The sequence below is a fragment of the Pinibacter aurantiacus genome, assembly GCF_019130065.1.
In the GTDB taxonomy this organism is placed as follows: Bacteria; Bacteroidota; Bacteroidia; order Chitinophagales; family Chitinophagaceae; genus Pinibacter; species Pinibacter aurantiacus.
This window is the reverse complement of record NZ_JAHSPG010000002.1, coordinates 115343-230685: the sequence shown is the minus strand read 5'-3', so window position 1 is coordinate 230685 and position 115343 is coordinate 115343. Positions and strand designations below refer to the sequence as shown.

The window sequence follows — 115343 nt, the reverse complement described above, 5'->3', positions numbered from 1 at the left end:
TTTGTCGAAGCTAAGCATATTAATAGCTGATAAGTATCCTGGGGTTAAATTGGCGGGTGCTATATCTCCTCCATTTCGGCCCTTAAGCAACGATGAGCATGATTCTTTTGTCTATCAAATAAATGAAGCTAAACCCAACCTTGTTTTGGTAGCGCTGGGCTGCCCGAAGCAGGAAAAATGGATGGCTGATAATTTCAAAAAAATAAATGCAACGCTATTGGGTTTAGGGGGAGCATTTGCGGTTATGGCAGGGGTACAAAAACGGGCGCCCGTCTGGATGCAAAAATATTCTCTCGAATGGCTTTTTAGGCTAATACAGGAACCTAAGCGGTTGTGGAAACGATATTTAATAACAAACACATTATTTATTTGGCTATTGATCAAGCAAAAATTGCGAAGAGGCCTATAGTTATGACAAAGATTTTATATAGAAACAACGAGAAGATCATTACTTTTTTTTCAATAGCTTCAATTTGTTCCGCTTTTTCTTTAACAATAATTAACTCTATTACCGTTATACTTTTCTTTGTTTACTGGCTTTTGTTTGTAGACAAAGAATTTTCAAAAAATACTTTCAGGTCAAAAGCTATGCTTTTGTACATACTATTGTACTCCGTGCTCGTCGTGGGGTTGTTTTATACAAGCAATTTGACGGAAGGATTTAGAAAAATTCAACAACAATCACCACTACTAATACTTCCGTTAATATTCGGAACCCTGCCATCAAAATATGTGCGAATAAATTTTTCGGCTATCGCCAAAGCCTTTGTTATATCTGTTTTCCTGTTTATGTTATTTGCCCTTGGTTATGGGCTTTCTAATTTCTATCAGTCTGGGGACTCGGATGTTTTTTTCGCTCACAGCTTATTGTTGTTTTCTGATTGGCAACCCGTAGGAGCATCGCTGGCAGCGCTGGTCGCGATACAAATAATTGGATTTAACTTTTTCGATAACGCAGCAACATTACCGCGCAAAAAAAAATTGCTTTCCCTTCTTTTGATATTCTTTTTCTTCATCCTGATCCTTTTGCTAGCCAACAGAACAGTGGTCGTATGCCTTTTCTTTACCATTGCAGCATTTACATTGAAATTTAAGTCTTACAGAAAGTCAATCCTGTTTTTCTTTTTGATCACTTCTCTTATCACTTCAGCAGCGGCAATCTATACTCCTAAATTTAAAAGTCAGGTCATTGACGCCTTGGATTTTTCTCCAAATAATACAATTCCACTGGATACAGACTCATCTCTACGTGGTTGGGGCGGCAAAGCTATAAGGATCGCATTATGGAAATGCAGCTTTGATGTGATTAAGGCGCATCCAATAATTGGTGTGGGTACAGGCGATGCGATGGATTCGTTATCGGCAGCTTGTGAAAACCGAAAATTCTACTTTGCCTCACGCTATAACAAATACAACTCTCATAATCAGTATTTGGAAAATACTTTAAAGACAGGGATCGTAGGATTATTGATTTTAATTACTACATTTTTAATTCCATTTTTCAAAAAGGATAAATCTGCTGTTACTTATTTAGGTAAGATATTTGCTGTCTGTTTTATTTTGTGCTGTGTTACAGATACTATGCTGGATCTAAATAAGACAATTATTTTGTATTCGTTCTTTAGTTCTATCTTTACTCTTTATATTCCGAAAGAAAATTGGAATTAATAATAGTTAGCCGTTATCCTTAATAGTAATCAAAAATATGAATATCAAAGTTGATCAAAACGACGAGTTTAACCTTTTGGAATTTGGCAGGTATTTAATTGATGTCTCAAAAAAGGCATTTCAATTTTATACGAGGGCACTCTTTTCTGCCATTTGGGTATTCATATGCCTTATCCTCGTAAGTGTTGGTTTGGCATATTCATTAAAAGTTATTGCACCCAAGTATTACAAGACGAACGCTGTCATAACAATTAATAACATGCCGGTTGAATTAGGAGAACAGCTGTCTTTGAGTTTTAGAAAATTCAAAAAAGATCCTGTATTGCAGGAAAGACTTAAACTTTCCTCAAATGCTTATTCATCTATAACAGATTTTTCTATTTCATTTATTCCAACAGGCGCTCGCGACAATTCTTTTTTTGTCTACAATATCGACCTGTCTTTAAAAGATACCTCGTACCTAAAAGAAATACAAGAAAAAATTGTTTCTTTTTTTGCCGATAATGAATACATTACAAATACCAGACGCAAAAGAAATGAACAATTAACTGAGCAAAAAAATCTTTTGGAAACAAAGATTCGCAAAATTGATAGCACTAAACAGGTTATTGACAATCTAGCTAAAGCGAATAAGCTTACTCCTGATTTTTTCTATAATAATCCTATTAGCCCATCTCAGCTAAATGAGATTGAGTATAATTCAAAAAATGAACTTATTAAGGTTAATGCATCTTTAAAAGACAAAGATGTTGAAATAGTACAGCCTTTCATAAGCCCCGAAAAATACGACGTGGTTTCTGCTAATAACACTTCCAAAAAAATAGTTTTAGGAGGCATTCTGTTGGCCTTTATACTCACCCCCGTGGTGGGACGAAAGAAGCTTACAGAAGCCAAAATGTAGTAGAGCCGCCAGACATTTACTATCCTGAAATAGTATGACAATTTCTACAATATTATCACAGATAAGAATTCAATCTAATTAAGCAGACAAAATAAAAAGACGGCGTTTCAAAACGTCGTCTTTTTATTTTGTCTCAATCCTTCACATGAAAGTATATAATAAGTAAAATTTAAGAATAGGTATTGGGGGAACTTATGACAGCAGGAACGGCGTGCATATTACACCTTGCAAAGGCCCCTTGCTTTAATTTAGTAATCAGTAATTTAGTGTGTATGCAATCGCATTCCCGGTAGAGTACTTTTTTTTCATAGCCTCGAAAAAGAAAGACTCAAGCTGATTTACTATTCGCGTCCAGGAATATTGATGCCGGATTTTTTCCATGTTGTTTTGGAGCTTTTGAAGATGGTTTTCTTTCTTTAGCTGCATATTCAACATGACGGATATATCATTTTCACTGGTAAAATAAAAAGCGTTTTTCTTCAATACAGACCGGTTAAAAATATTGTCGTTTGCAATGATCAATGCATTTGATGACATGGCTTCAAGCAGAGACGGATTCGTTCCCCCAACTGAATGTCCATGAAAATACAAGTTAGAATAAAAGCGCAGATTGTTTAAGATCTCCATGTTAAAGATGGCTCCTAAAAAGATAACAGAAGCTGAGCTGTATTTCTCCTTGAGCTTCTTACCATATTGATTGTTAACTCCACCAATAATTAGCAAGTGATCTTTATGCTTTGCGTTGACATGGCCCTTAATAATCATTTCAATGTTATTTTCTGGTTCCATCCGGGCGATCAACAAATTGTATTTATATTTTTCGATTTTATATTGCTTCAACACTGCTTCATTCGGTGTTGCGAAAGGCATTGCCCCATACGCAATAAATTCAGAATGCTTTTTGTATTTATCCTGCAAATAGTTTTGAATGCATTTTGAGTCGGCAATTAAGTAGTCGCTATGCAGTGCTGCCCATTTTTCTGCAGATTTCAGAAAACTCCTGACAAGGCTGGAATACTTACTCCTTTTCCATTCGAGCCCATCCATATTGGTGATCAAGAGAGATTTTTTTGGAAATAGAAATGTCCAAATGCTGCTGCTGGTATAGCCAAGCTGCAAAATAATATCGTAGTTGCGTTTGCGCGAATCAAGTATGCAATTCAGATCGTAAATAAATTGCCCGGCTGTTCCCAACCTGTTTTCTGGATCGTTCTGATGCAAAATATTAACTCCTTTCCATTCCTTTCCCTGGTAAGGATGCAGTGAAGAATTGTATACATAAACTTCGTGGCCTCTTTTTACTAAAGCCGGCCCTATGGATTCTACAAATTGCTCAAAGCCACCATATCGATTGGGTATTCCCCTGGTTCCAATTATTCCGATTCTCATGTTCATCAATTTTTTTGTAACGCAGCATTATAGGCTTCTTCTGTTTTTAACGCGGCGATTTCCCATGTGTATTGCGACAATATTTTTGGGGACAGAGAAGTTTTAACGGGTTGTTTTGCCGCTTCATTTATCGCGGTAAAAATTGATGACGGCGACATTGGATCACAATGAAATGCCAGATCACCAAAATATTCGCCAGTATCTCCTTGGTCTGTAATAACAATATTGCAGCCCATTGCTGAGGCTTCCAGCGAACTTAAGCCGGTTGTTTCAAACCAGCTGGGAAGCACATGCACCTTTGCCCGTTCATAATAAGGAACAAGCTGCTCCTGAGGCATGCTACCAATGAAAGAAATATTATCGGATGCTATAGCCTTGCACTGCTCAAAATAATTAAGCTGGTTGGTTGCCGGAGCTCCAATAATCAACAATTGATAGTCCGTATCATTCATTGCCTTAATCAAATTAAGCTGGTTCTTCAACCCTTCAATCCGTGCTACACATAATACCAGTTTTTCATTTTGCTCTGCCAGAGAGCTTTTCTGGAACAATGCCGTATTAACACCGTTTGGAACAACCACAAATTTTTGTTCCGTTTTATAATTTTTAACCAACCTGCTATACTCGCTATAAGAATTTGGAAGTAGCAATGAAGCCTTCTTTATAAGATATGTAACCGATTTTCTGTGTCCCCACAAAAGGTATAATGGACTTACAATTTTCTCCTTTCTTATAAAGGCTCTCGCAATTACCTTCAGGTATTCTATAAAATCAGGGGAGAAAAATCTCAATAAATATCCGGTTGCGCCAGCCCTTGCTGTTTTTTCAAACGCGGCGTACTCCACATAATTGGTGGAGACAACAAAGGGCTTTCGTGATTTTCTGATATGATATAAAATATCAGCTGGTCTTATGATGTTGAAAAAATGAAGCAGATCATAAGGTGAATAATCGATTTCTTCATTACACCTCTTAATGTCCACATGTATTCCTCTTAAACAAAGGTGCTTTGCTGTTTCAGTAATTTGAACAGTGTCACCGCCCATATTGGTAAACAGCGTGGCTCGTGCAACAAATAAAATCTTCATCAAAGCTTTAATCTTTCTTTAAAAAATTCCGGTTAATCGAAAATTGAATCTACCTGGTTCCGCTAAAAGATGCCCGCATTAACAAGGTTCTGCAGTAAAACCACCCAAAGCGTGCATTAATAACAAACGTAAAATTTCGGCTGAAGTCTAGAGTTTGGCAATCTTTTTCTCCAGTGCATCTAAGAATTGTCCCGGGAAAAATTTTTTTAAAAAAATATTTCAAAATTCTTTCAAAATAATTCAATTGATTATCAACTAATTATGCTATAACCACTTCCTTCCAATGAGAATTACTGAAAAAAACATGGTACTATGTGTTGCATAGTACTAAAACTTTACCTATGTTTGTGTTGTCAAAAGATCACAAGGCAAATATGAATGGCAGGTCGAACATTGAACCTTATCAACAAAACCTTATCCTGGACCCGCCATTTTTATTTGTATAAAACAGGAAGATCATGAATATAGAAAACACACAGAGCCAGATGAGAAAGGGCATATTAGAATTCTGCATCCTTTCCATCATTCGCAGGGGCGAAGCTTATCCCAGCGATATTGTGGATGAAATGAGGGAGGCAGGTCTTCAAATTCTGGAAGGAACCCTTTACCCCTTACTCACCCGATTGAAAAACGCAGAAATGCTAACGTACAGATGGGTTGAAAGTAACTCGGGACCGCCGAGAAAATATTTCAGCCTCACAGACAAAGGAATGACCTTTTATAAAGAGCTGGAAACTACATGGAACGAATTGGCCAACGGGGTCAATAAACTTACCAACAAAAATGAATCGCTTCCTACAGTTCCGGACACTACCAACACCAACTAATCAACAACCTACAAAATACCTAAAAGATGAAAAAGATTATCAATATAAATTTCCAGGGAAGGGTAATACCTATCGAGGAATCTGCCTATGATATTCTTAAGCAGTATATAGATAGCTTACGCAAATACTTCGCTAACGAAGACGGACGTGATGAAATCATTAACGACATTGAAAGCCGCGTTGCTGAATTGTTCAGCGACCGTTTGAAGCATGGCACAAACTGCATAACAGATGATGATATCAACTCAATCATCGCCAGCATAGGCCGCCCTGAAGACTTTGATGCTATTGATGCAGAACCTGCAGCAACCGGCAATGCAAATGCTAATGCAAATACAAATCAACAACAGCAAAACACATATCAGCAAGCTGCACAAGGGCCTTCCATCCCTTACAGCAAAGGAAGATTTTTCCGCAATGCAGATGACAAGATCATTGGCGGTGTGTGTAGTGGTATTGCCAACTATTTGCACCTTGATCCGGTAATTGTGCGCATCATCTTCGCTTTATTGTTTGGCGTATTGTTCTGGGTGTATATTTTATTGTGGGTGATCGTACCCTCACAATCTGTTCAATCCAGCATTACCAAAAGACTTTTTCGTAACGCCGATGATAAAGTAATTGGTGGAGTATGCGGTGGCCTTGCGTCTTATTTCAATATCGATTCATGGATTCCAAGATTGATCTTCGCATTGCCATTCATCATCGGCATTGTTTCCAGCAGTTTCCACACATTGTTCTGGGATTGGAACTGGGGCTGGCATTTTGGCCCACGCATTGTAACAGGTTCTCTTGGCAGCACATTGTTTATTACCTATATCATTTTGTGGATCGCTGTTCCCTATGCAACCACAGCGTCTGAAAAATTGGAAATGCGCGGCGAAAAAGTGGACCTGAATACCATCCGCAACACTGTGAACGATGACCTTGCGAGCATGAAAACACGTGCAGAAAAATTTGGCAGCGAAGTAAAAGAAGCGGCGCAGAACCTGGGTGAAAGAGCGAAAGAATTCGGATCAACCGCCGGTAGCCGTGCCAAAGACTTTGGCGCAGAAGCAGGCACCACTTTAAAAAAAAGAGGAAGTGACTTTGGCTCCGTAATTGGCACATTGTTTAAAATATTCTTCTTCTTTGTTGCGGGAATTATAGCGCTGTCATTGTTTGGCGTATTGATAGGATTGCTTTTCGGTGCCATGTCGGTTTACCCGTTAAAACACTTTCTCCTTGAGGGCTTTTGGGAAAACTTCCTTGCATGGATCGTTCTGGTTTTCTTCCTTGCATTGCCTCTTGTAGGAATTATCACGTGGTTAATCAGGCGCATTATGGGTGTTCGTTCACGCCGCCACTATCTGGGTTTTGTTTTCGGAACGCTATGGGTAATCGGTTTAGTTGCCGCAATATTCCTGGTTGCTAATGTAACGCACGATTTCAAATCAAGATCCGGGGTTGACGAAACGCTAAGCATTTCACAACCAAGCAGCGGCAAAATATTCATCCAGGCAAATGTAAAACCGGGTACTTACTATGATGACAACTGGTTCGGCGCAGACATGAACCACGCACCTTTCTTTGGATTGTCTGATGACTCAATCATGTTGAGAACTGTTCGTATCAACGTAATAAAAAGTAAAGACTCGGCTTATCATATTTACAGAGTACGTTTCAGTCGTAGTCCGAGTACAGAAAGAGCTAAACAACTGGCAGGCAATATAAGGTTTGATGTAAACCAGCAAGACTCTATCATTTCGCTGCCAAAAGGTTTTGCGGTAGAAAGAGATGACAAATTTCGCAATCAGCAAGTGCTATTGATCGTTGAAGTACCGGTGGGAAAAAGAATCGAAATGGATGAAAGCATCGATGACTACGAATGGTTCAATGTAAACATAGACAGACGCAGAGGCAGAAGAGGTATTAACGTAAACTTTGACGATGATGATTTGAACAACTCATGCAAATGGGAAAGCAATGTGGAATATGTAATGACAGACAACTGCCTGGAAAGAGTTACTGAAAGACGTAAGAAAAACAACCACAAAGACGGCCGATTCAACATGAAAATTGATAAAAATAAAGTTGAAATTGAAGCAAGTGGCGATGACGATGATGATAACGACAACAGCAAAAACAATCATCCCGACAAAAAACCGTCAACAGATACAGCAAGCTTTCGTTACCATGACAACAAAAAGAAAATAGATATTAAGATAGACAGCACCATTAACATTAAAACAAGCACCACACAAGTTGACCCTAACTCTTCTTTGCGGGCTGCAACAAACGATAGTGTAGCCAAATGTGAAGAAGCAAGCAAACAACATTCACACTCGCCGTTCCTGGTTTTGGAGCAATTGTTTTAAAGATTTTTTACTTGCCAGCCGCCGTGCTATGTAGGTTGGCCGGCGAGGTTGAAGTTGGAATAAACCCTGTTTTGTTTAAAACAGGGTTTTTCGCAATAACAGAATAACTGAATAATTGAATTACTGAGTGCTCTCTGTTTAAAAGGCTATTCGAATATAACCCTTCAGTTATTCAATTATTCAGTTATTCGGTCATTGCCTCGGTCAGCTATCGGCGAAATTTCGGCGAAGAATTTGACATACCCTATAAGCGAAATTATTTTTGTATTCAAATAAACGCCACCGTGAACAAAACATTCATCACATTAACCTTACTTCTGCTTTCTGCATTTTCGTTTGCACAAACCACCTTATCCGGCATTATTAAGGATTACAAAGGCAAACCTATACCTGGCGCCAGCATTACATTGAGGGATACTTACGATGGTGCAACATCCGATTCTTCCGGACGTTATAACTTCTCCACTCCTGAAAAAGGTGAAAAAATACTGGCTGTAACCTGCGTGGGTTACAAGCCATGGGAACAAAACATCACACTGCATGCGGGCCAAATGCCTATAAACATAATGCTGAAAGAAAACCTCGATGAATTAAAGGCAGTGATAGTAACCGCAGGTTCTTTCGAAGCAAGTGATTCAAAACGTACAACTGTTTTAAACTCTATTGACATTGTTACAACAGCGAGTGCAAACGCAGACGTAACGGCCGCAATACGCACATTGCCAGGCACACAACAAGTCGGTGAAAAAGAAGGCCTGTTCGTACGCGGTGGCAGTGGTGAAGAAGCGAAGATATTTATCGACGGTACTCTGGTAAATAACTTCTTCTTTAGCAGTGTTCCGGACATTGCACAACGCGGCCGTTTCAATCCTTTCTTGTTTAAAGGAACAGTCTTTACATCAGGGGGCTACTCTGCATTGTATGGACAAGCTTTGTCTGCAGCGCTAATACTTGAAACCGTTGATCTGCCAGAAAGAACCTCCGCAAACGTGGGCTTGTCAACTGTTGGGCTAAACGCAGGCTATCAAAAACTGGCGAAGAATAACAAGGCAAGTTGGGGCATTAACTATAACTACACCAACCTGCTTCCATATTTTGCAATCGTTCCGCAAAAGCCGGATTACTTTAGAATGCCTTTGTACCACAATGCGGAAACCAACTTCCGCATCAAAACATCCAGAACCGGCATGCTCAAATTTTATGGCTATTTCAATTATAACCAACTAGGCCTCAGAAATCAGGACATTGATTCTTCAACACTGAAAAATGCTTTCGGACTGTATAACAACAATGAGTATGCGAATCTTTCTTACAAAGAAGTGTTGGGCAGAAACTGGAAGCTTAACATCGGTACATCTTACAGCCATAATCTTGACAATGTAAATACGGACTTGCAAAACCAGGATAATGAAAATCAGCACATACCTTACTATCCTTACTTTCAAAAAGCTTTCAAAGTAGATTCGCGCAGCCAACTCGCAACTTTAAAAACGGTTTTGGAGAAAAGAATAACAGGCATTAGCGCTGTACGATTTGGCGGCGAATATCTGTGGAACAAAGAAAATACAGACTATAGTAACGACACTGTTTTCCATGCGTTGAGCAGTTATGTAGATAATTTCACTGCATTATTTGCAGAAACAGACATTTACATTACCAACGACCTTGCAGCCAAGTTGGGAACTCGTTATGAGTATTCTTCTTACCTGAAAAAATCAGACATTGTTCCCCGTGCTTCGATTGCCTATAAATTAGGAAACAAAGGACAGGTTTCTTTTGCCTACGGTATGTTTTATCAAAAACCTGAACGTAATTATTTGCTGTTTTCCAATAAATACCTGTATCAAAAGGCAACGCACTATATACTCAACTATCAAAAGCTTACGACCGAGCATACGTTTCGCGTAGAAGCTTATTACAAAAAATACAATGACCTTCTAAAAACCGTTCCCGACACAAACAACCTAGGTTATGGTTATGCGCAAGGAATTGAACTTTTTTGGCGAGACAAAAAATCATTAAAGAATTTCGACTATTGGATATCTTATTCATATCTCGATACAAAGCGTGACTATTTGAATTATCCAAAATCAATGCAGCCAAATTTTGCCGCAACGCATACGGCTTCTGCAGTGGTAAAGAAATTTGTTTTGAATTGGAAAACACAGTTCAACGCGTCTTACACTTTTGCAACCGGAAGACCTTACTATAACTTAATGGCAGATGGCGCAGGAAAATATTACATTGCCGACCAGGGAAAAACAGTGACCTATAATAACCTGAGCTTTAGCGTAAACTATTTACCAAGGCTCGGAAAAAAAGACTCCAAAACATTTATCGTGTGGGTGCTTTCAGCAACAAATGTTTTAGGAAACAAGCTGGTATATAATTACAACTACTCAGCCGATGGAATGAACAAAGTGGCCGTAACGCCACCCGCTGGCAGGTTTTACTTCTTAGGCTGTTTCATTAGCTTTGGTATTGACAGAACAGAAGACGTGATAAATAACAATCTCTAATGTACGATGCACGACATTCAACAAGCTCTGCAAGGCTTGTAGCCTTGCAGGACCATTCTATCGTCTCTGACGATAAGGCTGCCAAAGGCAACAGAGTAGAACTGCGAGGCTACAAGCCTCGCAGAGCCAACGACAACCAACAAATAATAAAAAAACAAACACCAAATAAAAATGAAAAAAACAATCCTCACAGTTTTCGCAATTGTTGCAACAGTGGCAGCATTTAGCCAGAGTGAAAGATATACTTCGGCGATGAAACAAAACATTTCAATGCTGGACTCAGCTTTGTCTAATGGAAAGATCATAGATCTCTCTAACAATTTTGAACGTATTGCCAACGCAGAGAAAACACAATGGCTTCCCTACTACTATGCATCTTACTGCACCATCATGGATGCTTTGATGCGCGAAGACAAAAAACAGGTAGATGTTATTGCGGATAAAGCAGACAGCCTGCTTACAAAAGCACAAGAGCTTGCAGGAAGCGAAAACTCTGAGATATGCGTGATCAAAAGCATGATCGCTACTGCACACATGACCGTAAATCCTCCGGCACGTTATATGAAATACGGCAAGGCTTCCGATAACTATATTGAGAAAGCAAAGCAGCTTGATTCAACAAATCCAAGACCAGTTTATCTGCAAGGACAAAATACTTTCTACACACCTAAAGTATTTGGTGGTGGCAAAGAAAAAGCAAAACCATACCTCGAAAAAGCATTAGCAATGTATACGAAGTTTGTTCCTGCAACCGACCTGTCACCAAACTGGGGCAAGTCCGGCACGCAGTGGTTTTTGTCGCAATGCGATTAGGGTTGATAGTTGTTGGTTGTTGGTTGTTAGGCTAAAGGTGCTGCATATAAAGTGAGTTTCTTATCAGCTTTGATATCTGCATATGAAGTCTAACAACTAATAACTATCAACCAACAACTCCATTCGCCCTTGCAAAACCCGCAACCATTCCGTACTTTACAGTGCATAATTGATCAATTATGCCTGCCACTTCTCCCAAAGCCTTAACGATCCTGTCCAACTTATTAAAATCGATCTGGCTGTTTTTCCCTTCCATACTGTTCATTCTTTTTGTGATGTTCATTTTTATTGGTTTGGGCCAGGGGAAAGATGTCATCATCACGTTTATAGAAAATGTAAAGAATGATGGCAACGTCCATTCTTTTGAAGATAATCTGATCGTAAAAACATACTTCTTCATCGCCATTGCCTTTTGGGTATATGTGTCCTGGTATTCTTCGCGAATCATCAGCTATATGAAGAAAGCCAGGCAACTCGGTTATGTGCAGCAATTTGATGAATCATTAACCGAGGAGCAATGCTGTGACAAATATGAAGTCAGGCTTTCTTACCTCGATCATTTTCCACGCATCATTGGCTATGCATGTTTTCTTGTATTGATACTTGCTTTTGAAAATCTTTTACATCCTGTATTCTTTAGTAAGGTAAGTCCATTCATTTTGCTTTTTATCAGCCTCCTTATTCTTTGGTTATTTGATAGCCGTTTTATAAAGCTCAGCAAAGAAAAGCCTGCGCTTATACGCAGATTGTTCAACCTCTCAGGCATCCTGTTTATATTATTGTTGATTGTTTTTCAACTTCCGGTTTTTCACAATAGCATTAAAACTGTATTTATCATGCTGGTGCTGGGTTTGCTGGTCTATTTTTTCTATATCAACCTTCGAAGAAATGATATGGAAAGAACAGCGGCCCAACAAAAGCTTTCGCAACAAAAAGATGGTTTCATAGACCGCATACTAAAAAAAATAATGCGCTATGTGAACCTTCCCACCATTGAGATTGGCTATTTCAAGTGGTTCAATATCTTTTCGCTTGCAGGTTTCATCATTTACCTTGCCGCCATACTCTCCTATAAATTTGCGGTAAGCATCGGGCCGTTTCCTTTGGTACTGCTGGCTTTTGCAATGCTGCTCGGCTTTGGCAACATCATCACCATGTTTTCTGTAAAAACAAAAGTCAATCTGCATTTCATCATATTCATCTTAGCAGCATTATTACCTACACCAGAAAATCATTTTGTAAGACAAGTGCCACTCACGCAAAATGCATCGTTTGTTTCCTACGCCAACAGAGAATCCATCGATCAGCATTTCGTGTCGTGGTTGCAGCATCACAATGATATTGACAGCGCAAGCGTGTATCCCGTTTACTTTGTACTGGCAAATGGCGGCGCTTCAAGATCTGGCTATTGGGTGGCTTCTGTATTGGGTAGATTGGAAGATTCATCCATTGCGCAAACACCAAACGATCGTTTCTCCTCACACGTTTTCTGTTTATCCGGCACATCGGGCGGAGGTGTTGGCGTTGCAGCTTTTTTTACATTATTAAAACATGCTAAAGATGTTTCGCCACAACCGCAATTTGAAAAATCTGCAAAGAACTATCTCAAGCAGGACTTTCTTACTCACACCCTTGCACATATGCTGGGGCCAGATTACTTCAACTACATACCTGTAATAAATTATGTGGTGCGGCTAACAAAGGTTGGAGACAGAGCAAAGGCGCTGGAAAATGGTTTTGAAACATGTATGGACACTTCTTATTATCGACTCCGTTTCGATTCCACCAACATGTCGCAGTGCGTTACTCAACAAAATACTTATTCAGGCCTTCCTGTGTTATGCATCAACACTACGCGTGTGCAGGACGGAACACCGGGCGTTGTTTGCACCATAAAGCTGGACAACCCTGTCTTTAATAAACGCGTAGATGTTCTTTCCCTTTTGGAAAATAATAAGTCGATACGTTTGAGCAGTGCGGCTATTCTCGGCGCAAGATTTCCTTATGTAAGCCCTGCCGGCAGAATAGATGAATTGATTCCAAAACAGCAGGGTGAAATTGATAAAAAGGATAGCAGGATAAAAAGCAATGAGGATAAAGTAAAAGACAGCAGCAGGGCACACTATTTTGTAGATGGCGGCTATTTTGACAACTCCGGTGCTGGCGTGGTACAGGAAATGATAACCAGCATACTGCGCACAGCCGATACTGTTAGCAACCCTATTCTAAAAGCACGGATAAAAAAATTGAAACTCGTTGTGTTGCACATTACAAACAGCCCCCAAGGTGATGTGGTGTTAAAAAAAGTAACACCATTTAAAAATGATTTGTCTGCACCGTTGCTTACCATCCTTGGTGCTTATGATATGCAAACAACAGTAAACGATCGCAGGCTTGTAAGCTTCGTTGGTACTATAAAGCCCGGCAGAGACAGCATTTCAAACGCTATTTATTACCCGATACACTTATATAACGACCCAACGATCGATAAAGACACGCTGTCGAAAGGACCGTATGCGATGAATTGGTTCATTTCAGATAGTGTGCTAAACCAAATGGACAAACGCCTGAACACACAACCAAGACTGCAACAATTGATAGATCAACAGAAAGTAAACGATGTGCATTTTGTGAATTAATAATGAATAAAGGAATGTCATTTAGGTAAGCAGTTCGTAAAACTAAAAGAATGTTGCTTGTCATCCCGACGAAGGAGGGATCTGGGTCTGGCATTAGCATGCCGTCTGAGCAAATACTGAGATCCTCCTTCGTCGGGATGACAAGCGGTCTTTCTTTCCAGATGATAGGCTCAATCTAATTGAAGGCTTTTGAGGCCCATCAAAATAGGAGAGATCAAACTTTTAGAGAGACGAACTATCAATTATTAATTGCTAATTATTAATTATACGCAGAGATATAATCCTACACTTATTTCGCATTTTATAAGTATAAAATCTAATGCGATAAGTGTAAACCTGAGGTTTTTATAAAAAGTTCGGGTCTAAACTGTTAAAAAAGTGATTTTTATGGCACGGTATTTATTTTGTTGATATACATTTGCCCCGGCCGATTTACCGTCAAGTTTAAAACGTAGTTATTTTAAAAAACACGATTATGCAAACCAAGTTTATTTTATTGACCGCACTAAGCTCTGTAACCTTATTTTCTTGCGTAAGCAAAAAGAAACTACAAGCTGAACACGACAACTATATTCGTGTTAGCGCACAGAATGATTCTTTGAATAATCAATTAAGAGGATGTTTGACCGATAAAAGCAATGTGCAAGGTCAACTAAACAACCTGAAAATGGAGAATGACAATTTGAACAAACAAATTTCATTCCTGAAAGAAAACAACACACAAGCGTTAAAGCAATTGCAAGATCTTTCTGTGATCTCTTCTTCACAGGCAGAAAGCATCAAAAAATCTATGGATAACATTGGCGCGAAAGACGCTTACATCCAGGATTTACAAGCTTCACTGGCTCGTAAAGACTCTTTGAACATGGCGTTGGTGATGAACCTGAAAGGTGCCATTGGTAACCTTGATGACAAAGACATCAACATTAAAGTTGACAAAGGTGTTGTTTACATTGATATTTCTGATAAACTTCTTTTCAAAAGCGGCAGCTATGATATCACTGACCAGGCAAAAGTTGTTCTTGGTAAAGTGGCTACTGTGTTGAAAGCTCAGCCAGATATCGAATTTATGGTTGAAGGACATACAGATAACGTTCCTTACCGCGGAAATGGTTTGATTAAAGACAACTGGGATCTTTCTGTATTGCGTGCTACTACTGTTGTTCGCACATTGCAAAAACAATACGGTCTTGAGCCAGCTAAAATGGCTGCTGCAGGACGTAGCGAGTACAAACCAGTTATGACAAACGATACACCAGAAGGTAAAGCTGCAAACCGTCGCACAAGAATCGTTATCCTTCCACAACTTGACCAATTCTTCAAATTGTTGGAAAGACCAAAATCATAGTATTTACAATACAAATATTTTTGATAAAGGACCGTCTCCATAAGGAGGCGGTTTTTTTATTTCAACGACGCACCAAACGTGTCGCCCCAGTAGACCTGACAGGTTTTAAAAAGCTTGTCAGGTCCAGAACGCTGATATTTCAAAAATTGTCTGCCGCTGAAACGATAGCTACTAACATGTCGCCCCGCTGGGGCTGGCTCGCGATTTTTTAAATTGCTTCCTTTTCTACGAACGTGTCGCCCCGCTGGGGCTAATTGCAACAATCGGGAATGCTTCCACACAGCCCCAGCGGGGCAACACGTTCGTAGCCATCATTACGTTACGGAGATCCAAATACCAGCCCCGTAAGGGCGACATGTTAAGCATCGCGAAGCGAAAACCCAACGGTATGTCAATTAATCCAGAATTTATTTGAAAAGACCGGTAATTGAAGTTGAATTGAACCTATTTTACGGTTTCCCCCAACTGGCCTTGAACTTTAAGGTATAATTTGCCGCCGTCGGTTTCAATTAAATACCAATTGGTGTCTTTGTCCTAATACCTCCTATCGCTGCAAATGCAGCAGTCAACAACTTTTAATATCTTAAAAACTCAAGATGAAGACACGGTTTCTTTATGCATTTTGTGCATTCGTATTTTGCTGTATATCTGGCTGTAAAAAGGACAATTCCCAAAAAATTGAAACATCACAAAACGCTGATCAGTTTTTTTCTGTGCCGGCTTATGTACCGCAAATAGTAAAAAATATTGCAGAAGTAATTAGAAGGGACGATAACAATTTTAGTTATATCGATGATTTGACACAAAAAGAGGGCTATGCTCTGTGGGATAAATCTATTGTAAAAATAGATCGAAACGGAGATTCAACAGTAACCATTCCTTTGGTAAAAAAAAGACGAAAAATATACATCCTCTTTTTTCCTTGCAAGAGCGACAAACTCAAACGTTTCGATAAATCTTATAAGAGGGCACGAGTACGAAAAATATGGCTTTGGGCAGTCGGACGACTCTTTAAATGCTAAGTATATTACTAATATGCTGATGTATTTGAATAATAGAATCTTTGGTGATACTTCTTTTGTAGTAACAGATAAGCGCATTTACAATACAAATGAAGACACAACTTATTTCATTATAAGAACACCGGGAAAAGCGGATCGACAAGTTCAAGGCACTACTACATACTGGGTTACCCAATGTGTTCAGATGATGAATGTTGGAAATCAGGGCCAGTTAGTAGGAGCTCCTCCGGGTAGCACTGGCGACTATTATTATGAAAACGGCTATTATTGTTATTCGGTACCTGTTGTAGTCAACACTCCCAATGAGGGTGATAATAAAGTGTATATAAACATGAACAAAAACTATATTATTAAATTTAACAGGTCTGATAGAAATGATGGATATCTAAATGTAAGTCCCCCTTCACGCAACGTAACACAACCGCCAAGCAATAATTCAACACCTCCTGTAACGCCCGGATCTAGACCGACTAGAGATGCAGGTTCCAGATATTTTGAAGCGAATCCTGATCTGGTTGATGACGAAGATAAAAGTTGGTGGGATGATAAAACAACGACGTTCCCGCCGCAGGCTCTGCCTAAATGGTCAGATATGGACGCTGCATATCCAAAAGATGCAAATGGGAACGATCTACCTGGGCCTCTGGTATATGGTGTAGTTGGAGGGACAGTACTAAATTTGTACAATTCCAATCCAAAGAAATTCGCAAATGCGTGTGCTTTAAGAGTTTCTATGGCATTGAACTATTCGGGAGTTAATATACCCAATATTCCTGACCACACATTCAAAGGAGCAGACAATAAGTATTACTTTCTAAGTGCTGCCAAATTATATAACTGGATGATAAAAACTTTTGGTACATCAAATGCAATCATTACAACAAGATCTCTTCGAGGTACAACTGATTTTAAAACGCCAATTTTGGGAAAAAAAGGTATCTACATAATGCAGGCAAATTCAATCCCTTTGTTCGGTGCTACTGGTCATGCCAGTTTATGGAATGGCTCAACATGTGTTAGTGATCATTGCTATTTTGATGCCTCTGGGGGTATCGCAAAGCTTGGATTTTGGGAACTTAAATAATTAATTATGAAAAGTATATTCTTTAGAATTTGTATGGTTGCTCTTGTAGTTGGTTGTGCAAGCTCCAAAAACAATGAAATCAGGCTATCCTCTGTTTATAAAGATTATGTCTTTTATAAATGCATACAGGAAGCATTTCCTAATGATAGCATTTACAATAAAGATATAAGTGAAACCGTCCTAATGGAAATGTCTAACTATGCAATTATGAAAGAGCGAAGCGGGAAAATGGACAGTATTGCTAAAGCGTTTGTAAACTCTATTCAACCAACACAAATAGCGGACTATGAAAACAAGAAGCCGCTATTTTTAAGATGCCTTGAATTTTATAAGAGCAAAGAGTTAGATAAGTTCGTTAAGAAACTAGCGAAAGAAACACCAAAGTTTTAAATCAATAACATGAAAAGATCAAAACCATAATACTACCGTACAATAGATTTCAATAAATGAGCCGCCTCCAAATAGAGGCGGCTTTTTTATTCGCGTGGTTCACCGATATTTTAATTTTTTTACGTGAGCGGGTTTCTTATGGGAAAAAATTTACCAGAATATGTAAGTCTGCAGATGGTACATTTTTTACGCAAATGCTTCTGAGACCTTATTCTATAATTTAAAACAAAATGTTATGAAAACGCTCGAAGGAAAAAAAGTAGCCATTTTAACAGAGAACGGATTTGAGGAAGAAGAACTTACAAGTCCCAAGCGAGCATTGGAAGATGCAGGTGCAACCGTGCATATCATTTCTCCGCAGGAAAAAAAAGTTAAAGGCTGGTCGCACGACCATTGGTCCATAGAACTGCCGCCTGTAGATGTCAACGTTAGCAGGGCAAACACAGAAGATTATGATGCATTGATGATTCCCGGTGGTGTAATTAATCCTGATAAAATGCGCATTAATAAAGATTGTATAGCCTTCGCAACAGAATTTATGGAAAGTGGAAAACCAATAGGCGCTATATGTCATGGTCCTCAGTTATTAATTGAAACAGGGCTGCTCTCCGGCCGGGATCTTACATCTTATCCATCTCTAAAAACTGATCTTACCAATGCCGGTGCAAACTGGACAGACAAAGAAGTCGTGGTAGATAATGGTTTGGTAACCAGCAGAACACCAAAAGATTTGCCGGCGTTCAATAAAAAGTTGATTGAAGAAGTGGCAGAAGGACAGCATCAGCCAGCGCATTGAGGCAAATAACTGAATAACTGATTAACTGAATAATTGAAGTTTATGTGAAGCATTTTTACCATACATGCTCAACTCAGTTATTCAGTTAATCAGTTATTCAGTTATTGTATTTCCCCGCCAATTGTTACTTTTGCCTTTTAATTGTAAACATGCATATACACAAAGAAGGATACAAATCCATAGCCATTGGAGCCATAGTTTTTGCCGTACTTAACCTTTTATCGTTCTATTTCATTAGTTCCAGTCTTCCCATTGTCAGCCTTTTGATCTTTATTGTTACATTGGGCACATTCCTGTTTCTTATTTCGTTTTTCCGTGTACCCAATCGCGTACTCACCACCGGTGAAAATCTGGTTGTTTGCCCTGCAGATGGAAAAGTAGTAGTAATCGAAGAAGTTTTTGACGAAGAATACTTTCATGATAAGCGTTTGCAGATCTCTGTATTCATGAGCCCTGCCAACGTGCACCAAAACCGTAACCCAATAAGCGGAGAAGTAATTTATAATCAATACCACAAAGGAAAATACCTGGTAGCATGGCACCCAAAATCATCTACTGAAAATGAAAGACATAGCGTGGTAATTAAAAAAGGCAACACAGAAATTCTTGTAAAACAAATTGCCGGCGCGCTTGCAAAACGTATTGTAAACTATTTGAAAGTGGGCCAGCCGGTAGCGCAAGCCGCTGAATACGGCTTCATTAAATTTGGTAGCCGCGTAGACTTGCTGCTTCCTTTGGGAACAAAAGTAAACGTTCAACTGAATGAAGTAGTAAAAGGCGGTGTAACTGTTTTAGCTACATTGCAATAATAGTTAGCTTAACGCATAAAGCAAAACGCCTAACGCATGGTGCTACCACTGAGCGTTAGGCGTTTTGCTTTATGCATTGCGTTCGGCGTTAAGCGTTTTGCGTTAAGCTTTACACGTTATGAGTCCAGTCATAATTTGAATAATCAGCATCCACTACATTGCGCAAAACTCACAAGTTATATGAAAAAGTTTTTCGCTCCCCTTCTCGCAGTTGCTATACTCTACACCTGGGGTTGCAACAATGCACCCACCGACAAAACAACATCGCAAACAACTCCTGCAACATCCGAACCAGCCGGTGCAGGCCAATCTGGTGTTAAGGATGATCAGTCAGAAAAAAATGTTGTGCAGGTTGCTGCCGGCAGTAAAGATCACACCACATTGGTAACCGCTGTACAGGCTGCAGGTCTTGTAGATGCACTGAGCAATGCAGGTCCTTTTACCGTATTCGCACCTACCAACGAAGCGTTTGGCAAGTTGCCTGCAGGCACGGTTGATGATCTGTTAAAACCTGAGAAAAAAGATGCACTGATCGACATTCTTCAGTACCACGTATCGCTTGGTGTATACAAACCTGAAGCACTAAATGATGGACAAGTGTTAGGACAAGTAAATGGCGGCAATGTTACCATTTCCAAGAAAGGAGATAAAATAATGGTTAATGGCACTGCCAATGTGCTAGCCACTATTCCAGCCTCTAATGGCATTATTTATGTAATTGATGGTGTGTTGACGCCTAAAAAATAGTTGAGAGTGGAGAGTTGAGAATTGAGAGCTATTAGTTGTTGGAAGAAGCGACACACAAAGTCGAACAACTGACAAACCTGTACTAACAACTCTCAACTCTCAACTTTCAATTCTCCACTCTATAAAATTTTCATCTGCATTATCATCGCTATACTTTCTGCACGTTGCTTTGCAAGGTTTGCGTTCGGCCCTTCAAACAATTCATCTACTGTTTCAAAAAATAATTCTTCCCAGCGATCAAAAAGCCGTTTGTTCAAAGGCTGTTTTTCATGAAGCTTTTTATGTTTTGCAAGTGGATCGCCCGTATAACCACCGGAGTAAAAAATAGCATTGTTCCAGAAACCATACATTTTTGGTAGATGTTTTTCCCAATTTGTTTTTGCAAAAAAACTATTGAGCTGATCGTCCTTTATCACTTTCTGATAAAAAAGATCAACCATTTTTTCTATATCCAGGCGGGTTGTGATGTCAGGTTTCATGTTGTTGACAATAAGTAAAAATCTAAAGATCTTTCCGGTCAAATTTTCTAAGAGAAATTAATAGAGGGCAAATCATCCATAGCGCCAGAATAAGGAAGGATGTAACCATGCCCGTCGTTGTACCAAAGAAGTCTTTAAAAACAGCGCCGGTATACCCCATAAGTGCCGATACGTCCATTTTCAGTAGAATCAATATGCGTCCAATGTCTATTGGGTTCAACATGCTCACAGCAATCATTGGTTTTTCAATCGGATAATCTGAAAATTGAAACAGCAGAAACAAAACAATACCATCGAAGAGTAAAGAAAAATACAACCAAAGAAGAATGGTCACGCCAATACCTTTGGCCTTATCCCTGATCTTTACAGCTGCAAACATGGCTATTGCTACAAATATGATGGACAACAAAATACCCACTGCCAATATCATAAAGCCCACTGCTGTTGCTTCAAAGAGAATGATGGGAATGCCTGCGCCTATTAGGAATGCAATGGTAAATGAACCGGCCAGACCCGTAAAAAGTCCCAACCATATTTTTTTACGTTGCAGTGGCTGGCTCACCAACAGCTCTATAAACTCAGCACTATTGTAAATGTAAATTGTCGAGAAGATAATACTGATAAGCGGCACGATGATCAATACAATATTCAGCAAACTCAACAATCCTTTTGTGCTGTTGTCTTCCAGGCTGAAGATGGTGAACGATATAGCCAACAGAAAAGCGGTATAAGAAAGAATTATCTTATTGCGCAGTATATCTGTTATGATGTATTTGATGATTTTTTTCATGGTCGTAAAACGTGAATCGTGAATCGTGAATTCTTTTCCCTTGGGCAGCAACCCGTTTATGAGATTGCTTCGCCCGTCACTTTATGTTTATCATACATTAAACTTTCATAGTTTCTTTGTCCGCATAGGCTCGCAATGACGAGTTCATCTTCGTTTCTTTTTATGTACATGTTAAAGCAACAGTTCGGCTGCGTCACCGTCATTGCGAGCCCCTGCGGACAAACAATGATGGCTGATAAAAACAAAGATCAAAATTCAGTAGGCGGGCGAAGCAATCTCACGCTCGCATTCCTGCTCAGTTTATAATATATCGCTAAACTGATTTTGCTGCATGATCATCGCAATAGCTTTTGATAATTTATTTTCGCCGGTTTCAAATTGCAACAGATCAAATGGTTTGTAAAACATCATTTTACCGTCCTGCATATACATTACCTGCGTTACAATGTCATCAAGCTCACTCAGTACGTGCGATGTTATGAGGATCAGTTTGCCCTTCTCTTTTTCCCTGACTATTTTTTGCTTTAAAATCTCCGACGCCACAGGATCAAGGCCTGCTGTAGGCTCGTCAAGTATCAGTACTTCAGGATTGAACATAAAAGCTAATGCCGCGCTTACCTTTTGTCTTGTACCACCAGACAGCGTACGCATTCTTTTATTGAGCAGACTTTTGAAGTTGAAATCATTGATAAGGTCGTCGTCCAGGCTACCACGATGGTTCCTAATATCTTTCATCATTTCCAGAACCTGGCCAACGGTCATGTTTTCCGGATAGCGGCCTATCTGAGGCATATAGCCGATGTCTGAGCGGTAATGACAATCGTGGGCAATATCTTTCCCTTTAAAAAGAATCTTGCCGCTATCAGGAACCACCATCCCCAAAATGGATTTGATGAATGTTGTTTTGCCGCTGCCGTTGGGCCCAATCAATGCAATGCATTCGCCGGCCGGATACGTAACGGAAATATTGTCAAGAGCCATTAATTTTCCAAATTGCTTCGATATGTTGGTTGCACTGATCATAGACGGAAAGGTAGTTTCATGAGCGGTTTTGTGTCGGCCAGGTTTTCCGGAGTAAGTGTTGGCAATACTTTTTCTGTTTTGTCAAGCAATGAGGTCATAAAGCTGTGAAACAAAATCATCGCCGGCGGATTTCTTTCTACAATCATAGAATACATGCTAACGGGGCGGTAAGGTAAGTCGCCAATCCCGTTTTTGTTAAGATCGTATCCTTCATACTTGTCCCAGTAGTTGCCGTCAAAGTTGTTCAATACAAGAGAGCCATTTGTTCCCACATCGAATGTATTTCCAAGGAAAACATTGTCGTGTAGTTCAGTTTCCATGCAGCTGGCCTGTATTTTAAGGGCCCATCCATTATTCCTGAAAACGTTCTTTACCATAATCGTTCTGCTCACACCTTCCATGTAAATGGCACTTGTATTTTTAATAAAATGATTACCATCTATATAGCTGTCTGCAATTTCCTTTAGTAAAATGCCATACGCCCCGTCGCCCCAGTTTTCTTCAAAATAATTGTTGAACATTTTCACATGATGCGAAAACATTACAGACACACCCGCACCATTGTAGCGAAAAATATTAGAGATATAGCTGTCGCTATTTGAAAACATAAAATGCAAACCGTATCGCAAATTACTCGTAGATACATTGCGCCAGATAACAGAGTTGGTTACAAATTCAAAATAGATTCCATCGCGATGTCCTTTGATGGTATTGTTGATGATGCGCATACTATCGCTTTTCCAACAGTGAATGCCGTTGCCGCTTGCCTGCTCTTGTTTTCTCGCAGAAGTCAACACATTATTCTGAATAAGGCAGTTGATGCCGCGTTGTGTGTAAATACCAAAGAATGTATCGTCCAGCACATTATTTTGCACCACTGCATCGCGAACGTCATATAATTTAATGCCTGCAATATCTTCAAGGCTGGATGTTCCGGAGTGAACAATTTTAAAACCATCTACTACAACACCATTTGCCTTTACGGAAATAATCTGGTGTTTATTCTCTCCATCTAGTGTTGGAAGATCAATGCCTTTCAACACTATTTTTTTTGAGATAAAAATATTTCCTTCTTTGTAATAACCACCATGAACCAGCACTGTGTCGAGTTCATGTGCCTGAGATATCGCTTCCTTTATTGTTTTTATTTTTTCATTTTTCCCCACATGTATAATACTGCACATTCCCGGAAGAGAGTACAAAAAAAACAATATTAGAAAGTATGGTCTCATAATGAATGGAAATTCCTCCTTTTAGTGATGTGAAGCATTCGCAATCTCTGCCCATTGCACTTTTGTGCCCTTAAAGCTTTCCTGTATTTTTTGCACAGCGCTTTCATTGGCAAAAGCTGCTACATTGCCGCCCATCGGCGATTTGAAATCTTCGCTTTTGTAAAAGATGGCTTTTTCAAGAGGTAATAATTCGCTCGTGTTATCAAAGTTCGTAAAATAATATGCTTTCACATCTGCTTCTGCAATTTGCTTATCGTGGAGAAAAGCGAGTAAGCAATGTGTATCATCAAACTTGAAAATTTTTCCTTTCTTAGAAATTATCTCCGAAGAAAATTTAGAATCGCTGATGGTCATTTTGCAACTGCTGCATTGATCACTTCCAGCCGCTATAGGTGACGGATTGGTAGAGCATGAAGTCATAAATGTGCTGCATGCCAAAAGAATAAGGGTTAATGGCTTCGCGAATCTTTTTGCGTTGATGCGGGACTGTCTCATTTCAATGTAGCAGACAAAAACCGAAATAAGTGCCACGATGAAAACAATCAACCCACCTGTAGATGGCAGAGAATAAGCAGCGAAATTCAGCAGCTGTTTATACCCCAACAGTGGCGGCTGATAGGCCATTCCCGGAACTTTAATTGCTGCATCCGGATTGAGATCGTGACCGTAGTTGTACTCCCATCTCCAGAAATCGATCATTGCGATCAAACAAAAAGCAAGGAACATTCCGGAAACTATATAAAGCAATTTTCTTTTACCGGCGATTGCCGCAATAAGGTACAATACTGCAAAAGCACCAAGAATGTAAGGCAATATGGTGAATTCGAAAAAGTCATTTGCATGCAGTGTTTTCATGCCAATGTAATGGTTAAGGCCATTAATGATATCAACCTGGCCAGCCAGTTTTCCGGGATAAATTAATAGCGTCAAGCCTTCAGGGTACTGCGGTGCACTCAAATCAATGCTCCACATAGGAACAAACAGGGAAATAACAAGCCCAACAGTACAGAGAACAAGTAACAACCTTACCCAACCTTTTATATTATTCATAAAACAGGAATTAGGAATTAGAAATTAGGAGTTAGGAATTAGAGACTAAGAATCATAGTGCACAATTGAAATTGAATTGTCCGATAAAAGTTTTCATGCAAAATTTACCGCATAACAAACTCTTCTAATTCCTAATTTCTAATTCCTAATTCCTATAGGGCTATTTAGTGCTATCAGCAGCTGGCAAATTCTTACCTGTGCTGTAAGTAAGCGGAACATTGCTGCCGGCTGGAGAAACTCTCAGGTAGCCTTGCATTTCCTGGTGCAGTGCACTACAGAAGTCTGTGCAATAGAATGGCCAGATACCTGATTTTTCAGCAACCCATTTCAATGTTTGTGTTTCACCTGGCATGATGAGCAACTCAGCGTTATTCGCACCTTTTATAGCAAAACCGTGCGGTATATCCCAGTCTTGTTCAAGGTTAGTAACGTGGAAGTATACTTCATCACCTACTTTAATACCTTCAATATTATCCGGTGTAAAGTGAGAGCGGATACAAGTCATGTACACATGCACTTTGTTGCCTTCTCTAACAACTTTTGTATTGCCTTCGCCTTTCGTTGCATAAGGATTTGCGTTCTCTTCAATCTTGAAGAATTTAACGGAGTTTCCTTTTATAACATCGGCAGAAACAGCTTGTGCATAGTGTGGCTCGCCAATAGTTGGGTAGTCAAGTATCAGCTGCATTTTGTCTCCTGTGATATCATATATCTGGGCACTTTGAGCCAATTCAGGACCTGTAGGCAAATAGCGGTCCTTTGTAATTTTGTTATACGCAATTACATATTTCGCGTTTGGCTTTTTAGTATCACCACCAGGTATGCAAAGGTGACCAACAGAATAGTAAGTTGGCACGCGGTCAAGTACTTTCAGATCTTTGATGTTCCATTTAACAAGCTCAGAAGAAACGAACATTGAAGTGATCGCATTTCCTTTACCGTCAAATTCTGTGTGCAAAGGTCCAAGACCTGGTTTTTGAACTTCACCGTACAATGCAGCATCGTATTTGATAACAGGAATACCATCGTATTCGCCATCAAATTGTTTACCTGCAATGGCGCTCTGAATTTTGCTAAAGCTAAATACTGGAATCAACGCAGCAAGTTTACCGCTACCAACAATGTATTCACCTGTAGGATCCACATCGCAACCGTGTGGAGATTTTGGACATGGAATAAAGTAGCAAATGTCTTTAAGGTCTTTTGCGCTTAAAACAGTTACTTCATTTTTCGTTTCAGAAACTGAAGAGTGCGTCTTGTCATCATACGTGTTGTGAACATATTTTGCAGGAACTTTTTTCCCTTTGCCCGCTTTTAAATATTCCTCAGCTTTTTTCCAGTTTACCGCCATGATAAAATCCTTGTCGCGCTGAGAAGCGTTTACTTCAAGCAGTGTATTTGCCTGTTCTGTATTATAGCAGGAGAAGAAGAACCAACCGCTTGATGGGCCTTTGCCGGTGTGGCTCAGGTCAAAGTTGATGGCCGGGCATTCGATCTGGAATGAAATATCCATTTTACCGGTTGTTTTATCAACACCAATGAAACTGATATATCCTTTGAAATTCTTTTTGTACGTATTGATAGGCACATCACCGTTTACATCATCCGGAGGAACGCTGAAACGTGTGCCGGCAATAACATACTCGGTATTTTCAGTAATAAAAGGAGATGAGTGGTTACCTGCACTGTTTGGCAACTCAATAATCTCTGCAGTGCGGAAGGTTTTAAGATCAACCCTGGCAACGCGTGGCGTGTTGTTGGCGTTTACAAAAACCCAACGACCATCGATCTCTCCATTGGTTTGAGACAACTCTACGTGGTGAAGATCGTCCCAAGGCACGTTTCCATGAGTGGTGTTAAGCATTGGCTTTGTTTCTTCGCTGTAGCCCCATCCTTTTTCAGGATCCACTGAAAAAACGGGAATCACGCGAAGCAAGCGTCCGCTTGGTAAGCCGTAAACGCTCAACTGGCCAGAGAAACCTCCGGAAACAAAGTTGTAAAACTCATCGTATTTTCCAGGCGCTACATATGCTTTCGATGCAGCGTCGGAACTTACGGCTGTAGCGGCATTTTTGGGCTTACAGGCACTTGCAGAAAGCAATAATGCAGCAGAAGAGATAGCCAGCAATTGCTTTGTTGTGGTGATCATAATCTATTAATTGAGGGATTAAATAATTCTTTTAGTAAGGTCCCTATAGCCCTTCTCCTTTGGAGAGGGGTTGGGGTGAGGTTGCGGCTATTATTTTACGCCATCGTTTTTGCGCATGAATTCATAGACATGTCTTGCATCATCATCGGAAAGATTTTGATTCGGCATACGCACAAGACATATTTCAAGTTGCGCCTGAGCCTGAGGATCCTTATTCAACATCTCATCAGTATTGGTTACGAAGTTCATGATCCACTCAGCAGCGTGGCGGTTCGTAACACCTTTCCAACCTGGTCCAACAAGTTTTTCATCAGTAGTTTTATGACAGCTTGAGCATTTTAGTTGATATACTTTTTCACCTGACTCCGCCATTTTGGGGTCAAGAGTGGCGGCAACATCCACATGTGTAAATTTACCCTCACCTCTTTTCGGGTCGTAAGAAGGATTTTCACTAGGTTTTTTTTCTTCGCTGGCAGCGGTATTGTCTTTGGAAGCAGACTGGTTATTGCCTCCGCAAGCAGCTGCTAGCAGCGCAACGGAGAATGCAACGTAGACAAATGTTTTTTTCATATCAAATATTATTTATGCAAGAATAAACAGGTTGCTATTGCATTTTTATGCGTAGAATCATATTTTTGATCATACTTAACCCTCGCTTAACAACTGACACGGGAAAGATGATTTTTGTCATCTAGCGTGTTGCCAAAGATCATACGGTAACAATTTGATTTTGTGTTCTTTCAAACAAATTTTCATATGATCAACACTAACCTTTTATTGTCTTTAGGAGCGTGTTACAGGAAAGTGGAAGCGGGTGACTACATTTTTAAAGAAGGAAATCATTGCAACTTTTACCACCAGGTAGAAGAAGGTAAAATCAAGCTCGTAAACATAGATGACAGTGGAAAGGAATTTCTGCAGGACATTGCAGAATCCGGCGATTGTATTGGAGAAATACCTTTGTTTAACAATGGTAGCTATGTAGTTTCTGCAGTAGCTATCAGCGATTCTATCGTGCTGCGATTATCAAAAGACAGATTCGAACAGCTTTTAAAAGAAGATCATGAATTAAACGTTATGTTTTTTAAAGCAATGGCAGATCGCCTCCAATTCAAAATGCAGATCCTCAAAGAAATCAGCAGTCATGATCCGCAACATTGTGTAAGCAGTCTTCTTCAATATCTCGCCTCCTCAAAAAAATGTTATTGCGATAAATGTTCTCTAGTAAAACTTACGAGACAACAGATAGCTGATATGACCGGCCTTCGCGTAGAAACCGTCATCAGGACCATTCGCGCCATGCAGGAAAAGGGTTATGTGGCAATAGAAAAGGGGAAAGTTTATTTCAATAATATGCGTCCAGTCATAAATGACCGCTGTATGTCTTCTTAATATTGAAAAAAAATAATGTTCCTGTTTTCTAAGTGGATAAGGATTTCTTTTTTAAATCTTCTTATAGTTGCCCTTTGCGGCGTCATTCTGCGATATAAAATTGTGTTCTCTCTTCCTATTATCGAGCAAAAGCATTTATTGCACGCGCATTCGCATTTTGCTTTCACCGGTTGGATAACACAAACGATATTTTGCTTCCTGGTTTTCTTCCTTCAAAAGAAAAATATCACAGATGTATATGCGAAATACAAATGGTTGCTAATTGCAAACCTAATCTCGGCCTATGGCATGTTGATTTCATTTATCATTCAGGGTTACGCGCTATACTCCATCACGTTTTCAACTATATCAATTATCGTACTTGCAATTTTTGCGGTTTACTATTGGCGCGACCTCAACAGATATGAAGGAAACACTTTAGCTGCGTTCTGTTGCAAAGCAGCGCTCATTTTTGCACAAATATCTTCCCTTGCAACTTTCATGTTGGCCTGGCTCATGGTAAATAAATTTGAGGGCCAATACTGGTATGTGGCTGCCATATATTTTTTCCTGCATTTCCAATACAACGGCTGGTTCTTTTTTGGCTGCCTCGCCATATTGTTCATGATGATTCCAAAAGAAAACTACAACAGCATTCTAGCGAAGAAATTATGTGTTACGCTGGTTGCCTGCTGTGTTCCTGCCTATTTGCTCTCGGTAATAAACTTCGCCATTCCTGCATATGCATATGCGATAGCTATAATTACGGGAATTGTACAGTGTGTTGCTTTGTTTTGGCTTTTATTTCTTATGCGTCCCGCACTAAGTGTAGTTAAGAGCGACAACAAATGGATATTTAAGTTGGTCGCTGCAGCCTTGGCAATAAAATTTCTATTGCAGATGTTTTCTACAATACCCGCGCTTTCTATTCTGGCTTTTGGCTCCAGACCAATTATTGTGGGATATTTGCACCTTGTGTTGTTGTGTATTATATCACTATTCCTGTTAGGCGCATCAAGGAATTTTTTGAATTATAATTCGTTGTTTAAAATTGCTACTGTAGTTTTCGTCATTGGAATAATTGCAAATGAAGCAGTGCTGATGAGCCAGGGTTTGATGGGCTTTTACGGCATTCCAATGAGGCATGTAATTGAAACGCTTTTTGTAATAACTATGGTAATTTTTACGGGGCTATTGTTGTTGAATATTGCCATGAGAAAGGTAACGAGCGATTAATAACATTAACGCAAGAATGCACTTTTTCTAGCAATAGTATCGTATAGGAGGCAATACTCCCACTTCTCACGAATATTGAACAAGCAACTATCATTTTTAAAAATCAAAGTGTCCCTTTTCCATGCAGAGTAATCTAGAGTTTGAAATTTAGCTGGTAAAGGAGTTATGAGTACAGTATCATGTTGCAGGGTATATCTGTTGTAAACTTTGGAATTTCCAAAATGTCCAAGCGTAACAGAAACACAAAAATTACCCGGGTAAAACAGATACCCAAAATATGAATCATCGATCGACATATAGTAACCTGTACGCGAATCTTTAGGCGTAATAACCTGCGAGTAGCAATCTGCTGCAAAAAAACAGAATGCTAAAGCTAAAAGAGGACTTGCTTTCCCTTTAGGTTTTGAAAACATAGAAGGATAATTAGGATGATATTACGAATTAAGTTATCCATTCAAAATAAAAAAGCGCTGGATAATTTCCAACGCTTTTGACTATACGAAAAGTTAATCTTCCCTTTCTTCCTTTTTCTTTTGTGAAGGATCTTTCTTTCGTCCCGCATCTTTCAAAGCCTTATCTATCAACCATTCCAGCTGGCCGTTCACGCTTCTGAAATCATCTGCGGCCCACTTTTCCAATGCGGCAAATGTTTGTGCATCTATCCTTAATACAAATGATTTTTTATCTGAACTCATTCCTGCAATATTAATGTTCAAATATATTTTATCCTCTACCTGCTGGTTTATTGATAGAGTGTTCCGGTATTTAAAATCGGTTGAGCAGCTTTTTCACCACAAAGCACCACCATTAAATTGCTAACCATTGCAGCTTTCTTTTCTTCGTCAAGCGTAACGATTCCTTTCTTAGATAATTGTTCCAATGCCAGCTCCACCATGCCCACAGCACCTTCCACGATCTTTGTTCTTGCTGCAACAATTGCGGTTGCTTGTTGACGTTGTAGCATTGCGCCTGCAATTTCCGGAGCATATGCAAGGTGACTGATGCGCGCTTCTTTAATGATAATTCCTGCAGGAGCCAGTCTTTCATTCAATTCAGTTTCTAACATAGCGACTACTCGCTCACCACCATCACGCAGTGTTATGTTAGCAGTTTCATCTTCCATGTTATCGTAAGGGCAAGTGCTGGCAAGGTGTCTTACCGCCGCCTCACTTTGTATTTGAACATACTGTTGATAATCGGCCACTTCAAAAGTTGCTTTGTAAGTATCACTTACCTGCCATACAATCACTGAAGCAATTTCTATGGGGTTACCCATTTTATCATTCACCTTCAATTGCTGACCGTTAAGGTTCTGAGATCTTAGAGAAACTTTTGTAGCAGTGTAAAATGGGTTTACCCAAAGCAAGCCGTTTGCCTTTATCGTGCCCACATATTTCCCAAAAAATGTGCAAACGCAGGATTGGTTAGGGTTGATAACTTTTAATCCCTTGAGAAAGAAAACGCAGAGGGTGAAAATAATTGCACCTATAGCCCCGGCTCCAACGCTGTGCAGCGAACCGGCCACTCCAAAAAGATAGATGGAGAAAAGAATGCCTGCAATCCCTAATATGAGTACCAGAAATCCCGAAACTGGTTTAAAAACTTTTTCCATAAAAATTAGTTTGATATTAATTTGATATCAAAATTATATTATGGATTTGATATTTCTAAATTTTTTCATGTTTATTTCGGTAGACACCCACAACAAAAGTAAAAGGGCCGTCTCGTGCGAGACAGCCCTTTCAAATATGTGCAAACGCCTTTTTACATTTTTCTTGCAATGGGTGCAGATTCATTTGCTGCTACCTTTTCTGTACCGCCACTCAGCATCAACTGAACAGATTCGTTCAGGATCTGGTACTTGTTAGCGTTGAAAAGATCCATTTTTTCTTCCGGCAATTTCAGGTCATAGTTGTTGGACGAACTTGCCATCACTTTGTCAAAGGCCGGATTGTAACGGTTAAATTCATTCAGATCCATGTTTACATATTTCGCAACAATGGTTGAACTGTATTTACCGGCAACTGTCAGTGTTTTGCAAGTTTGCAGTTCGTCAGAAGATATTTTACGGTTAGCTGCATAAAGCCCTTGAGTGCCGTAATGTTCTTCTACTTCTGCTTTTGTAAGTGTAGTTAAACCACCTTGTCCTTCAAAAATGTAATGCGTGCCGATGAATTTCTTAACGTGATTTCTGGATTCTGCGGGTAAATAATACTGCAACACCCAAAAATTGTTGCTGTGGCTCTTGCGCATGGCTTTTTGCACGTTGCCAGCTCCGCCGTTATAAGCAGCGATCACCAATAACCAGTCGCCAAAAACAGCGTAGAGGTCCTTTAAGTACCTTGCGGCAGCTTTGGTGCTCTTTACATAATTGGTTCGCTCATCATATTTGCGAGATACGCGAAGACCAAGGGTTCTTGCTGTAGCCGGCATAAATTGCCACGGACCAACAGCTCCAGCCCATGAAACCGCTGTTGACTTCAGTCGGGATTCAATAACCGCCAGATATTTCAACTCTGTAGGCAGGCCTGCATCTCCGAGCACCTGATCCATCATATTGAAGTATGGGAGAGCCCAACCCTTCATTTTGGAAAGGTCCTTTCCGTAATCTTCAATGTAATCTTTTACAAATGAAATTGCTTGAGGATTCAAACGAGGCCCCTGAGTATTTAACCCGAGGTCAGTAGTGCTTTCGTAAAGGTTGGTGAAGCCTTTGCCATCTTTCTTTGTAACCGGGCTGTTGTTTAACAAAACAGCGCTGTCAATAATAGCTGGCTTTAGTTCTTTTTTTGTTTGGTCCTGCGCAGCAGCCGAATGGGTACAAATGGTGGCAAGCACGTAAGCGCTCAACAATAAAAGTTTTTTCATTACTTCCTTTTTTAGTTTTCACAATACCGTATAGCTTCAATCAAGGGTAAACCAGGCCAGTAAATGGTACATTTTCAACAACCTTATTGTTGCATCATTTGATGCGAGAATTGCAACAAAGATAACTCACAAAATTGGTTCGTCATAACCTGAACACCAAAAGGCATGCCATTCGAATGTGTAAAAACTGGGAGTGAGATGGCCGGAATTCCAACTAAATTGGCATAGACTGTATAAATATCTGCCAAATACATAGCTGTTGGGTCACCGGATTTTTCCCCAAACTTGAATGCGGGAGAAGGAACGGTAGGAAGTATAATTACGTCAAAATCCCTGAAAATCAGCTGGGTTTGATCGTATAATTGCTTGCGTACTTTTTGGGCTTGGGTAAAGTAGGCGTCAAAATATCCGGCACTCAAAACGAATGTGCCGAGCATGATCCGACGTTTCACTTCTTTACCAAAACCTTGAGATCGGGACTGTGAATAAAAACTTGTTAAATCTATATTTTCATCATTTACCCTGTATCCGTATCGAACTCCATCGAACCTTGAGAGGTTGGAGGAAGCTTCTGCGGTTGTAAGAACATAATACGTGGGTACGATATATTCCAAGAAATCAAAATCGATGCCTGTAACCTGGTGACCTTTTTCAGAAAGTCTGTCCAGATAGTTCTTCATGGCTCCTGCCATCTCCACATCTAAGGAAGGATGGTCGATCGCATCTTTGAAATATGCTATTCTCAATGGTTTAGCGTCTTGAACCATTGAAGAGTAAGATTCAACTTCTTCTTGGGCAACGGTACTATCGAAATCGTCGGCACCGGCCATTATTTCTAAAGTAAGCGCTATATCGGGAACATTTTTCCCGAAAATGCCAATTTGATCAAATGAGGAGGCGTAGGCGATAAGTCCATAGCGGGAAATGCGGCCATAAGTAGGTTTCAAGCCTATAATTCCGCAAAAATCTGCGGGTTGTCTTACAGATCCGCCTGTGTCGCTGCCTAAGCTTACCATGCAGAGGTCTGCCTGTACTGCCACTGCCGAGCCGCCTGAGGAACCGCCGGGAACGCGGCTTTCATCTATGGCGTTCAGTGTTTTTCCATAAAATGAATTTTCGTTGGATGAACCCATCGCAAATTCATCGCAGTTGAGGCTGCCAATGATAATAGCATCTTCTGCCAGCAATCTTTCGACTGCCGTGGCATTATAAGTAGCGGTAAAGCCCCCCAGGATATGTGAGGCTGCAGTTACCTGGTGTCCCTTATAGCAGATAACATCTTTTATACCAATAACAACGCCGTGAAGCTTTTTTAGTGGCTCGCCGCTTTTGCGCTTTTCATCAAGCTCTCTGGCTTTTTGCAAAGCTTCTTCTGCGTATACGTCCACGTAAGCATTGAGGTGCTTTTTTGCTTCAATTTGTTGCAAATAAAATTCCACTGCCTGCAAACAGGTAGTGGAATTATTCAATAATGATATATGATATTGCTGTATTGAACTGTAAGTAAACAAAGCCCGCCAAAAGGTAATAGAGTTGTAAAAATAGTTCTGGTTGTATCAATAAGTTCCAGTGAGAAATACGGATTATTTCGCAGAGTCAATATTGATAGAAGCTAGGCGATCAGCTTAGTGCTGCTCGTTGTTGCTTGTTGTAGAAGCAGAAGAAGCAGGTTTGTTATCTTTATCTTTCATGCCTTCTTCGATTTCTCTTGTTACGCTATTTTTAGCATCATTAAATTCACGAAGACCACGACCTACACCGCGCATTAATTCAGGGATCTTTTTACCACCGAACAACAGCACAACTACAACCAGGATAACGATCCATTCTGTAAATCCCGGAGCCTGAATGAACAACAAAGATTGACTCATGACTTTTAATTTAAATTGAAAAACAAAGGTACTTGTTTCTTATTACTAATGTGATTCCGGGCGCAATTTAGTTTACAAACTATTCAAAAAAATCAGTTAACGCCCGAATAACAAAAAACGGATGCGAAATCGCATCCGTTCTATAACGATGTAAAAAGCTATTCTTATTTTGCAGTAGCAACAACAGCAGCTCTTTTCTTTTCTTTAATTCTCGCACTTTTACCGCTTCTTTCGCGCAGGAAGTACAGCTTAGAGCGACGTACTTTACCTTTTTTGTTCAAAACGATAGAGTCAATGTTTGGTGAGAAGTAAGGGAATGTTCTTTCTACACCTACACCGTCTGAAATTTTACGTACTGTAAAAGACTGTGTAGAACCTTCTCCCTGACGTTTGATAACGTCACCTTTGAAAGACTGGATTCTTTCTTTGTTTCCTTCAACGATTTTATAGTTAACAGTGACGTTGTCACCTGCTTTAAATTTTGGGAAATCCCTCTTCGGCGTTAACTGCTCGTGAACAAATGCTACTGCGTTCATGATTTCTTTATTTTATCGGACGGCAAAGGTAACTGAAAATTTGAATAAACAAATAAAAAATCTAAAAAAAAGCTGTTTTAATGCTAAAAGCTTAACGCCTAACGCCTAACGCGATGGTTCACTGCGTTTTGCGTTAGGCGTTAGGCATTCAGCGTTTTTTATCTTGCTACGTTCACCGCTCTCTTTTCTCTGATTACGGTTACTTTGATTTGTCCCGGATAAGTCATTTCTGTCTGGATCTTCTGTGCAATCTCGAAGCTTAGTTTGTCGCTGTCGCCATCTGTTACTTTATCTGCTTCTACGATAACTCTCAACTCGCGACCTGCCTGAATTGCGTATGCTTTTTCAACGCCCTGATATGTAAGAGCCAGATTTTCAAGGTCTTTAATACGTTGTAGGTATTGTTGCATGATCTCTCTGCGGGCGCCGGGACGTGCACCTGAAATGGCGTCACAAGCCTGAACAATCGGAGAGATAACATACTGCATTTCAACTTCATCGTGGTGGGCTCCGATCGCGTTTACTACCGCTGGGTTTTCACCATATTTTTCAGCCAGCTTCATACCGAGTAATGCGTGGCTCAATTCTGTTTCTTCATCAGGCACTTTACCTATATCGTGCAACAGACCTGCGCGTTTTGCCAATTTCGGATTCATTCCCAATTCTGCAGCCATGATTCCGCAAAGGTTTGCTACTTCGCGGCTGTGCATTAACAGGTTTTGGCCGTAAGAGGAGCGGAAACGCATTTTACCTACAATTCTCACCAGTTCTTTATGTAAGCCGTGGATACCCAGTTCAATTACTGTTCTTTCACCAATTTCCATTACCTGCTCTTCAATCTGGCGGCGTGTTTTTTCAACTACTTCTTCAATTCTTGCAGGGTGGATACGTCCGTCGCTCACAAGGCGCTGAAGGCTCAGGCGGGCAATTTCACGACGCAATGGATCGAAGGAAGAAAGGATGATCGCTTCAGGAGTGTCATCTACAATCAGGTCAACACCGGTTGCAGCTTCAATTGCACGGATGTTACGACCTTCACGACCGATGATCTGGCCTTTAATTTCATCGCTTTCAAGGTTGAAAACGGTGATAGAGTTTTCAATAGCCTGTTCAGCGGCTGTACGCTGAATGGTCTGGATAATTATTTTGCGGGCTTCTTTATTTGCTTTTTGCTTAGCCTCATCTATTATTTCCTGCTGTAAACCAAGGGCTTGCGTATGTGCTTCCTGTTTCAAACTTTCAACGAGCTGTGCTTTTGCTTCTTCCGCAGTAAGAGCGGCTACTTTTTCTAATCTGCGGATATGCTCTTCCTGATGTTTTTCGAGTTCTGTTCTTTTAAGATTAACAACTTCTATCTGTCTGTTCAGGTTTTCTTTGATCGCCTCGTTTTCTTTTAGTTGTTTATCAAGGTTCCCTTCTTTTTGGTTGATGCTTTGCTCTTTTTGTTTAATTCTGTTTTCAGCGTCGTTGATCTTTCTGTTTTTGTCCAGTACCTCTCTATCGTGCTCTGCTTTCAGTTGAACGAATTTTTCTTTTGCCTCCAGTAACTTTTCTTTCTTTAATGTTTCTGAATTGCTTTGAGCATCTGCAACTATCTTCTGTGCTTGTCTCTCGGCATCATCAAGCTTTGTTTGATGATTTTTGGCAAAAATGAATTTACCCGCTATGATGCCCACTGCCGCGGCAGCTCCACCTATGATTATATATATAACTGATGCGTCCATTACTCTTGGGATTTAAAAAATTTAATATATTATGATAAGCTCTCTCCAAACGCATAACTGTCTGATTGAGATTGTTAATTCGCGAAAATACAAAACGGGCTGCACTGGATAAAATCAGTTTTCACTTATTGGGCGAATTTTACCAGCGGCAAGCAAAAAAAGATCGAATCCGGTAATTTCACCGCACAAAATCGAAAAAAAAGAACATGAGAAAAATTTTGTTGACCGCCCTGGCGGCGGCTCCGGCCCTGTTTTCCCAGGCTCAAAAAGCGGTAACCCTTAATGGCGAACTGAAAAATATAGACAATCGCATTGAAAAAGTGTTCATTTCTTACCGTTCCGGTTCCGAAAATATCAAGGACACCGCCGCTGTGATTGATGGAAAATACAAATTCAATTTGAAACTGCAGGAACCTACAATTGCACTATTGAGCCCCGGTTATAAATCCGGCAATATCGCTGCAGAAAAAATGAAAGCAGTTTTTCTTGATATGGCCAATATGAACATGGTACAAACGGATTCTTTTTCCAATGCACAAATGACGGGTTCCAAAGCAAACGACGAGTTTAAAAAGTTAAACGATTTGCGTAAAGCGGTTAGTGGTGAACGTAATAGACTAATGCAGCAATATGCGGGTTTTGCAAAAGAGCAAAATAAGGAGGGCATGAAGGCTGTGGAGACCCGGATCGATAGCATTGACGAGGCAGTTAGAAAACAAACGGGCGCATATGTTAGCAACAACCCATCCTCACCTATTGCTGTTTTTGCATTGCAACAATATGCCGGTTATAGTGTCGATGTTTCTGAAGTAGAACCTTTGTTTAATAAACTGCCGCAGTCTGCGAAAGCAACTCCTTCCGGAAAAGAGATGGCGAAAACGATTGAGATTGCTAAGAAAACAGGCATTGGACAAGTGGCTATAGACTTTACGCAAAATGATACTTTGGGTAAGCCCATTTCGCTTTCATCTTTCCGTGGTAAATATGTTTTGCTTGATTTCTGGGCGAGCTGGTGCGGACCTTGCCGTGCTGAAAATCCTAATGTGGTAAAGGCTTACAACGCATATAAAAGCAAAGGCTTTGACATCTTGAGCGTTTCCTTGGATAAAGAGTCCGCAAAAGAAAGATGGTTAAAAGCTATTCATGACGATAACCTAACATGGACACACGTTTCAGACCTTCAATACTGGAACAATGCTGTTGCAAAAATGTATGGTATACAGTCAATTCCCCAGAATTTTTTGATCGATCCGAAAGGAAAAATCATTGGCAAGAATCTTCGTGGTGAAGATTTGGAGAAGAAACTGGGAGAGATTTTTAACTAGCGTTCAATGACTGAATAACTGAATGACTGAATAACTGAAGCTTCTGTGCAACATTTCGCACACTCGCGCATACTCAGTTATTCAGTCATTCAGTTATTGTTTCAAACACTTCGTCAATATTTCAATCGTCCATTTACATAAACGTGTTACTTTGAGGTTTATAAATTTGAATAACCTCACATGAAAAGTTTTTTTACGTTCATTCTTCTTTTTACATCCTCAGCGCTGTTTTCACAAACGCACGCATTTTATACTACCAACAAAGACAGTTCACAGTTTAACCTTACACTTGAAGGTGCTTCACATTTTGCATCATTGCCTTTGAAATGTTTACAACAGGAGTACCCCAATAAAACAAGCCATTTGAGCGTAAACGACAGTGACCATTTGCGCACACCAAAACAAATGCATCCTGCATTTTACGGTTGTTTCGATTGGCACAGCTGTGTGCATGGACACTGGATGCTGGTGAGTCTTTTGAAGAAATTTCCCCAAATGCCCGAGGCCGCAGCAATCAGGGCCGCTATTTCAACCAATATTACTCCGGAAAATATCAAAGGTGAGATCGACTATTTTATATCGCCTTTGTCAAGAAATTACGAAAGAACCTATGGCTGGGCGTGGTTGCTAAAACTGCAGCAAGAACTAATTGGTTTTAACGATCCGGATGCCATCAGGTGGCGCAATACCTTGCAACCGCTTTGCGACACAGTTATCAAATTATGGATGGATTATCTGCCAAAGCAAACTTACCCTAACAGAACGGGCGTTCATCCCAACACTGCCTTTGGATTAGTGTTTGCGCTGGATTACGCAAAGGCAACCAGGAATGCAGCCTTTGAGGCGGCGATTGTTAAAAGCGCAAAACAATTGTATTTGAAAGATAAAAATGCGCCTTCCAGGTGGGAGCCGGATGGCACGGATTTTCTCTCTCCTTCTTTGGAGGAGGCTGACCTGATGCGCAGAGTGTTGGACAAAGCTGCGTTCGTACAGTGGTTCAACGCTTTCATTCCGCTGGCGTCTTTGCAGCATTTAACTAACCTGCCGGTGATTTCTGACAGAAGCGATTACCAAATCGTGCACCTTGACGGATTGTGTTTCAGCCGCACGTGGTGCATGAAGGGTCTGGCGAATTGCTTGCCTGCAGGCGATAAAAGAACTGCACTTTTGAGAAAATCGGCCATTCATCACTTAAATGCGAGCCTGCCAAATGTTGCCAGCGCCAATTACGGCGGCGAGCATTGGCTGGCGAGCTTTGCGGTATATGCTTTGGTGAGCGAGTAGGGCGTTGGGTGTACGGAGTGCGATGTACGATGTACGAAAGTCATTAGAGCGTTACATATCATCGAATTTCGTACACCGTACATCTGACATCGTTCATTTTGTCCTCGCTCCCAAGATTTTCCCAAATATTTTTCTGTTCCTTGCGGGATATGAAATATTTTATACTTTTGTCTGTATAGAAATTACTTACACGGGATAAACAGCCATCTTTTCCCTAAAAGAAATTATGAATTGCAAACTGCTCCCTTACAACAGGAACAATTGTTGATTACAGTAAAAGATCCCGTTCAAAAAAAATTACATGGAATATAATACAAGCAGAAATCATTTGATGATGCGCGAATACGGCCGTCATATTCAAAAAATGATTGAATATCTGATGACGATTGAAGACAAAGACCTTCGTCAGAAGAATGCAATGGCTGCTATTGAACTAATGGGATTTTTGAACCCGCATTTGAAAAATGTGGAAGACTTCCGTCATAAACTTTGGGATCACCTGTTCCTGATTGCCGATTTTCATCTTGACGTGGAATCTCCTTATCCCATTCCTACAAAGGAGCAATTAAAGGCAAAACCAGATCCACTAAAATATCCAAAGCGCTATCCTAGGCACTCTCACCTTGGTAAAAACCTGGAGCTGGTTATTGACAAAGCATTGAAAGAAGAGAATCCGGAAAAACGCAATGGATTTGCGAATGCCGTTGCTTACTACATGAAATTGGCATACAACAACTGGCACAAAGAAACCGTACACGACGATGCGGTTCAGAGCGAGTTGAGTGCTATTACACACAATCAACTGGAATTTACCAATACACCATACGTAAAAAGCTACCGCGCCAATGAAAATAACAACCGTGGCGGCGGCGGTGGATATGGCGACTTCAGAAAAAATAATAACAATAACAGGAACCAAAAATTCCAAGGTGGCGGCGGTGGAGGAAGAAACAACCGTAACAACAACGGTGGGGACAACCGCAACAATGGTGGTGGTGGCCGCAACCAGAAATTTGGAAATAACAAGAAGCGTTTTCAATAGGTAGAGGCCGATAAAACCTTTCTATAGAGCTGTCAAAAAGTAAAATTTACGAAAAGACTTCGTTTTTATATCTTGTCTTTCGTTTCTCTTTTTGACAGCTTTTTTATTTTCGCGCGGCGAGGCGGCGACTTAAATATTTTTGCTGCGAGTAGAATGTAGGCTGGACAAATAAGAATCTTTCTAATAAATTTTTTCTCCCGCTTTGCGGGAGGCATATATTTTTTACAAACAAAGAAAACGACAAACGGGAATGAACATTTTTGAAGTAAGAGGAGGAAAAAAATTACATGGGGAAATTACACCGCAAGGCGCGAAGAATGAGGCTTTGCAGATAATAAGTGCCGTGCTGTTAACGCCGGAAAAAGTTACCATTAACAACATTCCCGATATTCTTGATGTAAACCTCTTGATTGAGTTGCTGGGTGAAATGAACGTAAAGATCGAGCGCCCCAACAGGCAAACCTGCATTTTCCAGGCTGATGATGTGAACATAGATTACCTACACAGCGAAGCTTACAAAAAGAAGAGCGGCAAACTAAGAGGTTCGGTGATGTTTGCAGGACCAATGTTATCCCGTTACAGAAAAGCATTTATTCCAAAACCGGGTGGCGATAAAATCGGCAGACGCAGGTTAGATACGCATATCATCGGTTTTGAAAGATTGGGCGCGGAGTTCACTTACAATAATGAAGATGGATTCTTTCACCTGGAGGCGAAAAAACTGAAGGGCACATATATGTTGCTGGATGAGCCTTCCGTTACAGGAACTGCAAACATTGTTATGGCAGCAGTAATGGCATCTGGAACTACCACTATTTACAACGCAGCATGTGAACCATACATACAGCAGCTTTGTAAAATGCTTAACCGCATGGGCGCAAAGATCAGCGGCGTGGGCAGTAATTTGCTGACCATTGAAGGTGTTGAATATTTAGGCGGCACTGAACACACGATGTTGCCGGACATGATTGAAGTTGGCTCCTTTATTGGTCTTGCAGCCATGACGCAAAGCAATATCACTATCAAGAATGCAGGCCTTGAGCATCTGGGTGTTATTCCGGATAAGTTCAAGCAGCTTGGTATTGCGATGGAATTTAAAGGAGATGACATTGTTATTCCTGAGCAATCGCTTTATGAAATTCAAACTTTTCTGGATGGCTCCGTACTTACGATGTACGATCATCCGTGGCCGGGCTTTACACCAGATCTTTTGAGCATTGTGCTAGTGGTTGCGACGCAAGCAAAAGGTTCAGTATTGATTCATCAGAAAATGTTTGAAAGCCGTTTGTTCTTTGTGGACAAACTAATTGACATGGGTGCGCAGATCATTTTGTGTGATCCGCACCGTGCTGCTGTAATTGGGTTGGGCCGTCAGCAAAACTTAAGAGGCATTACCATGAGCAGTCCTGATATTCGTGCCGGTGTTGCTTTGCTGATTGCGGCTTTGAGCGCAGAAGGAAAAAGCACGATTCAAAACATTGAACAAATTGATCGCGGTTATCAATACATCGACGACCGGTTGAAAGCGCTTGGCGCAGACATAACGAGATTGTAATTGTAAAAAACGCTGGCTCATCACCAGCGTTTTTTATTTATTGGAGGCTGAGGCAATTTAAACAATCAATGCAAAATTTGAACGTTTTTGTTACGACTAAATATTAAATGATTAGCTTCAAAAATATCAACAAGCCTTTTATGGATAAACAAAAGATTTGCTCTTTGTATCGGTTCACTAAAGGCTGAATGGTTGGTTGTTAAGCTAACTTCTAACATATCATTTAATGTTTGCTTTACTTCTTCTACTTTAAAATCTTGAAAAAAACGCTCTACTATTTCGTCTGCATTTTCAAGCTCTATTGTTTCTTTCTCCATCGAATAGTTGTTTAATTCCATTATCTAATTAAGATTTAAACCAGAAATCGGATTCTTAGTTATTACTAATCACGAAAATAAGTAAAAAATTGGTACTTGGTGTTCTTAAGTATGTCCGAGAATAAAAAAACCAAAATAGAGCAGTATGTAATTAATAAGATCAAGGAGATCCGAATCGCTAAAGGATTTTCTCAAGAAGATATTGCTGCTGCTCTAGATACATCCAGAGGTTTTATTGGCCAGGTAGAAAGTCTTAACCATTCTTCCAAATACAATCTAAATCACCTGAATTTGCTAGCAATTGAATTAGGTGTTTCAATTAAAGACTTCTTCCCTGAAAAGCCAATCACAGAAACCAAAAAGAAAAACGTCAAAAATTAAAGCTTCCACTGTTTTCTAAAATCGCATCTAGAAATTCTTATTCAAACTTTTCATTCATCTGTTGGAAAGCAGATAAAAACATTTTGAATGGATTATCAGAGTGTGGCCATGCGATATCTGTTTTTCTAAGAAAGTTTTGCATTTGCACCATTGCTTTTACACAATCTGTTGAGTCGTAAAAACAGTTCTTCCAGGCTTCTGGCTGATCTTCATAATGCTTTAATGAAAGGCCGTTTCCATAAATTTTTATAACAGACGGCGTGCTGCGAACGTCAATTGAATGCTTCTTCGTGTCCAACGCCCATTCGAAATATTTTTCCCAGAAATGCAGGTGATTCTTTAATCTCGCAGAAATTTGCTTATCGCTTTCCGCATGTGTTGGTTTTATGCGCCACAAATTGTTGACGGCAGAAAAAGGGTTGTCGTTATCTGTTTTAAAAGTATCATCGCAACCTTCAAAATTATAATTGGTATTTGAGCCGTTATAATTGATGACAAGCTCATTGGCCATTAGTGAGCCTATTGCAAGCTTGTTTGTTGTGTGGTGGTTGCTTTTTAAAATAATTTCGCTGCCGGTTGCCGTCCATTGGCCATCGTCGAAGCCTATAAGGTAACTTGTGTAGGTGCCGTTTGGTTGCAGGTTTAAAAAGCTGGTGGGCTCAAGCTTCATGGTCGTTTCGTCACCACCTGTATGGTGAGTGAAGAACCAGATTTTGGCAAGGCGATCGGCTGTAGTGGCACATCCGGCAAAACAAACCATAGCGGCACAGACTACAATAGGGATAAGAATTTTTTTCATAACACGGTTTGGGGATTTAATACAAGTGCCAAAAATATTGATTAATAACATGAAGTCAAGGACTTCAAATTTTAGCATTAATTTTTAAGACAAAAAACTTGCAGGTGACGGGAATATTAGCTAGGTTTGAATAGTTGCTTAACTAACTATATGCCAAACAACCAATTTAAAAGAGGTGAACTTTACAGTTTTATAACCGGTAAAGCCTCTACAGCGATAGCAAGACGATTGCAAAAAAAGTTTAATAGCGCAGCGCTCAACTTAACCATTGAGCAATGGAGCGTTTTATATCATTTGTGGAAACAGGACGGCATTAGCCAGCAGGAGCTTTGCAATGCTACTTTTCGCGACAAGCCCAGCATTACAAGGCTGGTAGACAATCTTGAAAAACTTGATCTCGTAAAAAGGATCGCCTCTAAAGAAGACCGCAGGATCAACATGATCTTTCTTACCCCACGTGCCCAGCAGTTGCAGGACCAGAGCATGGGCCTTGCTACAGAAACCCTGAACGAAGCTTTGAAAACGGTACCGGAAGAGCAAATTGAAATTTGTAAATCGGTATTGCAAATTGTTTACGACAACTTGAAATAGGCAGGTGTTTTTTAACAGGATTCACCCACTACATATTCATTCACTTTTAAAAAATGTCATATGAGCACCGAATTAAAAAAGGCCGCAGCGCTTAAAGGAGGCGAATGGCTCATTAAAGAAAGTACAGCTTTCGACACGTTTGTTCCCGAGGATTTTAACGAGGAGCAGCAAATGGTTAAGGACATGTGTAACTCCTTCCTGGACTCGGAGGTGTTGCCTGCTATTGACCGTATTGACAAAATGGAGCCGGGCCTTATGCCTTCGCTCATGCAAAAAGCCGGTGAGCAAGGACTACTCTCCACCTCTTTGCCTGAGCAATATGGTGGCCTTGGTAAAGATTTTATCACTTCTACACTGGTAAATGAAGGACTGGGCGGCGGTTATTCATTTTCCGTTGCTATTGCGGCTCATACGGGCATTGGTACATTGCCAATTCTATATTTTGGTAATGATGCACAAAAGGAAAAATATATTCCCAAACTTGCTACGGGTGAATGGAAAGGTGCTTATGGTTTAACTGAGCCAAACAGCGGCAGCGATGCGCTGGGTGCAAAAACTTCTGCGAAACTTAGTGATGATGGAAAATATTATTTGCTGAACGGACAAAAATGCTGGATCACTAATGGTGGCTTTGCAGATGTTTATACCGTTTTCGCGAAAATTGATGGTGACAAATTCACCGGCTTTATTGTAGAAAGAGGCTTCGAAGGATTTACGCAAGGCCCCGAAGAACACAAAATGGGCATCAAGGGTTCTTCTACTGTTCAGTTGTATTTCCAGGATTGCAAGGTGCCTGTTGAAAATGTGCTGGGAGAAATAGGACGTGGTCACATCATTGCTTTCAACATTTTGAATATTGGACGTTTGAAATTGTGTGCGGCTGCCTTGGGCGGTGCAAAACGTGCATTTAACACTTCAATTGAATACGCAAATACAAGAGAACAGTTCAAGCAACCGATCAGCAATTTTGGCGCTATCAAAAATAAGCTGGCAGAAATGGCTATCAAGATCTGGGTGGCAGAAAGCGGTTTGTATCGTTCTGCAAAATGGATCGACGACAAAGAAATTGAATTGGCCGGCGAAGGAAAACCATTTAACGAAGCATTGTTAGGCGCGGCTGAGGAGTATGCGATCGAGTGTGCAATGCTGAAAGTGTTTGGCAGTGAAATGCTTGATTTTATTGTGGATGAAGGTGTTCAAATACACGGTGGTAACGGCTTTAGTGATGAATACGCTATTTCAAGAGGTTATCGGGACAGCCGCATCAACCGTATTTACGAAGGCACTAACGAGATCAACCGTTTGCTGACCGTTGATATGGTATTGAAACGTGCGATGAAAGGAAAGCTTGACCTGATGGGACCGGCAATGGCTGTGCAAAAAGAACTGATGAGCATTCCCGATTTTGGCAGCGGCGATGACGAAGCGTTTGCAAAAGAAAAGAAACTGGTTGCCAATTTTAAGAAAGCGATTTTAATGGTGGCCGGTGCTGCTGTTCAGAAACTGATGATGAAGATTGAAGGCGAGCAGGAAATTCTGATGAATATTGCTGATATGGCAATTGAAACATATCACGCAGAAAGTGCATTGCTTCGTGTAATGAAACTGGTTGATCAACGCGGTGAAGCGTCTACTCAATTTGAGCTGGACATGATGCGCACTTATTTGTATGATGCTGCTGATGGCATCAACAAGTTTGGTAAAGACGCCATCAACGCATTTGCCGAAGGCGATGAACAAAGAATGATGTTGCTTGGCCTGAAACGCTTTACCAAAGCGGAACCGTTCAACAGCAAAGAAGCGAAAAGAAGAATTGCAGCGAAGGTAATTGCTGATAATAAATACGCGTTGTAGAGTTTAAGTTACATAAAAGTAAAAATGGCCCCAGCGATGGTGGCCATTTTTTATTTCTCGCAAAGATCTGAGTTACTTCGACGGATTTATTATTGTATCTAACACCAACAAACACTCATATCCATCCGGTATCTGTTGCCATTCTGTGCTATTATAGTCGTAACCAGGAATTGGCTTTTTTGCCATTTCACGGGCTCTTTCTTTAAGACTATTGAGATAAGGATAATAGTACTTGGAATGGGCTCTGGAAAGCATCATTAATGTGTCTATACAAGTAATCGGTTTTGGCTTATTCAAAGCTGCAATATATTCTTTAAAATAGGCTCTCCCTTCTTCTACCGACTTAAATCTCAATACGCTGTCTGGGTTTACTTTGGCGTTCAATTCAACGGTAACTCGGTTGGTGTCAAATCCTAAAGCATTTGCATATTTCTTTGCTTTATCAAGATCATTTTCTTTGTTTGCAACAGACATAGGCTTGCTGCTACTCATCTTTCTGCTACAACCAACTAGTACAAAAAAGCTAATAAATGCAACTAATATATTTTTCATGTTCTGCTTTTAATTTTAGAAAGAAAAACTAGTAATGTATAGCACATACTCTTTGGTTCTACAATTATAGAGTCCATCAAAGAATACAGGCCTATGAATAATTACAGTGGTACCATCACCTTGATCTGCACTATAATTTTCCGTTCCCTGAGTATTAAAATGTATAAACGAGCTGCCGGGGTCGTTGTGAAAATCCCCTCCATCCCACGAGGTCCAGATACATCCCGGTGTTGGGCTTCTCCACGTTCTAACATTACAAACGAGGGGGTCCGGATACCTAAGGCTGTAGTCAAATTGCAAAAAATAGTCATTATTTTTGTTCAAGACAGCAACTCCTTTATACATTGAAAAGGCTCCATTTTGATAATCACTCCACCACCTGGGATAGTTAGAGGGCAGTGTTGGATCATAATCATTATAAAGCGTTTCTAATTCACATTGATTCCAAACTGACCATTCATCTGTCTCTTGATCTAAGATGCCAATGTAGCTAGGATCAAAACTAGCAGCTGCCAGTTCCGATCTTTTGTTATTCTTCCCATTGGCAGAATTCTTATGCCTTTCGATAAGACTTTTAAAGTAGGCATCATACTCTTTGGGAGATTTAGAAAGCATTCTTAATGTGTCTAAACAATTGGCACGTCTTGGCCGATCTAATGCTTCAAGATATTTTTTAAAATAGTTCCTGCCTTCTTTCGCAGAATTAAACTTTAATACGCTGTCTGGATTTACATTCGACTTTGTTTCAATTGTAACTTTGTTGAGATCGAATCCGAGTGCTCTTACAAACTCTTTCGTTTTGCTTAGATCATTTTCTTTGTTAGAAACAAGCGAATCTTTCTTACTGCAACTAATTAATGTCAATAAACTAATAATTACAAGCAACTTGTTTTTCATTTTGTTCTTATTAATTTTTTTTGAATAACAAGTAAGTCAAGCACTATAGGTCACTAATGTTTAATATCTGCAAATGAAAAATTTGATCGCCGGCGTCGCTGTTTCTACTTGCATTATGCTTTACGTAAAAGCCGAATATATAGTACCCTGATATTTATCCTTATCCAATTCGGTCATTTTTTTATTTGTCAAAAAGACCAAAGCATTCTCTAGCGGCGCTGAAATCTTAATTAGAAAGAATTAACGATAATAAAACGAGGTTTGGGAAGACGAAAAATAAGAAATGGCTTCCATCGTGGAAGCCACTTCTTCTAGCCTATATCAAAAAATTAAATCTAATTAATATGCAACTTAGTTCAGCTTGCTCAACGCTGCCTCCAATTTTCCAAACATCTCACTTATATCTTCCAGCTTACAAGTTCCAATGCTCAGTCTGTACCAGGGTGAAGTTTTCTCTGCACCAAATGCGTAGAACGGAACCACGGCTAGCTTTGCTTCGCCTAAGATATATTCGGTAACATCGGATTGTGTGGCCAATACTTTTCCGTTAACGCTTTTGCCAACAAGATCCATTTTTATGGTAAGATAAATTGCCGCTTGCGGGGCGATGGCATCTACAGCGTATCCCTTATTTTTTAACGCCACAAAGCCGTCGTGAATCAGATTCAATCTGTTGATCATTTCGTTCTTGAAATGATTAAGATATCTCTCAATCGCGTCTTCTTGTTTCAGGTAAGCGGCGGTTGCCTTTTGTTCTGCCATTGGTGCCCATGCACCCACGTGGCTCAGCAATGCTTTCATTTTAGAAATGATATGTGCCGGCCCAAGTGACCAACCCACACGCACACCGGTAGCGGCAAAGACTTTAGAAATACCATCTACAAAAATGGTATAGTCTTTCATTTTCGGTTGTAGTGTTATTGGATTATAATGTTTCGTTTCGCCGTAAGTAAGCGTCCAGTACATTTGGTCAAACAGCAGATACAGTTTTTTCTCATTCTCGCCTCTGCTTGCATTTTCTTCAATAATCAGCTGGCATATTTTGTCAAGCCCTTCTTTTGGAAGGGTTGTGCCTGTTGGGTTTTGTGGAGTACACAGACAAATCAGTGCCGCGCCTTTTACATGCGGAGCAATGTCTGCCGCTGTAGGCATGAAATTATTTTCAGGCGTTGCTTCCACTACGCAATGCTCTGCCTGGTTGAGGTTGGTGTAGTGATTATTGTTCCAGGAAGGAACAGCGTAAATAACTTTATCGCCTTTGTCTACAAGTATTTTGAAGGTTGTATAAATTAAAGGGCGTCCTCCGCTTGCAATCAAGATTTCGTTGTTGGAATATTGCAGGCCTTCATGTTTTTGCAAAAAAGCCAACACAGATTCGCGCAATTCGAGAATACCATCTGCCGGAGGGTAGTTCGTATAGTGCTTTTGATACGATTCGATGATCAGGGTTTCCAGCTCCTTTGGAATCGGGAAAATAGAAGGATCAAAATCGCCAATGGTATAATTGTAGATCTTTTCTCCTTTGCGAATACGATCGTTGATTTCATTGCCCAATCTCACAATCTCAGAACCTATCAGTCCTTCTGCGAGAACGCTTAACTTGCTCATGTTAGGGAGTTTAATTTGCGCGCAAAGTTAATTCATCGCTACAACATTACTTTTTTTCCTGTTTTAGCCGATTCTGTAGCCGCTTCGAGTATACGAACCACAATGATGTTGTTTTCGAGAGAAGACAGATCATTGCCGGGATTTGTTTTGCCGGAGAGGACATCGCTTAAGTAGGGAATATTGTCCTGGTAAGTGGCCTGTTTTACCGAAACATCTTCATATTTGTCTTTCATGCGTTGCTGCAAATTGTTGCCATTGAGCGCATGCAAATAGCCGTTTACGCCAAACACTTCGAAATCCTTAATGCTGAACGGCCAGTTCCATGAGGCTTCTATGATACCGGTCGCATTTTGGTATTCCAATAGAATGGTAGCATCGTCGTCCACTTTTGGGTAAACATTTGGTTTGATGTGGTGAACAATCGCCGTTACAGAAATTGGTTTCTCGCCTTTCATCAGCCATGTCATTAAATTTGCGCCATAACAACCAAAGTCTCTGCTGGCACCACCTCCGTTTTTAATGGGGTCTGTTAGCCATGATAGAAACGCGGCACTGCAGCCGATTTCTTTAGGTCCCTGGTGTCCATCATGTACAATCATTTTTCTTACATCTCCAATGGTATTTGCATCTACCATTTCCTTTATCTGCTGGTTGGTATTGTACCAGGTGGTTTCATAATTTGTGAGCACTTGTACTTTATACTTCTTCGCGAGCTCTTCTATGCGCAGTGCATCTTTTAACGTAGTTGCCAATGGCTTTTCTACCATTACCGGAATACCTTTAGGGGCGCAATTTTCCACAACAGCTAAATGTTCTGAAATAGCGTTGTAAGCAAGCACAGCATCTGGTTTTACATGCTTTAAAAGTTCTGGCAATGATTTATAGAAAATAGAATCAGGAAGAGCATATTGTTTTTTGTATTTATTAACAAGTTGTGCGTCGCTTTCTGCAATGCCCAAAATGACAACCTGGTTTTTCTTGTACTGGTTCATCAAATTGTGAATGTGATCGTGGGAAAGCCCGGCTACGCCTACGCGTAGTGGTTGCTGGGCCTGTAAACGGCTTGAGTAAAAGAAGCAAGTCAAAAGAATGTTTAGGACAAACATTTTTTGCATGAAATGCGTATGAAAAGCTTTCATCGTTAAAATTGTTTTGGGTAAATTTATTTTTCAAAAGATATGAAAAATCCCGGCGGAAAATTTATTTATATTCACGTCTTATAACCCTAAATCATAAACCCTATAATCCTTGAACGCATGATGTTTGATGCAGAAACCCTTAAAGTAAAGTACGACAAGTACACAGATGAAGAATTATTCGAACTCCACTCAGCTATTAATGACTATTCCGAAGAAGCAAAAGAAGCGTTTGATTTTATAGTTGCAAAAAAAGGTGGTCTGGAAGAACTGCAATCAAGAATTAAAAGCAAGCAAATAATCAAGAAAGAAATCGAAAGGGTAAGAAATGAAGTGACAAAAGCCTATGTGCCTGGCGGCGAAATTTTGCTAAGAGAAACTATTACTTCGGATATTTTGAACAGCGAGGAGCTTGAACAGGCAATCGATGTTCGCCAAGATGAATTGACACGTGAGGAGATAGACAAAAAGATAACGTCCAGAACTGTGATTGGCAGTGTTATAGGCGGTCTTGCAGCTAGTACTGTTAGCGGAACACTTTGGGGCATATTTCTGATACAAACGCATCGAATTTTATTTGTAATGATATTCGGAATTGCTGCGTTATGCTATGGAATTATTAAACTTTCAACGAGGCAATCCAAGCAGAATAAAATGGTAGTCATTTCAACCGCGGTGTCTGTTGCACTTGCGCTTCTGATAGGCTGGTTAATATTTGGAGCGTTTGGATAGTTAGCTTGCCGTTCATACCAGACGCCAATCTTTACCACTAAGGCACTAAGTACACTAAGCTTCACTAAGTTTTTTTAACCAGGGAGTGCGCAAAGAAGCGGGCAGCGAAAGAAATAGTAATTCCCAAAGACGCAAAGGAAACGAAGGAATGCTTAAAAAAACTCCTTTGTTCCCTTTGCGCCAAACTTTGTGTCCTTTGCGGTAAAAAAAATTGTCGCATATTTTGAACCCTAATTCACCTGCATCGTCACTTTGTCCTTAATAATGTGGTAAAGCTTTATTGACAATGCATGGAAAAGCATTTTTGCGTTTGCGTTACGTTCAATGTAGTATGCTGCTTTGTCAAGCTCTTCTACAATTGCCTGCTGCTGCGCAACATCAGTTAGCTTATTAAAGCGCTCCGCAAAATCTTTTTCATTTTGTGCCAATGAAAAGCCGTTGATAGCGCTTCCCATATATTTCAATCGAATGCTTTGTTCCAGCAAATGCGTGAAGTAGCGGAGAAACTGTTTTTGTTTTTCGCGACCTTGTTTGCTCACTTCTTCGATCCATTTTACCTGTGCGGCAGGGCCATTCTTCAGCAAGGCATTTAACCATTCTCGCAAAAGATCGTTCCAGTCTTCGTCAGAATGTTGAAGCATTTGCAAAGCTTCGCGATAGTTGCCCTCGCTGATGCCTGCAATTTGTTGTGCCTGTGCCGGAGCAACTTTAGATTTTTCCGTGAGCGATTTCTCGATGTCCGCCGGTTCCAGCATCGGAATTTTTACAAGCTGGGTGCGGGATAAAATGGTTTGTAAAATCAAAGATTCATTTTCTGCTACCAAAATAAAAAGTGTATTGGCAGGTGGCTCTTCGATCAACTTCAGCAGCTTGTTTCCTTCATTTCCCAAATATTCCGGCATCCACAACACAAGCACTTTGTACTCGCTTTCAAAACTTTTCAGGTTCAGTTTGCGAATGATCTCGTTACACTCATAAGCTGTGATGTTACCCTGTTTATTCTCTGCGCCGATAAATTGTAACCAGTCGTACGCATTACCGTAAGGGAATTTTTGTATAAACTCGCGCCATTCTGTTATATAATCAGTGCTCACGGGCTTGTCGCCGCTTTTACGGGGAATAACGGGATAAGAAAAATGTATATCCGGATGTGTATATGTATTTGCTTTTGAAAAGCCTTCCTGTTTTTGCATCCATGCGTCGATGGTTGCGGGGGTAAAATGTTCCGGCTCTGTTTCCGTAGGTTCAGGGTCACCAAACAAAGAAACGGTAGCTTCCTTAGTTTTCTTCGCAGCAATGCCATTCTTAATGCTTATATAATTGGCAAATGCCAGCGCCAAAGGCAACGCACCACTTCCTTCCTTTCCCAAAAACAACAGCGCATGGCTAAGGCGATTATTCGCCACCATATCAATCAGGTGCTGCTTTGTTTCCTGCTGTCCGATAACGTCGTTGAATTGCATGGACGCAAGGTAGGAAATTTGAAAATTTGAAAATGTGCTAATTTGAAAATGGAGGGCGCAGCAGCAAAGCAATATTTCGGGCAGCACTATATGTCAATTGAAATAATGAAGAACCTCACACCAAAAGCATTTTCAAATCTTCAAATCTTCAAATTTTCAAATTTGTTTCTTCCCGCTGACGTACCCGTTATTTCGAAGGTAAAATCTATAGGGTAATGCTGCGTCTTCTGCGGCGTAGTCTACGCCGATGCGTGGGGAGGCTATGATGTTTTTGGTTGGAATTTTGACGCCGTCGTCGGCAATGTAGATGTCCTTTCCAAATAAAGTGTTGCCGGTGTGGTGCGTGGCAATGCCCAGGGCTTTGGAAACATTTCCGGGACCGCGACCTATTGAAAAATCGAGCTTTGTTTTTTTCATGCGTTCGAGCATTGTATCTATTCCTTCTAGTGGCTCTACGGCGCGGATTAAAACGGCATGAGGAACATCTTTGATATTCGTTACCACGTTAAAAAGATGGTGTATGCCGTAACACAAATACACATATGCATTGCCGCCTTCGCCGAACATTATCTCAGTGCGCTTTGTGCGGCGGTTGTTGTAGGCGTGCGAAGCTTTGTCTACTGCGCCGTTGTATGCTTCGGTTTCCACAATGCGTCCTGAAGTGATCACGCCATCGAAATTTGTCACCAAAACCTTCCCGATCAACTGCTTTGCAATTTTCACCACATCTTCCCGTTCATAAAACGCTTTGTCAAGTTTTTGCATATGTAATTTTTTGTACAGTATGGCTTCAAAGTAATAAATTTATGCACTTTAAAACTCAGGCCATTGTTAAAGGAAATTGTTACTGCAATAGAATCGTACTTCAGGGCGCATCAGTTCATTAAGCGGCACAAGTTGTGGAAATGGATCTTAATTCCGGGATTGCTGTATATGATCTTGTTTATTGTGGGTATGATCCTGTTCATCGATTCCTCCAATACAGCGGTGAATTACTTGAGCCGCGTTATAGGTGTTGAACGCTGGCTACAAAAACAATCCAATGCGCTTCTGAGTTTTCTGTTTGTGATGGGGCAAATAATGATCAGGCTCCTCTTATTGTTCTTCTATTTTTCTCTATTTAAATATTTGTTTCTCATTATTGGTTCACCGGTGTTTGCTTACTTAAGTGAAAAAACAGAAGCGATTCTTGAGGGGCGCGATTTTCCATTTAGTTTCAAACAACTTTTAAAAGATATTCTTCGTGGCATACGACTGGCTTTAAGAAATGCGCTTTGGCAAACGGTTTACGTTGTGTCATTGTTGATTCTTTCTTTTGTACCTGTTGTAGGTTGGATCGTACCGGTGATTTCTGTTTTTATTGAATGTTACTACTATGGTTTCTCAATGCTTGATTACAGTTGCGAGCGACACAAAATGTCGCCTTCTGCAAGTATTGAATTTATTGGCAAACACAAGGGTCTGGCTATTGGAAACGGTTTGGTATTCTATGTAATGCATGCTGTTCCGTTCTTGGGTTGGGTGCTGGCTCCCGCATATGCAGTAATTGCAGCCACCTTAAGTTTGTATTATCAAAATAAAGAAGTGTAATACCGATTGGTCAAACAATATAGACCAATTTCGACTGCGTCTTATTGTTCTATTTGTTAGATCCATCGGCATTATAAGGATTTAAAATTTATTTTTACGGTTTATAATAAATTTTAAATCCTTATATAATGGCAAGTCTTGCGATAGGAAAGGTTTATCTCATACCCACATATCTAGATGAAGAAAATGTAGCGGTTATTCCTGCTTACATTTTAGAGGCTGTGAAAGAGTGCCGTGTGTTTTTTGTAGAAAACGAAAGAACTGCACGCCGTTATTTGAAGATGTTGTGGAAAGAAATGATCATCGATAATTATGAATGGCATACGATACACAAAGCTGAGGATGAGGTAAAGGATAAATTTAGAAAAGCAATACAAAGCGGTGCTACCATTGGCATTATAAGCGAAGCGGGTTGTCCTGGCGTTGCCGATCCGGGGCAAATATTGGTGGGTGTGGCGCATGAAATGTTTGCCGAAGTAAAGCCTCTTGTGGGACCGAGCTCTATTTTATTGGCATTAATGGCGAGCGGCATGAACGGTCAGCTATTTCAATTCAACGGTTATTTACCAATAGACAACGGGGCGAGAATAAAAGCATTAAAAGACCTGGAAGCAGATTCTATTAAAAGACAATGTACACAAATCTTTATCGAAACACCTTACAGAAACAACCAGCTTATAGAAACGATCTTAAAAACCTGTAAGCCTTCCACCAAACTCTGCATTGCCGTTGACATCACCGGCAAAAACGAAAGCATTCAAACAAAATCTATTGCCGCATGGCAAAAAAATAAACCGGACATTCATAAACGCCCGGCGATATTTTTGATTAGTTGTTAGTTTATAGTTGTTCGATGTTAGCTCTGCAAGGCTTGTAGCCTTGCAGCATTACTCTGTTGCTTCTGGCAACATTTTTTTAAATCGCCAAAGGCGATAGAATAGAACAGCAAGGCTATAAGCCTTGCAGAGCGGGGCTGAGTGTTTGATTTTCTAAGACCACGTTGTCATTCGAACACTCAGTTATTCAATTATTCAGTTATTCAGCTACTGTATCCCTCCCGTTCTTCCCGGCTGCACGTCTTGAATTTTCATAATGCTATCGACGATAAATTCACTGTTGCCTCTCCATGGCAAGGAACCGAGGTATTCTTTATAGTGTAGTTCAAAAAATTTGCCGCTATTGTTCATGATTTGTGCCGCCACTCTTTCGTTGGCAACAGAAAAATCAAACTCATTGGATTGTAGGTTGCCGGGAGCCGCCGAGCGGAAGCCTGTTTGAATGAGCCTGCCTTCGTATGTCTTAAAGATGTAGCCTTTCTTCACGAAGAAATTCAGCTCGCCCGCCTTAGTACCTTCCCCAAAAACGAAATAATATCTCCAGAAGAAAAAGATACCCAATCCCAGAACGATTGTTATGATGAGAATGTTTACAAATTTTCGCATAAAATTCTATTAATCAGTGTGAAAGATACTCGAGTTAAGTTAAAAGGCAAAATTCGAAAATCAAAATCTTCAGTTGCTAAACTGCTTCTAAAGCATATGGTTCACAAAATTGGATATTCTTTTTACTTCTTAATTTTTACTTTTTACTTATTCGATTGTTGATTAATAATTGTTTAAAAATGGCTCAATTGAAAATTGAATAACTTCGCAATCTTTTATCTTAATAAATATAAATTGTTATGCGAATTGGAATAGTATGCTACCCCACCTTTGGCGGTAGTGGAGTACTCGCGACGGAATTAGGAAAAGCATTGGCAAATAAGAATCACCAGGTCCACTTTATAACTTATCAGCAGCCCGTTCGTCTTAATGAATTCAATGCAAATATTTTCTATCACGAGGTACATGTGCCCACATATCCGTTATTTGATTATCCCCCTTATGAAACAGCTTTGAGCAGCGCGATGGTAGATGTTGCCATAAATCACCAGCTCGACCTGTTGCATGTGCATTACGCCATTCCGCACGCGTCTGCGGCATATATGGCTAAAAAGATTCTCGAAAAAGAAGGCATCAAAATACCTGTGATCACCACGCTTCACGGTACAGATATAACATTGGTTGGCCGTGACAAGACCTACGCTCCGGTCGTTACATTCTCCATGAATGAAAGTGATGCCATTACTGCGGTTTCTCAAAACCTGAAAGATGAAACCTTTAAATTTTTCAAAATTGAGAAGGACATAGAAGTCATTCACAACTTCGTAGATGTTAGCCGTTTCCGTAAAAAACCGATCGACGCCTTCAAAAAAGTGATCGCCCCGAATAATGAAAGGATCGTTTTACATGCTTCAAACTTTAGAAAAGTAAAGCGTATAGCAGACGTTGTAAATGTATTTGCAGAAATACGTAAAGAACTGCCGGCAAAGTTGCTTTTTGTAGGGGATGGCCCGGAAAGGCCAATGGCAGAAGAAATGTGCCGTAAGCTCGATCTGTATAGCGATATCCGTTTTGTAGGTAAACAGGAGCAAATGGAAGAGATTCTGGCAGTGTCGGATCTGTTTCTGCTAACCTCCGAGTATGAAAGCTTTGGTTTGGCCGCGCTGGAAGCAATGGCAGCAGGCGTTCCCGTTATCAGCACCAATGCTGGTGGCATACCGGAAATTCAGTTGCAGGGCAAAACAGGCTACATGAGCAATGTAGGTGATGTAAAAGAAATGAGCGAACACGCGATTCACATTTTAAAGGAAGATGCTGTTCTACAAGAGTTTAAAAAACGGGCTGCAAAACACGCCGCCACCTTCGATATCCACAACATCGTTCCGCAGTATGAAGAGCTGTATAACAGGTTTTTATAAAAAAATTGTAAATCTTTTTTGGCGGAAATAAAACTTACTTTTTGAACAAAATTTAATTATCTTCGTAGTACTTAAAAGGCAACGCTTTCACTAATGTTGAAAGCGTTGCCCTTTTTTTCATTCCTGTCTAAAACAAGGAGGGTTTTATGTCTGATGTAATTTATGTAAGTAAAGAAACGCTGGAGCAAATGAAGATCGATTTGCACCACATGAAAACGGTAGAAAGACCTGCCGCTTCAAAAGCTATTGCTGAAGCTCGTGAAAAAGGTGATTTACGTGAAAATGCAGAATACGATGCGGCCAAAGAGGCTCAAGGGATGCTGGAGGCGAAGATCAAAAAGTTTGAAAGTGATCTTGCTATTGCCAGAATCCTGGATGCTGACGCGATCGATACCAGCAAAGTTTCCATATTGACCAAAGTAACAGTTACCAATATAAAAACTAAAAAATCAGTTACTTATCAAATAGTATCTGAGAAGGAAGCTGATCTTAAATCCGGCAAAATTTCCGTGGGTTCTCCTATCGGACAGGGATTGCTTGGCAAAAAGAAAGGTGAAGTTGCAGAAGTGCAGGCGCCTGCAGGTGTCATTCAATTCAAGATTGAAAGCATATCAGCTTAAACTTGCCTTAAATTGTTTGAAAAGCCCCGGAATTTCCGGGGTTTTTTTATTGGCACACGGATGACACGGATTAGACGGATTTACACAGATTTGTTGCTAAGAACTAAATATCTGAGTAACAGAATAACTGAATGGGCTTCACATTAAACTAACCAAAACAATAATTCGTGAGTTCAGAAAGAATCCGTGTAAATCCGTCCAATCCGTGTCATCCGTGTGCCATTCCCCGCACCCGCCCATTTTCAACTTTCAATTTTCAATTGCCTTTTAGTTACCTTGTATTATAAACAAAGAGGAAATGGCAAAATTATTTGAAACACTCACCATTAAAGAGGTTACGTTTAGAAACAGAATTGTTGTGTCGCCCATGTGCGAATATTCTTCCGTTGACGGTTTTGCAAATGACTGGCACCTTGTGCACTTGGGGAGCCGTGCTGTCGGAGGCGCCGGGCTGATCATTACAGAAGCCACAGCCGTTAATCCCGAGGGGCGCATTTCACCCGATGATCTCGGCATCTGGAAAGATGAACATATAGAAAAGCTGGAGCAGATAGTAGAATTCATTCATGAGCATGGCGCAGTGGCAGGCATTCAACTGGCGCATGCAGGAAGAAAGGCAAGTTCGCTTTCGCCATGGAAGGGCGCCACACAAATACGAGTGAAAGACGGCGGCTGGCAAACCGTCGCGCCTTCTGAAATTCCTTTCCAGGAGCATTATGAAAAACCGAAAGCACTAACTGTTGACGAAATAAAAAAACTCGCTATAGATTTTAAGGAAGCGGCAAAAAGAGCCGTGAAAGCTGGCTTTAAAGTAATTGAAATACATGCCGCACATGGCTATTTGATTCATGAATTTTTATCGCCATTATCCAATCACCGCTCAGATGAATATGGCGGCAGCTTTGAAAACAGGATAAGATTTTTACTGGAAATAATAGAAGCCATTCACACAGAGTGGCCCAAAAGCAATCCCTTGTTTGTTCGCATTTCCGGAAGCGATTGGGTAGACGGCGGCTGGAACATTGAAGAAAGCGTGAAGCTTGCCGCAATGCTTAAAGCCGAAGGTGTTGATTTGATCGACACGTCCTCCGGCGGCTTGTCACATGAGCAAAAAATTCCTTTATCACCCGGTTACCAGGTTCCCTTCGCAGAAAAAATAAAGGAAGAAACCGGCATTTTAACCGGAGCCGTCGGTCTCATCACCACAGCGGAGCATGCCGAAAGTATTTTACAAAATGGCCAGGCAGACGTGATCGTAATGGCGAGAGAACTTCTTCGTGATCCTTACTTTCCGCTTCATGCCGCGCAAACATTGGGAGTTGATATTCCGTGGCCGTCGCAGTATGAAAGAGCGAAGCCGAGGAAGAAGTAAAAAGTCAAAAGTGAAAAGTCAAAAAATGGAACGTTGGTTTGCAGTCTTGTTTTTGACTTTTTAATTTTTACTTTTTACTTTGAATCTCTGATATTTGCAAAGATTTTGAATTTCAGCAATTGAAGTTTCAATCTGGTCCCGTAGTTCAATGGATACCCGCCCGCCTGAACGGCGTTCGGGCGGGGAATAGGAGTTTCCTAAACTCTAGATACAAGTTCGATTATGTACTTTGCATATGTTATTCAATGCATCAATTTTCCAGATTATTTTTATAAAGGACATTGTGAAAATTTAGAAGTTCGTTTAAAACAACATAATTCATTAAAAACAAAATCAAATAAGCACTATGCTCCTTTTAGAATTGTGTATTTTGAACCGTTCGACACAAGAGATCAAGCAATTTTAAAAGAGAAATATTGGAAAACTGGTGCAGGTAGAAGATATTTGCAAAAAATTTTAATAACGGTCCCGTAGTTCAATGGATAGAATAGGAGTTTCCTAAACTCTAGATACAAGTTCGATTCTTGTCGGGACTACAAATTTTCGAAATTTTCCGCGCGAATGGCCCCTTGTGGGTCATTTTTGTTTCTGGTTGTCCGTTGAGTTGTCCCATAGTTTTTAAAGAAAAATCGAAAATTTGTATTTCGATTTTTTTGCCCTTTTTATTTAAAAAAATAACTGTCATGTCCTTAAGCCTCTAAATGATAATTTTTCTGGGATCAAATTGAGTCTCTCTCCTATTAGCCAAATACAGCCAAGACATTGAATTTGAGCGGAAAATTTTTCTTCTTTCTGCTTTTTGCTTGTAACCCGTATTTATCAATGCACCTACACCTATAGAACTCAAAGATGAAGCAAGATCTGTTAGCCCTGCAACCTGAGTAGTCAAAGCCCCAACAGTTGCTAAAACGGCCACCCCTACCTCTTTTGAAAAAAGTAGTTGTTTTTTTGTCAAATTCAACTCCTCTCGCAAATCTTGTAAATCGCTTTCCATATCTTTTTGAAATTGCCTTTCAATCTCTTTGAAATCTGATTTCTTGTTAAATTTCGAAAGCTCTCTAATATACCCATCTACTTTTGATAGATAATTCATTCGAAACTTCCTATAGTCTGGTGACGATGAGTTTAACTCTCTTTTTCTCATGGCCACTAGGCTTTTAATAGAAATGCCATCAGTATTAATAACCTTTATGGATAAGGTAACAAGCCTTTCGTAGGCAGGTGCAACTTGACTTATATCCATATGCTTTATATATTGCCCTCCAAGTTGATTAGTGCTATATTTTTGTAACCAAGCGTAGGCATCTGTTCTATCGGTGATTTTTCTTTTCGTCTCACCAGCGCAGGAATCAGCTAACAATGACATCATTATTAGTCCAAAGTAAGGAGAAGAAGAATAATCAGAATTTCTTCGGTCAAATTTTGCTAAGACCTTTCTTTCAAGTAGTTCCCAAGTTTCTTGACTAAATTTATCTGGATAGAAAGTGTATAATTGAGGATTTTTTATATTCTTCATCACGTCTAAAAAGAACCATTCTGGAAGCCCTTCCTCAACCAATGATTTTATTTTGTTGTGGGCTACTTTTCTTTCACTTTGAGTTGGAAAATGCGGCCTCGCAATCAAATCTATAGCTTCGTTAAATACCTTTGATTCAAACCGCTCGTGAGTCCAATTATTAGAAGGAGTGATATATTCTACTTGATCCCATAGCAATAAAGAACTTTTTATTAAGTTTTTATCAGCAATCTTAGTATGCGGATAATACAATGCGGATGTTGTAAGCATTAAAAGGGGGTTGTTTGTGAATGAATTCCACTGGTTCACTTCTCAAATTAATAAAATTTGTCAAAATGTAAGTTCTCAAGTACTACAGTCTTTAATTTTCTACCAGCAACTTTTTACGAATCACTGGAGATCCGCATTAGTCCAGCGGAAATTTAAAAATTTCCTTTTAAAAAATTCTCAGATTCTCAAAATGCATAGCTAATGCAGTGTAATGAACCACCTTTTTTTGATAGTTGGTCACAGTTAATGCCAACTACTTCAAACCCTTGGTTTTCCAATATTTCTTTATTTATTGAATTGTAATATTTGGTTTCCCTTTGAGTTGGCAAAGTATACTCTGGCAAAATAATAGTGTTGTTAAGCCTTAGAAAATTCAGGTAATTACCCCTTGCAGTTGAGAAACAGGCTTTTTTATTTTTCAAATAACAATTACAGGCAACCGCTTCATCTATTGGCCTGTCGTGAATTTCAAACACCTCAATTTTTTCTTCTTCCAGCACTGCTCTTATTTTATACAAAAGTTCAATATCCTGTTTCAAAAAAGGTAATGAAGGGTAATTTGAAATACATGCTTTGTTGTTGGTCGTAAAAGAAAGTAATGAATCTAAGTGCCCAACACTGTCATTTAAACTTCTTGGGAGAATGATTGCCTGTAAGCCTGTAAAATCTTTTATAATGGCAGTAATCTCACTTTTGGACAACTCCCTGTTATCTACAACCACCTTATCAGTCAAAAAAGCAATGCTGCCGTTATTTACAAAATTGCCGCCATCCAATCGCAATGGCAGGTTTATTATTTTTTCTGAAATACATTCTTTAATGATGATCTTTGAGAGCTTATTTATTTTATAATAATAATTATAAAAACCAGGTTCTGCCATTTCGCAATAGTTCGGATGGTAGTAGGGTTTAATTATTTCGTTTTCTCTTTTCAATCCAATACAATCACGCAACCAGATTTCATCCCATCCTTTAATACCTAACGGATTGATCTTTTTGTAATAAAATTTTTGTTTGAGCTTTTCGATCGAGGATTGATTATTACATATAACCCATAGCTGGATTGAATTAGGAATTATATCTATTAGGCTATCATAAAACGCAGTAAGTGATTCATACTCGTTGTAAAACTTTTCTGGATAAGCCAATAAAAGATTATTAACTTTTGAATAGTCTGTTTGCATTATTTGTAATGTGGGAATAATGCAAAGGTACGAACCCCTTCGTTGAAGAGGTTCGAAAAGTCTTTTCCTTCATTGAATGTAAATCAATGCCAAACCTATGATTAAATAAAATTCAATTACTTCTTAATGTATTTAGAATTCAATTCTACTTCCTCAATGTTACAAAAGTCGCCATCATAGCCTATTTCTTCATTTTGCTTATTGACAATTCTAACAGATCCGAACAAAATGAAATTATCACCTTCCTTTGTTATTATTTCATCTCCTTCTCCGTTTGGACCAACAATAGTTTTAATTACGCGCCAGTATTTTATTGGGACATCGTTTTTTATCAAATAAATATTTTTGTCTGTAAAGATGAAATAGCTTGAGCTTTCAATATTAGTTCCATCTGAAGCAGAGTTTACTTTAAATCCAGAAATTCCCTTCTCTTTAATATTAATTCGAATGGCGTCAGTATTGAGAATTGGGTCGGGAAGTGGCTCTGTGAGAACTTTTTTTGAAGCATCAAAATCAGTTGTTTGTCTAATCGATTCAGTTACTTTTTCTTCAGGCGAGCTATAATCAATGGTCTTAGTCTGTGTGATTGATTCTTGCTTTTTATTACGATTATCTGCCCACAAAATCAACCAAGTCCCTATTAGACCGACAACTAAAAGAACAATAATCCAACTCTTATATGCATTACGATTCCTTCTAAACGTTTTATCAAATTCCACTTGATACTCCAAGGATGTTTGAGATTGGTCCAATAACCCTAATCTGTGTAGGTATTCATTCTTTTGTTGTTCATACATTTCATCCGTGAGAATTCCATCTACGTGAAGCTTTTTAATTCTCTCCAAATTCTGATAAATCATTTCTTTGGTCTCGGTTGGTATAGAGGGGTAGTTATTATCATAAGCTTCAGTCAAAATTTTTGAGTTATAATCTTTAACTGCTGAGACTGCCCAAAGAAAGCAAAGAATATAAGACAAAAAAGTCCAAAGAACTCCGAGCATATTAAATGCGAAATCATGGCTTGACCAAGCCTTCCCAAATAAACTAAGTACTAATATCGGCGCAGCTAAGGTCATTGTTAATCCGCCGGCAATTGTAGAATAGAACATTCCGAGTGGTCCAAACAATATGACTAATAAAATTGCAATCCCCTTGCTTTTCGGTTGTTTCGTGATTAGGTAGTTCATAAAGCAAAATAACGCATATATGCGTCTATTTAGATTAAACAAAAAGCCCATTTTGGGCTAGTGATAAATGTTAAAAATAAGGCTCTTATGAAAGCCTTAGGCAAACGTATAAAAGACCTTCGTAATGTCCAAGGATTTTCTCAGGAAGACCTGGCTTACGAGGCTGATATTCCGTTGTCACAAGTTGGTAGAATTGAAAGGGGGGAAATTAACCCTACAATTTCCACACTCGCCGCCATTGCTACTGCATTACGCGTCGAATTAAAAGAAATTTTTAATTTTAAATATTAAAAAGATATCGCAGTGCCATTTTCTAGGAAACGTAATCATCCTTTTTAGTCTAGCATTTCCTGTTAGCTTTTCTTCGCTAACTTTGTAAATTCTTCTGGAGGAATACAGCATTCAATTACTTTTTTGCCGCTGCCACAAAAACAAGGGTCATCCGCACTTAGATAGGATTCCTTTATGATAAATTCTGTTTCCTCTCCTTCCTGCATTTCTATTTTCTCCCCCTTCATTGCCCCCTCAAGCTCATCCATTTTTCTTCTCATCATTTCCATTTCTTTGTCAGACAGGTTTCTTTTTAGATTACTTTCTTTAGGATAATCAAAGTATTCCTTCCACAGCTGATAAGTCAAAGATTCCTCAATTAAAGGCGGTTCGTTTTTAAACTTTTTCCTTACCTCAACCCCTTTCTCTTCAAAATAGTTATTAATTAATATCATGTCCTTTTTAAATTCTTCTCCAGTAACAAATTTTTGATCTGGTCTAAGTAGTAAGGGAACTAGGTTTTTATGAAATTTGTCATTTGATGTAAAGACGTTGCAAAACGGTAAGTAATATAAATACTCACAATCCACACGGTTTGTTGGTCGGGTTGTTACCAAATCATTGGTTAATCCAAATAAAAACAAATTATCAACCTTTAAACAGTGATAAGTATATGGGCAAAAATCTTTTAATAATGCTTGCCCTTCACTATGCCACCTTGAGAAAATCTTAACTGCTACGTCAGCCGGCACCTCATAAATATCAATTGCGGATTTCAACAGTTCTTGCTGAATCTCTGGTGATTGAAGTACTTTATCCACAAGTTCACTAAGCTCAGCAAAGTTTTTAATTGTTACTTTTCCATTAGTCGACACCAAAGCATCTTTTAGTTTGGTCAACAAATCTTCTTGAGTAGTGGCTGACCTCCACAACTCTGAAAGTTCGTGATCAGCTACACTAAAATCACCTTCTCGCCATTTGTAAATGGATTGCTCCTCTTTTGAAATACTCAAAACTTGTCCCTTCATGCCACTTTCTGACTTTACGGTTTTTTCAACATTCACATTAGGACGACCATCTAATGATGGATGATTTCCCATTAAGTCTGTTACAATAAGATCTTTATAATGAGTGTTTACAATAGTATCTACTGGAAATAATTTTCTTGCAAAATCTGTTACTCGGGTAGACGAAGGGTTTTTTCCTTCTTTTGCTTCTTTTTTTAAATCCCCCAACACTTCCATTGTCAACACAGGGCTAATATTATGTTTGTAATAGCTACTTACATACAACAGTTCTTGATAACTGAGCATTTGAAATGTTGATTTATCTATGATTATTGTGATATTCATAATTGCTTACCGTTTTGTTGATAGAAACTTTATACGAGTCAGTGCTTCATCAATCTTTGAGATAGAGTCAGAAGATATATCTTTTTCAGTCACAGAGTAAAAAATTGTCAGAATTGCCGTTGATTTTAAGCAAATGAAAAGGCTCCAAATTTCCGAAAGTCTAAAAATCCTTTCGAGCGAACGTGTTAGTTCAAGGATTTACGAAAATTTGGAGGCTCTGCATTCCACAATTTTCTGATACTGTACAAATTCTTCAAATTCTGAAAAATCCTAATTTTCTTATATCTTTTTGCTTTTGAGTTTACTGATTAATTAGTAAGTTCACCTCAACCACCTAAACCTTTGTCTGTGACTTAGGTGGCGAAGCATTGCCACAATCGCCAAAAAATAATCAATATTTTCAAGAAGTCACCAATTAGAACATTAATCGGTCTATATAACGGGGAAGTCGCGTTTGACACAAAACTACTACAGACCAAATCCCCAAAATGCAACTTTTAACATTTGCCTGCCCTCTTAATGTTTAGGGAGCTTAGGACTTAGGAAATTCGGAGATTTTCCCCTTTTCCCTTTCTTCGACTTCTTAAAGTGCAACTGTAAATAATTTTCTTTAAAATGATGCCATATAGCGTAGAAGATATATCGTTGGAGGATTTAGAAAAGGCTGGCTGGATTTCAGTAAAAGCCATTCATGTATGTAAGAATAATGATATAAATGGATTAAAAGACATAATATCATTTTACCGCAAAAAAGGCTCTTTCAAATATTTAAGAAAATGTGGCACAAAAATAGAAAAGGAACTTTCAGAAATATGCAAGAACTCAGGCAATCAATCAGTAGATGGTACAATAGAAGAAATAAAAAGAAGGAATGAAGTAAAAAAACTGATTAAGCAACTTACAAAAGATGAAATTCATGCAACCAATAAACATATAGAGCATTTACTTCTAGGGCTTTCTGTTAGAGCAAGAAATGGTTTGCAAAGTTTATTTGCTGAAACGCCCAGCGCAATTGAACTAGCTGAAATAATTTATTCCCCTACTTTTAACTTTCGAACAGTTAGAAATATAGGCGCAAAAACAATAGTAGAGCTAGATAACTTCACAGACGCTCTTTCTCATTTCATAATGAATGTTCGACTTCGAGACTGCAACAACAATATCGTTGAAAATTCACAACCTACAATAACGGACTTAGATGAACGGCTTACAAGCAGTGTTAGTATTAATGATTTCAATCCTTTTAAAAAAGCAATACTAAACCGCCATATTAAATTTCTTTTTTCAAATCTCAAAGTAAGAGCAAGGAACGGAATAACACAGTTCTTGGGAGAAGACTTTACCAGTAAGGAACTTATTGATACCATCTATTCTTACTATTTCGATTTTCAAGACATTAGAAATATCGGAAGTAAAACTGTTTCAGAACTTAATAACTTTAAAGCTGACATTACTTCGTTCATTGGGACATTAAGATTTATTGAAGACGACCTTTTAAGCAGAGAATACACAAAACTAATTATTAAGACAACCTTTACCAATCTTCCAAAAAATTTCTACGAGCAGTTTGAAACCGTCTTTGACAATGCAGGGAAAATAAAACTTTTCAAATTAATTTATTTCCTAATCGAAAATGGTCAAATATTCAACCCTAAAGAACGGGAAATCTTTTACTTTCAATATTCAGACGGTGCAGCTAAATCAATTGAGCAAATTGGAATAGAAGTAGATCTAACTAAGGAAAGACTAAGACAGTTAAGAATCATTATTGAATACGAAGTACATGATTATTTTCGTTTCGTTTTAACATTCAATCCGCAGTATTTTGTTAGTTATGATATTTCAGCGGATGCTTATTTTACAGTAATAGATAAAAATTTTATTAAAAAAATCAACGTTGCGGAGCATGTAAATTTCAACATTAAATTTTACAGTGCAATCTTGGGATTGTTAATGGAAAAATCTCATAGTGTTCTTGGAGCTAACATAAAAAATCCCGAAAAAGGAAACTATTCAAATACCATTTCTTACAAAAATTGCTACTTAATTGAGAAAACTCTTTTTAATTCTTTCAATTTTGAAACATTCACAAATGACATAAGTTCACACTTATCTAGCCGTATTACAGAAACTTACGCTTTACATTTCGAAGGATATCTGCTTCAGTTTATTTCGCCCGATGGCAAAAAGCATTTTTCAAGCATAAAGCAAATTTGTGACACCATTTTATACAATGAATTTGATCTGGTTGTAAGCAACGAAGGATATGTCATATTTGAAAGAAACGTAAGAAAAACACTCCCAGAATATACTTTTGAAATATTGGAAGAGTTGGGAGAAATGACAAAAGTCGAGGACATTTTAAAAGCAATTAGAGAAAAGTATGCGGACCTTGATATAAACGAACAGTCAATTCGGTCTACACTTCAAAGAGAAAAAAACTTATTTATATACATTGGTAGAACCAGTACATATGGATTAAAGAAATGGGAACTAGAAGATAAATTCGTGAAGGGAGGAACTATAAGAGATATTGCAGAGGAATATCTTGCAAAATATGATAAGCCGCAACATGCTTACGACATTGTAAATTATGTGAAGCAATTCCGTGACACATCAGCTACAAATATCCTTAGTAACATTCAAGCAGAAGATAAAAACAGGTTCGTCTTCTTTGAAGGTGGATACATAGGGCTTAAAAACAAATATTATGCGCCATCGGATACTGTTTTCAAGAGAGTCGCAGGAACATTTTTTCGAATAGAAATATTGAAAAAATTCAATGATTGGAATTATGCTGATGTTGTTGCCCATTACGTAAATCTCTATGGCTATACTCCGGTGCAGGTAATTAGTGTACTTGAAAATAGAATACAAACAGGCGAAATTATTCTTAATGAAAATAACACAATAACAGTATGAGTAGAATTGACAAAATTAAACATATCCACGCGGAAGAACTTGAAAAAGAGTGTAGAAAAAACCAGGTTAGTTTTATCTCGGTTGAAAATCTTTTAGAAGCAGAAAAAACAAAAAAGCTTTTAAAAAGAAATGCTCTTATTCAACAAACTATAGATAAAGAAATCGAAAACTCAATCGAAAATGAAAATTGACAAAATAATACTGACAAACTTTCGGCAATATTATGGTGAGAACGTTATTAACTTGATGACTACCAAAGAGAAAAACATTGTTTTACTAGGAGGGAAAACTGGTTATGGCAAAACAAATTTTTTGTTATCTCTTGTTTGGTGCTTATACGGAGAAGATATTGCAAAGATTGACGAAGGGTTTAAAAGAGAAATTCAGAAAGATGGTAGCTATCCAAAATTTTTGAAAAGTTCTCTTAATTGGGATATTGTAAGAGAGGGGAAAAGCAAATTCTCTGTTGAAATTTTTATCAGTGATTTAGAATTGCCTGAAACAAGAGAAAACGAATCGGGAAATAATTATAAGTGTAGAATAAAAAGAGAGTTTAATATTAATTCTCCAGGCGATGACACTTTTGATATTAAAATCGATGGCATTAAAAATTCAATGTTTCAAACACTTGACGATAAAATAAACTTTGTTAATGACTATCTTATTCCCTTGGAAGCTGCGAAGTTTGTCTTTTTTGATGCAGAAAAAATTGCAAGCTGGGCTGAACTATCTACGAAGGAGGAGGGCAGTGTTCTTAATGATGCCCTAGGAAAATTATTGGGGCTTGATGTGTATGAAGGATTAATAAATGATCTGAATATTTATACTGATGGATTAAGAAAAGAAAGTGCAACGGCGCAAGTAAGACAAACGATTATAACGACAGAAAAGGGTATTGAGCTTAATATAGAAAAAATAGAACACTTAGAAAGCGAAATACTTATTAACGAATCTGACACAGCAAAAATAAAATCAGAGATTGTAAAATATGAAGCCTTCTTAGTTCAATATAGTAATAGATCGTTCAACACTTCAAGCTTAGATGAACTTTACAAACAGAGAGATGAATTGAGAAAAAAGGAAAAAGACTTGGAAAATAAGTTCAATGAATTAAGTGAAATCATTCCATTTGTACTTGCAGCAGGAAAATTAGAGGAAGTAAATGAACATATTAAATTACAAGACGAAGAATCATATCTAGTCGAAAAACAAAATGAGTTAATTGAAAAAAATAGTGAGTTCATAGAGAAGCTATTTAATAATCCTCCATTTCCAACTGATGGCGATATTTCGTTTTCTAAAAAAATTTTTTATGCCGATAAAGCTAAAAGGATAGTAGAAGATGTTTTTGGAAAAATTGAAAAGACAAATGAGTTGGAATTTGAGCATGATCTTAGTAAGTCTGAAAAGGATTTGATAGTGGAGACATTCAATCATATTCAAAAACAATCGAAGGATATTTTTGAACAGACAATTGATAATTTCAACAGAGTGAAAAATGATATTACTGAAATAGAAAAAGTAATAAAAAATATAGAATCTGATCTTGAAGATGAGGAAATAATTGAATACACTACTAACAAGAAAGAAGCAGAAAGGAAAATTGAAAAGCTAATTGAAGAAAAGGGTTCTTTTCAAAACCAAAAAGAAAATTTGAAAAGAGAAAATGAAAAACTAAACCAATCATTGCAGGTATTACTCAAAAGAATTAGTGTTTCAGAACAAAAGAAAAAGAAACTTGATAAAGCCAATCTATACATTAGAGCTTTGGAAGATTTTGTAAGTGCGCAGAAGAAAAGTAAATGTTCAGCTTTGGAACAAACCACTTTCAACGAAATGAATCAGCTAATGCATAAACTTAGAGACGGTAGCAATGGAAAATTCATCGCTGCTATTAAAGCTGAAGCATTGCCAAATAATGATGGGCTAAAAATATCCTTATTTGACAGCGATGGGAATATTACACCTAAGGAAAGTCTTAGTATGGGCGAAAAACAGATTTATATTTCCTCATTAGTTAAAGCCATATTAAGTTTAGCCGTGCAGGATTTTCCTATATTTATTGACACTCCTTTGGGAAGATTGGACCACGAGCATATCAATAACTTTCTGTTAAGTTATTATCCAAATCTTGCAAATCAGGTTGTGCTTATGGCAACAAATAATGAAATTCCACCTTCTAGATTTAAGCTTGTGAGAGGTTTTGTTGCTAATGCCTATTTACTCGAAAGCAGTAAGAACCAAACAAAAATTAAACAAGGTTATTTTCAAAGCTATGAGAATTAGAATAAGCAAAAGAAATTCGGAAATCATCGACCATCTTACACTATTATACAATTTTAAGTTTGATGGAATTATCGCAAGGATTGCATTTACCTACAGTTTACAATTGAATAGGAAGTTTAATATCCTTGAAGATGTGCAAATTAGTTCAGACGGAAGAGATTGGCGCGATGAAAGAGCATTATTTGGACATTCTGCTGATGAAAAATCTTACTTTGTTATCTACAAAGCTCTTCTTGACCAACATTACAACAAAACCTTAACAGAGGAGGAGTTTATCAAGCTTTTCAAAAGACATTTAGATTTCGGGTTAGAGAAAATTTATGGGGATATTGAAGATAAAAATATTACAAGTGGTTCGCACATATCCCATTTAATGAAGCTAGTTAAGAATGGCCTAGAATTAATATCTGCAAGCAATCCATTTATACAAAACTCCGCTACTACCAAGGAGTTTAATTCCTACAAGGAACTTGTATCAATAGTCGTAGGTAAAGATGAGTTACAGAATGAAATCAGACTTCGCATTAATGACTTGAACGAATTCGATAGCTGCAATATCGCCATCGCAGGTATGGTGGGTTCTGGCAAAACCGAATTGGTAAAGGATTTACTATATCAAATTTCAGTTCAAACAAAAAATGAATTAAAATTTATTTTCTTTGACTATAAAGGTGAAGGAAGCCCAGACAGATTAAAATCATTCTTCGAATTGACAGGCAGCAAGATGGTAGATTTAAGAAAAACACCTTTTGAATTAAACCCATTAAGTTTCATAAACCTAGAGGATGAGAGAGCAAGAAGTTTCAATATTAAATCATTTGTAGATTTTGTTTGTACGATTGCGACACAGTTAGGTCCAAATCAGAAACATATTTTGCAGACAATTGTCACCGACTGCTTCGAACGTCAAAATAACCTTCGGTCCTTAACGTCAGAGAATAATTCAAATGCACACCCAACATTGAATACAGTTTTAGAAGCACTAGATACTTATAATCAAAATAATCAAAGAAATCCTGATTCGCTTGATGCAATCATTTCTGATTTGGCGACAAGTATCTTTCAATCACAACCAGGTGCATTAGACAAAAAAATTTATGAGCAAAGTCTTTACATAAACTTACCGCTTGAATTATCAGACACCTTGCGACAGCTCTGCGTCTTCTTAACATTAAAATATTTACTTGCCGAATTCAGTTCAACGAATGACACTGAACCTACAAAAGACAGGATTAAACCATTACGATACGTAATAGTAATCGACGAAGCTCACGTATATTTAAAGAATAAAAATGCCAGTAAAGCATTAGAAGATATACTTCGCGTGTTAAGGTCCAAAGGAGTGGTTATTATAATGCTAACACAGGGCGTAGAAGATTACAAAACAAAAAATTTCGATTTCGCTTCGCAGATTAAAATACCTCTTTGTTTAAATATCAATAACAAAGATTACAAGCTTATTGAATCCTTTGTTGGAACTCCGAGAAGCAAACAAAAACTACAGGAGGTTATTGGTAAACTTGAATCTCAAAAAGCAATTATTAATTTAATTGAACCTCAGATTATAAAGATTAATCAGTTCTGGCAGACGATAAAGGTGAAAGGCGAAAACCCGTAAATGTCTCAATAAAAAATCTACATGCTATGGTGAGTTCAAGTCTTCCCAAATCATAACTTTTTAACGGTGCGCCGCACCAAATAATAGTTGCCACTACGGGCGATATTGGCGCACATAGTGGCATAATTAAAAAAGGGCAGCACCTTCGCCGCCCTTTTTAATCTGTCACTATATGAACCTATAGTTGCCTCCATTGAATGACCCGAAAATTCAAAACTCAAAAGGATTTTTAGGAAGTAGGAAATCTAAGAATTTCCCTTCCATTTCGCTTTAATCAAACCTTCAATGAATTTGAAGCCCTCTTCGGTTACAAGTGTTGTGACAAAAGTTTGATTGATCCAACGCTTCTCAACTCTTTTATATATCAAATACCCTTTAGTAACAAATTCTGATTTGGGAGCGTTGTTATATTCGCATACGTTTTCGTTTCTCAAAAATTCAAACAACTTGTGCTTAGTAAGACCACAATTTAGTTTTTCAGCTACCTCGCCAATATTAAAAATGGTTGGCTTTTTTATTATTTCCATAATTTTAAATTTATTTTTTAATAAATAAAGAGCACTGCTTACGCAGCGCCCTTTTCGTAATGATTGTGTTGAGGTTTTTTTAACTTTTCGTCCTTCGCAAGTTGGCGGAGGTAATTCTCTGCAGTTTTCTCTTTAATGCCGCTATAGCTAGCAATTTCCATCGCTTTTGCGCGATTGAATTTTATTGGAAGACTTTCATAATAGTTATCCTTTGGGTTACCGTTACGTTTCACTACACCGCGCTTCTTTAGTTTATTAAAAACATTTACCGCGTGATGTAATAAGACATCTACGATGGACATGGAGGCATTGAAATCACCATCTGTGCAGACAATCTTCGATCGTTCTTTAATTGATTGCCCCAGGGTATTTTCAGCCGTTCGGATCGATGATAGCACCATGGCAATTCTAAATTGAATTAACCCGAGCCTCATAACAGACCCTCTAATATCACTTCCATATAACTCATCGAGATTTTTTGTTTTTTCTTCAAACCAATCTGATCGCTTTTTTTTTTGATCACTAGTTAACTCAAAGAGAATTTCACGTTCCGGGTTACTGAGAAAATCATAAAAAAACTGATTTGTTAACTGGAGTAATTCAACCGCTGAGGATTTAAAGATTCCATGAAAATCTTGACCATCCGCAAACACATCCTTCCATTTTACAGGTGAGACATAATTATAAAAGATAAATCGGCTAACGAGGCCGTTCTCCACGTCGTCAACCATCTTATCGATTTGACCAGGTGTTCCGGAGATTAAAATGGAACAGGCAGGCTCCTTTATAATTATGTTCTGATTGTTTGTCTTTCTTTCATAATGAATGGTTTCATGTTGAAAGAACTTGCGTAACAAGTTTGAAAAATTTCCGTGTTCACTTTTGTTCGCTTTGGTTAAGGTATCAGCCTCGTTATCATAAATAATTCCAAAAAGCTGGTTGATACTTAGGTCTGCAATCATGTTGGCCGAAGTGTTATCCGCGGCAATAAACAATCTTTTTAATTCAGGTTTTGGTTGCTCCTTGCGCTGTTCCTCGTTGAGTGCTTGATATTCCGCGAAATCTCTTTTGAATTCATTCAAAAAATTTTCGTGAATAGCATCACCCATTTTACTAACCCATGAAAGAACCCCTTTACCACTTGCAGCGGGTGCACTAATAAAGGTGAACAGATTGGCTCTATATCTCCTTGAATCATACACACCTTGGACAAGGGGAAAACAAGTACTTGCTAAGGTTAGTAATCCCAAAAAGAATACATCCCTTTCCCTCTCATCTGGAAAAAGCCCAGTTAACTTTTTTACAAAATGAGGTGAATTATCAAACACCTCTTTAGGTAAACATGGAGTAGTGAATACTTCGTTTCTATCATTCCAAGTTTCAAAATCATCCAGATACTTTTCGTACATATCATCGAATGGTCTGGTCAGATCACCAGTCTCGTCGAATGGATGCTTTGACAAAGCAATAGCTGGATGGTTTGCAAATACACACTTAAAATGTCGAATTGCAGTGTTTTTGTCCATTCCAAATGAATTGCATAATACCGCAAGTTTCAATACCCAGTTGTGCCGGTTGCCTTCAATGAAATCCCCATTGTGTTTTATACACACCCTGCAAAGGGCAATGAAATTTTCAACGGCATTTCTTTTTTCAAAATTCAACACGACTGGTTTGAATAAGAACTGAGACAACTCAAAAGTGTTTACCTCAAATGTATGTTCGTTATTCTCTTCCAACTCTTCTGGCTTTTGAATGTGTAGAAAGGGGATTTTCTCTACTTCAATACCCTGCTTGAAAATAGGGTTTAGATAAACGTCTGCATCGTGACAAAGAAAACATGCCTTAGAAATCGAAGCGCATGATTGATCAATTGAGTCCTTGGAAATCTCGAAGTTGTCTAGCAAATACTTACTGTATGCTTGATAGTTCTCTTTATAAGAGAATGCCATGTCACGGCCAAAAATCAATTTCAGGCCATTACCCCTGGGGGAAATAAACGCTAATAAAAGAAACTCACATTTCGCAATTATTTGCTTTTTGAGTTGTGGAGGATTTTCAATTTCATCAATGTCAATGCAAATTAATCCTGACTCTTCTATCAACCCTGAGTCTTTTCTTATAGAGAAAGTCCCACCAAATGTTACGTACTTAAGTTCATAACACTTAACCTCATTTTGTTTTTCCTTGGACGTCAACCCTCTAATAAATGCTGTCACTATTCGGAGGTCCTCGTCACATTTGATTATTAACGGTAAATCAGTTAACGTAATGTTTCCGATGCTGACGGTATTTTTTATTCCAGCATCGAACATAGAAATTCGCTTCATTTAAATTATTTTTAATAGATGAATCCGATTTATTTGTTTCTACGGTTACATTGGTTGTGAAGACCAATCCCTTAATGTCAAAGAGCTAATTTCAAATACTTCTACCTGCTTCTCAATCCCCTCAAGCATTTATCCAAGTCAGACGATCTGAATCTCGAACGTGTCCCAGTAATTGTCACGGCTTTCACATAACCAAGTTTTACATATCTGGTTAATGTGGGGAGCGATATTTTAAGATATGCAGCAGCCTCTTTTTTCGTGAGGAGTTTATCAGGTATAGTCTGCGCAGGCGGTTGTGTTTGAGAATATTCAGAAAACCTTGTCTTTAAGACATCGAAGAGAGCCTCAGCGAAAAGTTCTCTGAGTTCATTTTTATCAATATTTTGTATCTGGACACATTGCATAACAAATCGGCATTTTCTTGTTAAAAATTTTATTTCCGATTTGCCTGCACAAAGGAGTGAGGGCTTTACAGTGCTGGTATTACCATGTTATGTTAGACATATGATGATTGTATTTTTTTTGAAGATTAAATACAACTTGCATTCCTTTCTTGATTTCACATCTAACTAGAAATACCGTACTGCAAACATAAACATTCTTTTTATATTACAAGCATCAAAACAGTTATTTTTCTTACTCAATCAATTGATTTTATTTGTTTTATATTCTTCTATTTTTAATAATAAATTAAATAATTAATAAAATAAAAAGCGAGCCACTAATTGAGTTTTGCTGCAGATAATGAAAATTCATGAATGCTAACCATGAACAACATGTTGCACTTTCTCGCAATGCTCTTTCAAACCTACTGGTAGCTATGCTGGAGTAGTTATGGAATTCTTCATCCAGTAGTCAAAATTTATTTTACCATTACGATCATATTTGATTTTTCATTTCTTTTATCTATATATAAATTTTTTTTCACTTTTCTCCTATCAAATAAAAAACCCACTCGCTTGGAATGGGTCAAACCGCCTACACATAAATATTTTAGAATCCTTTTTTAGTTTCTACTATCTAATAAACCAAACACACGATCAATCTCATTTTTATAATTTTCTATTGATTGATTTGGGAATGTAATATTATGAAGGGCAGGCAATTCTATTCTTGCATACTGATATGCTTCATTCATCCATGATGTGGCATCATTATAAACATCATATACATCTTCTCTAGTTTTTATTTCATTAGGCGGTATTTCATATAAAGATTGTATCGTGAAAATTATATGTTGTTCATTCTTAAAAGTATCAACAAGAACATAACTCTGCATTATCATTAATGCAAGTTTTTCATTAATCATTTTTGGTTCTGATAGATAGCTAACAGATGATTCTCCTAAACCCATTATAGGTGGAAAATCTATTGGAGTCAGTCTAACATCTGCTCTGTAATTTCTTGCATTCATTGTGATTTATTTTTTTCAAATGTAAATCATCAAACTCAATTGCAGTAAGACTTCAAGAAGAATGAAACAACTATTTTGGCTTCCTGTTTTCTATTTTTTGTTCTCTGTTTTTCATTGCTTTACTATTCTATTTTTTGAAATTCTGTTTTCAGTTACTCTACTATTCTGTTACTCTGTTACGATGTTGTTCTGTTTTCTATTTTCTGTTTTTTGTCATTCCGTTTACTGTTTCGGTCTTATTTTTGAAACATACATTATACAATAAACATCACAATTCATTTACCTCTTTTAACCAATCGTTAAACACAACATCACTTGTTGAAAAGAAATCAACATTAGAATTAAACCACCTTTGCAACACAGTAACCCTAATCCCATAAAATGAATAAATCTATAAGTATATATATTAAATAGCACGCTCCCTTTCTATTTATCTCCTGTTGTTTATAGGATTTAAAAAAAATTAAAATATACCTAGAAATGCCAAAAAGGCGGGTAAACTCTCGTCAAGTCATAGTTTGGCAGGTATAAATAGTGCCATAACTACATTTTTATGCACTTTTAACCGGCTGGCTAACCGTTTGATACACATTAACTATAAAACAAATACAAATGATATACTTTATCAAAGCAGGCCAATATGAGTGGCCATTATCGGATACGCATCTGAAAGAAAAAATGATAAAAAAGATTTTTGATTTGGATATACTCCAAAACGGAAGTAGTATTCCAACTTCTAATTTGGGCACATCCAAAACAAATTTATCTATTCCACCTTTTCACTACATCAAAAACATACGCGAAAGTGAATGGGATTAATCAACCAAAACCGTACTTTATGGAAGCAAATAATTTCGTAATTGGAGACATGGTACAAACCCCAACGGGTGTAACATTTGCTATAACTAAGCAAGAAGGCGAATATTTTAATGTAAGTAGATTCTATCTTGATGGTAAGCCTTATGATAAAGTCCTTCACCGATCTGAACTAAAACCCGTTCATATAACAACTGCCTTTTTCCAATTAATAGAATTTGATGTACCGCCAAGAACAATGTATGATAAGCAAATTGTTACTGATAAAGACAAATTAATAAGCTTTGTCCTCTATCACGGACATCTTGATTTAGATAGTACGATAATACATTTTGTACACAACTTTCAACACGCATACAAAGAGAAAACAGGAAAAAACCTTGATATTACAAGGGCACTTACTTTCTCATATAATAACCCCTAATTAATCCAGATGACAATAAAATCCTGGCAAGTAATCACAATTGCATCAGTTACAATATTAGTACCTATTCTGTTTTACGGATATTCATTTACTCACCTCTCAACAGAATCTTCTGATTGGGCAAACTTTGGTTCATATTGGTCTGCTTTTATTGCACTATCAAATCTTATTGTCTTCATAATACTGACTGTTCGGTTAAGTAAAATAGATCAAGCCCGAAGAGATAGCGATTCCGAGATGCAAAAAAATCTAGAAAGACCTGTTATTGTTTTCACTAAAATACATGGTGAAAAATTTTATAGAATGAAAAATGCCGGAAAAGGTTCAGCACTTAACATTAAAATCCAATCTCACATATTGCAAGATAAGTGGCAACATCATAAACTTGCTTATAGTCTAATAAATGGTGATTCACTTCCAATGTCTTTCACCTATCCTGCGAACGCAATACTGTGTACTTATGAAGACATCCTAAATACAAAATACCATTCTCTCATGAATAATGACACAATGCACTTCTTGGATGAAAAGAAATTAGAAAACAATCCAGAGTATAAGAGGTTACTTGAGTTAGATAGTGTTGCTGCAACGTGGTTCGACTGAAATCAACCAAATCCTTTATTCATCAATGTTTCACTTTTCCTGACAATTCCAAGTATAAAAAATAAAAATATTTTTTCCAGTATTCATGTGGGTTATAGCAACTCATCAAGTTACCCCTCTTGCACGTACAAAAAACTCGATTTACTTTTGTACTCACATCAGCGAAGTAACCGCATAATAAACTCACTAGCGAAGTAAAACCGCGAATCAAACTCCTCCAATTCAGTCGGTACGATAGATTGATTTAAAACCTTTAATTTTAAATCATGTCAAAGTCAATCAACAACGTTCTCTTTAGTTCCTAATGATTCTAATATTGAGGATAACATTCAATGGATTTATAATTACAATTTTGAAAAAATGCCAGAGAAAAAAAAGATATGTACAACTGCGGTTGAACAATATGTCGCTAGACGGAACGATTTATTTTAAACAAAAAATTGAATGCTCTTATTAAATCAAAACTATTTTTGAAAAAATGGATGCTTACTCAATACCTCTGCGTTCTGCTGTTGGTTTACCCTTACATACCCTTGAAATACACGTAATGATTTATGGCCCGAAATCAGCATAATGCTGCTTGTGTTAATGCCTTCCATTATACAGTTACTTACAAGGCTTCTCCTGCCAACGTGGCTACTTAAAAGTTCCCATTTTTCTTTGATTTCAGTTTTCTTAACACCAGCTACGGTTTTTGTTATCGCAACTTTTTCGTTTAATTCTGCCTGTTTACCTATTTCTTTCAGGCAACGATTAAAAACTTGGTTGCAGGGAGCTTTAGGCATTTCATAGTTGTATTTTTCGAATATTGACCTTACAGAAGGAGAGATGGGAATTATAACTTCTTGCCCTGTCTTGGTAGTTACCATTTGCAGATAATCGCCTTTAATATTTTCTTTTCTGATACGGGTGAAATCAGAATAGCGCAGAGACGATTGACAAGCGATGACAAAAAAGTCCCTTACTATATCTTTTGCTTTATCACTGGTTAAATCAAGGTTTGCGATCTTGTAAATTTCATTCATAGTCAGAAATATTTTGTAAACATCTTCACTTGGCTTACTGAAATTTTTGCTTTTGAAGGCCATGTTTGTATTTAACCCTCGTTCAGTCGCTTCATTCATGAAAAGTTTTACATTTTTGATATGCTTGCCTTCAGTATTCTTTGTGTTTCCACACGACTGCAAGAATTTAATAAATCCAGCTCGCCATTCAATGGTAATGTCTTCAAATTGGAATTGTTTACCGCACCATGTTTCATATTCTTTAATTCTTGTGCAGGTCGAGACATACGACTTAATAGTATTTGGTGCTCTGAGTGATTTGTATTCTTCAATAAACTTCTTTGTAAATTCTATTAACGAAGTAATCTTGATCTTTGTGGAAGCAGCCACAACTTTAATATTCAAAACTTCTTCTGTTCTATCTCTCAATTCTGTGGCCGAAGGAATCTTGCCATCTAATAGAAAACTTCTAAATACCGTTTTAAAGGCTGTAGCCATTTTGTCAAGCCAAAGGTTTAGATCACTATTTCCTACAACTCTTTTTGATATTATTGCACGTTGCTTTATATCATCCCACTCATCGGGCAGTATCTTGTTACCGGTGCTTAGCATGAAGCGTTCTTGCTTGTCAGCAGAATATTTTGCCTGCATATAAATCAATGTCGGTATCTTAGTGTTTCGATCTTTAAGATAAAATTTTGGCTCTGGAATAAACATGTTTTTTATTTATTATTTTTAATATAAATAATTAATAATCAAATAATTATAGTTGTCTCGTGAGTTGTCCTGCAAGGTGGAGGAAATGTTAGAATTTTTTCTCTTTTGTTATTATTCCCAACAAAAAATTTTGAGTGCAAGAAGAGAGGAATAGAAAAAATAAGAAAGAATTGAAAAGAAGCAATAAGTAATTGAGAGACTTGTCGGGACTACAAAAACTAAAGAGGCAAAACCCAACATAGGAATGCCTCTTTTTTAATTAAGCTACTCTCCAACATGCATCACCGTCATCTCGAATATGAATCTCCTCCAGCACTCAGCGATACCATTAAATGTTTTTGGTACGACAGAAGGGACGTTGGAGAGCAGTTATCGACCTATGACGTAATGCCTGACGGCTACGCTGAAATCATCTTCTACTTCGGAAGCCTTTACTCTATTTCTCCTGATGGAAGTTTGCAACCGCTGCCCTCTCCTTTCATGATGGGCTTACTTAACCAACCTGTTTCTTTTTCTACGATTAATTGTTTAGAAATTATTGGCGTAAGGTGTTTTCCCTGGACCGTTTTTGATTTGCTGGGACTGCCTTCAGGCAAAAACGCGGTGCATTTTTTCGAGCATCCTGTCGCCCGGCTTCAATCAACTTTGAGTGAGTTGGTGAAAACAGGCAGAATAGAAGAAGCAATATATCATCTGCAACAATATTTTCTTGATGCTCATTCACATGTTGCCGGCAGCAGCATGCTTGCCAAAGCAGGTGTGGCAATGCGCAAAGCCAATGGCACCATGCCAGTAAGTGAAGTGGCCGTGGCTGCAAATGCAACGGTGCGTACACTTGAAAGAAACTTCAAGCAATCTTCTGGCCACACTGTTAAAGATGTCTCCGGCCTAATACGCTTTGAGCAGGTGCGAAATCAATTATGGTGCGATCCCAATTCTAACATTGCGGGGCTGGCTGCAGAGTTTGGCTATTCGGACCAGGCACATTTGAGCAAGGAATTTAAACGCTATAGCGGCGCTACTCCTGCCGCTTTTGCACGAAAAGCAAAACAATCAAAACTGTCCGTGAGCAAAGATTTTGTCGCATTTGTACAAGACTGACAGTCCAGCCTTCCGGAATTTTGTGCTTTAATTAATGAATCATGTTACTGGAAAATAAAAAGGTAGCCATCATTGGCGCAGGACCCGTTGGTCTTATGATGGCGACATTGCTACAACAAAAAGGAATAGCCGTTGCCGTGTATGAAAGGGATAAAGATGCACAAACAAGAATTTGGGGCGGCACACTTGACCTGCATAAAGACTCAGGGCAAGAGGCGATGAAGAATGCGGGACTGCTGGAAAAATATTACGCAATGGCACTACCCATGGGCGTAACCATGGCAGACGAACAAGGCAATGTGTTGTCTACGGTCGACCCCCAGGTTGACAATCCGGAGATCAACAGGAATGATTTAAGACAACTGTTTCTCGACGAATTACAAAACGACACCGTTATTTGGGACAGCAAACTTACAGCGCTTGAAGAACATAACGGACAATGGCTTTTGTGTTTTGAAAATGGAACCAAGGCAACCGCAGATCTTGCTATTGGAGCTAATGGCGGCATGTCTGGCGTTAGAAAATACATTACCGACGCAACGATAGAGGACACCGGAACTTTTATTATTCAGGGAGATGTAGTTGAACCCGAAATAAACTGTCCGGATTTTTTTCAACTGTGTAGCGGCAATAGACTGATGGCCGCACATCAAGGGAATCTAATCGTTGCAAATCCCTACAACAATGGCCAGTTAACATATGGAGTAATTTTTAAACGACCAGAACACTGGATCGATAGCAACGGGTTAAACTTTGAAAACACAGATAGTATTATTTCATTTCTTGCGAATAGATTTTCTGGCTGGCATGAAAGTTATCATCAGCTATTTCGCTCAACCTCTTTTTTGGTAGGATTGCCAACAAGAAAATTCCCTTTGGATAAGCCGTGGAAAAACGATCGCCCTTTGCCCATAACACTTATTGGTGACGCAGCCCATGTAATGCCGCCTTTTGCGGGCCAGGGTGTGAATACTGGACTGATGGATGCATTGATTTTATCTGATAACCTGACTGGTGAAAAGTTCAAAACTATTGAAGCAGCAATAGACGATTACGAACGACAAATGTTTGTGTACGCGGGAGAAGCGCAACTTGCATCTAGTAATAATGAACAAGAGATGCATAGCACGGACTTTTCTTTCATGAAAAGATTTGTCGAATAAGCAAGAACGTACCCTAAAATCTATCAGTCCGCAGTTGAGAACTTCCTAACTTTAATCTAAAATAAAACACCATGATTGCATTTTTAGGAATGGGCCTTTTAGGTTCAAACTTCACAAAGGCGCTGATCAAAAAAGGAGAAAAAGTTCAGGTATGGAACAGAACGGCATCAAGGGCAAAAGCATTGGAATCAGTTGGTGCCAAAGCATTTGACAACATTACAGATGCTGTAAAAGACGTAGATGTAATTCATATTGTAGTAAAAGACGACGCTGCCGTAAATGAAGTATTGGCAGCGGCTGAGCCAGGCATGAAACCAGGAGCAACAATCATAGACCATACAACCACTTCTGCCGAAGGTGCAGTGGAAAGAACGAAAGCGTGGAAAGCAAAAGGTTTTACTTACCTGCATGCGCCTGTGTTCATGGGACCGCAAAATGCATTGGAAAGCACCGGCGTGATGCTTGCATCGGGTGACCAAAATGTGATTGCAAAAGTAGAACCGGCTTTAGCAAAGATGACGGGCAAATTCATCAATCTCGGTCCGCAGGAAGGCAAGGCCGCGGGCATGAAACTGATCGGCAATCTTTTTCTTATTTCATTGACGGGCGGCCTGACAGATATGCTTTCCCTGGCGAAGGCGCACGATGTTTCTTTCGACGATGTGAAAGGACTGTTTGATAATTGGAACCCCGGAGCAATGGTGCAGGCGAGGTTACAACGCATCACCAGCGGCGACTACACCAATCCTTCATGGGAATTAAATATGGCAAGAAAAGACGCAGGCTTAATGATGAAGAAAGCATCCCAGGCGGGCGCACCATTAAACGTAATCCCATCTGTTGCAGCGGAAATGGACAAATGGATCGAAAAAGGATTCGGCAATAGCGATTGGACAGTGATTGCGAGCGATGTGGTGAACGGAAAGAAATAGAATTACAAGGCTACATATAGTTCAAAAAAGGCGACGGGTTTGAAATCTGTCGCCTATTTTATAAAAAGCCTATTTGCAATTCGCGATTTGCGAATTGCAAATCATTTGTTACATTAGCATATGCGAAAACATAATGGAATGCGCCCCCAGGATGTAGTTATTTTACTAAAAATCATTTCACTAGCCGACAAGCCTTGGCAACTTAAGGATCTCGCACATGAATTATCAATAAGTGCATCTGAAGTTTCAGAATCACTCAACAGAAGCTATTTGGCCGGATTAATCGACTATGATAAGAGAAAAGTCAGACGCCAAAGCCTTATGGAGTTTCTTCAATATGGCTTGCACTATGTCTTCCCCCAGCATCCCGGTGCAGTGGTAAATGGAATTCCCACAGCACATTCACATCCTTTCATGCGCAACCATTTTGAAAGTAATGAGGTCTACGTTTGGCCCGACACTCTTGGGAAAAATAGAGGTCATTCAATTGAACCATTTTATCAAAAACAAATCAACGCTGTAAAAATCGACGAAGCTCTTTATCTTTTATTAGCTCTTGTGGATGTAATAAGAGTGGGGAGAATAAGAGAAGTCAATGTAGCGGTGGATAAACTAAAGGAGATTATTTTATCGTGAGCAAACAAATCAATTTACTTAGAATCAAAGCTATTCATGAAGCACTAGGATCACTAAAAAATAATGTTGTATTTGTTGGAGGAGCAACGGTAGCACTATATGCAGACCGACAAGCAGAGGAAGCAAGGTTTACTGAAGACATCGATGTATTAATTGAAATATGGGCGTACAAAGATTATTCTGACATAGAGACCCATTTATTAAAATTGGGATTTACACATGACAAGGAATCCGGCATTATTTGTAGATATAAATTTAAGGAATAGTTGTCGACATTATGGCAACAGGTGAGGAAGCACTTGGATTTGGAAACAAATGGTATCCGGATGGATTTAAAAATGCATTATCGTACCAGATTGGATCTGATGATATCAAAATCTTTTCCTCTCCATACTTCATTGCTTCAAAACTGGAAGCATTTAAAAGTTTATCAAGAAGAAATAACAACAATGGCTTACAAAGCTCCGACTTTGAGGACATTATTTTCGTGTTAGAAAATCGATCTTCGGTTTGGGAAGAACTTAATAATACACCGAGCGATGTGAAAAAGTATTTGCAATCCGAATTTAAAAATTTGCTTCAAAATCCTCGTTTCGAGGAATGGGTCGACGCTCATGCGGGATTTGGTTCTCCGCCAGCTACTTATTATATAATTGATGGGCTGGAAAAATTTACGTCTGAAAAGAGCGACGCGTAAAATGAGTTATCTGGCTTCTAAATAATTTCTATTTTCACTTTCAAATACCTCCACCATGTCTTACTGCAGCGCAATTGAAACAATGACCGGCGATAGAAAGGCTTTGCACAAAGCTTATCATGATAATCACTACGGCTTCCCTATTCATGATGACAATGAACTTTTCGGCAGGTTGATCATGGAGATAAACCAGGCGGGGCTTAGCTGGGAAACCATTCTGAAGAAAGAAGAGGCTTTCAGAAAAGCATACCACAATTTCAACATAAAAAAAGTAGCGGCTTATACTGAAAAAGACAGAGAGCGTTTGCTGAATGATGCAGGCATTATTCGCAACCGGCTAAAAGTAAATGCGGCGATAGAAAACGCGAAGACGATTACAGGATTGCAAAAAGAATTTGGTTCGTTTGAAAAATGGCTGGAGAGCCATCACCCAAAAACAAAAGAAGAATGGGTGAAGCTTTTTAAAAAAACATTTCGTTTTACAGGTGGGGAAATTGTAAACGAATTCTTGCAGAGCATTGGATATTTACCGGGTGCTCATACTGAAGGCTGTGCAATATTTAAGAAAATTCAAAAGACAAAACCTCTTTGGATGCAGAAAAAGTAGGCAGGCGTTTTTTTTCACCACTAAGGCACTGAGGACACTAAGTTCCACTAAGGAGTTTCCGATTATTAAGCTGCCTTAGTGAAGCTTAGTGCCCTTAGTGTCTTAGTGGTAAATCCTACTTTACAAAATTGAAGACTGCCTCTGCAAACTCTTTGTTTTTCTCATAATAAAGAATATGCCCACCCTCAATAACCTTCACTTGCTGATTTGGAAATTTGAATAGTTTATAATGTTCCGGGCCAATGTTGTTGTCTTTTGTTCCGGTTATTACAAGCACAGGCACTTTTACTTTTATCGTTTCCTTCGTTAAATCTCCCCAATATATCGGCATCGCAAATACATGTTGGGCAAATGAATTGTTGCGTTGCTCGCTGTTGTCTACGCTATCCAGTTTATCAACAGCGGCTTTATTGTTCGATAATATTTTATACTCAAGATCAGCTTTGCGCAACTGCTTTTTAGCCTCGATAAAAGCCTGCAATACCGAATCTCCTGGAGCGACGATGTGACTGCCAAGTGTTTTATTAATAAATGCAATCTGATTGAGCAAAGAATTATCAACGTAAAGCGTCGCATTCAGCATAATTAAACCCTTCACATGTTCCGGATGCTCTTCTGCATACTTCAGGGCAAGTATTCCACCAAATGAATGTGCGATCAAGTAGACTTTATTCTCACCGGTTTGCTTTCTGATCGTTTCAATATCTTCCACCATTCTTTCAGGGCTGTAATCGTTGTTTGCGGGAGATGCGGAGCGGCCACACCCGCGCTGATCGAAATAATACATCGTGAGTTTTTGTTCCACCACACTTCCCCTCATTTCTTCAAATGATTTGCTCCACGCACCCGGGCCGCCGTGTACAAATATGCAAGGAGTTCCTTTGCCCGCCTTATTTACAAAGAGAGAAACACTGTCAGAAGTAAGTACATGAATATTTGTAACGTTCCTTTTGCTTTGGCTATACGTATTGCAGATTGTGCATAGCACTATCAGCAGAAAAAGCAAACTATTTCTCATGTTGTTAATGTTGTTTAAAAAGAGAGCAATATTAGTGTTCAAAATTTCTAAATGCAACTCTTTAACCGCAAAGCGCGCAAAGTAGTTATCCCTAAAATAGAGCGTAACACCAAAAAGCGCAAAGGAAGCAAAGAACGGGCCGCCTTCGCTTCCTTTGCGCCCCCTTGGCTATCTTTGCGGTTAAAATTTTGTTGTTGCAACCAATTTCCTGTAGTTGGAAATCATATACAGCCCATAGCACGAAGTAGCAATGGCAACGCCCGTTCCCACAAATGCAAAACCATCGAGTTCAGTAATCGATTTTTTCAAAAGCAACATCATAGCAGTAATGGCAATGATGGTTGTCCATGTAGCAAGATAATAATCAACGTTTCTTTTGAACACGCGAGCCAGTGGAAAAAAGTGCAAACCAACGACCAGCGCAATGGAAGGAATTATAAGCTCCGGGTGGTGCAGTGCAATTACAATATTTACGGCAATGGGAATGAAAATTCCTTCCAAACCGAAAATGACCCCAAACCATTTACCAGAGCGTTTTTTCTCGGCTATATCAGCATCAGAAGTGGCTTCAGGAAATTGTTTCGATGTTTTGAAAATAGTAAACGCATATACAACAAACAGAGCAGCAAGAGCAATGAACACGATTTCCGTTAAATGATGATCGCGGCCGTGATAACCATGGTTTGCTATCAATGCCCACATGGTGGTAAAGAGTGCCATCAACAAAGCGCCGCTGCCAATGCTTGAAACAGCGATGCGAGGTATTGAATGTTCCGTTGTCATAAGTAAGTGTTTGGTCAAAGGAACAATATAGTAAATTTAAAAATGTCTATGTGGTTTCCTTGCTGTTGGTTACATATTTGTCGGCGACTTCAAAAAATTTGACTAACTGTTTATAGCAAAAAAAGAAGTCCGATCTCTTTTTTGCTTCTCCAAACAAATGATTGTCAGAAGTCATACATGTTTCCATAGCGCCATGTAAAAAAGACTGAATATCCTCCAGGTCAAACGTATCGAAAAGATCCTCCAAAGAGATTTGAAAATTGATGTCGGATAGGGTGTTTTTTTTATTCATGTTGTAAGATTTTGCTTTCAATCACCCATGGGCGATTGTCACAAAGATAGGGTTTTTTGATCTTTACTTTCCTATAGGAGATTATGAAAAATAAAATCGATCAATTTGTAATTAGTAAGGTTCGTGAAATGCGAATTGAAAAACAATTGTCTCAGATGGACCTTGCAAACGAACTTGGAATGTCAGTTGGTTTTATTGGTAAAATAGAAAGTGAAAAATATCCATCGCACTACAACATTAAACACTTAAATGAGCTAGCAAAAATTTTGAAATGCAGCCCTCAGGATTTCCTTCCTAAAAAGCCTCTATAAATCAAATAGGGCCTTTTACAGAAATATTATTTTAACGCAATTCTCTCAACATTGATTAAAACCCTTTTAAACCCTACCAAATGAACTTTAATTTTTACGAACAATTTCAAAATCATTCTAACGAAGAACTAATTACAATCGTCAGGCAAACAGATGCCTACCAGCCCGAAGCTGTCGCTGCTGCTTATCAACATTTAAATGAACGACAAGTAAGTGAAAATGAAATTCTGGGCATTGAAGAAATCTCGGAGAGCAACTACACTGGCGGCACTAGCGAAGATGGACAGGAGGATTTGCTTGTACCCTATATACAGGAACCTTCCACAAGTATCTTCGCCAATAAATGGATCAATATTTTATTGGGCATTATTGCATTTCGATTTTTTTTCAAAGCCGGTCCAACGTTGTGGTATTTTTTCAAGTCCACGTTGTCTTATATCTATTTACTTAACTACAATGCTTTCTTAATTTTCGTAGTCCCTCCTATATTGTTTCTGTTAATTTTCAAAAGGACAAAATGGGGTTGGCTCCTCTTTTTCTCACTGTCCTTAATGCAAGTAATAGAGTTTACAGTAACTACCGGATTGGCTTTGGCATATGGCTATATAAATTATTTTTACCCTTTGCTAATTGCAACAATTTATCCCGCTCTTAGTGCTTTTACAGTATTCATTCTATGGAAAAATGACGTAGCTGACCTTTTCAATATTTCAAAGTCAACCAAACAAAAAACCGCCATGATCGTTTCGGTGCTAAGCATTTTGATTCTGCTTGCAAAACAATAACGCCTAAAACATAAAAGCATCATAACAATCACTTTGTAAAAGTTCCGCCAACTTATTCGTAAATTTTCATTCCAATATGTTTTGGTGTCAACAATGCTAAGCAAAGACTGCTTGTCATCCCGACGAAGGACGGATCTGGGAGCTGCCCAAACAACCTGTTAATGTAAAACTCAGATCCCTCCTTCGTCGGGATGACAAGCGACGTTGTTCTGTTTTCTAAAACATATTGATTAATCAATTTTAGAATTTTCATTCCAAAAAAATTTACCATGAGTGCTTCTACAGACTACGCGAAACTCGCCATTGAACAAGTTATTGCAGAATGGCAAAAGCAAAACAAAAGAGTGGACGATATGCTGGCTAAATTTTCCGCTGAACAATTCAACAGTGAAATTGCTCCCGGAAAAAATACCGGCACTTACCTGCTGGGACATTTGATCGCCGTGAATGACAACATTACAACGTTTCTTGGCTTCGAAAGATCTTATGCCCATTACGACGACATGTTTGTGAAAAATCCTGATAAATCGGGCTTTGCCTTTCCTTCCCTCGATGAATTAAAAACCGCTTGGAACAAAGTAAATGAAACACTGGCCAAACATTTTAGTTCGCTATCAACAGAGGACTGGTTTACAAAACATACGGCTGTTTCGCAATCCGACTTTGAAGCCAATCCGCAACGCAACAAACTCAACATTATCATTAACAGAACGAACCACCAATCTTATCATGTAGGGCAAATGGTATTGTTGGGGTGAGGCTTTTGTTACAATAAATAATGACTAAATTTATGTCAGGAATTAATAATTAATAATGAATAATTAATAGGGCGTCATTCATTATTAGATGTAAGACTTTACTTATTGAGCATGAAAGAGTGCTTACCTTATTGGTAAAGTGCTACACCTATTAATTCTTAATTATTAATTATTAATTGCTCTTCGTGCACTATCGTCAAATACTTCCACCACCTTATCTTGCAAAGCACGTTCGCTACTTCTGGACGCTGCGGGGTAATGACGTGCAGCATAATGCAGATGTTTTCCGTCCGCTACCGGATGGCTGCCCCGGCCTCATCTTTCAACCGGGGTTTGCACAGCAGGATTATGCATTGCCCGATTTCTTTTTATACGGACAAACTACACAACAAAACGAAATTATTTTAAACGAAAAGGTAGACACCATTGGTGTGTATTTCTATCCTGACGCATTGCGATCTGTGTTTGGCTTACATGCAGAAACATTGACGAACACCTGCATGAACGTTGTTGACGCTTCTCCCCAAAAATACATTTCCATAAACGATCAATTGCTTAACACCGCAACGGTGGAAGAAAAGATCAATATTATTGCTGCTTATCTTTTTGAATTAATTCAAAAGAATAACCACCATCAAAACGCGGAAGCTCAATATATTTTTTCGGCAATTTCTAAAAGCAAGGGCAATATTTCTCTGAAGAATCTGCATGCAGACACGCGCCTGTCGGAAAGAAGTTTTGAAAGAAAACTCAAGCAGCATATTGGTATTTCCGCAAAACTATTTTCGCGCATTTGCCGTTTTCAAACTTCGCTCACGCAATTGCGAAATAATAATTTTCAAAAACTATCCGACATTGCCTACGAAAACGAATACGCAGATCAATCGCACTTTATCCGCGCCTTTAAAGAATTTGCAGGTTGTACGCCGCAGCAGTTTCAAAAGCAAACGAATGAAGTAGTGGAGAATTTTCCAATAGTTGTCAGGGAGAGTTGTTAGTTGTTGGTTGATAGTTGTTTGACATCAATGACGACTGTTCATTAATAAAGGCTAACAACCAACAACTATCAACGAACAACTTTCTTCCCCCTGTCGGTTTTGTTCTATTTTAAGATTTCTAATCTTTCTTGTTTTGTGGAAAAGAAACAAAAATGAGAAAGCTCACAGCTACCTTCGCCATCATCTTTCTTTTATTTACGATCATCACCGGTTTTACATCAAATGTTAGCGGCAAAGAATTGTACTTGCACAATTGCGCCACCTGCCACGGCGAAACTGGCGACAGGGGCCGGTTTGGTGCCAAGGACCTGACGAAAAGTGTTCTGCCCGATTCTGCCATCATCCTTCAAATGCAAAACGGCAGGAAGATAATGCCGTCTTTCAGGAAAAGATTAACGTCCGACGAAATGCAGCAAATTATGCAGTTCGTAAAAACCCTGCGACAAAACTAAAACCCTCTGCCATTATTATTTGTTTCAAATCAATACTCAAAATGAAAAGATCTATGTTTTCTCTTTTAAATATTTTGTTGATCGTTGCTGCTGTTTTATCAGCATTAATTGCGGGACTGTTCTATGCGTGGTCATGCTCCATTATTCCCGGCCTTGCAAAACTCGACGGAAGAACTTATGTAGCGGCCATGCAGTCATTCAACAAAGCAATTCTGAACCCCGTGTTCTTCTTAAGTTTCATGGGCACATTGATCATGTTACCGGTTGCAACATTCGCGCATTTTCACCAGCCGTTATCTGCGCGGTTTTGGTTGTTGCTTGCCGCATCGGTTCTGTATGTTGTTGGGGTGTTTGGCATTACCGCGTTTGGAAATGTTCCGTTGAACAATATACTGGCGTCATTCGATTTGTCCTCGGCTTCAAACGAAGCAGTCAACGAAGTAAGAATAAAATTTGAAGCACCGTGGAATAGTTTGCACAGCATTCGAACAGTTGCGTCCATTGCAGTGCTGGTGTTGGTTGTTTGTGCGTGTGTGCGAGGGGAGAATTAATAATTAATAATTAAAAAGGCAGCATTCAATACTGTATCTACGATTTAGATTGTTAAGCAATAAAGAATGCTGCCTTCTTGATAATCTGCCACACCTATTAATTCTTAATTATTAATTATTAATTACTTCTCCCATCCCTTGCATCCTCAAGTTCTTTGATATTCAGTTTATCCATTTTCATCATTGCTTCCATGCCTCTTCTTGCTTTAACAGGATCGGGGTCACCCAATATATCATTCAAAACTCTCGGCACAATCTGCCACGATAAACCAAATTTATCTTTCAGCCAGCCGCAGCGTGAGGGCTCACCGCCGTTGGCAATCAGCTTGTTCCACTTTTCATCAATTTCTTCCTGGGTATCGCAAAGTACAAACAGAGAAAATGCTTCGGTGAATTTGAAAATAGGGCCACCATTCAGCACCATAAAGTCCTGGCCTTCGATGGTAAAAATAGCCGTCATCAATTGTCCCTCAGGGCCGGGACCACCTTTTCCATAATAGCGTTTATTTTTTACGCTTGCATTTCTAAAAATGCTGGTGTAAAGATTCATGGCCTCTTCCGCATTATTATCATACCACAGGAATGGTGTTATTTTTTGCATAATTGACAAGTTTTAAAGTGTGTGTTTTGTTGTTGTTATTGTAACACAAACATAGTGAGGAAGAGACTGGGGAGTGATGGGCGGTTGCGACAAAGAGAGAGGCTTTTGAGACAAAAGCAATTACTAATTAATAATTAATAATTAGTAATTAATAGGTGTAGCATCAAAGAGTAAAGTATGCTACCCTATGTCGATCTACAACAAAGCTGCATCCATTAACGAATGCAGCTCTATTAATTTTTAATTATTAATTATTAATTCGTCCTAAGCGACAGCTTGCTTATTATACTTATTCCTATACTCCAGCGGCGACAATCCTGTTGTTTTTTTGAAGACTGTGCGAAAGGCTTTAATGTCGGAGTAGCCAACGTCGTACATAACTTCCTGGATATTTTTCCTGCTTGTTTCGAAGCTTTTTTTAGCAGCTTCTACTTTTACGCGTTGAATGTATTCGGTAACGGTATTGCAGGTTGCTTTTTTAAATCTGCGTTCGAGGCTTCTGCGGCCCAGCGCGAGATTGGAAGCGAGTTGATCAACGGTGATGCGTTCCTGGAAATTATTTTCAATAAACTCCTGTGCTTTTTTCACCGGCTCATCTTCATGATTTTTTTGTCCCTTGAACATGATGAACGGCGACTGGCTGTCGCGATCAATGTCAATCATAAACGCCTTTGCAACCACTATCGCTATCTCGCGGCCTGCATATCGTTCTACCAGGTAAGCAAGAAGATTTACGTAAGAGTAAGCGCCGCCGCTTGTGTAGATGCCATCGGCTTCAGTTATTATTTTATCATCTACAAGGTTAACGTCAGGAAACATTTCGCGAAACTCATTGGTAAATCTCCAGTGTGTTGCGCATTGTTTTCCTTTCAGCAAGCCGGTAGAAGCAAGAAAGAAACTGCCAACACAAAAGCTCGCCAATTCAGCACCGTTTGCACGTTGGTCCATTATCCAGGGAATAAACTCTTTGTTCATTTCTATAGATGCGGCGATATCATTTCCCAGCATGGCCGGGATAACAATGAGATCCGTTTTCTTTACATCGTTGATCAATTTGTGAGGATCGATAGTGAAAAGTCCATTGCGTTGGCTGGTGTCGTGCCCAAGCCCTACAAGTTCCACTTTAAACAAAGGATCTCTTCCCATGCTGGCAAGTATACCATTTACTTCACAGAACACCTGGTGACTACCTTCAATATTCGTTACGCTTGTGTGGCCACGAGGTACTAATATGGATATGTGTTTCATGCAATAAAAGTAGAGAATCTTATTGTCGTAATCAACCCCTTAGAATGTTGCATTTGCACCTCACTACCTTTTTGCATGCATGGTAAGTTTGTATTGTAATTATTAAACTCTCCACCATGCGTAAACTTATTGCTCAAACACTCATTAGCCTCGACGGCTATTTTGAGGACCACAACAAAGGCCTTAACTGGCACAATGTGGACGAGGAGTTTGATAATTATACAATTGAAATGCTTGGCGGCTTCGACACGCTGCTTTTTGGAAGAGTGACTTATGAGCTCATGGAAAGTTTCTGGCCAACAGAGGAGGCGATAAAGGCGGACCCAATTGTGGCAAGGTATATGAATGAATTACCAAAAGTGGTTTTTTCTAAAAAGTTAAAAACCGCCACATGGAACAATACCAAAGTGGTGAATGCAAACATTGCGGAAGAAGTACAAAAATTAAAGGAGCAGCCGGGCCGGGACATTGCGTTGTTTGCCAGTTCCAATCTCGCCAAAACTTTCATTGAACACAACCTTATTGATGAGTTTCATTTCCTTATAAACCCTATCGTGCTGGGCACTGGACACAGTTTTTTAAATGGTTTGGCCGGCAAGCGAAAATTAAAATTGATACGATCCAGAATTTTCGGCTCCGGCAATGTGTTGCTGTGCTACGAACCTGTGAGAGCTAATTAATTAACCTTCTATTTACTAATTAAAAATTGCTTTATCATGGAAAGAGGAACAATCAAAAAATCAATTGATGTGAAGGCTCCGGCATCGAAAGTCTGGAACGTGCTCACGCAAGATAAGTTCAACCGCATTTGGTACGCTGCGTTTATGGAAGGCTCATATGCAGTTACAGACTGGCAGCAAGGGAGCAAGGTAACATTTCTGGATGGGGACAAAAATGGCGTCTTCGGAAAAATTGTTGAACTAAAACCGAATGAAAAGATATCCATGCGATATGAGGGCGTAGTGGAAAATGGACAAGAAACAACCACCAGCGACGACGCAAAACAATGGATAGGAGCCACTGAAATTTATTCGCTTTCAAACACGAACGGCAATACATCCATACTTGTAGAACTTGAGGGTCCGGTTAAATTTATGGAGATGTGCACGCCTTTATGGGACAAAGCATTGCAAAAAATAAAAGGACTGTCTGAAGAATAAAAAGTAATGAAAAAATTAATCCTATCAACAAATGTTACGCTGGATGGCTTTATGGCCGGCCCTAATAAAGAACTGGACTGGCACTTTGATAACTGGAACGAAGAGATGGCCGAGTATGCATGGCAACAGCTGAATAACGTTGATACTATTCTGGTGGGAAGAGGAACCTATGAAGGCATGTCCATTTTCTGGCCTGAAGCGGCGGTCAATCCAATCATCAGAAAACGGGATGTGGAGTTTGCAAAACGGATGAATGATCTGCCAAAAATTGTTTTCTCTAAAACCCTTGCCGAAGTTAACTGGAACAATTCGCGACTGGCCAGCAAAAGCGATGTTGAAGAAGTAGCTGCACTTAAAAAACATCGTGGAAAAGATATCATACTCTGGGGAGGCATTGGCATGGCTCAGTCGTTCATAGAACATGAACTGATAGATGAATACAGGATTTGGGTGGCTCCCATTGCCATTGGAAACGGCATTCCACTTTTCACAGTTGATCACAAGCTCAAACTAAAGTTGTTGCGGTCAAAAATGTTTAGCAACGGCGTCATACTGCTGGTGTATGCGCCTTACAAATAATCTTTCGTTTTGTGTTCTTTGAAAATCAATGGAATTGCTAATGCTCAAAAATATTTTTTCGAAAACACTTGTGAAACCGAAAGGTTGCATATAATTTTGTAACCAAAAGGTTGCATATTTTATGAGAAGAGATGTTTTCCAGGCAATAGCCGACCCCACCAGACGAGCGATCATAAACATGATTGCACATCAGCCGCTAAACGTGAATACAGTCACGGAGAATTTTGATGTGAGCCGTACCGCTGTTTATAAACACATTAAAATCCTCACAGAATGCGGGTTGATAGAGATTAAGCAACAAGGCCGCGAACGCTTTTGCGAAGCGAAACTGCAAAAGCTGAACGAAGTGTCTGACTGGGTGGAACAATACCGGCAGTTCTGGAAAGCACGTCTCGATTCTCTCGACAATTATTTGAGCGAGCTGCAATCCAAAAATGATTCAAAAACAAAAAAGAAAAATGATGGAACAAGTAAAAGAACACGCAAGTAGCACGGCCAACAGGGAGATACGCTCTGTACGTGTTTTCAATGCGCCACGTGAACTGGTCTTTAAAGTGTGGACAAGCCCGGAGCATGTTGCTCAGTGGTGGGGACCAAGCGGCTTTACACTTACTACGAAAAAAATGGAAGTGCGTCCGGGTGGCGTTTGGGATTTCATTATGCATGGGCCTGATGGAAGAGACTATCCAAACTATATCAAGTATCGTGAAGTGAAAAGCCCTGAAAAATTGGCCTTTGATCATGGCTCAGGTCCTGATGATACGAAAGGAAGTTTTTATGTAACGGTAGAGTTTGAAGAAATAACAAAAAATAAAACACAAGTGACCATGAACATGCTGTTCCAAACTGCAGCGGATCGTGATTTTGTAGTAAAAGAATACAATGCTGTTCAAGGTCAGAAAGAAACAATGGATCGTTTGGAAGGCTATTTGACTTTGCTTAGTTAGAGAGAAGGGAGCACACAGATGACACGGATTGGACTGATTTACACTGATTTTTTCATGAGTATTAAAAGCAAACTTTTATGGAACTATTAAGAGAGATCATTAAGACTACAGCAGATACTGAAATTATTACGATAAGAGTGGTGAATGCCAATAGTTCCATTGCTTACAAAGCATGGGCCGATCCTAATCATTTAAAAAATTGGTGGGGACCTAATGGCTTTACAAATACTTTTCATGAACATGACCTGCAGCACGGCGGTAAATGGAAGTTCACTATGCCATGGACCAGAAGGCGGCAATTACGAAAATGAATGTGTATTCATTAAAGTGGAAGAAGGAAAGCAGATCGCATGGTATCGCATTTCAAAACCATTGTTTCAGAGCCTCGTAACATTTGAGCCGGTCTCGGAAATGAAAACAAAGATCGTTTTCAAAATGCTTTTCGATACCAAAGAAGAGTGCGACAAGATTAGATCATTTGCTCCGGAAAAGAATGAAGAGAATTTTGACAGGCTGGAGCGGGAGCTCGAAAGCATGAAGGTTACAGCGTGACACTCATTAGTAAATTAATGCTTCAGAATCAAAGTGATTGAAAAACCAACAGCCTGTTGTTTGTCATCCCGAGGAACAAGGGATCTGTGACTCAAACAAGCAACAAGATTGGGCAATACCCACATCCCTCGTTCCTCGGGATGACAAACACCGTTCCCATTGATTGCATCGATCGTAAGTCGGAGAGATTGAATTTCGAACCATTCACGATTGACCATTCACCACCCGACATTTTAAACAACACCATAAAAACTTACAATCATGGCAGTTCTCAATCCTTATTTAAATTTCAACGGTAATACCGAAGAAGCTTTCAATTTTTACAAATCAGTTTTTGGCGGAGATTTCTTCATGCTAATGCGCATGGGCGATGTGAAGGATGTGCCGGGCTTCGACAAACTATCTGACGCTGACAAGAGCAAGATCATGCACATTTCTTTGCCAATTGGCAAAAGCGATGTGCTCATGGGCACAGACGTTGTTGAATCGATGGGCCAGCAAAAAGTAAGCGGCAATAATTTTTCCATCGCCATTGGTGCCGATAGCAAGGAAGAAGCAGACAAGCTTTTTAACGGCCTTTCAAATGGCGGCCAGGTAGCAATGCCAATGGGCGATACTTTCTGGGGAGCTTACTACGGTATGTTTACAGACAAATTCGGCATCCAGTGGATGATCAGCTATGACACGCAAAACGTTCCACCTAACAATCGATAAGTCGGCTGTGCTTCTATTTCATACCTCAACATCACTAAAAGTAAATCAAGATGAAAAAGACGAAAATTATATACTGGATATTCACTGTGCTGGTGCTCCTGCTAATGGGCGTTGGCGCAGTTCCCAGTATTATTAAATCTGAAGATTCCGTTAAGTTGATACATGATCACCTTAATTATCCCGTTTACTTTGTCCCTTTTACAGGTGTGGCAAAATTATTGGGATGTATTGCATTGCTTGTTCCCGGCTATCCCAGAATCAAAGAATGGGTATATGCGGGACTTACATTTGATCTTATCGGAGCCATCTATTCATTCATTTGCGTAGGCGACCCGGCATCAGGATGGTTCCCTCTGGTAATAGGTCTGGCATGCATTGCAGGCTCTTATATATATTATCACAAGTTGAGAAAACTAAAAGCTGCATCAAATGGAACAAGCTATTCTGGAAATACGGCATTTGCTTAATGGCCTGTATCACTTCCAGCTCTCCGAATAAAGCCTAACGCGCAACGCTTAATGCTCAACGCAGGGTGCAGCACTCAAACTGCGTTCTGCGTTAGGCATTCGGCGTTAGGCACAGTTTAAAACATTTCAAAATGATAGAAGTATTCAAAACCGATGTAACTGAGCTGCATATCGCCAATATGCTGATCGAGCGCATACATGCGATCTTCCGTCATTACAGAGCAAACTTTGACCTGGATGATTGCGATAAAATTCTGCGTGTAAAAAGCAACGAGGATGAAGTGCAGCATGCATCGCTGATAAGTTTGCTGCAGGAGTTCGGTTATAATGCCGAGGTGCTGCCGGATTAGGGCAGAGCTGAATAATTGAATAAACCGAATAACAGAAAGCTTAAAGTCAGAAAAGCCTGTTAAACGTAAACATTCAGTTATTCAGTTACTCAGTTATTCAATTTATCTTGTCAAGCTAAACTCCTTCACGCTCTTATTTCCCGCCTCATCTTCCACTGATATCTTCAATGTGTGTGTGCCGGGTAGAAACTTCTCGTCTATTTTATAAATGAAGCTCAACCCCTTGTCATTCGTGAATCGTAGCCATTTGCCGTCGAGCTCGGCGCGGAAGTTTTTATATTTTCCGAAATTGTCCTTCACACTAATCACCAGCCTTGACAAATGACTGACATTACTTCCATTTGCAAAGCCAACCGGAGTAATTTCAGGCGCTTCATTGTCTACTAACAATTGATAGCTTCCAAAATCTTTAAACTTTGCAGCGGCCCAGCCATTGTTCCACTCTACCGCCATCACTTCTTTTTTAGAACCCGCGAATCGTTGCATTACTACCTTGCTCTGTTCGTCGGGCGACAATGTTTTGCCGGGCTTAATACGCACCACCATTGCATCCTGTAAAGGAATATAAGGTGCACCAATGGTATGGATAGCAGAAACCGCAGCCGGAGCAGTAGCAGCGCTTGCCTTATAAGCAATATGTACAGAATCGTACAAGCACCTTTCACCCATATAAAACTCGCACTCAGGATTTTCAGAAACATCCAGCATCATCGGGTAAAACATTTTGCCGGCGGCAGTAGATGCAGGCGTAGCGCTTCCATTCCACTGTACTTTGGTTTGTACAAAAGACGAGTTGCCATAGGCATCTTTAATAATGATCTTAATATTGTGAACCCCTTTATCACTCAGGTCAATCACACCATCACCACTTACCTTTTTATATATAGAGTGAATGTAGCCGGGCAGTTCGCTAAGATGCTCTACATAAGGGCCGCCGTTTGCCTTCATCTTGTAATCTACGTGGGCATTGATGTATCTCGTGTCATCATAACTTATATTGTCCATTTCAAAACCTATAACGGCTTTGTCATTATCATAAAGTTCTCCCTGGAAAACGCCGTTCTGATTACTGGAGCCGGACTGTGTGTCGTACGTACCAACGGCAAAACTGACTTTTGCATTGCTTACGGTAACAATATCCTGACTTGTCTCATATCCACCTGCAATTTTCTTGATAGGCAGCATGCGGGGCGATTGCTCATAAACGCTCGTTAGCCTGTTGTAGAGGGCGAGTCTTGTTATCACCGGCGAAGTGTTGTCTGCAATGGGAAGCCCAAACAACATTGGGTTTACGTTCACATCATCAGCTGTTCTGCGAATTTCAAAATGCACGTGCGGAGCCTGTGATCCACCAGTGTTTCCGCTATATGCAATGAAATCTCCCTTTTTTACAACGAACAGATTTGCAGGCACATCGAGGAAAACTTTCCACGATTCGAGATTGTATTGTTGTTGCTTTACCCAGGCTTCAATCTGCGGATTGAAATCATTCAGGTGGCAATACACTGTTGTATATCCATTGGGATGATTAATATAAATAGCTCTTCCAAAGCCCGCGGGCTCTATCTTGATGCGTGACACGTAACCGTCTGCAGCGGCATGCACCGGAAGGTTTTCACGTTGCTGCGTTTTAATGTCAAGCCCCATGTGGTAATGGTTTGGCCGAAGCTCTCCGAGATTTCCGGCAAGGTTAATGGGTATATTTAACGGGTTGTTAAAAAAATCTTTGGGATATGTTTTCGTTGTAAAGATTTGCGCGACTAATGCCTGCCCTGCGATGCCAAAAAATATTGTGGTGAGTAAAAACTTTTTGCTGTAATTCATTGTTATTAAAATGATAATCCGTAAAAATAAAATAAAACTTCGCACCTATAATCATCCCCCTTGTTAATTGCCCTGGAAGTACCGTGAACACTGAGTCTGCAGCCAAAGGCAAATTTTTAAAAAATGAAAAATTTGTGATAAAAATAAGGGTGACATTTTACTTGATGCCGTATTAATCATTAAGTGATTTTCCACCTGGTCACTAAAAATGTTTTAAAAAGGTTAAAGATCTAGTTCTCTCTGATTAATAGCTCCTGTTTTTTCAAAAATACCCTAATTCGGGTATGCATTTTGTATAATTCGGATACAGCGTTTTCAACGTAAAAGTTGTCTAATATATATTGTTGAACTATTTAAAAAGATGAGTTATGAAAAGTATGAAACAAAACCTGGTAATCCTCGTGGCAATCGTGATCGGATCAGTAATTGGTGTGTTTAAAGGACATGAAGCGAAACAGAAATTCATCTTTAAATGGGTCAGTGACGCTGACGAAAAACAACATTTGTCAGAATTGAAGAAAGAGAAACGTGCAGGCAAGTTGCTGCTGGACGATATTGAAATGGCTGCATTCCACAAAGCATAGTAGAATTCAGTCTCATAAATAGTTTAGTACATTGATCGTTTCCTGATGCCCCCGATTTTTTCGGGGGCTTTTTATTTGGGCTTCGACAAGCTCAGCCTGACATTGCACTCAGGGTGTCATGCTGAGCTTGTCGAAGCATAAATAATGTTAAAAGAAAGCAACGCTGGTAGTTTTTTATGTGTCAGAGCATGAAAACCCTCTATAATGAAAAAGAAAACGCTGCTTGTAGGTGCCTGTGTCGTAGGCATAGGGACCTTATTGACCTTTCTTTTACCCGGCTGCTTTAAAGATAACTGTTCAAAATCCTACACTTATTTTGTACCTGTTTATAAAACCACTGCACAGGTAAGGGCCGAAATGAAAAGCAACCCTGCCAAAAATGTAGAATTGCCCGGCAAGATCTATTTGTATGGCAAATACATTTTCCTGAACGATTTAAACAAAGGCATTCACATTTACGATAACTCCAATCCATCGTCTCCACAGAACGTAGCATTCATAGACATTCCGGGCAACGTGGACATGGCCGTTAAAGGAAATATCCTGTATGCAGATTCCTACTCGGACCTTGTTACAATAGACATAACCAACCCTCTGGATGCGAAAGCACTGACTTTTACTGAAAATATATTTCCCGTATACGGATACTACAACTCGTACGACCCGGTCAGCGGATCGAATATAAAATCGGTTGTTGTTGACTGGATAAAAAGAGATACCACTATTGATATTGATTGCGGAAAAAACAAGAACCTGATTTTGTACTTCGATGGAGTCACGCTCAATTCCTACACAGCTTCTCAGGGCACAGTAACATCCCCTGCAGGCATTGGCGGATCCACGGCGAGGTTTGCTTTAGCAAAAGATCACTTGTATACTGTTCACCAGTCTTCATTAAAAGCATTTAATCTTTCTTCACCAAAGCAACCTTCATTTGAAAAAACCATTGACGTTCAAAGGACGGTTGAAACCATTTTTCCTTTCCAGAACAAACTCTTCATTGGTTCTACCAGCGGCATGTTCATTTACAATATTGACAACGCCGCCAATCCCGTTCAGGAAGGCCAGTTTGAGCACGTACGCAGTTGCGATCCTGTGATAGCAGACAGCAAGTTTGCCTATGTAACATTGCGCTCTGGCAACACCTGCGCAGGCTACACCAACCAGCTCGAAGTGTTGAATATTGAAAATCTCAAGAATCCGGTTTTACTGAAAACCCATTTAATGACCAACCCCCGCGGCCTTTCAAAAGATGGCGATCTGCTTTTCATTTGTGATGGTCCGGACGGACTGCGGGTTTATAAAACTGCGGATGGTGTAAATATCGAATCACAACAAACCATTTCCGGCATTGAAACCTACGATGTCATTGCCAATAATAAAGTAGCATTGGTTGTTGCGAAAGACGGGCTTTATCAATACGACTACAGCAATCCGTCCAATTTAAAATTGCTCAGTAAAATATCCGTGAAATAATGAAGTCGACAATCATTTTATTGTTTTGTGTGCTGGCCAGTGTATCATTTGCCAATGCGCAAAACAAAGCCAAGTTCAGCTCTATAAACCAGGTGGGCGTTTTGGGAAACCAAAGTGCTACGACAGTTGCATTTCAAACACTCAATGGAGCCTGCTATAAAGGTTGGTTTGCCGGTGTGGGCGCCGGAGTAGATTTTCATCAATATTTTACGGTGCCCGTTTTTCTTGATGTGAGAAAGGAGTTTGGGCAAACGAACTACAAGCCTTTCGTATACCTCGATGGAGGCGTGAGCATTTACGCGGATGACAAGGACGCATTTTATGACTACAAAAATGGTGGCTGCTTTGAGGGTGGTGTTGGCTATGCTTTTTACTTTCATAAAAGACAGGCAGTACTCTTGAGTGCCGGCTACAGCTATAAGAGTTTTAAGAAAGAGCGTTCCTGGGGAGATGCATGGAACCACACTGTAGACACTTATAACTATAATTTTAACAGACTGGCAGTTAAAGTGGGACTGCGCTTTTAGGAAATGGAACGCAGATTTTCATGATTGTCATGATTAGTGACGATTTATATTGAGGTTCAAAGTTCAAAGGTCGACTCAAGTCTCAAGACCAAAATCATGATAAACCATGACAATCATGAAAATCTGCGTCCCATTCTCTCTTGAGAAAGCTTAAAGAAATAATCATAAATGCGTGAAACGCTGACTATGACTCTTTTATGACCGTTCCGGTGAAAAAAAAATTTATTTATCGCCAATTATAACTTTCGTCATCGTACTTTTGCGCAATTTATTTTTTCCTACCATGCCAAAAGATACATCTATCAAGTCAGTACTTATTATCGGTTCAGGTCCTATTATTATTGGTCAAGCGTGTGAGTTTGATTATTCTGGTACTCAGGCTGCCCGCAGTTTGAGAGAAGAAGGGATAAAAGTTATCCTGATCAACAGCAACCCCGCTACCATTATGACGGATCCGATGATGGCCGACAAAGTTTACCTGTTGCCTCTTACCGCAGAAAGCATTGAACAAATTCTCGAGGAGAACCAGATAGACGCAGTGTTGCCTACCATGGGCGGACAAACTGCACTTAACCTTTGTAAAGAGGTGGAAGATCTTGGTTTGTGGGAGAAATTCAACGTGCGCCTGATCGGTGTAGACATTAAAGCAATTGATAAAGCAGAGGACCGTGAGTTGTTCCGCCAGTGGATGATCAGACTGGGCGTAAACGTAGCAACTGCTAAAACTGCGAACTCTTTCCTTGAAGGAAAAGAATTTGCGCAGGAAATCGGCTTCCCGCTTGTAATCCGCCCTTCCTTCACTTTGGGTGGAACCGGTGGCGGTTTCGTTCACGATAAAGATGATCTTGACGAAGCGCTTAACCGCGGTTTGCAAGCATCTCCAATACATGAAGTACTTGTAGAGCAGGCTGTTTTGGGCTGGAAAGAATTCGAGCTGGAACTGCTTCGCGATGCAAACGACAACGTGGTAATTATATGTACCGTTGAAAACTTCGACCCAATGGGCGTTCACACGGGAGATTCCATTACAGTGGCTCCTGCAATGACGCTTAGCGATACAGCCTTCCAGTTGATGCGTAACACTGCCATCATGATGATGCGCGACCTGGGCAACTTCGCAGGTGGTTGTAACGTTCAGTTTGCCATGAATCCCGAAACAGAAGAGATCATCGCCATCGAAATCAACCCTCGTGTGAGCCGTTCTTCTGCACTCGCTTCTAAAGCTACAGGTTATCCTATCGCTAAAATTGCTGCAAAACTGGCGATTGGCTACACTTTGGATGAACTGGAAAATCAAATCACAAAAACTACTTCCGCATACTTCGAGCCGGCTTTGGACTACGTTATCGTTAAGATCCCCCGCTGGAACTTCGATAAGTTCAAAGGCGCGAAAGACACACTTGGCCTGCAAATGAAAAGCGTAGGTGAGGTAATGGCCATCGGCAGAAGCTTTACTGAAGCAGTTCAAAAAGCTTGTCAGAGCCTTGAGAACAATGCAGTAGGTCTTGGCTACTACGGCAAAAGCCAAATGCACGCGGAAGAACTGATCGAATACCTGAAAACGCCGAAATGGGACCGCATTTTCCGTATTAAAGATGCGTTGATGCTAGGCGTAAGCGTAAACACCATTTCAAAAGCATCACATGGTATCGACCGTTGGTTCATTTACGAAATCGAGAAGATCTGTATCATCGAGAAAAAGATCGCGAAATATAAACTGGCTACACTTCCACTCGAACTTTTGCGCGAAGCAAAATTCAACGGCTTCAGTGATGAGCAGATCTGCCGCATCATGAACGACGGTACAGAAGATGAGGTTTATGAAATAAGAAAGAAAAACGGCATTACCCGCGTGTTCAAAATGGTGGACACTTGTAGCGCTGAGTTTGAAGCGAAAACTCCTTACTTCTACTCTACATTTGAAAACGGCGGAGCAAGCGAAAGCAAAGTAAGCGATAAGAAAAAGATCGTGGTACTTGGTTCAGGTCCAAACAGAATTGGCCAGGGTATTGAGTTTGACTACTGCTGCGTACACGGTTTGCTGGCAATTAAAGAGTGCGGTTACGAAGCCATTATGGTAAACTGTAACCCTGAAACCGTTTCTACAGATTTCGACATTGCAGATAAATTATACTTCGAGCCTGTTTATTGGGAGAACCTTTGGGAAATCATCGAGCATGAAAAACCAGAAGGTGTAATCGTTCAGCTGGGTGGACAAACGGCTTTGAAATTGTCTGAAAAATTGACTGAAAAAGGCATCAAGATCATCGGTACTTCTTTCGACAACATGGATATCGCCGAGGACCGCGGTCGTTTTAGCGATATGCTGAAAGATCTTGAGATTCCTTATCCACAATATGGCACCGCCTACAATGTAGATGAAGCGGTAGCTGTGGCAAATAAAGTTGGTTATCCTGTGTTGGTTCGTCCAAGCTATGTATTGGGAGGACAAAGAATGAGAATCGTGATCAACGATGAAGAAGTTGAAAAAGCGGTGATCAGTTTGCTGAAACACATTCCGGGTAACAAGATCCTGATCGACCACTTCCTTGACCGTTGCCAGGAAGCGGAGGTAGATGCGATCTTCGATGGCGAAAACTTCCACGTAATGGGCGTGATGGAGCACATTGAGCCTGCTGGTATCCACAGTGGAGATAGTAACGCGGTATTACCGGCGTTCAACCTTTCTCCAATGATTGTTACTACAATGGAGCATTACTCCGAAAAAATCGCGAGAGCGCTTAACATCAAAGGTTTGATCAACATTCAGTTTGCAATTAAAGACAACAAAGTATTTGTGATAGAGGCGAACCCTCGTGCATCACGTACTACACCTTTCATTGCAAAGGCATACCAAATTCCTTACCTGAATGTGGCTACCAAAATAATGTTGGGTGCCAACAAGCTGACAGATTTCAAATTCGAAAAGAAACTGAAAGGTTTTGCGATCAAAGAACCAGTGTTCAGCTTTAATAAATTCCCGGGTGTAAACAAAGAGTTAGGCCCGGAAATGAAGAGCACCGGTGAAGCGATCCGCTTTATTAAAGATTTGAAAGATCCTTACTTCAGACAGCTTTACAAAGACAGAAGCATGTATTTGAGTAAGTAAAAAGTAAAAATTCAAAAGGTAGAAATAGAAGCCGCTCTTTTAACGAGCGGCTTTTTTATGCCCAACCCAGAATGCTTAGCGCTCAACGCCTAACGCCCAAAGCTTCCGCGCCTTGGCGCAGATATGCTGCTAAGCCGATGCCGCGTGGCGTATCTGTGTCGGCGCTATTTCCTTATATTTGGTTTAATTAAAACATGAGAGCAAGCAAAAAACAAAAGCGGTTTATTCTGCTTTGAAATTTTTGTATTGCTATAATTCATTAAACAGCCTAACGCCCAAGGCCTAACGCTTAACGCAAGAATCAGCGTTTAGCATTTGGCGTTAAGCGTTGGGCTTATCAATCAAAAATTTAAACCGGTGAACCAAACAACCGAACAATTCCAGGCGACTGCGGCTTTTGCTGCCATGATGGACAATGCAGACTCTTTAAAGGCTTTCAAACAATCCTTCTTTTTTCCTCAACACAATGGCAACGATGTAATTTATTTCTGTGGCAACTCACTAGGACTACAACCGAAGTCTGTGTCTGCAGCGATAGAAACAGAGTTGAAAAGCTGGCGTGAACTCGCTGTAGGCGGCTATTTTGGCGGCGAAAATCCGTGGCTGTATTACCAGGATTATGTTTCACCCTCTATGGCCAAACTGATCGGGGCGAAAAACAATGAAGTAACGGCAATGAATACGCTCACCGTGAATCTTCATTTGCTGATGCAAAGCTTTTATAAACCCACAAAACAACGCTTTAAAATCATCATGGAAGCGGGCGCATTTCCATCTGATCAATATGCCGTTGAAACGCTGGTAAAACTAAATGGCTTTTCTCCGGACGAAGCTATTATTGAAATATCTCCAAGAGACGGCGAAAAGCTACTTCATGAAGAAGATATTTTATCGGCGATAAAAAACAATGCGAATGAATTGGCAATGGTGATGTTTGGTGGCATGAACTATTACACCGGTCAGCTGTTCAATATGAAAAGCATTACAGCCGCTGCTCATGCTGTCGGCGCCATTGCGGGTTTTGATCTTGCGCATGTGGCGGGTAACGTGCCGCTATCGCTGCATGACTGGGATGTAGATTTTGCCGCATGGTGCACTTATAAATATTTAAATGCAGGTCCCGGCGCCACTGGAGGTTTATTTGTTCATGAAAAACATGCAGACAATATCGACACGCCTCGCTTAGGCGGCTGGTGGGGCAATGATGAGAAGACACGCTTTAAAATGGAAAAAGGCTTCATTCCCAAACCATTGGCATCTGGCTGGAATATCAGCACCGCGCAGGTTTTCAACATGGTTTCACTGAAAGCGTCACTGGCATTGTTTGACGAGGCGGGCATCGACAACCTTCGCAAAAAAAGTATTACGCTTACAAACTACCTTGAGTTCTTGCTGAAACAGTTGTCAAACATTTCATTTGAAATAATCACTCCAGAAAATTCTGATGAACGTGGGGCGCAGCTTTCGTTGTTCTTTAAACATGATGGTCGCCGCATACATGATGAAATGCACAACAACGGTATTATTGTTGACTATCGTGAACCGGGTGTTATACGCGTAGCTCCTGCGCCAATGTATTGCTCGTTTGCAGACGTGTATAGGTTTTATGAAATCCTGAAAAACTTCAAATAAGTTTTGAGTTATGGGTTGGGGTTTGAAAGATTGATTGGCTAATCTTTCAAGAATTATTCCATTGCCTCATAGATTCCGTTGCCAGAGGCAACAGAATGGAACTGCGAGGCTACAAGCCTCGCAGAGCTTTTGAATTTCTATTTTTTATTTTTTACTTTGACAAATGGCACAACATCATTTCTCCTACCTGGCTCTTGGCGATTCATACACAATTGGCGAAGGCATTCCCATTTATGAAAGCTTTCCCTATCAACTTGTGCAACTGCTTCGCAAAAAAGGTCTCTCTGTCCACGCGCCGGAGATCGTGGCGAAAACAGGCTGGACAACTTTCGAACTTGCAGAACATACCTTGCATACAACATTTTCGGATAAATACGATTTTGTAACGCTGCTGATCGGTGTAAACAATCAATACCGCCAATTGCCACTGGCAGAATTTGAAAACGACTTTGAGTTTCTCTTGAAGAAGGCCATCCATTTCGCCGCCAATAAAACAGAAAAAGTAATTGTAGTGTCCATTCCCGATTGGGGCGCAACGCCATTTGCAGAGGGTCGCGACATTCTTGCAATAAAAAAAGAAATCGACATTTTCAACGCTGCGAAAAAAGCTATTGCCGCCAAACACAACATCACATTTATCGACATAACAGAAGGCACAAGAAAAATGTGCGATGATCTCTCCCTTGTTGCTGCGGATGGTTTGCATCCTTCCGGCAAAGAGTATGCGCGGTGGGCGGAGAAAATTGCGGCGCAATTTTCAATTAATAATTAATAATGAATAATTAATAGGGCAGCATTCGTTACTGAATGCTGCAGCACCGTTGTTTTGTCAAACATAAAACTGCCAACTAACCGTCTGGTTGCCACACCTATTAATTCTTAATTATTAATTATTAATTCCACCTGCCTTATCCTAAGTAATAACACTTAGCCCTTCACGTTATATTTATAAAATCATTCACACATCTTGCTGTTTTTGTAATTCCTGCCTTTTATTTGCAAAAAATTTCTAAACCTATGAGCCGTACCAAAAAGCTGCTGGCAGGAATGACTGTGTTATCTGCCCTTTCGAATGTTGGATTCGCACAGGATTTTCCGGGCTTTCGATCCAGTAACTATGCAGGCGTGAATGGTGTTTTTGCAAACCCCGCAAATGCAGCAGACAGTCGCTTCCATTGGGATTTTAATCTTCTCTCTTTTAATGCAAATGTTGGCAACAACAACGCGTCTTACAAACTAAGCGCAGTAAATGAATTTTTTAAAGATGATAGTCTTGTGAGCAAATTGTTTCCGTTAAACAATCAGCCCGCAAATGCATTGGTAGCTTTGGCTGTGCATGCTCCGTCTATATTGTTTAACGTAAATCAAAAAACATCATTTGCTATCACAACAAGAGTAAGAGGTTTTGGAAATGTGAATGATGTGGACAGTAGAATGGTAAACACCATTCGCGAGCAGGATGGCATTACCTACCCTTACACCAACGGAAGCACAAACAACCAGCGCCTTGCCATGAACGGCTGGGCAGAGGCCGGCCTTACATTTGGGCGTGTATTGCAGGATAAGGGAAAACATTTCTTTAAAGCAGGTGTTACCCTTCGCTACCTTGGTGGTATTGGCAACTCCTATGCACAAATCAGCAATCTTCGTGGTACCGTTGTAGAAGATGCAGGCGGCAAAGGAAAATATTTAACTGATGCATCAGGAATATTGGGTGTAGGTGCCGGCGGTGTTGATCTTAATGCAGACAATCTTAGCGCAGATGATTTTACTAAACTGGAAGCCAGAGGCATCGGCGGTGACCTTGGTTTTGTGTATGAGTTCAGACCAGATTTTGAAAAATATCAGAACGCAGATGGTTCATGGAAACGTAACAAAACAAAATACAAACTGAAAATTGGCGTGTCATTGTTGGATTTCGGTAAAATAAAATACAATACAGATGCCATCAACACGGGTTTATATGATATTCACATTCCTGCCGGACAAGCTTTCTATTTGAACGAGCTGAGCGGAAAAGACATTAACGAATACAATGGAGTGTTGCAAAGCTATCCTCAATACTTCACGCCAAAAGCAACAGCAAGCACTTATAGTGTTTCTTTACCAACTACACTGAACATTGATGTTGATTATAGAGTTGCGAAGAGAGTTTTCATTAATGCTGCAGGTTTTATTTCTACTGTAAAAAGCGAGGGCAAGCCTTTTAATGCATTGTACAGCAGCAGCGTTTCTCTAACCCCAAGATATGAAAGCAGCGTGTTCGATTTTTATGTTCCTGTTACTTACAACACACTTACAAAATTCAATGCGGGTGCTGGTTTGCGCGTAGGACCATTGTTCCTTGGTTCAGGTGCGGTGTTGAGCGCATTGCTGGATAAATCCAAACAGGCAGATGCGTATGTAGGTATTCACGTGGGCATCCAGCATAAATCTAAAAAAGCAAAGAAAACGGTGCAAGAACCGGCTCCTGAGCCTCCGGTTGAAGTGAAAAAACCGGTGGCCGCTATTGCACCAAAAGATACAGACGGAGATGGCATCTCAGATGAAAATGATAAATGCCCTACTATAAAAGGAACTGCCGCAAACCAGGGTTGTCCTGTGGGCGATAAAGACAATGACGGTATTCCTGATGATCAGGACGAATGCCCTGAAGTTGCGGGTGTTGCTTTGTATCATGGCTGCCCTGTTCCAGACACAGATAAAGATGGCATTAAAGACGATGTTGACAAATGCCCAACTGTTGCGGGCTTAGCCAAATACAATGGCTGCCCGGCTCCTGATGCAGACAAAGACGGCATCGTGGATGAAGAAGATAAATGCCCAACAATCGCAGGTATTGCAAAATACAATGGTTGCCCAATCCCTGATACGGACGGAGACGGCGTTAACGATGAAGAAGACAAATGTCCTACTGTTGCAGGTGCAAAAGAAAACAACGGTTGTCCTGTTATTAAAAAAGAAACCATTGCTAAAGTTGAAAAGGCAGCAAAAAACATTTACTTCCAGTCTGGCAAAGCAGTGATTCTTGCTACCTCCAATGCTCAGCTGAATGAAGTGGTAAAAGTGTTGAAAGCCGATACGACTTTGAACATTGCAATCAGTGGCCACACAGATAACACAGGCAAAGCAGAAGCAAACCTGAAAGTGTCTCAGCAGCGTGCAGATGCGGTAAAGGCATACTTTGTGAAAAAAGGAGTTGCAGCATCGCGCATTACCGCTACAGGTTACGGCGATACAAAACCAGTTGCTCCTAACACAACAGTAGCCGGTCGCCAGAAAAACAGAAGGGTTGAATTAACGTTGAGGAATTATTAAGATAGATAAAGATCCACACTAGCAAAGTGCCCGCGGTTGCGGGCATTTTTGTTTTTTTAACCACGGAGGAAAGGAGAAGAGTCTCCACAACAAAATTGTTAGCACGAAAGAACGAAAAAAGGAGGGTTGCTCCACACCCTCCTTTTCTCTGTGAAAAAAACCTCCGCGAACTCTGTGGTTTAAAAAATTTCTTAGTGAGGCTTAGTGCCCTTAGTGCCTTAGTGGTAATCTTTGAGATGCGAACGGTGATCTCTAATTTCACCACAACTTTAATCCGTCACGCACTTACTAATGTAAAGATGTTGTAGCTGCTCCTGTTCTAAACGACCGTTTCTTTCTGCTAACATTTTGTAGGCTGCATATTCGGAAGGTTTCAAACCAGGCATGTCAATATTCTTATACTTCACCGGTTGAATTGTTATCTCTGCTTCGTGCAGGTCAAGTGTTGGCTGATCCATCATGACGCTTTGGGCAAGCGGGTAAAATTGCCGCAGGTGGTTCAACATAAGAAAACCCTCATCATCCATATCCCCCCAATAAAACAACCTTGTATTTGCCAACAGAGGAATATTCTTTAGCAGAGAAACAGTTTTCCCATTACTACACAGGGCAAGTGTATTTTTCAGTTCCGGTAACTGATAGAGTGAAGTTTCGTTTTCTGTAAGAATAACTTTATCTATTTTCCAGTTCACCACCTGCAAATCTTCGGGAGTAATCCCCAATACAACCATATTGTTGGTAAAAGTTTTCGCACAGTCGCGATCCAGCCAGCGGGCTGTGAACAAAAACGACTTCCTCCGCAGATCCAACAGGCTTTCTAAATCTGATATTTGGGAAGAAAACTTTTCCGGCTTTAAATATTTAAGCAGGCTTACAATGACTCTTCCATGGTCCTCTACAAACTTTGTATGAACGGGCACAGGAATACTTCGTAAATAAAACTCTTTCACATCATTTACCAGCAGGTAATCAACAACCTTCTTCAACGACGGCCATACTTCTTTTAGCGGCAAAATGTCTCGTACATTTTGAGATATCCATTGTGGCAATTCAGGTTTCCATTCAGTCAACATTTGAACAGCCGATTTGAAAACTTCAGTTTCCTTTTCCTTTTTCAGTAGAAACAGCAGATCACTTTCTTCCTGTACTGAAATACTTTTTGGCCACTGCTGTCTGCCAAATTTTTTGCTGTTCCACTCTTCCCATTCAATTGTCCAGCCTGATTTTGTCTCTGTTTTTTCCGACTGTTGAAAGAACTTCATCTGCTCGTGCAATTCAATGGTGGTGACAGGATCATTTTTTCCACCACGAAGAACTATCGAAGCAAATGCCTTGCCCAATACAATGTCAGCGAGATAGCTGGCGTATGCCTTTTCAAGCTGCGAAATAAATTGCTGTTTTGTCATTGATTTCAATATGCTACAAATCTTTTACTCAATTGTTACGACGCCACCTGCTCCTCTTCAAATTTTTCTTTCAGTTCTTTTATCGTCATGTTGTACATCACGCTTCTTCCGTTTGGTTTGCGTTGCACCAAATGCACATGGGCAATGAAGTCCTGCACAATTTGAATTTTGTCACTCGGCGTTACCACGAGTAGTTGTAAATGCAATTGTTTGCAAAGCTCCATCAGGTAAGTTGCTTTTTCCTCATCCTGGTTGCTAAAGCTTTCATCCACGGCAATGAAGCGAAGGCTCTTGGTGTTCTTTCCTTCTCGCGTAATGCCAAATTGATACGCAATGGCACTACACAAAATGGTGTAGGTAAGCTGCGCTTTTTCTCCACCGGAAAGCTGGCCCATTTGTCTGTACGTTTTCTTCAGCTCGTTGGTATTGCGGAATTTTTCATCTGCCCAAAACTCAAACCAGTTGCGCACATCCAGCACACGATTGCGGTAGGTTTCGCTTTCGTCCAGGCTGCTGATCAACGGCTGAATTTTTTCCCTGAAGTGCGCGGCTTTATCTTCAAAACTATTTTGCTGCCAGTTCGAAGCTTGCGGCAACGCTTCCAGCAATTGATTGCGGAAAGCCTTTACCGTCGCATCATTTATCGAGCGGATGCCCAGTTGAATAAATGTATCCGGCAACCTGTTGAAGTTGATGCCCGCCAGCGACTGGTTAAGTCTTACGATGCTGTTTTTAATTTCCCTTTCCCATTTCTCCATTTCTTCATTAAGACTACCGATCTTGTAGGTCATGGTAGTGGTAATGAAGTTTTCGAAATCCTTTTTGTATTTGGGCAAATTGTCCTGCTCCAGTTTTTGCAGCCATTCCACATATTCCAACGCATAGGCTGCATCATCGGAAAGCTGCTGTACGTCGCCGCTCCAATCGGGAAAACGTTGCTGTATATCAACAGATGGATTCTTAATGCGGTTGATGCTTTTGTTTAATGCAGTTTCCTCTTTACGCAAAGTATCTTGAAGATCCGCAATGCGGTTGTTGATCTTCTCTTTGAGATCGTTGTATTTCGCATCTATGCTTTGCAAACTGATATTTGCTAGCGCGTCTGCATGTTGCTGTTGAAACTGTAGCAAATGATCTTTGTCCTGCTCCTTAATATTTTGGAACAATGGTATTAACTGTTGCTGAGCAAATTCCATCCCCTGCATCTCCATTTCTTTTCGCGCAACCTGTTTGTCTATCTGTGTGCGTTCATCATCTTTTGCCGATAACTGCGAAAGAATTTCTTCCAGTTGTTTTGTCAGCGTTTTTAGTTGATTGCTGCTTTCTTTCAGCGAAGCCATTTGCTCTTCTACATTGCGGATGTTGCGCTGTATGCCTTGCAAATTGATACTACCAAATCCATCGTGCGATTCAATGCGCATCACAGCAAAAGATTGCGCCTGTAACCTTTCTGATTTTCGTTTGCAGCGCTGCAATGTTTCTTCCGCATCATTAATTTGTTTTACCAAAACCTCTCTCCGCTTTATGTAGGCCTCTTTTTTCTTTTCGTTGTTCCAGCCCATTACATAGCGGCTAGGATCATTGCGATCGGGACGGTCATCTTTTTCATGCCTGTCGCGATTCTTCACCAGACCATTTATCGTGATCGCTTTGTCATATCTGTCAAGTGTTTTTTCATCCTGCAGGCAAACGTAGTCAAACTGTCGAATGACCTGCTGCTCAATCCAGGGCGTAAGTTTATGTTCCGGATGAAAATCGAGTTTATGAAAAACGGTATTGTCGTCTGCATTCAATTCCAGCGCCGATTCGCCCACATGATAATACACCAGTCGCGAACGCAAGTTGGTATTGTTTACATACTTGTTTACTTTTTTGTAATGCTTTTCCGGCACCAGCAAACGCAATGCAAAGCCGGACAATAATTTCTCCAGCGCCGGTTCCCAGTTATGTTCTTCATGCTTCACTTGCATTAACTCGCCCGCAAAGGGAAGGTCGTTGGTATCAATTTTTAGATTGGCGCAAATATCTTTTCGCAGCGCAATTAAATGGCCCGGAATATTATTTTTTGATTGCAGTAACACATTCAGTTCCTGCTCAATATTGTCTTTCTCTGCTTTTGATTTATTCAGAATATTTTTCCCGTCAAAATCATCGTCATCATTCAATCGTTGTTCGCGTTCGAGGCGAAGCTTAGCCCGTTTGCTTTCTGCAACAATGCGTTTGTAGCTTGCTTCATCTGTCGCGTCGGCTTCTTCAATGTGCAAGGTGGTTGCCCATTCGGCAAACAATGTGTGATTTTTTTCCGCAAGGCGCAGTTTTTCATTTAAGTCTTTCAACTCAAGTTCAAGATTGTGTAACCTTTGCCCTGCTTTGTTTTGCTCAAGTTCATTTCGGGTGTTGCGTTCTTTTTCTTTTAAGTCATCAATGGAACGCTTGCAGTCTATTAATTGCTCTTGCAGATCTTTCAGCAACTCTTTGGTTTCGCTAATCGCTTGTGACAGCAAATTATTTTTCGTAAAACTGTTCCAGATAATTGCTGTCTCCGCTTCCTGCTTACTTGTTTGTAATTGCCCGCGGCACTTGTCAAACTCATTATAGTGTTGCGAAAGCGCTTTCAGCAAACCAATTTGCGTTTCCGCTTTTTCAATGTTGCGTTGCGCATCCAGCAAAGTGCCAAGGTGTTCTTTTAATTCAATGAAGACATCTTCCATGTTTCTTGGCTCCAGCATGTGCATGCGGATGAACTCATCCAGGTTGCCCAGCACTTTAATACCAACCGTTTGGTTGAAAAGTGCCAGAGCCTGTATACTTTGCATGCCCAACACTTCCACCAATCTTTGCGCGTAGCGGCTCGCTGCGCTGAACCACTCCACCTGTTTGCGGCTTCCCTTGTTGTATTGTGTGTCTATTCTGCGTCTCCAGTTGCCATTGAGGTCAAACGGCCTGAAGTCATCTTCAATATGCAGCGGTTTATGCGCAACAGCAAATACCTTTTGCATTTCGCCGCCCGAGAAATAGCGAACCTGGAAAAGTGTTACGTATTGATCAGCTTCGTTGGCAAAATTTGCCAGCAAAATGCTATAAGCTTCTTCCTTGTTCTCCCTTAAATATAAAGTCTTGGTTGTGTTGGTGCTTTCACTGTTGATCGTTCCGTATCCGCCCATTACGTAGCTATCTTCCGTACGATCTCCCTTCTTTTCACTGCCGGATGACTGGTTGTAGAACCTGTATTTTTTCTCAGGTACAATCAACGTTAACAACGCATCCACAAAAGTTGTTTTGCCGCTGCCGTTTGCACCGGTCAGCAAAGACGTTTCACCAACGGGACGAATGGAATGTATTACTTCGTCAAACGTTCCCCAATTGAAAACCTCCATGTATTGCAAGCGAAACCCCGACTTGTTACTATCCGTGTTGAATACGTTTAACTGCATGTTCTTCCAGTTGCTGTTTAAATTGATCTAATATTTCACCATCTACACGTGCCTTGATGATCTTTTTTATTCTGAATTTTTGTTCATCCAAAATGTCATTGTTTTCCATTTTGTCAATGAAACCATTTTCTTCCGCACGATCAATCAGGCGATCCAGTTCGCGAATGAATTTTACACGGCTGGCGTTTTCTTTAAAAAACAATTCAGCGTATTCTTTTATTTCTCTTCTCTTCTTGATCAGTTCGCGGCTCGTTGCTTCGCCTACTTCAAACTCCGCCATCATATCGCGCAACAAAACGAGCAGCACGCTTTCATCATAAGTGAAGGAACGGCGCTGCATCCAGCTTACCGCTGCATCATCATCTTCTTCGCTAATAGTGTGCTTTACATAAGCATAACCATCTTCTTCATCCAGCACGAGGGTTAATCCAAGCTGCTGCACAAACACCGCGAGTTCAGATTTATACTGCAGCAGTTTTTCCCACGTATTTTTCTCAATATATTCTACCGGCCCTTTCAGCAGTTTAATGAAGACCTGCGTGTAAGGAAGGATTTTTGTTTGTGTTTTTAATTCCACGTTTTTGAATTATTGAATAACTGAATAACTGAATAACTGAAGTTTATTGAGCATCTCGCCGAGAAACATCAGTTATTCAGTTATTCAGTCGTTCAGTTATTAATTGGCTTTTCGACTGAAAAGCAAATACGGCACTTCAATAAACTTCGTTTGCTCCTCGTTTATGCTGATGTGCTCTGTCATGTTCTCCAAAATTTGCACGCGGGAGCCTTTGTCTTTTACAAAACTGTAGTAAGAAACAACTTCCGGTATGCCATTGTCAAGTCCGTTTATTTCCAATACTTCTTTTAAAGTAGCGGTTTGTTTTTGTTTTAGAACATCTTCCACTTTTTGCCAAAGCCTTTTCTTGTCAATAAAACTTGTATTGATCATTCGGCTGAAGCGCTCCATGTCTGCAATGTGTTCATCCGCATTGTTAGGTTGTGTAATAACTACAGATTGCGCTTTCTGTTGCAGATTCAACTTGCGATCCATGATCAGCTTGATGCTGACAGGTTCGCCCACCGCAATGCCGCAAGTAATATCGTCTTCCTGCTGATTGGCCAGCACCAGCTCTTTAATGTTGCTGATTTGCGTGCGCAATCTTTTATGTCGGGCAATTTCTTTCTCGGTAATAATGCGGCTTAACTTTTCCGCCATTTTATCATTTGCTTCGTACACGCTTTTGCCT

Annotated in this window: 116 protein-coding genes and 1 tRNA gene (2 of these 117 running past the window's edge); 71 read left to right on the top strand and 46 right to left on the bottom strand. The window is 39.6% G+C overall.

The window, feature by feature from the left end; genetic code table 11:
• The 3 genes from KTO63_RS04345 to KTO63_RS04335 form a co-directional block, all read left to right on the top strand.
• A protein-coding gene (locus tag KTO63_RS04345; protein ID WP_217789930.1) for a WecB/TagA/CpsF family glycosyltransferase crosses the window boundary here: on the top strand, positions 1 to 409 show its 3' portion. Its footprint begins 341 nt before the window's first position; 409 of the gene's 750 nt are visible here — the last part of the coding sequence; its start codon lies beyond the left edge, outside the window; it ends in the stop codon at positions 407 to 409.
• The gene (locus KTO63_RS04340; protein ID WP_217789929.1) at positions 370 to 1668 is read left to right on the top strand and encodes an O-antigen ligase family protein; all 1299 of its coding nucleotides are present in this window, start codon (positions 370 to 372) and stop codon (positions 1666 to 1668) included. The genes KTO63_RS04345 and KTO63_RS04340 overlap by 40 nt, the downstream gene beginning before the upstream one ends.
• Positions 1669 to 1927: 259 nt before the next feature.
• Complete coding sequence (locus KTO63_RS04335) at positions 1928 to 2569, top strand: hypothetical protein (protein WP_217789926.1); 642 nt, start codon at positions 1928 to 1930, stop codon at positions 2567 to 2569.
• 255 nt (positions 2570 to 2824) lie between these two features.
• Here KTO63_RS04335 and KTO63_RS04330 read toward each other — a convergent pair whose 3' ends face one another.
• Both KTO63_RS04330 and KTO63_RS04325 read right to left on the bottom strand, forming a co-directional pair.
• Positions 2825 to 3958 (bottom strand): DUF1972 domain-containing protein, encoded by a 1134-nt coding sequence (locus KTO63_RS04330; RefSeq protein WP_217789925.1) that lies wholly within the window; start codon positions 3956 to 3958, stop codon positions 2825 to 2827.
• Between the two features lie 5 nt (positions 3959 to 3963).
• Positions 3964 to 5046, bottom strand: coding sequence for a glycosyltransferase family 4 protein (locus tag KTO63_RS04325; RefSeq protein ID WP_217789923.1), 1083 nt, complete (start codon positions 5044 to 5046; stop codon positions 3964 to 3966).
• 458 nt (positions 5047 to 5504) lie between these two features.
• Here KTO63_RS04325 and KTO63_RS04320 point away from each other — a divergent pair, with 458 nt between their 5' ends.
• The 5 genes from KTO63_RS04320 (at position 5505) to KTO63_RS04300 (ending at position 11562) form a co-directional block, all read left to right on the top strand.
• Complete coding sequence (locus tag KTO63_RS04320; RefSeq protein ID WP_217789922.1) at positions 5505 to 5873, top strand: PadR family transcriptional regulator; 369 nt, start codon at positions 5505 to 5507, stop codon at positions 5871 to 5873.
• Positions 5874 to 5899: 26 nt separating this feature from the next.
• Complete coding sequence (locus tag KTO63_RS04315) at positions 5900 to 8230, top strand: PspC domain-containing protein (protein WP_217789921.1); 2331 nt, start codon at positions 5900 to 5902, stop codon at positions 8228 to 8230.
• Between the two features lie 284 nt (positions 8231 to 8514).
• Positions 8515 to 10749: a TonB-dependent receptor gene (locus tag KTO63_RS04310; RefSeq protein WP_217789919.1), complete on the top strand. Its 2235-nt coding sequence runs from the start codon at positions 8515 to 8517 to the stop codon at positions 10747 to 10749.
• Positions 10749 to 10976 carry a hypothetical protein gene (locus tag KTO63_RS04305; RefSeq protein ID WP_217789916.1) on the top strand — a complete coding sequence of 76 codons (228 nt, stop codon included), beginning with the start codon at positions 10749 to 10751 and terminating at the stop codon, positions 10974 to 10976. The genes KTO63_RS04310 and KTO63_RS04305 overlap by 1 nt, the downstream gene beginning before the upstream one ends.
• Positions 10921 to 11562, top strand: a complete 642-nt coding sequence (locus tag KTO63_RS04300; RefSeq protein WP_217789914.1) for a hypothetical protein — start codon at positions 10921 to 10923, stop codon at positions 11560 to 11562. Before KTO63_RS04305 ends, KTO63_RS04300 begins: the two co-directional genes overlap by 56 nt.
• Positions 11563 to 11668: 106 nt before the next feature.
• On the opposite strand, the gene KTO63_RS04295 is transcribed toward KTO63_RS04300, so the two are convergent.
• Positions 11669 to 11845 (bottom strand): hypothetical protein, encoded by a 177-nt coding sequence (locus KTO63_RS04295; RefSeq protein ID WP_217789913.1) that lies wholly within the window; start codon positions 11843 to 11845, stop codon positions 11669 to 11671.
• Here KTO63_RS04295 and KTO63_RS04290 point away from each other — a divergent pair.
• The 8 genes from KTO63_RS04290 (at position 11838) to KTO63_RS04255 (ending at position 20397) form a co-directional block, all read left to right on the top strand.
• Entirely contained in the window at positions 11838 to 14201 is a 2364-nt protein-coding gene (locus KTO63_RS04290; protein WP_217789912.1) for a hypothetical protein, read from the top strand. The two genes, KTO63_RS04295 and KTO63_RS04290, sit on opposite strands and share 8 nt — an antisense overlap.
• Before the next feature lie 475 nt (positions 14202 to 14676).
• Positions 14677 to 15549, top strand: a complete 873-nt coding sequence (locus KTO63_RS04285) for an OmpA/MotB family protein (protein WP_217789911.1) — start codon at positions 14677 to 14679, stop codon at positions 15547 to 15549.
• Between the two features lie 596 nt (positions 15550 to 16145).
• On the top strand, positions 16146 to 16571 hold the full coding sequence (locus KTO63_RS04280) for a hypothetical protein (RefSeq protein WP_217789910.1): 426 nt from the start codon (positions 16146 to 16148) through the stop codon (positions 16569 to 16571).
• A gap of 25 nt (positions 16572 to 16596) precedes the next feature.
• Positions 16597 to 17655 carry a type VI secretion system amidase effector protein Tae4 gene (locus tag KTO63_RS04275; protein WP_217789909.1) on the top strand — a complete coding sequence of 353 codons (1059 nt, stop codon included), beginning with the start codon at positions 16597 to 16599 and terminating at the stop codon, positions 17653 to 17655.
• A gap of 6 nt (positions 17656 to 17661) precedes the next feature.
• Complete coding sequence (locus KTO63_RS04270; protein ID WP_217789908.1) at positions 17662 to 18045, top strand: T6SS amidase immunity protein Tai4 family protein; 384 nt, start codon at positions 17662 to 17664, stop codon at positions 18043 to 18045.
• A gap of 235 nt (positions 18046 to 18280) precedes the next feature.
• The gene (locus KTO63_RS04265) at positions 18281 to 18841 is read left to right on the top strand and encodes a type 1 glutamine amidotransferase domain-containing protein (RefSeq protein WP_217789907.1); all 561 of its coding nucleotides are present in this window, start codon (positions 18281 to 18283) and stop codon (positions 18839 to 18841) included.
• Between the two features lie 149 nt (positions 18842 to 18990).
• On the top strand, positions 18991 to 19650 hold the full coding sequence (locus KTO63_RS04260; RefSeq protein WP_217789906.1) for a phosphatidylserine decarboxylase family protein: 660 nt from the start codon (positions 18991 to 18993) through the stop codon (positions 19648 to 19650).
• Between the two features lie 180 nt (positions 19651 to 19830).
• A complete protein-coding gene (locus KTO63_RS04255) occupies positions 19831 to 20397 on the top strand; it encodes a fasciclin domain-containing protein (protein ID WP_217789905.1) in 567 nt (188 codons plus the stop codon).
• Between the two features lie 119 nt (positions 20398 to 20516).
• Here KTO63_RS04255 and KTO63_RS04250 read toward each other — a convergent pair whose 3' ends face one another.
• The 7 genes from KTO63_RS04250 to KTO63_RS04220 form a co-directional block, all read right to left on the bottom strand.
• Complete coding sequence (locus KTO63_RS04250) at positions 20517 to 20876, bottom strand: group III truncated hemoglobin (protein WP_217789904.1); 360 nt, start codon at positions 20874 to 20876, stop codon at positions 20517 to 20519.
• 22 nt (positions 20877 to 20898) lie between these two features.
• The gene (locus tag KTO63_RS04245; RefSeq protein ID WP_217789903.1) at positions 20899 to 21666 is read right to left on the bottom strand and encodes an ABC transporter permease subunit; all 768 of its coding nucleotides are present in this window, start codon (positions 21664 to 21666) and stop codon (positions 20899 to 20901) included.
• Positions 21667 to 21966: 300 nt separating this feature from the next.
• The gene (locus tag KTO63_RS04240; protein WP_217789902.1) at positions 21967 to 22689 is read right to left on the bottom strand and encodes an ABC transporter ATP-binding protein; all 723 of its coding nucleotides are present in this window, start codon (positions 22687 to 22689) and stop codon (positions 21967 to 21969) included.
• On the bottom strand, positions 22686 to 23921 hold the full coding sequence (locus tag KTO63_RS04235; protein ID WP_232373024.1) for a nitrous oxide reductase family maturation protein NosD: 1236 nt from the start codon (positions 23919 to 23921) through the stop codon (positions 22686 to 22688). Before KTO63_RS04235 ends, KTO63_RS04240 begins: the two co-directional genes overlap by 4 nt.
• Positions 23922 to 23942: 21 nt before the next feature.
• The gene (locus KTO63_RS04230) at positions 23943 to 24971 is read right to left on the bottom strand and encodes a nitrous oxide reductase accessory protein NosL (protein ID WP_217789901.1); all 1029 of its coding nucleotides are present in this window, start codon (positions 24969 to 24971) and stop codon (positions 23943 to 23945) included.
• 160 nt (positions 24972 to 25131) lie between these two features.
• Positions 25132 to 27120: a Sec-dependent nitrous-oxide reductase gene (gene nosZ / locus KTO63_RS04225; RefSeq protein WP_217789900.1), complete on the bottom strand. Its 1989-nt coding sequence runs from the start codon at positions 27118 to 27120 to the stop codon at positions 25132 to 25134.
• Positions 27121 to 27210: 90 nt separating this feature from the next.
• Complete coding sequence (locus KTO63_RS04220) at positions 27211 to 27690, bottom strand: c-type cytochrome (protein ID WP_217789899.1); 480 nt, start codon at positions 27688 to 27690, stop codon at positions 27211 to 27213.
• Positions 27691 to 27876: 186 nt separating this feature from the next.
• Here KTO63_RS04220 and KTO63_RS04215 point away from each other — a divergent pair, with 186 nt between their 5' ends.
• Complete coding sequence (locus KTO63_RS04215; RefSeq protein WP_217789898.1) at positions 27877 to 28512, top strand: Crp/Fnr family transcriptional regulator; 636 nt, start codon at positions 27877 to 27879, stop codon at positions 28510 to 28512.
• Positions 28513 to 28527: 15 nt separating this feature from the next.
• Positions 28528 to 29727, top strand: coding sequence for a hypothetical protein (locus tag KTO63_RS04210; protein ID WP_217789897.1), 1200 nt, complete (start codon positions 28528 to 28530; stop codon positions 29725 to 29727).
• 5 nt (positions 29728 to 29732) lie between these two features.
• Here KTO63_RS04210 and KTO63_RS04205 read toward each other — a convergent pair whose 3' ends face one another.
• The 8 genes from KTO63_RS04205 to rny all read right to left on the bottom strand — a co-directional run bounded on the left by KTO63_RS04205 (position 29733) and on the right by rny (position 36726).
• Positions 29733 to 30140 carry a hypothetical protein gene (locus KTO63_RS04205; RefSeq protein ID WP_217789896.1) on the bottom strand — a complete coding sequence of 136 codons (408 nt, stop codon included), beginning with the start codon at positions 30138 to 30140 and terminating at the stop codon, positions 29733 to 29735.
• Between the two features lie 93 nt (positions 30141 to 30233).
• A complete protein-coding gene (locus KTO63_RS04200; RefSeq protein ID WP_217789895.1) occupies positions 30234 to 30422 on the bottom strand; it encodes a hypothetical protein in 189 nt (62 codons plus the stop codon).
• 47 nt (positions 30423 to 30469) lie between these two features.
• On the bottom strand, positions 30470 to 31339 hold the full coding sequence (locus tag KTO63_RS04195; RefSeq protein ID WP_217789894.1) for an SPFH domain-containing protein: 870 nt from the start codon (positions 31337 to 31339) through the stop codon (positions 30470 to 30472).
• A gap of 152 nt (positions 31340 to 31491) precedes the next feature.
• Entirely contained in the window at positions 31492 to 32595 is a 1104-nt protein-coding gene (locus tag KTO63_RS04190) for a lytic transglycosylase domain-containing protein (RefSeq protein WP_217789893.1), read from the bottom strand.
• A gap of 83 nt (positions 32596 to 32678) precedes the next feature.
• Positions 32679 to 34064 carry an Asp-tRNA(Asn)/Glu-tRNA(Gln) amidotransferase subunit GatA gene (gene gatA / locus KTO63_RS04185; protein ID WP_232373023.1) on the bottom strand — a complete coding sequence of 462 codons (1386 nt, stop codon included), beginning with the start codon at positions 34062 to 34064 and terminating at the stop codon, positions 32679 to 32681.
• A 156-nt stretch (positions 34065 to 34220) separates the two neighbouring features.
• The gene (locus KTO63_RS04180) at positions 34221 to 34466 is read right to left on the bottom strand and encodes a Sec-independent protein translocase subunit TatA/TatB (RefSeq protein WP_217789891.1); all 246 of its coding nucleotides are present in this window, start codon (positions 34464 to 34466) and stop codon (positions 34221 to 34223) included.
• A gap of 164 nt (positions 34467 to 34630) precedes the next feature.
• Positions 34631 to 35002: a 50S ribosomal protein L19 gene (rplS, locus tag KTO63_RS04175; protein ID WP_217789890.1), complete on the bottom strand. Its 372-nt coding sequence runs from the start codon at positions 35000 to 35002 to the stop codon at positions 34631 to 34633.
• 158 nt (positions 35003 to 35160) lie between these two features.
• On the bottom strand, positions 35161 to 36726 hold the full coding sequence (gene rny, locus KTO63_RS04170; protein ID WP_217789889.1) for a ribonuclease Y: 1566 nt from the start codon (positions 36724 to 36726) through the stop codon (positions 35161 to 35163).
• Positions 36727 to 36932: 206 nt separating this feature from the next.
• On the opposite strand from rny, the gene KTO63_RS04165 reads away from it, so the two are divergent.
• The 4 genes from KTO63_RS04165 (at position 36933) to murA (ending at position 41932) form a co-directional block, all read left to right on the top strand.
• Entirely contained in the window at positions 36933 to 38051 is a 1119-nt protein-coding gene (locus KTO63_RS04165; protein WP_232373022.1) for a TlpA disulfide reductase family protein, read from the top strand.
• A gap of 180 nt (positions 38052 to 38231) precedes the next feature.
• A complete protein-coding gene (locus tag KTO63_RS04160) occupies positions 38232 to 39335 on the top strand; it encodes a DUF2891 domain-containing protein (RefSeq protein WP_217789888.1) in 1104 nt (367 codons plus the stop codon).
• A gap of 301 nt (positions 39336 to 39636) precedes the next feature.
• Complete coding sequence (locus KTO63_RS04155; protein WP_217789887.1) at positions 39637 to 40377, top strand: DUF4290 domain-containing protein; 741 nt, start codon at positions 39637 to 39639, stop codon at positions 40375 to 40377.
• Between the two features lie 250 nt (positions 40378 to 40627).
• Entirely contained in the window at positions 40628 to 41932 is a 1305-nt protein-coding gene (murA, locus tag KTO63_RS04150) for a UDP-N-acetylglucosamine 1-carboxyvinyltransferase (RefSeq protein WP_217789886.1), read from the top strand.
• 65 nt (positions 41933 to 41997) lie between these two features.
• Here murA and KTO63_RS04145 read toward each other — a convergent pair whose 3' ends face one another.
• Positions 41998 to 42249, bottom strand: coding sequence for a hypothetical protein (locus tag KTO63_RS04145; RefSeq protein ID WP_217789885.1), 252 nt, complete (start codon positions 42247 to 42249; stop codon positions 41998 to 42000).
• 111 nt (positions 42250 to 42360) lie between these two features.
• Here KTO63_RS04145 and KTO63_RS04140 point away from each other — a divergent pair, with 111 nt between their 5' ends.
• The gene (locus KTO63_RS04140) at positions 42361 to 42630 is read left to right on the top strand and encodes a helix-turn-helix domain-containing protein (RefSeq protein ID WP_217789884.1); all 270 of its coding nucleotides are present in this window, start codon (positions 42361 to 42363) and stop codon (positions 42628 to 42630) included.
• Between the two features lie 37 nt (positions 42631 to 42667).
• Here KTO63_RS04140 and KTO63_RS04135 read toward each other — a convergent pair whose 3' ends face one another.
• A complete protein-coding gene (locus tag KTO63_RS04135) occupies positions 42668 to 43429 on the bottom strand; it encodes a hypothetical protein (protein WP_217789883.1) in 762 nt (253 codons plus the stop codon).
• Positions 43430 to 43579: 150 nt separating this feature from the next.
• On the opposite strand from KTO63_RS04135, the gene KTO63_RS04130 reads away from it, so the two are divergent.
• Together KTO63_RS04130 and KTO63_RS04125 are read left to right on the top strand one after the other, a co-directional pair.
• The gene (locus KTO63_RS04130; RefSeq protein ID WP_217789882.1) at positions 43580 to 44020 is read left to right on the top strand and encodes a MarR family winged helix-turn-helix transcriptional regulator; all 441 of its coding nucleotides are present in this window, start codon (positions 43580 to 43582) and stop codon (positions 44018 to 44020) included.
• A gap of 60 nt (positions 44021 to 44080) precedes the next feature.
• A complete protein-coding gene (locus KTO63_RS04125; RefSeq protein WP_217789881.1) occupies positions 44081 to 45874 on the top strand; it encodes an acyl-CoA dehydrogenase family protein in 1794 nt (597 codons plus the stop codon).
• A gap of 72 nt (positions 45875 to 45946) precedes the next feature.
• On the opposite strand, the gene KTO63_RS04120 is transcribed toward KTO63_RS04125, so the two are convergent.
• From KTO63_RS04120 to KTO63_RS04105, 4 genes are all read right to left on the bottom strand, one after another.
• Entirely contained in the window at positions 45947 to 46426 is a 480-nt protein-coding gene (locus tag KTO63_RS04120) for a hypothetical protein (RefSeq protein ID WP_217789880.1), read from the bottom strand.
• A gap of 15 nt (positions 46427 to 46441) precedes the next feature.
• Positions 46442 to 47323 carry a hypothetical protein gene (locus KTO63_RS04115; protein ID WP_217789879.1) on the bottom strand — a complete coding sequence of 294 codons (882 nt, stop codon included), beginning with the start codon at positions 47321 to 47323 and terminating at the stop codon, positions 46442 to 46444.
• Between the two features lie 351 nt (positions 47324 to 47674).
• Complete coding sequence (locus KTO63_RS04110) at positions 47675 to 48931, bottom strand: pyridoxal phosphate-dependent aminotransferase (RefSeq protein ID WP_217789878.1); 1257 nt, start codon at positions 48929 to 48931, stop codon at positions 47675 to 47677.
• Positions 48932 to 48969: 38 nt separating this feature from the next.
• Positions 48970 to 50070 carry a Gfo/Idh/MocA family protein gene (locus KTO63_RS04105; protein ID WP_232373021.1) on the bottom strand — a complete coding sequence of 367 codons (1101 nt, stop codon included), beginning with the start codon at positions 50068 to 50070 and terminating at the stop codon, positions 48970 to 48972.
• Positions 50071 to 50187: 117 nt separating this feature from the next.
• Between KTO63_RS04105 and KTO63_RS04100 the strand changes: the two genes are divergently transcribed.
• Positions 50188 to 50799, top strand: coding sequence for a phosphatase PAP2 family protein (locus KTO63_RS04100; RefSeq protein WP_217789877.1), 612 nt, complete (start codon positions 50188 to 50190; stop codon positions 50797 to 50799).
• 230 nt (positions 50800 to 51029) lie between these two features.
• Here KTO63_RS04100 and KTO63_RS04095 read toward each other — a convergent pair whose 3' ends face one another.
• Positions 51030 to 52262: a DNA polymerase III subunit gene (locus KTO63_RS04095; protein WP_217789876.1), complete on the bottom strand. Its 1233-nt coding sequence runs from the start codon at positions 52260 to 52262 to the stop codon at positions 51030 to 51032.
• A 156-nt stretch (positions 52263 to 52418) separates the two neighbouring features.
• Positions 52419 to 53027, bottom strand: a complete 609-nt coding sequence (locus KTO63_RS04090) for a DNA-3-methyladenine glycosylase (protein WP_217789875.1) — start codon at positions 53025 to 53027, stop codon at positions 52419 to 52421.
• A 63-nt stretch (positions 53028 to 53090) separates the two neighbouring features.
• On the opposite strand from KTO63_RS04090, the gene KTO63_RS04085 reads away from it, so the two are divergent.
• Positions 53091 to 53852 (top strand): EI24 domain-containing protein, encoded by a 762-nt coding sequence (locus KTO63_RS04085; protein WP_217789874.1) that lies wholly within the window; start codon positions 53091 to 53093, stop codon positions 53850 to 53852.
• 128 nt (positions 53853 to 53980) lie between these two features.
• Entirely contained in the window at positions 53981 to 54691 is a 711-nt protein-coding gene (locus tag KTO63_RS04080) for an SAM-dependent methyltransferase (RefSeq protein ID WP_217789873.1), read from the top strand.
• A 204-nt stretch (positions 54692 to 54895) separates the two neighbouring features.
• Here KTO63_RS04080 and KTO63_RS04075 read toward each other — a convergent pair whose 3' ends face one another.
• Positions 54896 to 55294 (bottom strand): hypothetical protein, encoded by a 399-nt coding sequence (locus KTO63_RS04075; RefSeq protein WP_217789872.1) that lies wholly within the window; start codon positions 55292 to 55294, stop codon positions 54896 to 54898.
• 239 nt (positions 55295 to 55533) lie between these two features.
• Here KTO63_RS04075 and bshA point away from each other — a divergent pair, with 239 nt between their 5' ends.
• From bshA to KTO63_RS04050, 5 genes are all read left to right on the top strand, one after another.
• Positions 55534 to 56652 carry an N-acetyl-alpha-D-glucosaminyl L-malate synthase BshA gene (gene bshA / locus KTO63_RS04070; RefSeq protein WP_217789871.1) on the top strand — a complete coding sequence of 373 codons (1119 nt, stop codon included), beginning with the start codon at positions 55534 to 55536 and terminating at the stop codon, positions 56650 to 56652.
• Positions 56653 to 56798: 146 nt separating this feature from the next.
• Complete coding sequence (gene greA / locus KTO63_RS04065) at positions 56799 to 57272, top strand: transcription elongation factor GreA (RefSeq protein WP_217789870.1); 474 nt, start codon at positions 56799 to 56801, stop codon at positions 57270 to 57272.
• A 298-nt stretch (positions 57273 to 57570) separates the two neighbouring features.
• A complete protein-coding gene (gene namA, locus KTO63_RS04060) occupies positions 57571 to 58644 on the top strand; it encodes an NADPH dehydrogenase NamA (RefSeq protein WP_217789869.1) in 1074 nt (357 codons plus the stop codon).
• Positions 58645 to 58866: 222 nt separating this feature from the next.
• Positions 58867 to 59118: a GIY-YIG nuclease family protein gene (locus KTO63_RS26510; protein ID WP_217789868.1), complete on the top strand. Its 252-nt coding sequence runs from the start codon at positions 58867 to 58869 to the stop codon at positions 59116 to 59118.
• Positions 59109 to 59180, top strand: a tRNA-Arg gene (locus KTO63_RS04050). Before KTO63_RS26510 ends, KTO63_RS04050 begins: the two co-directional genes overlap by 10 nt.
• A gap of 161 nt (positions 59181 to 59341) precedes the next feature.
• Here KTO63_RS04050 and KTO63_RS04045 read toward each other — a convergent pair.
• The 3 genes from KTO63_RS04045 to KTO63_RS04035 form a co-directional block, all read right to left on the bottom strand.
• Complete coding sequence (locus KTO63_RS04045; RefSeq protein ID WP_217789867.1) at positions 59342 to 60430, bottom strand: hypothetical protein; 1089 nt, start codon at positions 60428 to 60430, stop codon at positions 59342 to 59344.
• Positions 60431 to 60615: 185 nt separating this feature from the next.
• A complete protein-coding gene (locus KTO63_RS04040; RefSeq protein WP_217789866.1) occupies positions 60616 to 61614 on the bottom strand; it encodes an agmatine deiminase family protein in 999 nt (332 codons plus the stop codon).
• Positions 61615 to 61730: 116 nt separating this feature from the next.
• Complete coding sequence (locus KTO63_RS04035) at positions 61731 to 62801, bottom strand: hypothetical protein (RefSeq protein WP_217789865.1); 1071 nt, start codon at positions 62799 to 62801, stop codon at positions 61731 to 61733.
• A gap of 87 nt (positions 62802 to 62888) precedes the next feature.
• Here KTO63_RS04035 and KTO63_RS04030 point away from each other — a divergent pair, with 87 nt between their 5' ends.
• The gene (locus KTO63_RS04030) at positions 62889 to 63092 is read left to right on the top strand and encodes a helix-turn-helix domain-containing protein (protein WP_217789864.1); all 204 of its coding nucleotides are present in this window, start codon (positions 62889 to 62891) and stop codon (positions 63090 to 63092) included.
• A 62-nt stretch (positions 63093 to 63154) separates the two neighbouring features.
• On the opposite strand, the gene KTO63_RS04025 is transcribed toward KTO63_RS04030, so the two are convergent.
• Positions 63155 to 64423 carry an SEC-C domain-containing protein gene (locus tag KTO63_RS04025; RefSeq protein ID WP_217789863.1) on the bottom strand — a complete coding sequence of 423 codons (1269 nt, stop codon included), beginning with the start codon at positions 64421 to 64423 and terminating at the stop codon, positions 63155 to 63157.
• Positions 64424 to 65038: 615 nt separating this feature from the next.
• Here KTO63_RS04025 and KTO63_RS04020 point away from each other — a divergent pair.
• The 4 genes from KTO63_RS04020 to KTO63_RS04005 are packed head-to-tail and all read left to right on the top strand — an operon-like array spanning position 65039 to position 71249.
• Positions 65039 to 67345 (top strand): hypothetical protein, encoded by a 2307-nt coding sequence (locus tag KTO63_RS04020; RefSeq protein ID WP_217789862.1) that lies wholly within the window; start codon positions 65039 to 65041, stop codon positions 67343 to 67345.
• Entirely contained in the window at positions 67342 to 67536 is a 195-nt protein-coding gene (locus tag KTO63_RS04015; RefSeq protein ID WP_217789861.1) for a hypothetical protein, read from the top strand. The genes KTO63_RS04020 and KTO63_RS04015 overlap by 4 nt, the downstream gene beginning before the upstream one ends.
• Positions 67526 to 69631: an AAA family ATPase gene (locus tag KTO63_RS04010; RefSeq protein WP_217789860.1), complete on the top strand. Its 2106-nt coding sequence runs from the start codon at positions 67526 to 67528 to the stop codon at positions 69629 to 69631. The genes KTO63_RS04015 and KTO63_RS04010 overlap by 11 nt, the downstream gene beginning before the upstream one ends.
• Entirely contained in the window at positions 69621 to 71249 is a 1629-nt protein-coding gene (locus KTO63_RS04005; RefSeq protein WP_217789859.1) for a DndE family protein, read from the top strand. Before KTO63_RS04010 ends, KTO63_RS04005 begins: the two co-directional genes overlap by 11 nt.
• A 245-nt stretch (positions 71250 to 71494) precedes the next feature.
• On the opposite strand, the gene KTO63_RS04000 is transcribed toward KTO63_RS04005, so the two are convergent.
• The 4 genes from KTO63_RS04000 to KTO63_RS03985 all read right to left on the bottom strand — a co-directional run bounded on the left by KTO63_RS04000 (position 71495) and on the right by KTO63_RS03985 (position 75520).
• Positions 71495 to 71776 (bottom strand): phage antirepressor KilAC domain-containing protein, encoded by a 282-nt coding sequence (locus KTO63_RS04000; protein WP_217789858.1) that lies wholly within the window; start codon positions 71774 to 71776, stop codon positions 71495 to 71497.
• A gap of 38 nt (positions 71777 to 71814) precedes the next feature.
• Complete coding sequence (locus KTO63_RS03995; RefSeq protein ID WP_217789857.1) at positions 71815 to 74106, bottom strand: DUF3987 domain-containing protein; 2292 nt, start codon at positions 74104 to 74106, stop codon at positions 71815 to 71817.
• A 101-nt stretch (positions 74107 to 74207) separates the two neighbouring features.
• Entirely contained in the window at positions 74208 to 74510 is a 303-nt protein-coding gene (locus KTO63_RS26505) for a helix-turn-helix domain-containing protein (protein WP_217789856.1), read from the bottom strand.
• Positions 74511 to 75112: 602 nt separating this feature from the next.
• Positions 75113 to 75520, bottom strand: coding sequence for a hypothetical protein (locus KTO63_RS03985; protein ID WP_217789855.1), 408 nt, complete (start codon positions 75518 to 75520; stop codon positions 75113 to 75115).
• 612 nt (positions 75521 to 76132) lie between these two features.
• On the opposite strand from KTO63_RS03985, the gene KTO63_RS03980 reads away from it, so the two are divergent.
• The 3 genes from KTO63_RS03980 to KTO63_RS03970 are packed head-to-tail and all read left to right on the top strand — an operon-like array spanning position 76133 to position 77363.
• The gene (locus KTO63_RS03980) at positions 76133 to 76339 is read left to right on the top strand and encodes a hypothetical protein (protein ID WP_217789854.1); all 207 of its coding nucleotides are present in this window, start codon (positions 76133 to 76135) and stop codon (positions 76337 to 76339) included.
• Positions 76340 to 76358: 19 nt separating this feature from the next.
• A complete protein-coding gene (locus tag KTO63_RS03975; RefSeq protein ID WP_217789853.1) occupies positions 76359 to 76760 on the top strand; it encodes a hypothetical protein in 402 nt (133 codons plus the stop codon).
• Positions 76761 to 76769: 9 nt separating this feature from the next.
• Positions 76770 to 77363 carry a hypothetical protein gene (locus tag KTO63_RS03970; RefSeq protein ID WP_217789852.1) on the top strand — a complete coding sequence of 198 codons (594 nt, stop codon included), beginning with the start codon at positions 76770 to 76772 and terminating at the stop codon, positions 77361 to 77363.
• Between the two features lie 464 nt (positions 77364 to 77827).
• Here the strand turns inward: KTO63_RS03970 and KTO63_RS03965 are convergent, their stop codons facing one another.
• The gene (locus KTO63_RS03965; RefSeq protein ID WP_217789851.1) at positions 77828 to 79084 is read right to left on the bottom strand and encodes a site-specific integrase; all 1257 of its coding nucleotides are present in this window, start codon (positions 79082 to 79084) and stop codon (positions 77828 to 77830) included.
• A gap of 276 nt (positions 79085 to 79360) precedes the next feature.
• Here KTO63_RS03965 and KTO63_RS03960 point away from each other — a divergent pair, with 276 nt between their 5' ends.
• The 7 genes from KTO63_RS03960 to KTO63_RS03930 all read left to right on the top strand — a co-directional run bounded on the left by KTO63_RS03960 (position 79361) and on the right by KTO63_RS03930 (position 84220).
• Positions 79361 to 80185 carry a helix-turn-helix domain-containing protein gene (locus KTO63_RS03960; RefSeq protein ID WP_217789850.1) on the top strand — a complete coding sequence of 275 codons (825 nt, stop codon included), beginning with the start codon at positions 79361 to 79363 and terminating at the stop codon, positions 80183 to 80185.
• Positions 80186 to 80226: 41 nt separating this feature from the next.
• On the top strand, positions 80227 to 81348 hold the full coding sequence (locus KTO63_RS03955) for an FAD-dependent oxidoreductase (RefSeq protein WP_217789849.1): 1122 nt from the start codon (positions 80227 to 80229) through the stop codon (positions 81346 to 81348).
• 71 nt (positions 81349 to 81419) lie between these two features.
• Complete coding sequence (locus KTO63_RS03950; protein ID WP_217789848.1) at positions 81420 to 82280, top strand: NAD(P)-dependent oxidoreductase; 861 nt, start codon at positions 81420 to 81422, stop codon at positions 82278 to 82280.
• Positions 82281 to 82400: 120 nt separating this feature from the next.
• Entirely contained in the window at positions 82401 to 82916 is a 516-nt protein-coding gene (locus tag KTO63_RS03945; protein ID WP_217789847.1) for a helix-turn-helix domain-containing protein, read from the top strand.
• Positions 82913 to 83182: a hypothetical protein gene (locus tag KTO63_RS03940; protein WP_217789846.1), complete on the top strand. Its 270-nt coding sequence runs from the start codon at positions 82913 to 82915 to the stop codon at positions 83180 to 83182. The genes KTO63_RS03945 and KTO63_RS03940 overlap by 4 nt, the downstream gene beginning before the upstream one ends.
• Before the next feature lie 11 nt (positions 83183 to 83193).
• A complete protein-coding gene (locus tag KTO63_RS03935) occupies positions 83194 to 83613 on the top strand; it encodes a hypothetical protein (RefSeq protein ID WP_217789845.1) in 420 nt (139 codons plus the stop codon).
• A gap of 55 nt (positions 83614 to 83668) precedes the next feature.
• Positions 83669 to 84220, top strand: coding sequence for a DNA-3-methyladenine glycosylase I (locus KTO63_RS03930; RefSeq protein WP_217789844.1), 552 nt, complete (start codon positions 83669 to 83671; stop codon positions 84218 to 84220).
• Between the two features lie 115 nt (positions 84221 to 84335).
• On the opposite strand, the gene KTO63_RS03925 is transcribed toward KTO63_RS03930, so the two are convergent.
• From KTO63_RS03925 to KTO63_RS03915, 3 genes are all read right to left on the bottom strand, one after another.
• On the bottom strand, positions 84336 to 85238 hold the full coding sequence (locus KTO63_RS03925; protein ID WP_232373020.1) for an alpha/beta fold hydrolase: 903 nt from the start codon (positions 85236 to 85238) through the stop codon (positions 84336 to 84338).
• Positions 85239 to 85418: 180 nt separating this feature from the next.
• On the bottom strand, positions 85419 to 86021 hold the full coding sequence (locus tag KTO63_RS03920; RefSeq protein ID WP_217789843.1) for a hypothetical protein: 603 nt from the start codon (positions 86019 to 86021) through the stop codon (positions 85419 to 85421).
• A gap of 46 nt (positions 86022 to 86067) precedes the next feature.
• Positions 86068 to 86313, bottom strand: coding sequence for a hypothetical protein (locus KTO63_RS03915; protein WP_217789842.1), 246 nt, complete (start codon positions 86311 to 86313; stop codon positions 86068 to 86070).
• 83 nt (positions 86314 to 86396) lie between these two features.
• On the opposite strand from KTO63_RS03915, the gene KTO63_RS03910 reads away from it, so the two are divergent.
• From KTO63_RS03910 to KTO63_RS03885, 6 genes are all read left to right on the top strand, one after another.
• Positions 86397 to 86624, top strand: coding sequence for a helix-turn-helix domain-containing protein (locus KTO63_RS03910; RefSeq protein ID WP_217789841.1), 228 nt, complete (start codon positions 86397 to 86399; stop codon positions 86622 to 86624).
• Between the two features lie 80 nt (positions 86625 to 86704).
• Positions 86705 to 87409, top strand: coding sequence for a hypothetical protein (locus KTO63_RS03905; protein ID WP_217789840.1), 705 nt, complete (start codon positions 86705 to 86707; stop codon positions 87407 to 87409).
• Positions 87410 to 87678: 269 nt separating this feature from the next.
• On the top strand, positions 87679 to 88167 hold the full coding sequence (locus KTO63_RS03900; RefSeq protein WP_217789839.1) for a DinB family protein: 489 nt from the start codon (positions 87679 to 87681) through the stop codon (positions 88165 to 88167).
• 185 nt (positions 88168 to 88352) lie between these two features.
• Positions 88353 to 89165 carry a DUF6597 domain-containing transcriptional factor gene (locus KTO63_RS26425; protein ID WP_217789838.1) on the top strand — a complete coding sequence of 271 codons (813 nt, stop codon included), beginning with the start codon at positions 88353 to 88355 and terminating at the stop codon, positions 89163 to 89165.
• Between the two features lie 152 nt (positions 89166 to 89317).
• Positions 89318 to 89617, top strand: coding sequence for a c-type cytochrome (locus KTO63_RS03890; protein WP_217789837.1), 300 nt, complete (start codon positions 89318 to 89320; stop codon positions 89615 to 89617).
• A 41-nt stretch (positions 89618 to 89658) separates the two neighbouring features.
• The gene (locus KTO63_RS03885; protein WP_232373019.1) at positions 89659 to 90168 is read left to right on the top strand and encodes an anthrone oxygenase family protein; all 510 of its coding nucleotides are present in this window, start codon (positions 89659 to 89661) and stop codon (positions 90166 to 90168) included.
• Between the two features lie 118 nt (positions 90169 to 90286).
• On the opposite strand, the gene KTO63_RS03880 is transcribed toward KTO63_RS03885, so the two are convergent.
• Together KTO63_RS03880 and KTO63_RS03875 are read right to left on the bottom strand one after the other, a co-directional pair.
• A complete protein-coding gene (locus KTO63_RS03880; RefSeq protein ID WP_217789836.1) occupies positions 90287 to 90769 on the bottom strand; it encodes a VOC family protein in 483 nt (160 codons plus the stop codon).
• A 264-nt stretch (positions 90770 to 91033) separates the two neighbouring features.
• Positions 91034 to 92017: a GlxA family transcriptional regulator gene (locus KTO63_RS03875; protein ID WP_217789835.1), complete on the bottom strand. Its 984-nt coding sequence runs from the start codon at positions 92015 to 92017 to the stop codon at positions 91034 to 91036.
• A 116-nt stretch (positions 92018 to 92133) separates the two neighbouring features.
• On the opposite strand from KTO63_RS03875, the gene KTO63_RS03870 reads away from it, so the two are divergent.
• From KTO63_RS03870 to KTO63_RS03825, 10 genes are all read left to right on the top strand, one after another.
• The gene (locus KTO63_RS03870) at positions 92134 to 92697 is read left to right on the top strand and encodes a dihydrofolate reductase family protein (protein WP_217789834.1); all 564 of its coding nucleotides are present in this window, start codon (positions 92134 to 92136) and stop codon (positions 92695 to 92697) included.
• A gap of 36 nt (positions 92698 to 92733) precedes the next feature.
• Positions 92734 to 93177 carry an SRPBCC family protein gene (locus KTO63_RS03865; RefSeq protein WP_217789833.1) on the top strand — a complete coding sequence of 148 codons (444 nt, stop codon included), beginning with the start codon at positions 92734 to 92736 and terminating at the stop codon, positions 93175 to 93177.
• A 6-nt stretch (positions 93178 to 93183) separates the two neighbouring features.
• Entirely contained in the window at positions 93184 to 93756 is a 573-nt protein-coding gene (locus tag KTO63_RS03860; protein ID WP_217789832.1) for a dihydrofolate reductase family protein, read from the top strand.
• A 121-nt stretch (positions 93757 to 93877) separates the two neighbouring features.
• Positions 93878 to 94246 carry an ArsR/SmtB family transcription factor gene (locus tag KTO63_RS03855; RefSeq protein WP_217789831.1) on the top strand — a complete coding sequence of 123 codons (369 nt, stop codon included), beginning with the start codon at positions 93878 to 93880 and terminating at the stop codon, positions 94244 to 94246.
• A complete protein-coding gene (locus KTO63_RS03850) occupies positions 94215 to 94703 on the top strand; it encodes an SRPBCC family protein (protein ID WP_217789830.1) in 489 nt (162 codons plus the stop codon). Before KTO63_RS03855 ends, KTO63_RS03850 begins: the two co-directional genes overlap by 32 nt.
• Positions 94704 to 94780: 77 nt before the next feature.
• Positions 94781 to 95014: an SRPBCC domain-containing protein gene (locus tag KTO63_RS03845; RefSeq protein WP_217789829.1), complete on the top strand. Its 234-nt coding sequence runs from the start codon at positions 94781 to 94783 to the stop codon at positions 95012 to 95014.
• Positions 94938 to 95255: an SRPBCC domain-containing protein gene (locus tag KTO63_RS03840; RefSeq protein ID WP_217789828.1), complete on the top strand. Its 318-nt coding sequence runs from the start codon at positions 94938 to 94940 to the stop codon at positions 95253 to 95255. The genes KTO63_RS03845 and KTO63_RS03840 overlap by 77 nt, the downstream gene beginning before the upstream one ends.
• Before the next feature lie 261 nt (positions 95256 to 95516).
• On the top strand, positions 95517 to 95969 hold the full coding sequence (locus tag KTO63_RS03835) for a VOC family protein (protein ID WP_217789827.1): 453 nt from the start codon (positions 95517 to 95519) through the stop codon (positions 95967 to 95969).
• A 50-nt stretch (positions 95970 to 96019) separates the two neighbouring features.
• Positions 96020 to 96436 carry a DoxX family protein gene (locus KTO63_RS03830; protein WP_217789826.1) on the top strand — a complete coding sequence of 139 codons (417 nt, stop codon included), beginning with the start codon at positions 96020 to 96022 and terminating at the stop codon, positions 96434 to 96436.
• Between the two features lie 131 nt (positions 96437 to 96567).
• A complete protein-coding gene (locus tag KTO63_RS03825) occupies positions 96568 to 96786 on the top strand; it encodes a hypothetical protein (RefSeq protein ID WP_217789825.1) in 219 nt (72 codons plus the stop codon).
• 102 nt (positions 96787 to 96888) lie between these two features.
• On the opposite strand, the gene KTO63_RS03820 is transcribed toward KTO63_RS03825, so the two are convergent.
• Complete coding sequence (locus KTO63_RS03820) at positions 96889 to 98610, bottom strand: M23 family metallopeptidase (protein ID WP_217789824.1); 1722 nt, start codon at positions 98608 to 98610, stop codon at positions 96889 to 96891.
• A gap of 368 nt (positions 98611 to 98978) precedes the next feature.
• Between KTO63_RS03820 and KTO63_RS03815 the strand changes: the two genes are divergently transcribed.
• The 7 genes from KTO63_RS03815 (at position 98979) to KTO63_RS03785 (ending at position 109256) form a co-directional block, all read left to right on the top strand.
• Positions 98979 to 99194, top strand: a complete 216-nt coding sequence (locus KTO63_RS03815) for a hypothetical protein (protein ID WP_217789823.1) — start codon at positions 98979 to 98981, stop codon at positions 99192 to 99194.
• Positions 99195 to 99398: 204 nt separating this feature from the next.
• The gene (locus KTO63_RS03810; protein ID WP_217789822.1) at positions 99399 to 100670 is read left to right on the top strand and encodes an LVIVD repeat-containing protein; all 1272 of its coding nucleotides are present in this window, start codon (positions 99399 to 99401) and stop codon (positions 100668 to 100670) included.
• On the top strand, positions 100670 to 101197 hold the full coding sequence (locus KTO63_RS03805; RefSeq protein WP_217789821.1) for a hypothetical protein: 528 nt from the start codon (positions 100670 to 100672) through the stop codon (positions 101195 to 101197). Before KTO63_RS03810 ends, KTO63_RS03805 begins: the two co-directional genes overlap by 1 nt.
• A 283-nt stretch (positions 101198 to 101480) precedes the next feature.
• Entirely contained in the window at positions 101481 to 104306 is a 2826-nt protein-coding gene (carB, locus tag KTO63_RS03800) for a carbamoyl-phosphate synthase large subunit (RefSeq protein ID WP_217789820.1), read from the top strand.
• A gap of 357 nt (positions 104307 to 104663) precedes the next feature.
• Positions 104664 to 105938 (top strand): kynureninase, encoded by a 1275-nt coding sequence (gene kynU, locus KTO63_RS03795; protein ID WP_317195735.1) that lies wholly within the window; start codon positions 104664 to 104666, stop codon positions 105936 to 105938.
• Between the two features lie 163 nt (positions 105939 to 106101).
• Positions 106102 to 106710: an SGNH/GDSL hydrolase family protein gene (locus KTO63_RS03790; protein WP_217789819.1), complete on the top strand. Its 609-nt coding sequence runs from the start codon at positions 106102 to 106104 to the stop codon at positions 106708 to 106710.
• A 245-nt stretch (positions 106711 to 106955) separates the two neighbouring features.
• Positions 106956 to 109256, top strand: a complete 2301-nt coding sequence (locus KTO63_RS03785) for a DUF5723 family protein (protein WP_217789817.1) — start codon at positions 106956 to 106958, stop codon at positions 109254 to 109256.
• Between the two features lie 269 nt (positions 109257 to 109525).
• Here the strand turns inward: KTO63_RS03785 and KTO63_RS03780 are convergent, their stop codons facing one another.
• The 4 genes from KTO63_RS03780 to KTO63_RS03765 all read right to left on the bottom strand — a co-directional run.
• Positions 109526 to 110662 (bottom strand): Wadjet anti-phage system protein JetD domain-containing protein, encoded by a 1137-nt coding sequence (locus KTO63_RS03780; protein WP_217789815.1) that lies wholly within the window; start codon positions 110660 to 110662, stop codon positions 109526 to 109528.
• A 35-nt stretch (positions 110663 to 110697) separates the two neighbouring features.
• Complete coding sequence (locus KTO63_RS03775; protein ID WP_217789814.1) at positions 110698 to 114096, bottom strand: ATP-binding protein; 3399 nt, start codon at positions 114094 to 114096, stop codon at positions 110698 to 110700.
• Entirely contained in the window at positions 114068 to 114673 is a 606-nt protein-coding gene (locus tag KTO63_RS03770) for a DUF4194 domain-containing protein (protein WP_217789813.1), read from the bottom strand. Before KTO63_RS03770 ends, KTO63_RS03775 begins: the two co-directional genes overlap by 29 nt.
• 99 nt (positions 114674 to 114772) lie before the next feature.
• Positions 114773 to 115343, bottom strand: the end of a protein-coding gene (locus KTO63_RS03765; protein ID WP_232373018.1) for a DUF3375 domain-containing protein. 1019 nt of this gene lie beyond the right edge of the window; the window shows 571 of its 1590 coding nt (coding positions 1020–1590); its start codon lies off the right edge, out of view; it ends in the stop codon at positions 114773 to 114775.

What these genes read in the sequence shown, in the direction of transcription:
- KTO63_RS04335 (WP_217789926.1), top strand. Translation starts at nt 1,928, where the DNA reads ATGCCGGTTGAATTAGGAGAACAGCTGTCTTTGAGTTTTAGAAAATTC.
- KTO63_RS04330 (WP_217789925.1), bottom strand. Translation starts at nt 3,958, where the DNA reads ATGAGAATCGGAATAATTGGAACCAGGGGAATACCCAATCGATATGGT.
- KTO63_RS04325 (WP_217789923.1), bottom strand. Translation starts at nt 5,046, where the DNA reads ATGAAGATTTTATTTGTTGCACGAGCCACGCTGTTTACCAATATGGGC.
- KTO63_RS04320 (WP_217789922.1), top strand. Translation starts at nt 5,505, where the DNA reads ATGAATATAGAAAACACACAGAGCCAGATGAGAAAGGGCATATTAGAA.
- KTO63_RS04315 (WP_217789921.1), top strand. Translation starts at nt 5,900, where the DNA reads ATGAAAAAGATTATCAATATAAATTTCCAGGGAAGGGTAATACCTATC.
- KTO63_RS04305 (WP_217789916.1), top strand. Translation starts at nt 10,749, where the DNA reads ATGTACGATGCACGACATTCAACAAGCTCTGCAAGGCTTGTAGCCTTG.
- KTO63_RS04300 (WP_217789914.1), top strand. Translation starts at nt 10,921, where the DNA reads ATGAAAAAAACAATCCTCACAGTTTTCGCAATTGTTGCAACAGTGGCA.
- KTO63_RS04290 (WP_217789912.1), top strand. Translation starts at nt 11,838, where the DNA reads ATGTTCATTTTTATTGGTTTGGGCCAGGGGAAAGATGTCATCATCACG.
- KTO63_RS04295 (WP_217789913.1), bottom strand. Translation starts at nt 11,845, where the DNA reads ATGAACATCACAAAAAGAATGAACAGTATGGAAGGGAAAAACAGCCAG.
- KTO63_RS04285 (WP_217789911.1), top strand. Translation starts at nt 14,677, where the DNA reads ATGCAAACCAAGTTTATTTTATTGACCGCACTAAGCTCTGTAACCTTA.
- KTO63_RS04280 (WP_217789910.1), top strand. Translation starts at nt 16,146, where the DNA reads ATGAAGACACGGTTTCTTTATGCATTTTGTGCATTCGTATTTTGCTGT.
- KTO63_RS04270 (WP_217789908.1), top strand. Translation starts at nt 17,662, where the DNA reads ATGAAAAGTATATTCTTTAGAATTTGTATGGTTGCTCTTGTAGTTGGT.
- KTO63_RS04265 (WP_217789907.1), top strand. Translation starts at nt 18,281, where the DNA reads ATGAAAACGCTCGAAGGAAAAAAAGTAGCCATTTTAACAGAGAACGGA.
- KTO63_RS04260 (WP_217789906.1), top strand. Translation starts at nt 18,991, where the DNA reads ATGCATATACACAAAGAAGGATACAAATCCATAGCCATTGGAGCCATA.
- KTO63_RS04255 (WP_217789905.1), top strand. Translation starts at nt 19,831, where the DNA reads ATGAAAAAGTTTTTCGCTCCCCTTCTCGCAGTTGCTATACTCTACACC.
- KTO63_RS04250 (WP_217789904.1), bottom strand. Translation starts at nt 20,876, where the DNA reads ATGAAACCTGACATCACAACCCGCCTGGATATAGAAAAAATGGTTGAT.
- KTO63_RS04245 (WP_217789903.1), bottom strand. Translation starts at nt 21,666, where the DNA reads ATGAAAAAAATCATCAAATACATCATAACAGATATACTGCGCAATAAG.
- KTO63_RS04240 (WP_217789902.1), bottom strand. Translation starts at nt 22,689, where the DNA reads ATGATCAGTGCAACCAACATATCGAAGCAATTTGGAAAATTAATGGCT.
- KTO63_RS04235 (WP_232373024.1), bottom strand. Translation starts at nt 23,921, where the DNA reads ATGAGACCATACTTTCTAATATTGTTTTTTTTGTACTCTCTTCCGGGA.
- KTO63_RS04230 (WP_217789901.1), bottom strand. Translation starts at nt 24,971, where the DNA reads ATGAATAATATAAAAGGTTGGGTAAGGTTGTTACTTGTTCTCTGTACT.
- nosZ (WP_217789900.1), bottom strand. Translation starts at nt 27,120, where the DNA reads ATGATCACCACAACAAAGCAATTGCTGGCTATCTCTTCTGCTGCATTA.
- KTO63_RS04220 (WP_217789899.1), bottom strand. Translation starts at nt 27,690, where the DNA reads ATGAAAAAAACATTTGTCTACGTTGCATTCTCCGTTGCGCTGCTAGCA.
- KTO63_RS04215 (WP_217789898.1), top strand. Translation starts at nt 27,877, where the DNA reads ATGATCAACACTAACCTTTTATTGTCTTTAGGAGCGTGTTACAGGAAA.
- KTO63_RS04210 (WP_217789897.1), top strand. Translation starts at nt 28,528, where the DNA reads ATGTTCCTGTTTTCTAAGTGGATAAGGATTTCTTTTTTAAATCTTCTT.
- KTO63_RS04205 (WP_217789896.1), bottom strand. Translation starts at nt 30,140, where the DNA reads ATGTTTTCAAAACCTAAAGGGAAAGCAAGTCCTCTTTTAGCTTTAGCA.
- KTO63_RS04200 (WP_217789895.1), bottom strand. Translation starts at nt 30,422, where the DNA reads ATGAGTTCAGATAAAAAATCATTTGTATTAAGGATAGATGCACAAACA.
- KTO63_RS04195 (WP_217789894.1), bottom strand. Translation starts at nt 31,339, where the DNA reads ATGGAAAAAGTTTTTAAACCAGTTTCGGGATTTCTGGTACTCATATTA.
- KTO63_RS04190 (WP_217789893.1), bottom strand. Translation starts at nt 32,595, where the DNA reads ATGAAAAAACTTTTATTGTTGAGCGCTTACGTGCTTGCCACCATTTGT.
- KTO63_RS04180 (WP_217789891.1), bottom strand. Translation starts at nt 34,466, where the DNA reads ATGAGTCAATCTTTGTTGTTCATTCAGGCTCCGGGATTTACAGAATGG.
- rplS (WP_217789890.1), bottom strand. Translation starts at nt 35,002, where the DNA reads ATGAACGCAGTAGCATTTGTTCACGAGCAGTTAACGCCGAAGAGGGAT.
- rny (WP_217789889.1), bottom strand. Translation starts at nt 36,726, where the DNA reads ATGGACGCATCAGTTATATATATAATCATAGGTGGAGCTGCCGCGGCA.
- KTO63_RS04165 (WP_232373022.1), top strand. Translation starts at nt 36,933, where the DNA reads ATGAGAAAAATTTTGTTGACCGCCCTGGCGGCGGCTCCGGCCCTGTTT.
- KTO63_RS04160 (WP_217789888.1), top strand. Translation starts at nt 38,232, where the DNA reads ATGAAAAGTTTTTTTACGTTCATTCTTCTTTTTACATCCTCAGCGCTG.
- KTO63_RS04155 (WP_217789887.1), top strand. Translation starts at nt 39,637, where the DNA reads ATGGAATATAATACAAGCAGAAATCATTTGATGATGCGCGAATACGGC.
- murA (WP_217789886.1), top strand. Translation starts at nt 40,628, where the DNA reads ATGAACATTTTTGAAGTAAGAGGAGGAAAAAAATTACATGGGGAAATT.
- KTO63_RS04145 (WP_217789885.1), bottom strand. Translation starts at nt 42,249, where the DNA reads ATGGAGAAAGAAACAATAGAGCTTGAAAATGCAGACGAAATAGTAGAG.
- KTO63_RS04140 (WP_217789884.1), top strand. Translation starts at nt 42,361, where the DNA reads ATGTCCGAGAATAAAAAAACCAAAATAGAGCAGTATGTAATTAATAAG.
- KTO63_RS04135 (WP_217789883.1), bottom strand. Translation starts at nt 43,429, where the DNA reads ATGAAAAAAATTCTTATCCCTATTGTAGTCTGTGCCGCTATGGTTTGT.
- KTO63_RS04130 (WP_217789882.1), top strand. Translation starts at nt 43,580, where the DNA reads ATGCCAAACAACCAATTTAAAAGAGGTGAACTTTACAGTTTTATAACC.
- KTO63_RS04125 (WP_217789881.1), top strand. Translation starts at nt 44,081, where the DNA reads ATGAGCACCGAATTAAAAAAGGCCGCAGCGCTTAAAGGAGGCGAATGG.
- KTO63_RS04120 (WP_217789880.1), bottom strand. Translation starts at nt 46,426, where the DNA reads ATGAAAAATATATTAGTTGCATTTATTAGCTTTTTTGTACTAGTTGGT.
- KTO63_RS04115 (WP_217789879.1), bottom strand. Translation starts at nt 47,323, where the DNA reads ATGAAAAACAAGTTGCTTGTAATTATTAGTTTATTGACATTAATTAGT.
- KTO63_RS04110 (WP_217789878.1), bottom strand. Translation starts at nt 48,931, where the DNA reads ATGAGCAAGTTAAGCGTTCTCGCAGAAGGACTGATAGGTTCTGAGATT.
- KTO63_RS04105 (WP_232373021.1), bottom strand. Translation starts at nt 50,070, where the DNA reads ATGAAAGCTTTTCATACGCATTTCATGCAAAAAATGTTTGTCCTAAAC.
- KTO63_RS04100 (WP_217789877.1), top strand. Translation starts at nt 50,188, where the DNA reads ATGATGTTTGATGCAGAAACCCTTAAAGTAAAGTACGACAAGTACACA.
- KTO63_RS04095 (WP_217789876.1), bottom strand. Translation starts at nt 52,262, where the DNA reads ATGCAATTCAACGACGTTATCGGACAGCAGGAAACAAAGCAGCACCTG.
- KTO63_RS04090 (WP_217789875.1), bottom strand. Translation starts at nt 53,027, where the DNA reads ATGCAAAAACTTGACAAAGCGTTTTATGAACGGGAAGATGTGGTGAAA.
- KTO63_RS04080 (WP_217789873.1), top strand. Translation starts at nt 53,981, where the DNA reads ATGGCAAGTCTTGCGATAGGAAAGGTTTATCTCATACCCACATATCTA.
- KTO63_RS04075 (WP_217789872.1), bottom strand. Translation starts at nt 55,294, where the DNA reads ATGCGAAAATTTGTAAACATTCTCATCATAACAATCGTTCTGGGATTG.
- bshA (WP_217789871.1), top strand. Translation starts at nt 55,534, where the DNA reads ATGCGAATTGGAATAGTATGCTACCCCACCTTTGGCGGTAGTGGAGTA.
- greA (WP_217789870.1), top strand. Translation starts at nt 56,799, where the DNA reads ATGTCTGATGTAATTTATGTAAGTAAAGAAACGCTGGAGCAAATGAAG.
- namA (WP_217789869.1), top strand. Translation starts at nt 57,571, where the DNA reads ATGGCAAAATTATTTGAAACACTCACCATTAAAGAGGTTACGTTTAGA.
- KTO63_RS26510 (WP_217789868.1), top strand. Translation starts at nt 58,867, where the DNA reads ATGTACTTTGCATATGTTATTCAATGCATCAATTTTCCAGATTATTTT.
- KTO63_RS04045 (WP_217789867.1), bottom strand. Translation starts at nt 60,430, where the DNA reads ATGCTTACAACATCCGCATTGTATTATCCGCATACTAAGATTGCTGAT.
- KTO63_RS04040 (WP_217789866.1), bottom strand. Translation starts at nt 61,614, where the DNA reads ATGCAAACAGACTATTCAAAAGTTAATAATCTTTTATTGGCTTATCCA.
- KTO63_RS04035 (WP_217789865.1), bottom strand. Translation starts at nt 62,801, where the DNA reads ATGAACTACCTAATCACGAAACAACCGAAAAGCAAGGGGATTGCAATT.
- KTO63_RS04030 (WP_217789864.1), top strand. Translation starts at nt 62,889, where the DNA reads ATGAAAGCCTTAGGCAAACGTATAAAAGACCTTCGTAATGTCCAAGGA.
- KTO63_RS04025 (WP_217789863.1), bottom strand. Translation starts at nt 64,423, where the DNA reads ATGAATATCACAATAATCATAGATAAATCAACATTTCAAATGCTCAGT.
- KTO63_RS04020 (WP_217789862.1), top strand. Translation starts at nt 65,039, where the DNA reads ATGATGCCATATAGCGTAGAAGATATATCGTTGGAGGATTTAGAAAAG.
- KTO63_RS04015 (WP_217789861.1), top strand. Translation starts at nt 67,342, where the DNA reads ATGAGTAGAATTGACAAAATTAAACATATCCACGCGGAAGAACTTGAA.
- KTO63_RS04010 (WP_217789860.1), top strand. Translation starts at nt 67,526, where the DNA reads ATGAAAATTGACAAAATAATACTGACAAACTTTCGGCAATATTATGGT.
- KTO63_RS04005 (WP_217789859.1), top strand. Translation starts at nt 69,621, where the DNA reads ATGAGAATTAGAATAAGCAAAAGAAATTCGGAAATCATCGACCATCTT.
- KTO63_RS04000 (WP_217789858.1), bottom strand. Translation starts at nt 71,776, where the DNA reads ATGGAAATAATAAAAAAGCCAACCATTTTTAATATTGGCGAGGTAGCT.
- KTO63_RS03995 (WP_217789857.1), bottom strand. Translation starts at nt 74,106, where the DNA reads ATGAAGCGAATTTCTATGTTCGATGCTGGAATAAAAAATACCGTCAGC.
- KTO63_RS26505 (WP_217789856.1), bottom strand. Translation starts at nt 74,510, where the DNA reads ATGCAATGTGTCCAGATACAAAATATTGATAAAAATGAACTCAGAGAA.
- KTO63_RS03985 (WP_217789855.1), bottom strand. Translation starts at nt 75,520, where the DNA reads ATGAATGCAAGAAATTACAGAGCAGATGTTAGACTGACTCCAATAGAT.
- KTO63_RS03980 (WP_217789854.1), top strand. Translation starts at nt 76,133, where the DNA reads ATGATATACTTTATCAAAGCAGGCCAATATGAGTGGCCATTATCGGAT.
- KTO63_RS03975 (WP_217789853.1), top strand. Translation starts at nt 76,359, where the DNA reads ATGGAAGCAAATAATTTCGTAATTGGAGACATGGTACAAACCCCAACG.
- KTO63_RS03970 (WP_217789852.1), top strand. Translation starts at nt 76,770, where the DNA reads ATGACAATAAAATCCTGGCAAGTAATCACAATTGCATCAGTTACAATA.
- KTO63_RS03965 (WP_217789851.1), bottom strand. Translation starts at nt 79,084, where the DNA reads ATGTTTATTCCAGAGCCAAAATTTTATCTTAAAGATCGAAACACTAAG.
- KTO63_RS03960 (WP_217789850.1), top strand. Translation starts at nt 79,361, where the DNA reads ATGCATCACCGTCATCTCGAATATGAATCTCCTCCAGCACTCAGCGAT.
- KTO63_RS03955 (WP_217789849.1), top strand. Translation starts at nt 80,227, where the DNA reads ATGTTACTGGAAAATAAAAAGGTAGCCATCATTGGCGCAGGACCCGTT.
- KTO63_RS03950 (WP_217789848.1), top strand. Translation starts at nt 81,420, where the DNA reads ATGATTGCATTTTTAGGAATGGGCCTTTTAGGTTCAAACTTCACAAAG.
- KTO63_RS03945 (WP_217789847.1), top strand. Translation starts at nt 82,401, where the DNA reads ATGCGAAAACATAATGGAATGCGCCCCCAGGATGTAGTTATTTTACTA.
- KTO63_RS03935 (WP_217789845.1), top strand. Translation starts at nt 83,194, where the DNA reads ATGGCAACAGGTGAGGAAGCACTTGGATTTGGAAACAAATGGTATCCG.
- KTO63_RS03930 (WP_217789844.1), top strand. Translation starts at nt 83,669, where the DNA reads ATGTCTTACTGCAGCGCAATTGAAACAATGACCGGCGATAGAAAGGCT.
- KTO63_RS03925 (WP_232373020.1), bottom strand. Translation starts at nt 85,238, where the DNA reads ATGAGAAATAGTTTGCTTTTTCTGCTGATAGTGCTATGCACAATCTGC.
- KTO63_RS03920 (WP_217789843.1), bottom strand. Translation starts at nt 86,021, where the DNA reads ATGACAACGGAACATTCAATACCTCGCATCGCTGTTTCAAGCATTGGC.
- KTO63_RS03915 (WP_217789842.1), bottom strand. Translation starts at nt 86,313, where the DNA reads ATGAATAAAAAAAACACCCTATCCGACATCAATTTTCAAATCTCTTTG.
- KTO63_RS03910 (WP_217789841.1), top strand. Translation starts at nt 86,397, where the DNA reads ATGAAAAATAAAATCGATCAATTTGTAATTAGTAAGGTTCGTGAAATG.
- KTO63_RS03905 (WP_217789840.1), top strand. Translation starts at nt 86,705, where the DNA reads ATGAACTTTAATTTTTACGAACAATTTCAAAATCATTCTAACGAAGAA.
- KTO63_RS03900 (WP_217789839.1), top strand. Translation starts at nt 87,679, where the DNA reads ATGAGTGCTTCTACAGACTACGCGAAACTCGCCATTGAACAAGTTATT.
- KTO63_RS03890 (WP_217789837.1), top strand. Translation starts at nt 89,318, where the DNA reads ATGAGAAAGCTCACAGCTACCTTCGCCATCATCTTTCTTTTATTTACG.
- KTO63_RS03885 (WP_232373019.1), top strand. Translation starts at nt 89,659, where the DNA reads ATGAAAAGATCTATGTTTTCTCTTTTAAATATTTTGTTGATCGTTGCT.
- KTO63_RS03880 (WP_217789836.1), bottom strand. Translation starts at nt 90,769, where the DNA reads ATGCAAAAAATAACACCATTCCTGTGGTATGATAATAATGCGGAAGAG.
- KTO63_RS03875 (WP_217789835.1), bottom strand. Translation starts at nt 92,017, where the DNA reads ATGAAACACATATCCATATTAGTACCTCGTGGCCACACAAGCGTAACG.
- KTO63_RS03870 (WP_217789834.1), top strand. Translation starts at nt 92,134, where the DNA reads ATGCGTAAACTTATTGCTCAAACACTCATTAGCCTCGACGGCTATTTT.
- KTO63_RS03865 (WP_217789833.1), top strand. Translation starts at nt 92,734, where the DNA reads ATGGAAAGAGGAACAATCAAAAAATCAATTGATGTGAAGGCTCCGGCA.
- KTO63_RS03860 (WP_217789832.1), top strand. Translation starts at nt 93,184, where the DNA reads ATGAAAAAATTAATCCTATCAACAAATGTTACGCTGGATGGCTTTATG.
- KTO63_RS03855 (WP_217789831.1), top strand. Translation starts at nt 93,878, where the DNA reads ATGAGAAGAGATGTTTTCCAGGCAATAGCCGACCCCACCAGACGAGCG.
- KTO63_RS03850 (WP_217789830.1), top strand. Translation starts at nt 94,215, where the DNA reads ATGATGGAACAAGTAAAAGAACACGCAAGTAGCACGGCCAACAGGGAG.
- KTO63_RS03845 (WP_217789829.1), top strand. Translation starts at nt 94,781, where the DNA reads ATGGAACTATTAAGAGAGATCATTAAGACTACAGCAGATACTGAAATT.
- KTO63_RS03840 (WP_217789828.1), top strand. Translation starts at nt 94,938, where the DNA reads ATGAACATGACCTGCAGCACGGCGGTAAATGGAAGTTCACTATGCCAT.
- KTO63_RS03835 (WP_217789827.1), top strand. Translation starts at nt 95,517, where the DNA reads ATGGCAGTTCTCAATCCTTATTTAAATTTCAACGGTAATACCGAAGAA.
- KTO63_RS03830 (WP_217789826.1), top strand. Translation starts at nt 96,020, where the DNA reads ATGAAAAAGACGAAAATTATATACTGGATATTCACTGTGCTGGTGCTC.
- KTO63_RS03825 (WP_217789825.1), top strand. Translation starts at nt 96,568, where the DNA reads ATGATAGAAGTATTCAAAACCGATGTAACTGAGCTGCATATCGCCAAT.
- KTO63_RS03820 (WP_217789824.1), bottom strand. Translation starts at nt 98,610, where the DNA reads ATGAATTACAGCAAAAAGTTTTTACTCACCACAATATTTTTTGGCATC.
- KTO63_RS03815 (WP_217789823.1), top strand. Translation starts at nt 98,979, where the DNA reads ATGAAAAGTATGAAACAAAACCTGGTAATCCTCGTGGCAATCGTGATC.
- KTO63_RS03810 (WP_217789822.1), top strand. Translation starts at nt 99,399, where the DNA reads ATGAAAAAGAAAACGCTGCTTGTAGGTGCCTGTGTCGTAGGCATAGGG.
- KTO63_RS03805 (WP_217789821.1), top strand. Translation starts at nt 100,670, where the DNA reads ATGAAGTCGACAATCATTTTATTGTTTTGTGTGCTGGCCAGTGTATCA.
- carB (WP_217789820.1), top strand. Translation starts at nt 101,481, where the DNA reads ATGCCAAAAGATACATCTATCAAGTCAGTACTTATTATCGGTTCAGGT.
- KTO63_RS03790 (WP_217789819.1), top strand. Translation starts at nt 106,102, where the DNA reads ATGGCACAACATCATTTCTCCTACCTGGCTCTTGGCGATTCATACACA.
- KTO63_RS03785 (WP_217789817.1), top strand. Translation starts at nt 106,956, where the DNA reads ATGAGCCGTACCAAAAAGCTGCTGGCAGGAATGACTGTGTTATCTGCC.
- KTO63_RS03780 (WP_217789815.1), bottom strand. Translation starts at nt 110,662, where the DNA reads ATGACAAAACAGCAATTTATTTCGCAGCTTGAAAAGGCATACGCCAGC.
- KTO63_RS03775 (WP_217789814.1), bottom strand. Translation starts at nt 114,096, where the DNA reads ATGCAGTTAAACGTATTCAACACGGATAGTAACAAGTCGGGGTTTCGC.